This is a genomic window from Mesorhizobium sp. M0478 (genome assembly GCF_040321305.1).
Lineage (GTDB): Bacteria > Pseudomonadota > Alphaproteobacteria > Rhizobiales > Rhizobiaceae > Mesorhizobium.
The window spans coordinates 1-88,236 of sequence record NZ_JAMYRH010000019.1 but is presented as its reverse complement, the minus strand read 5'-3'; the positions used below and the strand labels follow the sequence as shown (position 1 = coordinate 88,236).

Sequence of the window (88,236 nt, the reverse complement as noted above, 5' to 3'; positions counted from 1 at the left end):
GCCCCGAGATGTGGCAAGAATGAGACTCTTAAAGGCAAAAAGATGGCTAAAGGATTAGCTTTCGTGCAGCATAGGTAAAACTTTATAAATGGCCGGATATGTCCGCGTGAGCAAAGCCGGAGAAAGTCTTAACAACAGCCTCCGCAGCCGATTTCCCTTCATAATCAATTAACTGGTTGGAGCCGGCTCAGAACGGCAATTTCATTCCGGGCGGGATCGGCAAGCCTGCCGTCAGCGCCTTGGTCTTCTCCTGCATAATCTGCTCGACCTTATTTTTGGCGTCATTGTGAGCGGCAAGCAGCAGGTCTTCGAGGATCTCGACCTCGTCCTCCTTGAACAGCGACGGATCGATCTTCAGCGACTTCATCTCGAACTTGCCGGTCAGCGTGACATTGACCAGCCCGCCTCCGGCCTGCCCGCTTGCTTCTATCGTGGCGATCTCGTCCTGCATGGCCTGGAACCTGGCCTGCATTTCCTTCGCCTTGCCCATCAGGCCGAGAAGATCTTTCATGGTCGGGTCCTTTGCGGATTCGTGGCTATGGTCAGGTTTCGTCGTCGTCCGGCGGCGGCTCGACCGGCACTTCGGCCTTGTCGGTGTCGACTTCCGGCGCGTCGGGAATGCGCACGTCGATGATCTTGGCGCCGGGAAAGCGCGCCAGGATGGCGGCCACAGCCGGATCGCTTTTCGCGTCGGAGAAAGCAGTCTCGCGCCTGGTCGATTCCATCTCGGCCAGCGTTTGGCCGCCCTCTTCCTTCGACAATGACACCAGCCAGTTGCGGCCGGTCCAGGCGCGCAGCTTCGTCGTCAAGTCGTTGAGCAGCATCTTGGGCGCATCGGCGGTCAGGCCGACGTCGATACGGCCGGGCTCGATGCGCACCAGGCGAATACAGCTCTTGACCAGCACCTTGAAGGCGATGTCACGCTGCGCGTCGGCAAGAGCGACAATATCGGCCAGCGATTTCAGCGGCGGCGATTGCGGCTCGACGACCGGCTGCGGAGGCGCGACAAAGGCGACCGGGGGCGCGTCGACCAATCGCATGGTTTGCGCACCGGCTGGCCCGGACGGCATCCGGGTCTGCGCTACCGCGCTGGCGCCGCCGCCATTGCCGGCATTTACCGGCGCACCATTCGGGCGTGACGCACCACCGGACGCCGGAGCGCCGCTCTCCAGAGATTTCAGCGCCTCGTCCAGCGTCGGCAGGTCGGCGGCATGCGCCAGCCGGATCAGCACCATCTCGCCGGCGCTGACCGGTCGGTTGGACGACTGCACCTCGGGAATGCCTTTCAAGAGCATCTGCCAGGTTCGCGACAGAACCTTGACCGACAGCGTGCTGGCGAAGTCGGCGCCGCGGCGGCGCTCATCCTCGGACAGGGAAGCGTCGTCGGCAGCCGTCGGCACGAAGCGCAGCCGGGTGACGAGGTGGTTGAATTCGGCCAGATCGGTCAGCACGGCAGCCGGATCGGCGCCGGTGTCGTACTGGTTGCGGAATTCGGCAAGGGCGGCCGCCACATCGCCCTTCATGACATGTTCGAACAGGTCGACGATGCGGGCGCGGTCGGCGAGACCCAGCATGGCGCGCACCGCTTCGGCGCTGACGGCGCCGCCGCCATGGGCGATCGCCTGGTCGAGGATGGAGAGCGAATCGCGGGCCGAGCCTTCGGCGGCGCGCGCGATCATCGCCAGCGCGTCGTCGTCGACCGATATGCCTTCCTTGCCGGCAATCGAGGAGAGGTGCGCGACCAGTGCGCCAGCATCGATGCGTCTCAGGTCGAAACGCTGGCAGCGCGACAGCACGGTGATCGGCACTTTGCGGATTTCGGTGGTGGCAAAGATGAATTTGACGTGCGGCGGCGGCTCTTCCAGCGTCTTCAACAGGCCGTTGAAGGCCTGGGTGGAGAGCATGTGCACTTCGTCGATGATGTAGACTTTGTAGCGCGCCGACACCGGGGCATAGCGCACGCGCTCGATAATGTCCCTGATGTCGTCGATGCCGGTATGCGACGCGGCGTCCATCTCGATGACGTCGACATGGCGGCCTTCCATGATCGCCTGGCAGTGCTCGCCCAGGAGGGCGAGGTCGACCGAGGGATGGTCGACCGTCGGCGTCTTGTAGTTGAGCGCCCGCGCCAGGATGCGCGCCGTCGTGGTCTTACCGACGCCGCGCACGCCGGTCAGCATCCAGGCCTGGGCGATGCGGCCTGTGGAGAAAGCGTTGGTCAAAGTGCGGACCATCGGCTCCTGGCCGATCAGTTCGGAGAAATTCGACGGACGATATTTGCGCGCCAGCACGCGATAGGCGACGGCCTTTTGCTTCTCCAGGTTTTCGGGGTCCGAATTTCCGGCTTCGCTCATTCGCCCGTAAAGCTCCAAAAGGCCGCGTCTCAGCGTAGCCGATTCCTGCTAGATCGTTTCACCGTTTTCTGAAACGGCAAACCGCTCTACCCTTTGCTTTAACGCAATTCCGGACGGGAAACCGCTCACACTTTCCCTGGAATTGCTCCAATAGTCTCGCCCGCGCTGCAATGCGTCGTCAATGTCGCGAGAGGGGCCGATGAGGTGGGAGGCTGGAACAATGACCCGTTCCGGGCTCGTTAGGGCTGCTTCCTTCCGGACCTGACCCGGTTGGCGAGTGGATCGTCCACCACCAACCTCCCGCGTTCCATATCGGCAATTCAGCGATCAAATGCAAGGGTGCATTGAGAATCGGATGCCCGTGAACTCCGCCGCTCAATGAATCGCTTGCAGCCCCCGTGCAGCCGCTCTAGCGTGATGAGTTTGGGAATAATGCGAGAAGCGCAAGGGAAACGCCAATGCTACCGGGCCTCAAGGCCGGATTCACGCTCGACTCCAGGCTGGAGGCGGATAGCGAGCAGCTGATGTGGCTCGGCCTGTGCGAGCTCAGGGTGATGAACGATAGCCGCTGGCCATGGCTGGTCCTGGTGCCGCAGCGGCCGGGGGCCGAAGAAATCCACGACATGACGCCGCTCGACCAGGCGATGTTGACCTTCGAAACCAACATGGTGGCGCAGGCGCTGAAAAGAACCACGAGCTGCACCAAGATCAACACCGGCGCGCTCGGCAACATCGTTCGGCAATTGCATGTCCACGTCATCGCCCGCTCGGAAGGCGATCCGGGCTGGCCGGGGCCGGTGTGGGGGCACGGCATGCGCGAGCCCTATGAGCGTTCAGGCATCCGCCAGTTTGCGCAACAGATCAAGGCGGCGCTATAAGCCGCCTGTGTCCATCCCTAGACGTTCGAGCTTCCATGACCCTTCGCCTTTTTGACGCGCCCTTGCGCGAACCGAGCCAGTTCGTCGGCTTCGCCGGAAACACGATTGATCGGCAATCCGAGAACCGCGCCGACGATTCCGTCGAAAGGGCGTTGGCCGATCCCTCGGCACGTCTTCTGCCGATGCATGGCGGACGGCTGTATCTGAAATTGCACGATGGCAGCTTCGACCCTTGGTTCGATCTGGCTGAGAGCCAGAAGCTGCAGCCATCACTCGCACAAGGCGTGCTGCTTGGCTTTGCCGAGAGCGGCCCGGTACTTGCCGTGCCGGTCGGCCTCGATCCCGAACAGCTGCCGGAGACCATGAAGGCGATCGATTATCGCTCGGTCTATATGCAGGGGCTGATCGACGAGGCGGCAGCGGGCGCGCTGGCGCAAGGCGCCGCCCTGCTTGCCTGGCATGCCACCCATCGCTTCTGCAGCAAATGCGGCCATGAATCGCAAATGCGGGCCGGCGGCTACAAGCGCCATTGCCCAAATTGCGGCACCGAGCACTTTCCACGCACCGATCCGGTGGCGATTATGCTGACGGCGACGCGGGAAAAATGCCTGCTCGGCCGCGGCCGGCATTTCGGGCCCGGCATGTACTCGGCGCTTGCCGGCTTCATCGAGCCGGGCGAGACGATCGAGGCGGCGGTGCGCCGCGAAACGCTGGAGGAAGCCGGCATCCGGCTCGGCCGCGTTGTCTACCATGCCAGCCAACCCTGGCCGTTCCCCTATTCGCTGATGATCGGCTGTTTCGGCGAACCGCTCAGTGACGACATCCAGGCCGATCTCAACGAGTTGGAAGATTGCCGCTGGTTTTTTCGCGACGAGGTGCGTTCCATGCTGGAGAGGACGCACAAGGACAATCTGGTCACGCCGCCGAAAGGCGCGATCGCGCATCATCTGATCCGCGCCTGGGTCGACAGCGAATAAGACTTATTATTTTACGCAATTCCGGACGGAAAACCGCTTCACACTTTTCCTGGAATTGCTTAACGGGAGCAAAAAATGATCCGTCACACCGTGGTTTTCACCCTGAAGCACCCGCAGTACTCGCTGGAGGAAAAGCGGTTCCTCTCCGATGCCAAGCGCATTCTCAGCGCAATCAAGGGCGTCACCCATTTCGAGCCGCTGCGGCAAGTCAGCCCGAAGAACGACTATCACTTCGGCTTCTCGATGGAGTTCGTCGATCAGGCCGCCTACACCAGATATAACGAGCATCCCGACCACGTTGCCTTCGTGCGCGACCGCTGGATCCCGGAAGTCGAAACCTTCATGGAAATCGACTATGTGCCGCTGACCCTGCTGGTTTAGGGGAACCTTAGTCCGCGACCTTCCACTGCTCGCGCGACTCGCTGGCGGGATAGACACCCAGAATGCGCACTTCGCGCGAGAAGAAGCGCAGTTCGTCCAGCGCCAGCTTGACCAGTGGATCGTCGGGATGGCCCTCGATATCGGCGTAGAACAGCGTCGCGGTGAAGGCGCCCAACTGATAGCTCTCCAGCTTCGTCATGTTGACGCCGTTGGTGGCGAAACCGCCCATTGCCTTGTAGAGCGCAGCCGGCACGTTGCGGACACGGAACATGAAGGTCGTCATCATCTTGGTGTCGGCCGAGGGCCGTTCGGCCAATCGCTTGTCCTTGGTCAGCACGACAAAGCGGGTGACATTCGAATCCGTGTCCTCGACGTTCTTCTCGATGATGTCGAGGCCGTAGAGTTCTGCGGCTAGCGCCGGGGCGAGCGAGGCCATGGTGCGGTCCTTGAGCTCCGAGACCAGCTTCGCAGAGCCCGCCGTGTCGCCGGCGATCACCGGCTTCCAACCGTTCTTGCGGATGTATTTGCGGCACTGTCCCAGCGCATGGATATGGCTGTGCACGGTCTTGATCTCTTCGCGTTTGACGCCTGGCAGCACCATCAGCTGGAAGTGGATCGGCAGAAAATACTCGCCGACGATGTGGAGTTTCGATTCCGGCAAGAGATGATGAATGTCGGCGACGCGGCCGGCGATGGTGTTTTCGATCGGGATCATGGCGAGGTCGGCCTTGTTGGTCTCGACCGCGTTGAAGGCATCCTCGAAGGTGGGGCACGGCAACGGCTCCATCGAAGGGAACATGTTGCGGCTGGCGGTGTCGGAATTGGCGCCCGGTTCGCCTTGGAAGGCTATTCTGTTGGTCTTGTCAGGCATGCCGATATCTCAGGTTGAAGGTCTCAGGAAAGAATTTGTCGGGCGCGTTCGAGGTCTTCCGGCGTGTCGACGCCCAGCGGCAGCGATTGCACGATCTCGGCATCGATGCGCATACCGGCCTCCACCGCCCGCAACTGCTCCAGCCGCTCGCGCCGTTCGAGCGGCGAAGGTTTTAGCGCGACGAAGCGTTCGAGGGCTGAGCGCCGATAGGCGTAGAGGCCGACATGGTGATAGAGCGGCCCCTCGCCCCAGGGCGCGGTGGCGCGGGTGAAATAGAGCGCCTTCAGCCGCGTCGCCGACAACGGCGAACCGACGATCTTGACGACGTTGGGGTTGGCCTTTTCCTCGTCGCGGACGATCTCGACGCCGAGCGTGGCGATGTCGACCGCAGCGTCCTCGAACGGTTTCAGCGCCGCACCGATGATCTTGGGATCGATGGTCGGCAGGTCGCCCTGCACATTGACGATGGTTTCGACCTTGCGATCGGGGTCGAGGGCGGTCAGCGCCTCGAAGATACGGTCGGAACCGGATTCGTGGTCGGTGCGCGTCATCACCGCCTCGAAACCGTGCGCGCGCACCGCTTCGGCCACGTTGCGCGTGTCGGTTGCCACCACTACCCGGCCAAGCCCAGCCTCAGCGGCGCGGCGGGCGACATGGACGATCATCGGCGCGCCGGCTATGTCGGCCAGCGGCTTGCCCGGCAGGCGCGTCGAGGCCATGCGGGCCGGGATCAGGATGAGCGTGGACATCGAGGTTGCAAGACGTTCGAAAGAGGATGGGGAAAGTGGCAAAAGGTCTCACTGGAAGCGCCCTTATAGGTGTTGCAACGCCCAAGCAAAAGACCTAGTTTCCGCCCGATTTGACCGGCTCGACGGGGTGGGTCACGATACCGACGGACGGAGTGGACGGAGAGGTCCGCCGGAAAAGGGAGCCCTGGGGCGTATGGATTCCAACGAAGTCAACAAACTGCTCGCCGGGTTGCTTGGAACCTGTTTCGTCGTCTTCTCGGTCGGTTTGGTGTCCGACGCCCTGTTTGCCTCGCCGGCGCCGGAAAAACCCGGCTTTGCCATCGAGGCGACGGAGCCTGCCGAAGGCGGCGCCGCCGGACCCGCAACAGAGGCGAAGCCGATCGCCGACCTTTTGGCCACCGCCAATGTCGAGCAAGGTGCGGCCGTCTTTAAGAAATGCCAGGCCTGCCATTCCGGCGAAAAAGGCGGCCCCAACAAGGTCGGCCCGGATCTCTGGGACATCGTCGACCGCCCCGTCGCCGAGCATGAGGGCTTTGCCTATTCGGCCGGCATGAAGGAGTTTTCCAAGGGCGGCGCCGAGAAGTGGACCTATGACAATCTCAACCACTTCATCACCTCGCCGAAGAAATTCGTGAAGGGCACGGCGATGGGCTTTGCCGGCCTGCCGAAGGACGAGGACCGCGCCAACGTCATTGCCTATCTGCGCACGCTGTCGGATAGCCCGAAGCCGCTGCCGACGCCAGGTGCCGCCGCCGATGCAACGGCGCCGGCCAAGCCGGCCGAGGGTGCCGCTCCGGCCAAGCCGGCTGAAGGTGCAGCTCCAGCCCCTGCGACGCCGGCACCGGCGCCCGCCAAATAACCGAATTGTCATCTCCATGACCTCAAAAAAGCCGGGTTCAGCCCGGCTTTTTGTTAGGAAAATCGCGTATGCGGCGACAAAGCCGCCGCATGGCGGTTTTCACCGGCGTCAAATCATTTAGGATTGCCGGGCATCGCGACGAGGAGAACGCATGACGGTTGGCCGAACGCTTCTGAGGTCCTTTCTGGTTGTGGGCGCCCTCGCAGGCGGCCTGCAGGCATCCTTCCCCCAGGAATGGCACACCACCTCTTCGCTGATCGGCCCCTCCAAATATGGCGAGAACTTCCAGCGCTACGATTATGTGAATCCGGATGCACCGAAGGGCGGTACCTACAATTCGGTCGTTTCCGGCACGTTCGACAGCTTCAATCCCTATATCGTTCAGGGATCGCCGGCGGCCGGCCTGCAGCCATTTGGCGGCGGCCTGCTCTACGACACGCTGATGGACCAGGCGACTGACGAAGGTAGCGTCAGCCACCCGCTCGTCGCCGATGCCTACAAGTACTCGACCGACTATTCCTCGGCCACCTACCGGCTCGACCCGCGGGCGAAATGGCATGACGGACAGCCGATCACAGTCGACGACGTGATCTGGTCGTTCCAGGTGCTGAAGGCCAACAGCCCGATGTACAGCCGCTATTTCGAAAACGTCACCGACGCCGTCGCTGTCTCGGACCGTGAGGTCGAGTTCCACTTCGACCAGAAGGGCAATCGCGAACTGCCCAAGATCCTCGGCGACCTTGTCGTGCTGCCCAAGCATTGGTGGGAAGGCACCGACGCCAATGGCAAGAAGCGCGACATCACCAAGGGGACGCTGGAGCCGCCGCTGGGCTCGGCTGCATACAAGATCGCCAGCTTCAAGGCGGGGTCGGAAATCGTCTGGCAGCGCGTCCCCGACTATTGGGGCGCCAAGCTGGCTGTGAAGATCGGTCGGGAGAATTTCGACACGCAGCACTTCACCTACATTCTTGACGACAACGCCTCCTGGGAGGCGTTCAAGAAAGGTGGCCTCGACGATATCAAGCCGGAAAACAGCTCGAAGCGCTGGGCGACATTTTATGATTTCGCGGCGATCAAGGCCGGCGATGTGATCAAGCAGGAGTTCAAGACCACCTCGCCCGAGCCGATGCAGGCTTTCATGCTCAACCAGAGACACAAGCTCTTTGCCGATCGTCTGGTCAGGGCCGCGCTCACCTATCCCTTCGATTTTGAATCGATGAACCGCACGCTGTTCTTCGGTTTCAACACCCGCACCCACAGTTATTTCCAGGGCACGGAACTGGCCTCGAGCGGCCTGCCGCAAGGCAAGGAGCTGGAGATCCTGGAGAAGTACCGCGACAAGCTGCCGCCGGAAGTATTCACGCAGGAATTCAAGCTGCCGGTCTACGATTCGCCGCAGGCGGAGCGCAAATATCTGAAGCAGGCGGTCGACCTGTTCGCCCAGGCCGGCTGGGTGATCAAGGGCGGCAAGATGGTCAACGCCAAGACCGGCGAGCCATTCAAGTTTGAAATCCTGGGCTCGAATGAAACCGACCAGGTCATTTCCAGCCCCTGGATCGCCAATCTGCGCAAGATCGGCGTCGATGCGACACTGCGCATCGTCGACCCGAGCCAGTACACCAACCGCGTCAGAAATTTCGATTACGACGTCATCACAGGACAGCTCCAACAGTCGGAATCGCCCGGCAACGAGCAGCGCGATTTTTGGAGCTCCAAGGCCGCCGACACACCGGCATCGCGCAATTATTCCGGCATCAAGAACCCGGTCGTTGACGCCCTTGTCGACCGCATCATTTTTGCCACGGATCGCGATGACCTCGTCGCCACCACCCATGCGCTCGATCGCGTGCTGCTGTGGAATTACTATGTGGTGCCGCAATACTATCGCGCCGTTGTGTGGCTGGCTTACTGGAACAAGTTCGGCATCCCGGAAAAGCAGCCCGGCTACCGTGGCGCCGATATCGATTCCTGGTGGATCGATGCGGACAAGGAAAAGGCCCTGGCCGCCAAGTACAAGGGCAGCAATTGATGGCGGGGCTCCCTCGCCGCGATTTCCTGGCCCTCAGTGGCGCCGCGGCCGTTGCTGCGCTGCTGCCGGGCAAGGCTTTCGCCGCCAGCCCAACCGGCGTGAAACTGCATGGACTGTCGGCTTTCGGCGACCTCAAATACAAGCCGGACTTCACTCATTTCGACTATGTCAATGTCGATGCGCCGCAAGGTGGCGTCTTCAACTTCCTGCCGCGCAACTGGCTTGCCAACCAGACGCCGCTGACCTTCAACACGCTGAATTCGTTCGTCCCCAAAGGCGATTCGCCCCAGCGCACGGAGATGTGCTTCGATTCACTGATGGTGAGAGCGTACGACGAACCTGACGCCGTTTACGGGCTGATCGCTGACGGCGTGACGATTTCCGACGACCGCAACGACTTCACCTTCTCGCTGCGCCCGCAGGCCCGCTTCCATGACAGCACGCCATTGACCGCAGAGGATGCCGCCTTCACCTTCAAGCTGCTCAAGGACAAGGGGCACCCGTACTATTCCCTGCCGCTAACGCATCTGGATGACGGGATTGCCGTGGATGCCCACACGCTGCAGCTTAGGTTTTCCGGCAAGCAGACAAGCCGCACCATCCTCAACGTCGTCGAGTTCCCGGTCCTGTCGAAGGCGTTCTACACGACCAACCCGTTCGATTCCTCGCAGATGAACCCGCCGTTGGGGTCAGCCGCCTACAAGGTCGGTCGCTGGTCGGCAGGGGCCTGGATCGAATATGAGCGTGTGGCTGATTATTGGGGCAACGACCTGCCGGTCAATCGCGGCCAGAACAATTTTCAGCGGATTCGCGTTGAGTTCTATCAGGACCGTAGCGTTGCCTTCGAAGCGTTCAAGAAGGGAGAAATCCTCTACAGGGAGGAATTCACCTCGCGCGTCTGGGCGACCGGCTACGACTTCCCAGCCTTCACTGCCGGCAAGGTGGTGAAGCACGAATTCCCGGCCGAAACGGTGCCTTCGATGCAGGGCACCGCCGTCAACCAGCGGCGCGAGCAGTTTCGCGACTCGCGCGTGCGGCAGGCGATCGGGCTGTGCTTCGACTTCGAATGGACGCGGCGCAATTTCTTCTACGGTTCCTATGAGCGCTCGCAATCCTGCTTCGAGAAATCCGAATTTCGCGCCGAGGGCAGACCGTCGCCACAAGAATTGGCTCTTCTTGAGCCGCTGCGTGAGCAGATTCCCGCCGAGGCTTTTGGCGAAGCCGTGATCCAGGACGCGTCGAACGGCTCCGGCCGCGACCGGCAGTTGCTTGGCAAGGCGGCCAAGCTTCTGGCCGAGGCCGGCTGGAAACGGTCCGGCAATTTCGTCGTGAACGACAAGGGTGGTCGGTTGTCCGCAGAGTTTCTTGTCGACGACGAAGTCTTCGAACAGGTCTACTCGCCCTGGGTCGAAAACATGAAGGCGGTCGGCATCGATGCCTCGATCCGGCTGGTGGATGCCGCGCAATATCAGCTGCGGCAGAATTCGTTCGACTACGACCTCGTCTCGGTCGCGGCCTCGTTTCCGGCGACGCCAACCCGTGATGACCTCGAAACCATTTTCCATTCGCGAGCAGCTACCGTATCGGGCTCTCGCAATCTGCCGGGAACGTCGAGCCCGGCCATCGACGCCCTGGTTGACGCCGCAGGTGCCGCCGAGGGTCGCGAAAGCCTGACAATTGCCATGCGCGCGCTCGACCGGGTCTTGCGTGCACGGAGGGATTGGATTCCAAGTTGGTTCCTGGCGAATCATCGAAGCGCCTATTGGGACATGTTCGGTTTTCCCGAGCGGAAACCCGATTTCGACTTCCCGGTCGAAGCGCTGTGGTGGGTCGACAAGGGCAAGGCGGCAAAAATTGGCAAAGGGTAGGCTGTTGCGCGGCACTTTACCCTCCCCCTCGTGGGGAGGGTCGGTGAGCACTTCGTGCGCAGCGCGAATGGCGAACCGGGGTGGGGGTGTGACGGCGTACGCCGGATCGAGACTACCCCCACCCCGCTCCGCTTCGCGGATCGACCCTCCCCACAAGGGGGAGGGTGAAAGCTGATGGGCGCCTACATACTGCGCCGTATCCTGCTGATGATACCGACCCTGTTCGGCATCATGGCTGTTGCTTTCGTCGTCACTCAATTCGCACCGGGTGGACCGGTCGAGCAGGTCATCGCCAGCCTGACCAACCAGGGCGGCAGCGACCGCCTCGGCAGCGGCGGCGGCGATGCAGGAGGCGGCGGCAATTTCGATGTGGCCGGCGATGTCGGTTCGAAGTACCGCGGCGCGCAAGGGCTCGATCCTGAATTCATCAAGAAGCTGGAAAAGCAGTTCGGCTTCGACAAACCACCGCTCGAACGCTTCGGCATGATGCTGTGGAACTATGTCCGCTTCGATTTCGGCGACAGCTATTTCCGTGACATCTCGGTGCTCGATCTGATCCTGGAAAAGATGCCGGTGTCGATCTCGCTTGGGCTGTGGATCACGCTGTTGTCCTATCTGATCTCGATTCCCCTTGGCATCCGCAAGGCGGTCAAGGACGGCTCCGCCTTCGACGTCTGGACCAGCGGCGTGATCATCGTCGGCTATGCCATACCGGCCTTCCTGTTCGGCATATTGCTGATGGTGCTGTTCGCGGGCGGCTCCTTCTGGGACTGGTTCCCACTGCGCGGCATCGTCTCCGACAATTGGGACCAATTGTCGTGGCCTGACAAGATCGTCGATTATTTCTGGCACATGACCTTGCCGCTGACGGCGCTGGTGCTGTCGGCCTTCGCGACGACGACGCTGCTGACCAAGAACTCCTTCCTGGAAGAGATACGCAAACAGTATGTGGTGACGGCCCGTGCCAAGGGCCTGTCGGAGCGGCGGGTGCTTTACGGACATGTGTTCCGCAACGCAATGCTGATCGTCATTGCCGGCTTTCCAGCGGCCTTCATCTCGGCCTTTTTCACCGGCTCGCTTTTGATCGAGAACATCTTTTCCCTCGACGGTCTCGGGCTGCTCGGTTTCAGGTCCGTGTTGGCGCGCGACTATCCGGTCGTGTTCGCCAACCTCTATATATTTTCGCTACTTGGCCTGTTCGTGACGCTGTTGTCCGACCTGATCTACACATGGGTCGATCCGCGCATCGATTTCGAGCGGAGAGACGTCTGATGACGCAGGCTGCAGCCGAGATCACACCGACAAGGATCGCCCGCCCCTGGCTGTCGCCGCTCAACAAGCGGCGCTGGCAGAACTTCAAGGCCAACAGGCGCGGCTACTGGTCGTTGTGGATATTCCTCGCTCTGTTCGTGCTGTCGCTGTTTGCCGAACTGATCGCCAACGACAGACCGATCGTCGCCTACTACAAAGGCGAGATCCTGTTCCCGGTGGCGGTCGCCTACCCCGAGGAAAAATTCGGCGGCTTCTACGCCGTCACCGACTATCGCGACCCGGTCATCCGCGACGAGATCAACGCCAATGGCTGGATGATCTGGCCGCCAATCCGCTATTCCTACCGCACCGTCAACAATGCGATCCCCGACGCCGCTCCCGCAAAACCGTCATGGGAATACGACGCGCAGAGGCGATGCAGCCAATATCCGCAAGGCGCTGCCGATCCTGACTGCATTGTCGGCAACTGGAACTGGCTGGGTACCGACGACCAGGCGCGCGACGTGCTGGCGCGCATCATCTACGGGTTCAGGATTTCCGTGCTGTTCGGGTTGATCCTGACCGCGGGTTCGTCGGTTATCGGCGTCGCCGCCGGCGCGCTGCAAGGGTATTTCGGCGGCTGGACCGACCTTCTCTTTCAACGCTTCATAGAAATCTGGTCGGCGATACCGCTGCTGTATCTGCTGCTGATCGTCGCTGCCATCCTGCCGCCGGGCTTCTTCATCCTGCTCGGGCTGATGCTGCTCTTCTCCTGGACGTCGCTTGTCAGCGTGGTGCGCGCCGAATTCCTGCGCGCGCGCAACTTCGAATATGTCAACGCGGCCCGCGCGCTTGGTGTGTCCAACCGCACCATCATGCTGCGCCATCTTCTGCCCAATGCCATGGTGGCGACGCTGACCTTCATGCCTTTTCTGGTCAGCGCCTCGATCTCGACACTGACCTCGCTCGACTATCTCGGCTTCGGCCTGCCGCCCGGCACCGCGTCGCTCGGCGAACTGCTAAAACAGGCGCAGAGTAACCTCAATGCCCCCTGGCTCGGTATATCGGGCTTCATCGTCATCTCGCTGATGCTGTCGCTGTTGGTGTTCATCGGTGAAGCAACGCGCGATGCTTTCGACCCGCGCAAGGCGTTCCGATGAGCAGCGAACTCCTGCTCTCCGTCCGCGATCTCAGCGTTGCCTTCACCCAAGGCGGCAACGAGTCGACCGCCGTCGACCACATCTCCTTCGATCTCGCCAAGGGCGAGACGGTGGCGCTTGTGGGCGAATCCGGTTCCGGCAAATCGGTCTCGGCGCTGTCGGTGCTGAAGCTTCTGCCCTACCCGACGGCCAGCCATCCCTCGGGCAAGATCCTGTTCCAGGGCGCCGACCTTTTGGCGATGAACGAAAAGCAGTTGCGCAGCGTGCGCGGCAACAAGATCACCATGATCTTCCAGGAGCCGATGACCTCGCTCAATCCGCTGCACACGATCGAGCAGCAGATCGTCGAGATCCTGGCGCTGCATCAGGGCATGGGCGACCGCCAGGCCAAGGCGCGCACGCTGGCGCTGCTCAACGAGGTCGGCATTCGCGAACCGGAAAAGCGGCTCGACGCCTATCCGCACCAGCTGTCCGGCGGCCAACGCCAGCGCGTCATGATCGCCATGGCGCTGGCCAACGAGCCTGAACTGCTGATCGCCGACGAGCCGACGACGGCGCTCGACGTCACTGTCCAGGCGCAGATCCTCGAATTGCTGGCGGGGCTGAAGAGCCGCAAGGGCATGTCAATGCTGTTCATCACCCATGATCTCGGCATTGTCAGAAAGATCGCCGACCGCGTCTGCGTGATGACCAAAGGCAAGATCGTCGAGACCGGGCCGACCAGGGACATCTTCGCCAACCCGCAGCACGCTTATACCAAGCACCTCCTGGCCGCCGAGCCGAAGGGCAAGCCGCCGGCCGCCAACGACGCCGCCAAACCGGTTATGACCGGCAAGGACATCAAGGTTTGGTTCCCGATCAAAAAGGGTTTCTTTCGCACCACCGTCGACAATGTGAAGGCTGTTGACGGAATCGACGTCACCGTACGCGCCGGCCAGACGCTAGGCGTCGTCGGCGAATCCGGCTCCGGCAAGACGACGCTCGGGCTGGCGCTGGCGCGGATGATCTCATCGACCGGCACCATCCAGTTCAATGGCAGCGACATCAACCAGCTTTCCTTCAACGCCATGCGGCCGCTGCGCCGCGAGTTGCAGATCGTTTTCCAGGACCCGTTCGGCTCGCTCAGCCCGCGCATGTCGGTCTCGGAGATCATCGAGGAAGGCTTGAAGATCCACGAGCCGAAGCTGTCGCCCGATCAACGCGACGACAAGGTCGTCGCCGTGCTGAAGGAGGTCGGGCTCGATCCGGCGACCAGGAACCGCTATCCGCATGAATTCTCCGGCGGCCAGCGCCAGCGCGTCGCCATTGCGCGCGCCATGGTGCTCAATCCACGCTTCGTCATGCTGGACGAACCGACCTCGGCGCTCGACATGAGCGTGCAGGCGCAAGTGGTCGACCTCTTACGCAATCTGCAGGCCAGGCACGACCTTGCCTATCTGTTCATCAGCCACGATCTGAAAGTCATTCGCGCCCTTGCCAATGACGTCATCGTCATGCGCAATGGCAAGATCGTCGAAGCCGGCCCTTCCGAACAGATTTTCGAGCGGCCGCAGACCGACTATACGAAGGCGCTGATCTCGGCCGCGTTCAAGATCGAGACGGCGCCGGTCGGTATCGTCAGCGAATAACAGGGAATACAATCCGCAAATGGAAAAAGGCAAAATCCTGCTTGCCGTCACCGGCTTTCATCCGCAGCGCTGGCGCGAGCTGCTGTCGGCCGAGCGCGAAGTGGTGCTGGAGCCGGACGGCGCTTCGGATCCGTCGATCACCTATGCGGTGGTGTGGAAGCAGAAGCCGAACCTACTGAAATCGCTGCCCAATCTGCGCGCAATCTTCTCGATCGGCGCCGGCGTCGACCACATCTTCGCCGATCCCGGCCTGCCCGATGTGCCGATCGTCAAAGTGGTCGCCGAGAACCTGACGCAGTACATGACCGAATATGTCGTCTGGCGCGTGCTCGACCATCACCGCCAGGGCATGCTCTATCGTGCGCAGCAGCCGAAGAAGACCTGGCACGAACCGCCGCAGCGGCCGGCCGGTGACATCTCGGTCGGCATTATGGGGCTCGGCAATCTCGGCCGCGCGGCGGCATCGGTGCTGTTGTCGCTCGGCTTTGCCGTCAATGGCTGGTCGCGGAGCGACAAGGCCATGAAAGGCGTTGCGACCTATGCCGGAGAGGCCGGGCTGATCCCCTTCCTCAACGCCACCGACATACTGGTGGTGCTGTTGCCGCTGACGCCGGACACGCACGGCATCATCAATTACGGCGTGCTGAAGGAATTGCGCAAGCGAAACGGCCTCGGCGGCTCGGTGCTGATCAATGCCGGGCGCGGCCGGCTGCAGAAGGACGCCGACATCTTGCGAGCGCTGGACGACGGCACGCTGAAGGAGGCGAGCCTCGACGTGTTCGAGGTCGAGCCGCTGCCGAAGACCAGTCCGCTTTGGAGTCACCCGAAAGTGTTCGTGACGCCGCACGCGGCGGCGACCTCCGACCCTGTCCACCTGGCGCCGAGCATGTTGCGGCAGATGGATGCCTTCGAGCGCGGCGAAAAGCTTGATAACGTGGTCGACCGCAAGGCGGGGTACTGAGGAAGTTCAGGTTCAGCTCGGCAGGGTGAACTTCTTCTGTTTGTTGGGCTTGCCGCAGTCGCGGCGGACGATCGAGCGGTTCATGGCGTCGATCTTGCCACTTGCCAGATCAGTATCGCGCTTGCTTTTGGAGCGCATATCCGGCGTGAACGGGCCGAAGCCCATCGCCGGATTGGAGAAGCTCGGCTTGGCGTCCGTCGACAGATGGTATTGCTGCGCCAGTTCGTTGCGCTGCGCCAGCAACTGGTCGCAAGGCACGTTGTCATATTGCAGCGACGATTGTACGTCCTGGTCCTGCCGCTCCGACATCGAGCTGCTGCAGCCGGCCATCGCCAGGCAGGACGCCAAGACCATCATGTTCCAGCGCATGTGTTCCTCCTCAATGCCTGCCGAGGGCTTTTCTCGGCTTGTATCCTACCTGATGCCGCGCGAGCCGCAAAAATCCTATTCACGTTTTCGAACAAGACGAGACATCAACCCTTGGACGAGGGCACCGCCAGCGCGGCAAGCCCGCCGACCGGCTGGCGGCGATCCCAGCGGATGACGGTCGGCTGCATCGACAGCACCGACAGGCCGTTTGCGGCAAGCACCCGCTCGACATAGGCTTGAGAATGGGCGTAGCGACGAGACGGCTGCAGCGCAAAACCGGCGTCGCCGCCCGCCCCGCCCTTGGCTGGCGTTTCGACGGAAAAGGCAAACAGGCCATTGGTGGCCAGAATGCCGGCGACGGTCTTCACCACGCGATCGAGCGCGCCGACATAGATGAACACGTCGGCCGCCACCACCAGATCGGCTTTCGGCCCGGCATAGGCAAAATGCTGCAGATCGGCCTTGGCGAGCAGGTCGTAGACGCCCTTGGAGCGGGCCTTTTTCAGCATGGCGGCGGAGATATCGTAGCCCTCCAGCCGTTCGGCGACCGGCCGCAGTTTCTCGCCCATCAGACCGGTGCCGCAACCGAGATCGAGCGCCAGCGAAAAGCGGCCCGGTCTTGCCGCGCGAATGGCGCGATCGAGAAACTCCGGCAGCCGGTAGCCGAGCTTGTCGACCAGCGAGTCCTCGAAAGTCTCGGCATAGTGGTCGAACAGCGTCTCGACGAAGGCGCTGGGTGGCGCTGCGGCAGCCGGCGCCTTGCCGATGAGTTGCAGCTTCAGCGCAGCACCCAGGCGATCCGCCGGGTCCAGTTTCAGCGCCGTCGCCCAGGCTTGAGCCGCCACGTCGAGCCGCTCGGCTGTCTCCTGCATCTCGCCAAGACGGAACCAGCCCGCCGCCCATTGCGGCGCCAGTTCCAGCGCGCCGAGCAGCAGCTCCGCCGCTGCCGCGTGCTCGCCCGAGCCGAAAAGCATCTCGGCATAGTCGGCGCGACGGTCGGCGGTCAGGTCGCCGGACGAGATTTTCAGCGGTTGCATGGCGATGGCCCCGCCGGCTGATGCGGCCGGTGGCTGGCTGTAGGCCGAGTCAGCAGTCTCTTGCAACAGGCTTCCCGCGCTGGAATTAGCCACTATCTTGACTGGATGCGCGCCAGCGACCTGCTCCATCCCCGGCCTGAAGGCCTTTATTGCCCATCCGGCGATTTCTTCATCGACCCGGTGCGGCCAGTCGACCGGGCGTTGATCACGCATGGCCATTCCGACCATGCCCGATCCGGCCATCGTTCGGTGCTGGCGACGCAGCAGACGCTCGACATTATGGGGTTGCGTTATGGCGAGGATTTTGCCGGGACAACGCAAGCGGCCGTGCTTGGCGAAGCGATGGCGCTGAACAATGTCAGCGTCACCTTCCATCCGGCCGGCCATGTGCTGGGCTCGGCGCAGATCGCGGTCGAGCACAAGGGCAGGCGCATCGTCGCCTCCGGCGACTACAAGCGCCAGAAGGACGCGACCTGCGCACCGTTCGAACCGGTCCAATGCGACGTCTTCATCACCGAGGCGACCTTCGGCCTGCCGGTGTTTCACCATCCGCCCGACACGGAGGAGATCGCCCGGCTGCTCAAATCGGCGGCGCAGTTTCCCGAGCGATCGCATCTGGTCGGCGCCTATGCGCTGGGCAAGGCACAGCGGGTGATGCGGCTGCTGCGCGATGCCGGTTATGACAGGCCGATCTATATCCACGGCGCGCTGGCCAAGCTCAGCGAATATTACCAGAGCCAGGGCATCGACCTCGGCACGCTGGAGCCGGCAACCGTCGACAGCGGCGGCAAGCAGGATTTCACCGGGGCCATCGTTGTCGGCCCTCCATCGGCCTTCGCCGACCGCTGGGCGCGGCGCTTTCCCGACCCGATCTCATGCTTCGCCTCGGGCTGGATGCGCATCCGCCAGCGCGCCAAGCAAGGCGGCGTCGAACTGCCGCTGATCATTTCCGACCATGCCGACTGGGATGAACTGACCGCTACCGTCAAGGAGACGGGCGCCGGCGAAATCTGGGTGACGCACGGCCGCGAGGAAGCGCTGGTGCGCTGGTGCGAGCTGGAAGGCATCGCCGCCAGGCCACTGCACCTGGTGGGATATGAGGACGAGGGCGATTGATGGTGATTTTTGATCCAGAAATCGCCGGCGCGGCGATCCTTCCCACCCCCCTCTGGCCTGCCGGCCATCTCCCCCGCAAGGGGGGAGATCAGATGTCACCTCCGCTTTCGCCAATCGCCAACCTCGCAAGATGGGCGGCAAGATCAAGGCTGCCAATCTCCCCCCTTGCAGGGGAGATGTCCAGCAGGACAGAGGGGGGTGCGCCAGAACGCAAACCTCTGCCGTCAACGCGGTCCTTGCATCCATGAACCGCTTTGCCGAACTCCTCGACCGCTTGGTGCTGACGCCGTCGCGCAATGGCAAGCTGACGCTGCTCGTCGATTATTTCCGCAGCGTCGAGGACCCCGACCGCGGGCTGGCACTGGCGGCGATCACTGGCGACCTCAACATTGCGGCGGTGAAGCCGGCGATGCTGCGCACGCTGGTCACCGAGCGCATGGATCCGGTGCTGTTCGGCTATTCCTACGACTATGTCGGCGACCTTGCCGAAACCGTCTCGCTGGTTTGGCCGCAGACGCCGGGACATATCCCCAACCGGGAGCCGACGCTTGGCGATGTCGTGGCGAAGCTGCAGGCGGCGAGCCGCTCGGACGGACCCAAGGTGCTGGCCGGGCTGCTCGACAGCGCCGGCATTTCGGCGCGCTTTGCCATCATCAAGCTCGTCACCGGCGGCTTGCGTATCGGCGTTTCGGCGCGGCTGGCCAAACAGGCGCTGGCCGATTTCGGCAAGGTCGATGTCGCCGAGATCGAGGAGCTGTGGCACGGGCTGACACCGCCCTATATCTCGCTGTTCGCGTGGCTGGAAGGCAAGGCCGAGAAGCCGAAGCGGACCGCACTTGCCCTGTTCAGTCCGGTGATGCTGTCGAACCCGGTCGGCGACGGCGACCTCGAAAAGCTCGATCCGGCCGACTATGCCGCGGAATGGAAATGGGACGGCATCCGCGTTCAGGCGGTGTGCGAGGGCGGCGTGCGCCGGCTCTATTCGCGCACCGGCGACGATGTGTCCGGCGCATTCCCCGATCTCGCCCAGGCAATGGATTTTTCCGCCGCGCTCGATGGTGAATTGCTGGTCGGCGAGCCGGTGGCGACCGGCACCTTTTCGGACCTGCAACAGCGGCTCAATCGCAAGAGCGTGGCCCCGAAGATACAGCAGCAATACCCGGCATTCATGCGCTGCTACGATGCGCTGCAGATCAACGGCGAAGATTTGCGCGCGCTACCTTTCCGCGAGCGGCGGGCCCGTCTTGAGGCCTTCATCACAACGCTGGACCCGCACCGTTTCGATCTGTCGCCGTTCGTCGAATTCCCGGATTGGCAAACGCTGGAGGAACTGCGCCGCGCGCCGCCGCACCCGATCATCGAAGGCGTGATGCTGAAGCGCTGGGATTCGCCCTATCTCGCGGGACGGCCGAAAGGCCCGTGGTTCAAGTGGAAGCGCGATCCGCACACGGTCGATGCTGTGCTGATGTATGCGCAGCGCGGCCATGGCAAGCGGTCCAGCTTCTACTCCGATTATACGTTCGGCGTCTGGTCGGGGCCGGAAGGCGCAGAGGAACTGGTGCCGGTCGGCAAGGCCTATTTCGGCTTCACCGACGAGGAGCTGAAGCAGATCGACAAATTTGTCCGCGACAACACGGTCGAGCGTTTCGGCCCGGTGCGCTCGGTGCGCGCCGACCGCAGCCAAGGCCTGGTGCTGGAGGTGGCGTTCGAAGGTCTCAACCGTTCGACCCGCCACAAATCCGGCGTTGCGATGCGATTTCCCCGCATCTCACGGCTGCGCTGGGACAAGCCGACCGCCGAAGCCGACCGCATCGAGACGCTGCAGGCGCTGCTTGATCGCTAGGCGGCGCTTACGGTTCGATCGAAACGCGGATCTCGTAGATGTCGACCGCCTTGCCCTGCTTGTCGAAGTCGGAGTTGATGGCGATGCTGCCGGCCGCGCCCGGGGGCTTGTCGGGGAATTTCACGTCGAACAGATATTCGTTACGCTGCTGGCCGACCGCATAGCGCTTGCGGCCGCAGTCGCCGAGATCGCCGAAATTGCAGTCGACGGAGATCTGCGTGTCCTTGCCGTCCTCGGCGCGGGCGACGATGTCGAACACGGCATGTTTGCCGGCAAGCTTCTCCAGCACGCCCTGCCCGACATCGAAGCTGATGGCCGAGCCGGAAGCACCGGAGCGGATGCGCAGGAAGGAGCCGGTGTCATCCTGCACGACATCGGCCTTGGCGTCGGACGGGGTCGCCACATGCGTTGGATCGGTGGGTGTAAACACGTTGATCCAGTCGCGCGTCTGTTCGGCGACACCAGGCTGCTGCGGCGCGCCAGGCTGCTGCGGCTCAGTTGTATCGGCAGGCGGCGTGAAGTCGTCATCGTCGACGGTCGGCGGCGCTTCGGGCGGCGCCGTGTCGAGCTGCGCCGGCGTCTTGAAGACCCCGGTCTGCACGGCGAAATAGAGGCCGATGCCGGCGGCGGCGAGCAACGTCACGCCAAAGAAGATCGCCGTCAGCGGCAGGCGGCGGCCCCTTATCCGCCTTTCATCACGGTCAGGCGCCACTTCCGCCGCGGCCTCGGCCGGCGCGGAATCGGCCATATCGATCGCCGGGGCGCCGGGCAGCGTGGCGTCAGGCATGATGTCGGGGACGACCGGCAGCACGCGCGAACGCGGCGCGTCGGATGCCTCGGGCTGAACCGGTTCATCAACGACGATCGCCGGCGACGGTCCGGCCGCGACACCTGTCGGGGCATCGACCGCGGGCGCCTCGGCGGCGCCCTGTACGGCGTCTTGCGGCTGCGCAACGCGTTGCGTCAGCGCGGTATCTTGTGTCTGCGCAGCGCTCTGCGTCTGCGCGGCGACATCGGGGACTGCGGGCAGGAATTCGGATTCGATCTCGGCGATCTTTTCCTGCACCGCCTTACGGCGCTTGATGGCGGCTTCCACCGTCACGCCGGGATTGGCCTGGAGCACGCGGTCGAGCGCCGCGAAAGCCGACCGATAGACCCGCTCGCGAAATGCCCGGTCCTCGGCGTTGCCTTTCTCGAAGGCGTTGCGGATCGCTTTTTCGATCGCGTCCAAAAGCGAATTCCCCTGTCCGTTCGCTTACATTGCCATGATCGTTAGCCGCAGGCGACCAATCAATCAACGGGCGAGCGCCCGCATTCTGCCTTACAGGCCTGTTCAAGGCCCATTTCGATGCGTTTTGGCAATAAAATCAGTCCGTTTTGCCGCCTTGCCGGGCAGTTTGTGCGCAGTCCACCGCGACGTCTCCGCGTAGCCGAAAAAGCAAATGAGGCGGTGGCTCATTGCGCGCCAATGGAAAATGCCGGGACGAATTGCCGGATGCCGGCTCGAAATCGCGGTTGCCCATCTTGAATTAGCGGCCGGTTGAGTCTATCACCCAGCCGATCCTGGAACCTCGCGCTTCCCGGGCCGCTTTAGCTCAGTTGGTAGAGCACATCATTCGTAATGATGGGGTCAGGTGTTCGAGTCACCTAAGCGGCACCAGTTCTCCATCCGACGCAAGCGTGACGGCAGGTGCAAGGCTAATGCACGTCACTCCCTACACCAACACCGGCACTTCCTGTCTGCCTCGTCGACATGCGCCATATGGCCGCCGCCACAGGATTGCGTCGTCAGACGCTTGACCATCGACTATGCTGCATCGCGCAAGATCGACAGCCTAGAGAACCCGACAATACAAGCATAATTTATAAGATACAAAACCACTATCTTGGAATAATCTTCGTCAATTTTGACCTATATCAGACACTCCGGATTATAGTTGTGTAATTAAACCGTGCCTTTTCTGACACGGTACTACTGCTCATGCAGCATTGCGGACGTGAAAAACCCTGATCGACGCAACGCACTCGCAAATCATACCCATTTTTAGCACTAACTCACACAAATATTACAGCTCGATAGATATTTTGTGTTGCACTGCACCATTGCCCGGTTGCACCATTTCTTGGGGGATTTGGTACTGGGAAGTGCGCCGTGGAGGATTCCGCCAAGTTGATCAGCTTGAATTTTTCGCTGGCCAGCACCGATTTCGAGGCTGCCCCGCGCACAAGGCGCGGGTTTGATGTTGTCGGCGCACTCTCGACGCTGGCAGGCCTCGACCTGAGGCCCGGAATGCAGGGCCGCTGGCTTCATCGGAGATTTCAGACCGGCGGAAATGGCTGATGGCGGTCGCGCGTGACAATCAGTTGGACGCTCTGCGCGCCATCGCTGTCACGATGGTTCTCTATTCCCATTTCCTTGCACCCAACGGGTCCTCCTTTTGGGGCCACATCGGGGTGCGGCTTTTTTTTGTGCTGAGCGGCTTCCTGATCACACGACTGCTGCTCGAAGCGCGCGCCGCGGCCGAATTCAAAGCCGGCCCTGCATTGAGTTCCTTCTACATCAGGCGCGCGCTGCGCATATTCCCGCCCTATTTCGCCGTGCTTGGGTTCGTCTGGCTGACCGATCTGGAGCAGTCCAGTGGATCGCTCGTCTGGCATGCGCTTTACCTGTCGAATTTTTGGTACGCGCTGCGCAACGAATGGACGCCCTGGCTACTCTGCCATTTCTGGAGCCTGAGCATCGAGGAGCAGTTCTATATCGCCTGGCCGCTGGTCGTGCTTCTCGCACCCCGCCGGCGGGTGGAAGCGATCACTATCGGCGTCATCCTGTTGTCGCTGGCCTATCGCTTCTACTGGCCGATCACCGCCACCCCGGCGCTAGCGCGCGACCTGCTGCCGCCAGCATCGATGGACGCGCTGGCGTTTGGTGCTTTGCTTGCCTGCCGGCGGACCAGAGGCGCCGGCCTGCCGCAATGGATGCGGCTAGGCTGGCCAGCCCTTGCGGCTGTCTTCCTGGCGATTGAGTGGCTTATCCCTGCGCCGGCCGATCCTATGCTGGAATGGGCCCGCTGGGCGTTACTGCAGATCCTGCCCCTAGTGCCGCTGGTGGCCGTTGTCGCCGCCTGTTCAGCCGGCCTTGGCGGCGTCCTCGGCAGGGTTTTCGAACTGCCACCGCTGCTGTCACTGGGCCGCATCAGCTACGGCGTCTATCTTTACCATCCGATCCTTCTTTCGCTCGCCGTCAAGTCACAGCCCTGGATCCCGCTCAATGTCTCGGAGCAGGGGCCAGGGCGTTTCCTGGTCGCGAGCACCGCCACGATCGCCGTCGCTTCGATCTCGTGGACGGCTTTCGAAAAGCCGCTCAACGGCCTCAAGCGCCGCTTCCCCTATGTAGCGCGCCGCCGCTCCCAGGCACGCTCTGGCGATGCCGGCTGGCTCGGCAGGGCGGCGGACGCCTATCCCGGCGGATCCCCCGATGGCCGCGCCGCACTCGAACTCCGGCGAACGGATGCGCAGAGATGACCACCGCGCCGCTCGTCTCCGTCCTGCTGCCGGTCTACAATGCCGGGCCTTATCTCACCGCTGCGCTGGAGAGCATTCTGCGGCAAGACTACGATCGCCTGGAGGTCATCGCTATCGATGACGGATCGACTGACAACTCGCTCGAGATTCTCGAACGATACCGCCGGGCAGACAATCGCGTTTCTGTCATCTCGCGTGAGAACCGCGGCCTCGTCGCCACCCTCAATGAAGGGCTACGACTGGCCCAGGGCGAGCTTGTTGCGCGAATGGATGCGGACGATGTCGCCTATCCCCGGCGCCTCTCGCGCCAGGTCGCACTGTTCGAGCGGCGGCCCGATCTCGGCTTCTGCGGCGCCTGCGTCGATACCTTGCTTCACGGCCGTATCGCCAAAGGCAGGCTAGACCCGGTGTTCCGGCTCGGCCGGCTCGACATATTGTCGATGTTCTTTACGATATTCTTACATCCGACGGTGATCTATAACAGGAAGGTTATTGGGAACAACGATCTCTATTACGATCCAAAATATAGGCATGCCGAGGATTTCGATCTCTTCAGACGGCTTGCCGGCCGTTTCCCGGCGACCATATTGCCCGATAGCCTGCTCGTCTATCGCATCCATGCGGGAAGCGTGACCATGCGGCATGCCAAGGAAATGCGCAGGACGCATTTGCGGATCGTGGCCGAAAATCTCGAGCGTGAGGGGCTTGCTGAAACCACAGCGGATCTGCGCGACATCGGCGAGGCCGTCTCTTTCGACACGGTTTCGCGCGCAGCCGATTTCATCCGTGCGCTCGAAGAGCGGATTTCCGAGCTGCCGACCGACACACGGCCAAGCTTCGAGGCAGGCGCGCTGAACCTGTTCTATTTCCTCTACCAACTCGTCGGCGACGAAGGAGAACCGCCGCTGACCCACGAATTGCTCACGCGGACGGCGAGATGGAATTTCATCCGGCGCCGCGAACAATATGCGCTGCGTCCCGGCGTCTGGGCGCCTTGGCTCAGCCTGCTCTCGATAAGGGCCGGAAAGCGGGCGGACGCGGTGGCGTACTTCTTCAAAACCACGCCGGCCGAAGCGGTGCTTGCGCGTTATCAGCGGGGACTGGTATGACCGACAGGCCCCACCCGCTCCTGCGCGATCACCAGTTTGCGAGTGCACCTGTCCCGACATCTCCCCGATCGGAGCGGCCGTCGCTCGAGGTCAGTTTCATCGTCTGCACGCGCGACCGCGCCGCTGTGCTGGAGGCTTGCATAGCCTCGATCCAGACCGCATGCCGGGTGCACGCCACCTTCGCGGCAGAGTTGGTGGTGGTCGATAATGGTTCACGGGACGGCACGTCAAAGCGGCTGGCCGCTATCGCCGAAACTTCCGACATCCCAGTCACAGCCGTCTCGGAGACTCGCCCCGGACTAGCCGCTGCCCGCAATGCCGGATTGGCGCGAGCGCGAGGCCGCGTGCTGGTCTTCGTCGACGACGACTGCAAGCTCGACCGCGACTATCTCCGCGACCTGGAGCGGCACTACCGGAGTGGCGAGAAGTGGCTGATCCGCGGCGGCCGGGTCGAGCTCGGTGATGCCCGGGACCTGCCCTTCACCATAAAGCTCCGCGAGGCAAGCGAGCGGCTGACCCCGGCGGTCCACCCCGGCGGCTTCGTGCTCGGCTGCAACATGACCATGCACCGCGACGTCGCGGCCCGCATCGGCTCGTTCGACGAACGCTTCGGCGCTGGCGGCCCGCTACGCTCGGCTGAAGATACTGATTATCTCGTGCGGGCGATGCTGCTCGGCATGCCGGTCGAGTATGTGCCCGACATGACGGTCTTGCATCATCACGGCCGGCGAGACCGCAAATCGATCGACAGGCTGCACCGCGACTATAGCCTCGGTAATGGTGCGCTGTGCCTGAAACATGTCCGCCACGCCCCTTGGCTGCTTCGCCATGTCTATTGGTCTGCGCGGGCCGCGTTCAGGGAACTGGCGGGCCGTCCTCGCTTTGACCGCGACCTCGATCTGTCGCACTGGCCTATTGTCGTTATGAATCTGGCAGGTGCCGCCAGATTTGCGCTGCTCGTCATGATGGGATGGCCAAAACGGCTGCCGCTGCGCCACGACCGACAAGCCAGCGAAGCCAATGCGGAGGCCAGAGCGCGATAATGTCACTGATTCCGTCAGCCCTGCCAATGCTGCGCCGCGCGCTTGGTGGCAGGCTGTTGCGGCTCGTTCCCGTCGTGGTGGGGCTCGGGCTTGCGGGCGCCGCGCTGGAAGGCCTCGGCATCGGTCTCATCATTCCGCTGCTTGGCATCATTATGGGACGTGGCGAAACATCAGGCATGGCCGGTTTCTCCGCCCTCCTCCAGCAGGTTGGAGCGGACCTCGGCGAGCGCCAGCGGCTGATCGCCATTTCGGCCGCGATCCTCGGTTCGATCGTACTGAAAAATGTCTTTGCCTTCGCCAACACTCTGCTGACCAGCTACATCTACGGCAAGGCAGGTTATTCGATCCGTAGCGCACTGTCGGAGCAGTTGCTCAGGGTCGGCTACCCCTTTTTCCTGCAGCAAAGCCCCGGGCGGCTGCTCAACATCATCTCCAACGAATCCTGGCGAGCATCCGACGCTATCCAGGCCCTGCTCGGCGCGATCGTCAGTGCCTCGGCCGCCGTCATCCTGCTCGCCTTCCTCCTGCTCCTCTCTTGGCAGATGACGCTGCTGGTGACTCTAGGGCTGGCGCTTGTCCAGCTGGCGCACGGGGTTTTGTCGTCCAATCTGAAGGCGCCGAGCCGCAGCGTCGTCTCGCGCAACAGCGCACTGGCGTCGCAGATGCTGCATCTGGTGCATGCCGGGCGCCTGATTCGCATCTTCGGGCAGGAGAACCGCGAAAAGGCGGTCTTCGCCAAAGCGTCCGACGGGGTGCGGCGGGCGGCTTTCGTGCTTTCAATCCGCCAGGGCGTCTTGCCGCCACTGACCGAGGTATTGCACGCAATGCTGTTCCTGGCGGTGGTGATCGGAGCCTGGCTGGCGAATGTAAGCTTCCCGCTGACCGTCGCCTTCCTCATCCTGCTCTACCGACTGCAGCCGCATATGCGGGCCTTGCAGATGTCCTGGAGTCAGTTGCAAGGCATGAGCGGCTCGCTGGAGGAGGTACAATGGCTGCTCGATCCTTCCGACAAGCCCGAGGCGCCGCAGGGCAGCCTGCCGTTCGACGGCTTGCGCCAAGGGATCAGCTTCGATGATGTGAGCTTCGCCTATTCCGGTCCCCTGTCTGGCCCCGACGCGCGCGAGGCGGTGCTGCATAAGGCGGTGTTCGATATCCGCAGCGGCCGCTCGACGGCGCTGATCGGCCGCTCGGGCGCCGGCAAGACGACGATCGTCAATCTCCTGTGCCGCTTCGTCAAACCCGACAGCGGCAGGATCCTCGTCGATGGGGCACCGCTCGATGAAGTGGACCCAAGCCAGTGGCGGCGGAACATTGCCCTGGCCAGTCAGGAGCTGGAACTGGTCGATGGCACCATTTTTGAAAACATTATCTACGGCTACGACACGGCGTCGGCCAGCGACGCCATGCGCGCCGCAAGGCTGGCCGAGGCACATCAATTCATCGAGCACCTGCCGCAGGGCTACGCGACACTGGTCGGATACCGGGGCATCAACCTGTCAGCCGGACAAAGGCAAAGGATCGCCCTGGCGCGGGCGCTGGTGCGCGATCCCGATATTCTCATCCTCGACGAAGCCACCAGTGCGGTGGATGGGTTGTCAGAAGCCGCTATTGTCGAGACGCTGAAATCGCGGGCCGGCCGCCGCACCACCATTGTCATCAGTCATCATTACAGCACCATATCGTTCTGCGACGACGTGGTGATCTTGAGCCGCGGTCGGGTGAAAAAACAGGCCCCCTTCGCAACCCTGGCAATGCTCAGCATGGACGAGCTTTACCAGCACGGAGCGGGTGAGTGATGGGGCGCACCCCAACCTGCGACGCGGCTTGCGCCCGGCAGCTCGCAGATCGCGATCAATCCTGCCGGCAAACCACCGCCGCGACGCATTTCCGATTGTTCAAAAACAATTCTCGGTGGGAGGTCAGGCGGCCTTCTTCTTCGCCAGCCGCGCCTTGATCGAGGCGACGTCGGCGCGCGGCGTCGCGGCGAACAGCGTCCTGGTGTAGTTGTGCTTGGGGTCGGCGAAGACCTCCTCGCGCGAGCCGTATTCGACGGCTTCGCCGAAATACATCACCATCACATCGTCGGCGATGTAGCGCACGACCGACAGATCGTGGCTGATGAAGACATAGGTCAGCTGGAATTCGTCCTGCAGATCGGCGAGCAGGTTGAGCACCTGCGCCTGCACCGAAAGATCGAGCGCGGAGACCGGTTCGTCAAGCACCAGCAGGCTCGGGTTCAGCATCAGCGCGCGGGCAATGGCGATGCGCTGGCGCTGGCCGCCCGAGAACATGTGAGGATAGCGATTGTAGTGCTCGGTTCCGAGGCCGACTTTCTTCAGCATCCTCATGGCGAGGTCGCGCCGCTCTTCGGCCGGCTTGTCGGTGTTGATGAGCAGCGGCTCGCCCAGCACATCTCCGATCTTTTGGCGCGGATTGAGCGATCCGTAAGGGTTCTGGAAGACGATCTGCACCTTGCGGCGCATCTCCCTGGTCAGGCCGTTCCTTGCGATGTCGACCTTGTTGCCGTCGATGAACAGTTCGCCCGACGTTGCCGGATCGATCAGCGTGATGATGCGCGCCAGCGTTGACTTGCCGCAGCCCGATTCACCGACGATGGCCAGCGTCTTGCCCTTGTCGACGCTGAACGAGACGCCCTTGACCGCATGCACGGTGCGCGCGCCGCGAAACAGGCCGCCGCCGACGTGATAGTCGCGCACGATGTCCTTGCCTTCGACGACCTTGATGCTCATCAGACGCCCCCGGCAGCCGGTTCGAACAGCATGTCCGAGACGGTCGGCAGCCGGTCGCCGACGGCATTTTCCGGCAGCGCCGACAACAGCGCGCGGGTGTAATTGCTCTTCGGCGATTCAAACAGCGACAGCACGTCGGCCTCTTCCATCTTGCGCCCCTTGTACTGGACGATGACGCGGTCGGCCGTCTCGGCCACGACGCCCATATTGTGGGTAATCATGATCAGGCCCATGCCGTATTTGACCTGCAGCGACACGAGCAGGTCGAGGATCTGCTTCTGGATGGTGACGTCGAGCGCGGTGGTCGGCTCGTCGGCGATCAGAAGCTTCGGATTGCAGGCGATGGCGATGGCGATCATCACGCGCTGGCACTGGCCGCCCGACATCTGGTGCGGAAACGAGTTCAGCCGTTCGGCCGGCTCGGCAATGCCGACCTGCGTCAGCAATTCGATGGCGCGCTCGCGACGCTGGGCCTTGTCCATGCCCATATGGAAGCGCAGCACCTCCTCGATCTGAAAGCCGACGGTGAAGCACGGATTGAGACTGGCCATCGGCTCCTGGAAGATCATCGACATGTCCTTGCCGACGATCTTGCGCCGGTCGGCCGGGCTCATCTTCAGGAGATCGCGGCCGTTGAAGCTCATCTCGTCGGCAGTGACCGTCGCCGTCCACGGCAACAGCCCCATCACAGCCAACATCGACACCGACTTGCCGGAGCCGGATTCGCCGACGATGGCCAGCACTTCACGTTCGTTCACATGGAGCGAGACGCCATCGACCGCGCGGAACGGGCCGGATGCGGTCTGGAACTCAACGACGAGATTGCGGATGTCGAGCAGCGCCATTACGACCTCCTCAGCTTCGGATCGAGCGCATCGCGCAGACCGTCGCCGATCAGGTTGATGGCAAGCACGGTGATGAGGATGGCCAGACCGGGGAAGGTCACCACCCACCAGGCGCGCAGGATGAATTCACGCGCCGAGGCGAGCATGGTTCCCCATTCCGGTGTCGGCGGCTGGGCGCCAAGGCCGAGAAAGCCGAGAGCGGCCGCCTCCAGGATGGCGTTGGAGAAGGACAGCGTGCCCTGGACGATCAGCGGCGCCAGGCAATTGGGCAGGATGGTGCGCAGCATAAGCCTTATATGGCCGGCGCCGGCGACCTTGGCGGCGACCACATATTCGCGGCTCTTTTCGGCCATGACGGCAGCGCGCACCAGACGGGCAAAGTGGGGTTGCAGGACAAGCGCGATGGCCAGCATGGCGTTGAACAGGCCGGGGCCGAGGATGGTGACCAGAACCAGCGCCAAGAGCAGCGACGGGAAGGACAGGATCAGATCCATGACCCGCATGATCGCCACGTCGACCCAGCCCCGGAAATAGCCGGCCAAAAGGCCGAGCGTGATGCCGCCGACAAGCGCCAGCGTGACCACGACGGCGCCGATGAGCAGCGAGAAACGCGCGCCATAGAGCAGGCGCGAGAGCATGTCGCGGCCGACCGCGTCGGTGCCAAGCAGATATTCCATGCTGCCGCCTGCCTGCCAGGCCGGCGGACGCAAGAAAGCGGTCTTGTCCTGGATGTCGGGCGCATAGGGCGCGAGCAGCGGTGCAAAGAGCGCGGCCAGCACCAAAAGGATGAAGACGAACAGGCCGATGACGGCGCCGCGGTTTACCGAGAAATAGTGCCAGAAAGTCCTGAAGCCGGTCAGTCGGTCAGGGTTGCCGGCGGCCATCGGGGCGATTTCGGTCGACTGGCTCATCACGCCGCCCTGATGCGCGGGTTGATGACGGCATAAAGCACGTCGACGATCAGGTTCACCGCCATGACGATAAGGGCGATCAGCAGCAAGCCTGACTGCACGACGACATAGTCGCGCTTGGATATGGATTCGACCATCCACTTGCCGATGCCCGGCCAGGCGAAGATGGTTTCTGTGAGAATGGCGCCGGCGAGCAGGGTACTGACCTGCAGGCCGATGGTGGTGACCACCGGGATCAGCGCATTGCGTAGCGCATGCACGCCGATGACGCGGGACGACGACAGGCCCTTGGCGCGGGCGGTCCGCACATAGTCTTCGCCCAGCACTTCGAGCATGGCCGAGCGCGTCTGGCGCGCGATCACCGCCAGCGGGATGGTGCCGAGCACAATTGTCGGCAGCACCAGGTGACTCAATGCCGAGCGGAAAGCATCCCACTTGCCGTAGAGCAGGCTGTCGAGGGTCAAGAAGCCGGTGATCGGCTTGATAAAGAACTGAAGGCCGATGCGTCCTGAAACCGGGGTCCAGCCGAGATAGCCGGAGAAAAAGATGATCAGCAGCAGACCCCACCAGAAAATCGGCATGGAATAGCCGACGAGGGCGGTGCCCATCAGCCCCTGGTCGAACCAGGAGCCGCGTTTGACCGCAGCAATGATGCCGGCCGGGATGGCCAGCACCATGGCGAAGATCATGGCGAAGACTGAGAGCTCGATGGTTGCCGGGAAGAGCGTCATGAAATCTTCGATGACCGGCCGCTTGGACGAAATCGACACGCCGAAATTGCCGGTCGCGGCATCGCGGACATAATGCGCGTATTGCTGCCAGATCGGCAAATTGTAGCCGAACTGTTCCTTCAGTTCCGCGTAACGCTCGGGCGACACGCCATGCTCGCCGGCCATGGCAAGAATGGGATCGCCGGGCAGCAGCCTGACAAAAGCGAAGGCGCAGATGGTGATGCCGATCAGCGTCGGCAGCACCAAGACGATTTTGTTTAGGAGATATCGGAGCATCTTGAAAAGCGGGCGGCGCCTGATTGCGCGCCGCCCGCCTAACAGTTCTATTCGGCCTTGTCGACGCCGTCGAAGCGATGAATGCCGAGCGGGTCCATCATGAAGCCGCTGACATTCTTGCGCACGACTGCGTAGACCTGGCTGTGTGCCATGAGGAAGGCCGGAGCCTGCTTCTGGAAGACAACCTGCGCCTCTTCATAGAGCTTGGTGCGTTCGGCCTGGTCGCTGGTCTTCTTGGCCTTCTGGATCAGATCCTCGAAGTCCTTGTCGCACCAGCTGGAGTAGTTCGACACGCCGATGGCCGAGCAGGCGAACAGCGTGGCGAAGAAATTGTCCGGATCGCCATTGTCACCGGTCCAGCCGATCTGGAAGGCGCCCGGACGCTCCTTCTTCTTGCCTTCTTCGCGGTACTTCGTCCACTCGTAGCTGACGATCTCCGCCTTGACGCCGACCTTGGCCCAGTCAGCCTGGATCAGTTCGGCGGCGCGCTGGAAGTTCGGGTTGTAGGGACGGACGCGGTCGGAGGCCCAAAGCTGGATCTCCTTCAATCCGGCATCGGCCAGCACCTTCTTGGCGGCTTCCGGATCATAGGCGTCGGACTTCACGTCCTTGTTCCACGACCACATGGTCGGCGGGATCAGGTTTACGGCCGGCGTGGCGCCGGCGTCCTGGAACAGCGACTTGATGAGCGATTCCCGATCGATCGCCTGGTTGAGCGCATGGCGCACTTCAGGCTTGTCGAGCGGCGGGATGGTGGTGTTATAGCTCATATAGCCGATGTTGAGGCCAGCCTGATCCATCAGGGTCACGTCGGCGTTGGCCTTGATCGTGCCGATGTCGGCAGGATTCGGATAGGGCGCGATATCGCATTCGCCGGCGAGCACCTTCTGGATGCGGGCGGTGGCGTCAGGCGTGATCGCGAAGACGAGATCGTCGATCTTTTCCTTGCCCTTGAAGTAGTCCGGGTTGGCCGCATAGCGGATGACCGAATCCAGCTGGTAGTCGACGAACTGGAACGGACCTGTACCGACCGGCTTGGTCGAGAAGTCGGCCATCTTGCCGTCTTTTTCCAGCTGGTCGGCATATTCCTTCGACACGATCGAGGCGAAGTCCATGCCGAGATTGGCCAGCATCGGCGCGTTCGGCTCGGTCAGCGTCAGCTTCACGGTCAGGTCATCGACCTTTTCCCACTTGGCGACGTATTTCGGCATGTCCATGCCGGTGTAGTAGTCCCAGGTCAGGTTCGGCAGGTACTTCTCGCCGTTCCAGGGGTTTTCCTTGTTGAACTGGCGATCGAACGAAAAGACGACGTCGTCGGCATTGAAATCACGCGTCGGCTTGAAGAAATCCGTCGTCTGGAACTTCACGCCCGGATGCAGGTGGAAAGTATAGACCAGGCCGTCGTCCGAAATCTCCCATTTGTCGGCGAGACCGGGCACAACTTCGGTGCCGCCATGCTTGAACTCGACCAGGCGCGAATAGACGGTGCGCGACGAGGCGTCGAAGTCGTTGCCGCCCGTCGTGGTACCCGGGTCGAAGTTGGCCGGCGAGGCCTCCGAGCAATAGACCAGCGTCTTGGCATTGGCCACACCGCCGAGGACGCTTGCAGCCAGCAACGCGGCTGCAAAAGTCAGTTTCTTTTTCATTGAGCACTCCCTGATGTTCTTCCAAGCCCCTCTATAGGCTCGCGAAGCGCGCATATAAGCACCGTTTTTCCGGCTTTGGAACACCCTGTTTGCCTACCCCACCGTAAGCAGAAAATATTTCTCGGTCTTTGACGAACTGCAGAAACAAATAGCAAAATCTGCTAATCACGGGATTGTTAACGACCGCATTTTTTCATTGATCGCAGCAATCGTAAGCCAAAAATCCACAAGCCTGGGTTTCGCCACCGAGATGACCGGACGGCATTGCCTGAGCTGGCATCGCGGGAAGGATTTCGACGGCAAATCTTTGCCGTCCTGCCGCTGGGGCAAGACTTGCACGGCCGCCGATAGTCGCAATAGATAGATGACACGCTGGATTTTCCGGGAATCCGCGACATCGCTGCAGCGGAGGACGCCTCACCACATCGAGGCGGCGCAGCAGGAGCAGGCAACAGAACGACCGAGGGAGGCTAGAGGTGGCGAAAGCAACAAAGACAACGGCCCCGGCGAAAGCAAAAGCGGCGAAAGCTTCAAAACCGGCCGCCGCTGCCGCCAAGTCGAAAGCGCCACCGGCCAAAGCCACTCCCGCCGTCAAGCCAACGGCAACCTCGACGCCGGCGAAGGCAAGCGCCAACCCGGCAGCGAAACCTGCGGTCAAGCGCGCGGCGAAGACAACACCCGCTGCAAAGCCCGCCCAGCCGCCAGCCGCGAAGACAGCCGCGGCGAAGCCCGCCTCGAAGCCGTCGCCGGGCGCGGCCAAAAAACTGCCGAATACGCTGACGGCGCTTGCCGCGGGCTTGCCGGAAAAGCCATGGCTAAAAAGCTATTCGAAAGTCGTGCCGGCGGAGATCGGCGCCCTGCCCTACAGTTCGATCGGCGACTTCCTCGTCGGCGCCTGCAAGCAGTTTTCCGGCCAGCCGGCATACGTCTGCATGGGCAAGTCGATCTCCTATGCCGAACTCGAGCGGCAATCGGCCGCCTTCGGCGCTTATCTGCAATCGAAGGGCCTGCAGAAAGGCGCACGCGTGGCGCTGATGATGCCGAATGTGCTGCAATATCCGGTGGCGATGATGGCCGTGCTTCGCGCCGGCTATGTCGTGGTGAACATCAATCCGCTCTACACGCCGCGCGAGCTCGAACATCAGCTCAAGGATTCCGGCGCGCAGGCGATCGTCATTCTGGAGAATTTCGCCAGCACCCTGGACGCGGTGATTGCCAGGACGGCGGTCAAGCATGTGGTGGTCGCGGCGATGGGCGACATGCTCGGCGGCCTCAAGGGCACGATCGTCAACCTGGTCGTGCGCCGGGTGAAAAAGATGGTGCCGGCCTGGTCGCTGCCCGGCCATGTCAAGTTCAATGCGGCGGTGAAGGCCGGCGCCGGCATCGCCTTCAAGCCGGCCAAGATGGAAGCCAGCGACGTCGCCTTCCTGCAATATACAGGCGGCACCACGGGGATTTCCAAAGGTGCTGTGCTGCTGCACTCCAATGTGCTGTCCAATGTCGCGCAGAACACGCTGTGGCTGCAGGACGCCTATGCGATCAAGCCGAAACCGGCGCATCTCAATTTCATTTGCGCACTGCCGCTCTACCATATCTTCGCGCTGACGGTGAACGCGCTGATGGGCATGCAGCAGGGCGCCCAGAACGTGCTCGTTCCCAACCCGCGCGATATTCCCGGCTTCGTCAAGGAGCTGCAGAAATACCCGATGCACATTTTCCCCGGCCTCAACACGCTGTTCAACGCGCTGCTCAACAACGAGGATTTCCGCAAGCTCGACTTCAAGCCGCTGATCATGACGCTGGGTGGTGGCATGGCGGTGCAGAAGGGGGTTGCCGAGCGCTGGAAGGCGCTGACCGGCAATTCGATCACCGAGGGCTACGGGCTGTCGGAGACCTCGCCGGTGGCGACCGCCAACAAGTTCAGCGACAGCAATTTCACCGGCACGATCGGCCTGCCGCTGCCGTCGACCGAGATCGTCATCCGCGACGATGACGGCAACAACCTGCCGCTCGGCGAGGTCGGCGAGATCTGCATTCGCGGGCCGCAGGTCATGGCCGGTTACTGGAACCGGCCGGACGAGACCGCCAAGGTGATGACCAAGGACGGGTTTTTCAAATCCGGCGACATGGGCTTCATGGACGAGCGCGGCTACACCAAGATCGTCGACCGCAAGAAGGACATGATCCTGGTCTCCGGCTTCAACGTCTACCCCAACGAACTCGAGGAAGTCGTCGCCCAGCATCCGGGCGTGCTCGAAGTGGCGGCGGTCGGCGTGCCGGACGAGCATTCGGGCGAAGTGCCGAAGCTGTTCATCGTCAAGAAGGATCCGGCGCTGACCGTTGAGGCAATCACTGCGTATTGTCGCGAGAACCTGACCGGCTACAAGCGGCCGAAATACATCGAGTTCAGGACCGAGCTGCCGAAGACGCCGGTGGGCAAGATTTTGCGCCGGGCGCTGCGGGAATAATTTGAACGGCGAGCCTGGCGACGGCGGGATGGCGGACGATAGTCGGCGTCCCGATGCAGTAGTGTTCATCAAGGCGAACCTGCGGCTTGCGCCCGTTCCCGCCCTTCGTGAAATCCAGCTCTATACGGCTCATTCCGGCAGCGGCCTGAGGCGGCTTGTCGAGTGGCGAGCTCATGGACCGGAAGACGGCAGCCAGACCGAGGAGCACGAAGCTGAGCCGCAGCCGCCCTACTGGGCCTATGCCTGGGCCGGCGGCGCCGTGCTGGCGCGCTATATACTCGACCATCCGCAAATCGTGGCCGGTCACCGCGTGCTCGACCTCGGCGCCGGCTCGGGCCTCGTCGGCATCGCCGCCGCCAAGGCCGGCGCCAGCGCGGTGATCGCGGCGGAGATCGATCGCAACGGCGTCGCCGCGATCGGCCTCAACGCGTTGGCCAACGGCGTCGAGATCACCATTGTCGACCAGGATATCACGACGGGCCCGCCGCCAGCGGTCGACCTCGTGCTTGCCGGCGACGTGTTCTACGGCCGCGAGGTTGCTCTGCGGATGATCCCGTTCCTCGACCGCTGCCTGGCAGCCGGCATCGAGGTGCTGGTCGGCGATCCCCGCCGCGCCGATCTGCCGCTGTCGCGGCTACGATTGGTTGCGGAATATCAAGTGCCGGACTTCGGTGACGCGAAGGGCGCTGCGGGCAGGCTGAGCGGTGTGTTTTGGTTCGAGCCGGAAGATTTGCTAGCGCGACGCGGCAAAGCCCAGTCGCTCTGAATGGCCGGATTCTACTCATTGTGGACAAACCTCAAGGGGCAGAAAATAGATTCGATTAGCCGTTGATAGGAGAAGTCGAATGGCGTGGATTAAAGTTGTTCAACGTATCGGTTTCACAGTTTGCCCAAAGTGCGAAAATCGCGGCTTCGACCTTCAGCCGGGCGAAGACATCGATAACGCAAGCGCCAAGATCAGGTGCGGCAAATGCGGGTACGTTTGCTCTGCTGATGAGTGGCCCACTATGTCCGAAAACAAACCAGAAGCTCCATAGTTTTCATGGGCTGCTTCGCCCAACTCGGCCATTGGCGGGAAATCTCGAGTCGAATTGAGTTTGCCCCAGGCCCCCTTCAGACCGTCTCCTTGACCCGCGCCGAGAGAAAGTCTGGCAAATCGGCGACCGAATCCAAAACGACATCGGCGATCGCCGACAGCGATTCACGCGTGCCGGTGCCGGAGAGCACGCCGACCGCCAGACCGCAGCCGCCGGCACGCGCCATCTCCAGGTCGTGGCGGTTGTCGCCGACCATGGCGATCTCGGACGCCTTCAACCCGGTCAGGTCGCAAAAGGCGACGATCGTGTCCGGCGCCGGTTTCGGATTGGCGACCGCGTCATAGCCATAGGCGGCGGTGATCAGCTGCGCGACGCCAAGCGTGACCATGGTCTTTTCCGCACCGGCAGTCGAATCATTGGTGGCGACGCCGAGCCGGTAGGATCCCTTGTGCAGAGCCGTCAGCGCCGCGACGATGCCGGGCAGGGCCACCGCCATCGATGAGCCTTGCACCGAGGTGATCTCGTTGAAGCGGGCGACGGCCAGCATCTGGTCCTCGTCGGACAGGCGCGGGAACCATAGTTCGACGACATCCATGTTGGTGCCCGAGGCGAAGATGGAATCCGGCTTGAAGCGCTTGGCGACAAAATCGAAGCCCGCCGCTGAAAGCAGCCTGTCGGCTTTCCAGCGATCGCCCTCGGCGGCATCCATGGCCATGAAATCGGCGATGCCGAGCCAGGTCGCGTTGAAATCGACAAGCGTGCCGTCCTTGTCGAACAAGATGCCCTTGATGTCGGCCGGATTTTTCATTGAGCCCCCCGCAGTTGCTGGATGCGCGCCACCAGCCCGGCCGTCGATGCGTCGCGCTTGGCGGCGCTCTCCTTGCCTTCCACGACTGGCAACAGGCCGGTCGCCAGCTCCTTGCCGAGCTCGACGCCCCATTGGTCGAAGGAATTGATGTTGAACAGAGTGCCTTCGACGAAGACGCGGTGCTCGTAAAGCGCGATCAGCCGGCCGAAGGTGCGCGGGTCGAGCTTGCGGTAGAGGATCGTCACCGAGGGGCGGTTGCCGGAGAAGACGCGGTGCGGGGCTATTCTGTCGACATCGGCCGGCTTCATGCCCTTGGCCAGCATCTGCGCGCGAGCCTCGTCCAGCGTGCGGCCCTTCATCAACGCTTCCGATTGGGCCAGGCAATTGGCAAGCAGTAGATCGTGCTGGTGCTTCAGATCCGGCTCATGGCCGACGGCAGCGGCAAGGAACTCGACCGGGATGAAATCGGTGCCCTGGTGCAGCAGCTGGAAGAAGGCGTGCTGGCCATTGGTGCCGGGCTCGCCCCAGACCAGCGGTCCGGTCGGCGTCGTCACCGGCGTGCCGTCGAGGGTGACGCCCTTGCCGTTCGATTCCATGTCGAGCTGCTGCAGATAGGCCGGCAGCCTGGAAAGGCGCTGGTCATAAGGGATGACCGCACGCGCCGGATAACCGCAGATCACGCGATGCCACCAGCCGACCAGCCCCAGCAGCGCCGGCAGGTTCTTCTGCAGGGGTGCGGTGCGGAAGTGCTCGTCCATCTCATGCGCGCCATCGAGGAAGGCGCGGAAGTTGCGCGGGCCGATGGCGATCATCACCGGCAGGCCGATGGCGCCCCACAGCGAATAGCGGCCGCCGACCCAGTCCCAGAAGCCGAACACGCGATCCGCTTCGATGCCGAACTTGGAAACCAGGTCGAGCGCGGTCGAGACGGCGGCGAAATGCTTGCCGACAGCTTCCTTGCCGAGCGCCTTCTGCACCCATTCGCGCGCCGTCTCGGCATTGGTCATCGTCTCGACCGTGGTGAAGGTCTTCGAGGCGATGATGAACAGGGTGGTTTCGGCCGACAGGCCCTTCAGCGTGTCGTGGATATGGGCGCCGTCGATGTTGGAGACGTAGTGCGCGCGCGGGCCGTCGTGATAGGGCGCCAGCGCCAGCGTCGCCATGGCCGGGCCGAGATCGGAGCCGCCAATGCCGATGTTGACAATGTCGGTGATTTTCTTGCCGGTGGCGCCGGCGGCCTTGCCGGAGCGAATGGCGTCGGCGAAAGCGCCCATGGCGTCGAGCACGGACAGCACATCCGCCTTGACGTCCTGGCCATCGACGGTGACGCCCTTGCCCGAGAGGTTGCGCAGCGCCGTGTGCAGCACGGCGCGGTCTTCGGTGATGTTGATTTTCTTGCCGGAAAACATTGCGGCGCGGCGACCTTCGAGATCGGCGGCGGCGGCGAGCTTCTCGAGCAGTTCCATCGTGCCCTGGTCGACCGCGCATTTCGACCAGTCGAGCAAAAGGTCGCCGTCGCTGGCCGAGAACGTCTCGAAGCGCTTGGGGTCGGCGGCAAAAGCCTCGCGCATCGTACCCGATGCCGCCGCGCGCGCAGCACGCAAGGCGACAAGCTGTTTGTCGAAGGAGGAATGATCCACTTTCGGCTCCTGATCGTTTTTCACGACATCTTATCAGACCGGATGTTTCCGGCGCGTGTCGTCGCGCTGATCTTATTGAGCCGAATTCCGCATGTTTCAATGCGTGGGGATGACGCAGTGCAGCATAGTGCGATGTGATGGAGCTATGACGCTGCGCGCCGCGCTGGATGATTTGATGGGAGTAGCGACGACGCTGCGCGTCGCGCTGGGGATAATGAGGCGCGACGACGCTTCGCATCGCGCGGGCGTCCGCGCTGCGGGATGACGCAAGCGTCACCCGGGGATGCGACGACGCTGCGCGTCGCGCATAGATCACTGGCATAAATCCCAGCGATCAGAAAAATTGATTGGCGCAACCCCTTGTGCCACGGTTACCTTCCGCTGGTCCAGCCAAGCAAAAAAGACTGGCCATCGAGGAACACCTTCCATGCCACAGCGTAACGACACGGCCATATGGTCCGGCCTGTTCCGGATTTCGGCGGAATCGGGCCAGACCCTGCAGGCGCAGATCCGTCAGGCGATCGTCGCCGCCATTCTCGACCGGCAGATCGCCGCTTCGATGCCGCTTCCGTCCTGCCGCATCCTGGCTGAAAAACTCGGCGTCGCGCGCGGCACTGTGGTGCTGGCGTTCCAGCAATTGGTCGACCAAGGTTTCCTGGTGGCGCGCGAACGGCGCGGCCATTTCGTCAATCCGGATGTGCTGGCCACCCCCGCCAAGCCGCACCAGAAGGCGCCCGACCAGCAGAACGAGATCGACTGGAAGGCACGCCGGCAGATCGCCGCCAGCGACATGCCGCCACCGGCCAAGCACGACAACTGGATCAAGTCCTCCTACCCCTTCGTCTACGGCCAGTTCGACCCGGCGCTGTTCCCGACAGCCGAATGGCGTGAGTGCAACCGCATGGCGCTGGCCGTGCTCGAAATCCGCAACTGGGCCTCCGACATGGTCGATCGTGACGATCCGCTCTTGATCGAGCAGATCCAGGCGCGGCTGTTGCCGCGGCGCGGCATCTTCGCCAATCCGGACGAGATCATCGTCACGCTGGGCGCCCAGAACGCGCTCTATATGCTGGCGACACTGCTGATGACAAAGGGCTCCAAGGTCGCGATGGAAGACCCGGGATACCCCGACGCGCGCTCGATCTTCCGCTTGGCAGGCGCCGAAATCCAGCCGGTTCCGGTCGATCAGTCCGGCATCGTCACCTCGTCCATTCCCAACGATTCCGGCTTTGTCTTCGTCACCCCCAGCCACCACTGCCCGACCATGGTGCCGCTGTCGGCGGAGCGGCGGCAGGACCTTCTGGCGCGCGCCAACCGCCACAACCAGATCATCATCGAGGACGGCTATGACAGCCAGCTTCTCGACGAGGCGCCGCAGCAGGCGCTGAAGAGCCTCGATCGCTCGGGTCGCGTCGTCTATGTCGGCTCGATGTCGAAGACGCTGGCTCCGGGCCTGCGGCTTGGCTACATCGTCGCTTCGGCTGGACTAATCTCCGAGCTCAGGGCGCTGCGTCGCTTCATGCTCAGGCACCCGCCGGCCAACAACCAGCGCGCGGTCGCGCTGTTCCTGTCGCTCGGCCATCACGAAGCCCTGGTGCGGCGGCTGTCGTCGGCCTTCGACGAGCGGCGCAAGCGTCTGGTCCATGCGATTTCCGCATTCCTGCCGGAATGGCGCTCGACCGATTCGGCCGGCGGCACATCGCTCTGGCTGGAAGGCCCGCGCGGCACCGATTCACGTGGACTGGCCGAGGCCGCGGCCTCGCGCAGCGTCATCATCGAGCCGGGCGATCGCTTCTTCGATCGCACCGAAAAGCCGTCGCGTTTCATGCGCTTGGGCATTTCCTCGATCGCATTGCAGCACATCGAGCCGGGTATTCGCGAGCTCGCGACCGCAGCCGGACGCAGGCCCGCTGCAGCCTGATTTGCCTGTGCCGGGGCTTTGAACAGTCCCGGCCCTTGGCATGATCACCAACATTCTGCATTAGCTCTCTGGCATACTCGGCTGCGTTGACTGGCCCATAGGCTGGGCCAATGGCAACGGCATAGTCGGCTGACAGAGGGACGAAGCAAGCCGACGGTGGACCAATCACCGCGCCGTGTTTCGCGAGCTAAAGGTGGAGTGCCCCCATGTCAGTGGCTGTTGAAAAGCAGGATGCGGCTCCTAAAGATGCATCAGCCGACCAGCGTTCGCGCCGATCCGGCGGGCGCGAAGCGCGCCGCGCCATGCGGGCCGCACCGCTTGCCGACGATATCCGGCCGGTGCGCGCCGGCCTCGAAGGCGGCAGCTACGGGCCGCTCAACCAGAACGACCAGGAGCGCATCCATGAAGCGGTGCTGACGCTGCTGGAGACCGTCGGCTTCGCCAATGCCATTCCCTCCTGCATCGAGGCGCTGACCGGGGTCGGCGCCGTCTATGGCGATGACGGCCGCGTCCGCTTCCCACGCGGGCTTGTGATGGACACGATCAGACGAGCCGCGCGGAATTTTACGCTGCACGGCCAGGACCCCAGGCATGACATGCTGATCCAGGGCAAGCGCGTGCATTACGGCACGGCGGGTGCGGCGGTGCATCTGGTCGATGTCGAAAAGCGCGAATACCGCGAGTCGCTGGTGCAGGACATTTACGACGCCGCCCGCCTCGTCGAAGGGCTCGACAACATCCATTTCTTCCAGCGGCCCATGGTGCCGCGCGACATTCCCGATCCGCTCGAAATGGACTTCAACACGCTCTATGCCTGCGTGATGGGGACGTCGAAGCATGTCGGCACCTCGTTCACGGTGCGCGAGAACGTGCAGCCGGCGCTGGAAATGCTTTATGCGATCGCCGGCGGCGAGGAGAATTTCCGCGCCCGGCCGTTCGTGTCGAACTCCAATTGCTTCGTCGTGCCGCCGATGAAGTTTGCCGAGGACGCCTGCGGCGTGCTCGAAGCCTGTGTCGACGGCGGCATCCCGATCCTGCTTTTATCGGCCGGCCAGGCCGGCGCCACCGCTCCCGCGGCGATTGCCGGCGCTGTGGTGCAAGCGGTGGCCGAAGTGCTTGTCGGCCTCATCTACGTCAACGCCATCAAGCCCGGGCATCCGGCGATCTTCGGCACCTGGCCGTTCGTCTCCGACCTCAGGACCGGCGCCATGTCGGGCGGCTCGGCCGAGCAGGCAGTGTTGACTTCGGCCTGTGCGCAGATGGCGCAGTTCTACGATCTGCCGGGCGGTTCGGCCGCCGGCATGACGGATTCGAAACTGCCCGACATCCAGTCCGGCTATGAAAAGGGCATCACCGACGTGATGGCCGGCCTTGCCGGCCTCAATCTGGTCTATGAATCGGCCGGTATGCATGCCTCGCTGCTCGGCTTTTGCCTGGAGAGCCTGATCATAGACAATGACATGCTGGGCCACTGCCTGCGCTGCGTGCGGGGCATCGAAGTGACCGACGAAGCGCTGTCGATCGACACCATCACCGAAGTCTGCATGAATGGCCCGGGCCACTATCTCGGCAACGAGCAGACGCTGCGCCTGATGCAGACCGAGTATTTTTATCCGGCCGTCGGCGACCGCTTTTCGCCCAAGGAATGGAACGAGAAGGGCCGGCCCGACATCTTGCAGCGGGCGATCATCGAAAAGAAGCGCGTGCTTGCCGAGCGCTTCCCGCGCCATGTGCCGAAGCTGCTCGACGACAAATTGCGCGCCCGCTTCGGCGAGATGATCAAGCTGCCACGCAGCGGCATGGGCGGGTAAGCTTCACCTTACGTAGGTCAGTCCGCACTTAACCCAAAGCGCTCGACCACTTCGGCGCTAATCAGCTTGCCATGCAGCGCCATCAACACGATCTGGGCATCCAGGCTGTCGCCGGTTTCAAGCGCAGCCTCGATGCGGCGCTCAGCGTCCAGCCGCCGCTCCGGCCCATTGGCCTGCTCGAAGGTTTGTGGGCCCGCGATGCAATAGCCAAACAGCTGCGCCACGGACCGATAAGCCTCTGGCGGGGGCTCGTCCGGCCAGTGATCCTTCATCAGATTGACGATGGTGAGCTTTACTCCCTCTGGCACCAGTGCCGGGTGAAGGTCGGCGCCGCGCAGCGCGTTGTCCAGTTCCCGCAAGTCACCCGAGCGGCCGAACATGCCGAGGAAACCGAGGGAAGAGCGCCGTTTAGTCACGTTGATACTTTCCGTCCGATAGCCGACCACTCATATGGGAATGTAGGATCGTTTTTCATCGCCTTTCGGGAGTCTCAGGCAAACCAGGCGTCGAGCCCGAATTCCCGCTGCAACAGGTCTTCCGCACTTTCCAGCGCGCCCTCGATCCAGCCGTGATTGTTGGACCACGCTTCGCCACAGACATGAATGCCCGGAGCGAGCGTATGGCTCGCCAGTTTTATACCGGAGATATCTATGCCACGGTCCCAGACATGCGACGCGCCGCCATAGGCCGGCGCACCCCAATCCTGCGCAAACCCGCCGATGGGTTTCGAGATGGCGCCGTGTTTGCCATGGACTTCGACCATCTGGCCGTGAAAGGCCTCCAGCGCGGAATGTCCCTCGGCCAAAACCGCAAAGCCGTGGCGCCGAGCGAGCTCAGGCAGCAGTGAGCGCCAGAATACCATGTGCTTGCCATCGCAATAGGCCATGGCGACGCTCCGACGAATCGTCGCGTCGCGAGCGTCCGCTTTTGTGAACTGCCATATCTGGCGAGCCGGCAGATCGGTCACGCTGTGGCCGGCCGCGATGCCGTTTCGAGCCCACCACGGGCTGGCATAGCAGGCGGCCAGCGTGAGCATCGGCCAGGGTTCCGGTGCCGGCAGATCGCTGGGCTGCTCGATGCCGGACTTTTCCAGCAGGGTCCGCAGGGGGCGGACCGGTAACGCCAGCACGACCTTGCGCGCCTCGACCGTCCCGCCCTGCCCCTCGACAGACAAGACCATCCCTTGCGCCGAGCGGGCGATGGCGGTCACGGTGTGATCGAGATGGACGGCGCCGCCGCTGACAGCGATCCGCCCGGCCATTCGCTCCGCAACCGGCTGGAACCCGCCATCGGGGGAACAATAGGAGCGGCCGCCGCTCAGCTCGCCGAGCGCAAGCCTGAACGTCTCGGCGGCGTTGGGTCCACGCAGGAGCAACGAATAGCCCACCGCGTCCTCGGCAAAAGCCATTTCCTCCGGGGTCAAGACCGTCGCCAGCACATCCCAAGTCGCCCAATCCGCCAGCTTGCGGCCGCCATAAACGAAGCCTGCGGCGCCGTTCCATTCGGCGCTGCCGAAGGCCTCCGAACCCGGCAGGATCAGTGCTGCCGCCTTTCGCAGCAGGCGGGACGGGCCTTTTTCCTGCAGCCGACGCGTCACGTCATAGGCAAACAGGCGGCGCGGCGCAAAGCGCGATATAGCGGCGTAGGGCAGGCTCCTACCGCGCAGATGGAGCCGGTTGGCGCCGGTGACGACGTCCATACCCGACAGCTTTACATCCAGCGTCGCCATGAGTTTTTTGAGTAGCCGATGTTGCGGCATCAGCATCATCGCGCCGAGATCGATGCCGAAGTTCGGCTCTCCGGGAAATGAGACCGTGGAGGCCCGACCGCCGACGCGACCGGCGGATTCGAAAACAGCGATCCTTGCGGGCTTTTCACTTTGGGACAAGCGCCACGCCAGGAAGAGACCGGCCATGCCCGCGCCGACAATAGCAATGTCGACCGGGGCAATGTCGATCGGGCTAGGCGGCAAGGATACGCCCGTGGCGGAAAACCATCATCATGGACGACTCTCTGGACCCCTCTTGATTTCGTGTCAAAAAACCCGAAACTGACGAGGACTGCAATGTCATACTGACAGGTGGGATCAGTTGGCGTGCGAGCAGTGATCTAAAACGGGCAACGGGTCCTATGAAGAAACAGTATCACACACCAGTCATCCGCAAGGCAGGACGACTCTCCGGCATCACAGCCATCGCCGCTTCGTCCGGCCCGCCTCCACCCTGAGGCCGCCATCCAAACAAGCTTACGCCAAGGCTTTCATGCCGGCCCGATCAGGCCGGCATTTTCATATCAAGCGGGTGCTTAGTGATTGTCCCTCGGCACGCCGCTGGTGTGCGCGACGTCCTGGTATTTCACCGCCGGCTTCAGCACCATGCCCTCCGAGAACTGGTCGACCATGGAGCGCTGGATTTCCTGCCATGGCGTCTGGTGCTTGGGATAGTGGTAGCCGCCATCGTCCTGCAGTTCGGCACGGCGGCGCGTGATTTCCTCGTCGGTGACGAGGATGTTGGCAGTGCCTTTGCGTAAGTCGATGCGCACACGGTCGCCGGTCTTGAGCAGCGCCAGGCCGCCGCCAATGGCGGCTTCCGGGGAAGCGTTGAGGATAGAGGGCGAGCCCGATGTGCCCGACTGGCGGCCATCGCCGATGCAGGCCAGCGCGTGAATGCCCTTCTTGATGAGATAAGCGGGCGGCTGCATGTTGACCACCTCGGCGCCACCGGGATAGCCGATCGGGCCGGCGCCGCGCATGAACAGGATGGTGTGCTCGTCGATGCCTTGCGCCGGATCGTCGATGCGGGCGTGGTAGTCCTCCGGCCCGTCAAAGACCATGGCGTTGCCTTCGAAGGCTTCCGGGTCGTTCGGGTTGGAGAGATAGCGCTCGCGGAATTCCGGCGAGATGCCGCTCATCTTCATGATTGCGGAATCGAACAGATTGCCGCTGAGATTGATAAAGCCGGCATTGGCCTTCAGCGGCTCGGCGACGGTGCGGATGACGTCGGTGTTCTCGTTGGCGACACCCTTGCAATTGTCACCGATAGTCTTGCCATTGACGGTCATCGCTTCGGGATAAGGCAGCAGCTTGGCCTTCATCAACTCGGCCACCACAGCCGGCACGCCGCCGGCATGGTGATAGTCTTCGCCGAGATATTCGCCCGATGGCTGCAGATTGACGATGAGCGGCACATGGAGGCCGACCGTCTGCCAGTCGTCATTGGTGAGCGGCACGCCGAGATGACGGGCAATCGCGTTGAGGTGGATCGGCGCATTGGTCGAGCCACCAATCGCCGAATTGACGACAATGGCGTTCTCGAAGGCCTTGCGCGTCATGATGTCGGACGGCTTCAGATCCTCATGCACCATCTCGACGATGCGCTTGCCGGTCTCATAGGAGATCTGGCCGCGCTCGCGGTAGGGTGCGGGAATGGCGGCCGAACCCGGCAATTGCATGCCGAGCGCCTCGGCCAGCGAGTTCATCGTGGTGGCGGTGCCCATGGTGTTGCAATAGCCGGTCGACGGCGCCGATGAGGCGACGATGTCCATGAACTCGTCATAGTCGATCTCGCCGGCGGAGAGCCGCTGGCGCGATTCCCAGACGATGGTGCCGGATCCCGTGCGCTTGCCTTTGTGCCAGCCATTGAGCATCGGTCCGACCGAAAGTGCTATGGCCGGAATATTGACGGTGGCCGCCGCCATCAGCAGCGCCGGCGTGGTTTTGTCGCAGCCGATGGTCAGTACGACGCCGTCGAGCGGATAGCCGTAAAGCACTTCGACCAGGCCGAGATAGGCAAGGTTGCGGTCCAGTGCCGCGGTCGGGCGCTTGCCGGTCTCCTGGATCGGATGGCACGGGAATTCGAAGGGGATGCCGCCCATCGAGACGATGCCTTCGCGCACGCGCTTGGCGAGTTCGATATGATGGCGGTTGCATGGCGACAGATCCGAGCCGGTCTGGGCGATGCCGATCAGCGGCTTGCCCGACATCAACTCGGCCCGCGTCAGGCCGTAGTTCAGGTAGCGCTCGAGGTAGAGCGCGGTCATGCCTGGATTGTCGGGATTGTCGAACCACTCCTGCGAGCGAAATTTCTTCTTTCCGGTGGGGGCGCCTGCCATCATGGTCTCCGTATTTGTAAGACAAATCGATATGGCAACGCGCGGAAGCAGGCAAGAGGGCGCACCGTCGCAACCGGACTTTGGTGCGATAGACACAGACCAGACCGTGCGTTAGGCCTTCGAAGTCTGTCCGGGAGGTGTCGATGGCTTTGGTGATCGAAGGCGAGGAACGCATTGCCGCCCCCCTGCAGAAAGTGTGGGACGCGCTGAACGATCCGAAGGTTTTGCAGGCGACCATTCCCGGCTGCCAACACCTGGAGATGAAATCGCCGACCGAAATGGCGGCGACGGTGGTGTTGAAGATCGGACCGATCAAGGCGGCATTCAACGGCGAGGTGACGTTGAAGAACCTGAAGCCGCCGCACTCCTACACCATCCAGGGCGAGGGCAAGGGCGGTATTGCCGGCTTCGCGAAGGGTGGCGCCGACGTGACGCTGACGGCGGACGGGCCGGATGCGACGGTCCTCAAATACGCGGCCAAGGCCGAAGTCGGCGGCAAGATCGCCCAACTCGGCAGCCGGCTGATCGAATCGACTTCGAAGAAGCTGGCCGGGCAGTTCTTTTCAAGCTTTGGCGAGAAGGTGGGCTCCCCTCCCCCTTGAGGGGAGGGTGCCTCGTGAAGCGAGGCGGGTGGGGTCGCCTCAGCTGCCTCAACGTGAGTTGAGCTGCCTCGACTTGTAAAGAAATAGCGTCGAGCGTGTCACCGCAGACCCCACCCGGCCCTTCGGGCCACCCTCCCCTCAAGGGGAAGGGATATCCGAGCTACTCGAACACGATGTTCGGCACCGCCGCTTCGGCCGCGCCGCGTTCTTCGTTGACCCGGTCCCAGACCTTCGAAGCAATGCCGCGATAGATCTTCGCCTCGGCGCTGTCTGGCTTCGACGCCACCACCGGAGCACCTTCATCAGAACTTTCGCGAATGCCCATTTCCAGCGGCACTTCGCCGAGGAAGGTCACGCCGAGTCGCTCGGCCTCGCGCCGCGCCCCGCCATGGCCAAAGATGTCGTAGCGCTTGCCGGTATCGGGGGCTATGAAATAGCTCATGTTCTCCACGATGCCGAGCAGCGGCACGTCGACCTTCTTGAACATATTCAATCCTTTGCGGGCGTCGATCAGCGCCAGGTCCTGCGGCGTCGAGACGATGACGGCGCCGGCCAGCGGCACCTGCTGGGCCATGGTCAGCTGGGCGTCGCCGGTGCCGGGCGGCATGTCGACGACGAGCACGTCGAGGCGGCCCCATTCGACCTCGCGCAGCATCTGCGTCAGCGCCGACATCACCATCGGACCGCGCCAGATCATCGGCGTCTCCTCGTCGACGAGGAAGCCCATCGACATCACCTTAAGGCCGTAATTCTCCATCGGTTTCAGGATCTTGCCGTCGACGGTCTGCGGCCGGCCATGGATGTTGAGCAGCCTGGGCATGGACGGGCCATAAATATCGGCATCGAGCACGCCGACACGCAAACCGTTGGCGGCGAGGCCAAGCGCGATGTTGACAGCGGTGGTCGACTTGCCGACGCCGCCCTTGCCGGACGCCACCGCGATGATCGCCTCGATGCCGGGCACGCCGCGCTTGCCCGAGCTTTGCGAGGCCGGGGCGTGCGGGGCTGGAGTGTGTGGAGCTGGGCGCGGCCCGCCTGGCGCAGCCGGCGGTGCGGGCCTGGGCGCGGGACGCGACGCAACCGGAGCCTCCATGCCGCCGCCCTTCTTCTCCGCCGTCAGCGCGACGACGGCGCCGGCGACACCAGGGATCGCCTTGACGACACGCTCGGCTGCAGCGCGCAGCGGCTCCATCTCCTGTGCGCGGGCGGCGGGAACGGTGATCGAGAAAAACACTTTCGAATCGGCGATGAAAATCTCCGAAACCATGCCGAGGTCGACGATGTTGCCGGTGAAGTCCGGCCCGTTGACCGTCTTCAGACGCTCGGTGACGATTTCCTTGGTGACGGACATGCATTATTCCCTAAGGCGTTTGGCTGCGGCTCAGATAGTGCAGATTGGCAGCGACTCCAAGCACCACCGGTGTCCGCCTCACCCTGCCAGGCCAACCGCTAGGTAGGTGAGCGCCGAAATTGCAGCCGTGGCCGGCAAGGTGACGATCCAGGCGATGACGATGTTGCCGGCAATGCCCCAGCGCACGGCCGAGACGCGGCGGGCGGCGCCGACACCGATGATGGCCCCGGTGATGGTATGGGTGGTCGACACGGGGACGCCGAGCCAGGTGGCGGCAAACAGGGTGATGGCGCCGCCGGTCTCGGCGCAGAAGCCCTGCATCGGATTCAGCCGGGTGATCTTCGAGCCCATCGTGTGAACGATGCGCCAGCCGCCGAACAAAGTGCCGAGCGCCAGTGCTGTCTGACAGGTGAGGACGACCCACAGCGGCACGTAGAACGTCCCGCCGAGCATACCTTGCGAATAGAGCAGCACGGCGATGATGCCCATGGTTTTCTGGGCGTCGTTGCCGCCGTGCCCTAGCGAATAAAGCGAGGCCGAAAAGAACTGCATGACGCGGAAGGTGCTGTCGACGGCGAACGGTGTCTGGCGCACGAACAGCCAGGAAACGGCCAGGATCAGGACCAGCGCCAGAACAAACCCTGTCGCCGGCGACACGACGATTGCGGCGACCGTCTTGCCAAGCCCGGTCCAGACGATGGCGCCGGGCCCAGCCTTTGCAACGCCGGCGCCGACGAGCCCGCCGATCAGGGCATGCGAACTGCTGGACGGGATGCCGGCAATCCAGGTGACGATGTTCCAGACGATGGCGCCAACGAGCGCCGAGAAGATCACCGCCGGCGTGACGATGCTGACGTCGACGATACCTTTTCCCACAGTTTCAGCCACGTGAAGGCCGAAGAACATGAAGGCGATGAAATTGAAGAAAGCCGCCCACAGGACCGCATATTGCGGTCTCAGCACGCGGGTGGAGACGATGGTGGCGATGGAGTTCGCTGCATCGTGCAGGCCGTTGAGAAAATCGAAAAACAGCGCGACGGCGACAAGGCCGATCAGCACGGGAAAGGCGATGGTGGCTTCCATTGCCTAAACGTTCTCGATGACGATGCCGCTGATCTCGTTGGCGACGTCCTCAAAGCGGTCGACCACCTTCTCCAGCTGGCCGTAGATCTCCGAGCCGATCAGGTAGGCCATCGGATCGCTGCGGCCATGCCGCTTGAACAGGTCCTTCAATCCCTGCTCATGCAGATCGTCGGCGCGGCTTTCGACGCGCATCACCTCTTCGGCGATGGCGTTGAGGCGTACCGTGTGCGTGCCGACCTTGCTGAGCAGCGGGATTGCTTCGGCAACCAGCCTGGAGGCGGCAACGATGACGCCGCCCATCTCCTGCATCAGCGGGTCGAATTCCTTCTTTTCGAACAGCTTCACCGTCTTGACGGTCTTGTGCATCATGTCGATGGCGTCATCCATCGACTGGATCAGGTCCTTGATGTCGCCGCGATCGAAGGGCGTGATGAAGGAACGCCGCACCGCCAGCAGCACTTCGGCCGTGATATGATCGGCCTCGTCCTCGAGATCGATGATCTTCTGGCACCAACGATCGATGTCCTTGCCCTGCAGGAGCTGCTCCAGCGCCTCGGCGCCGCCGACCACGGTGCGGGAATGCCGTTCAAAGAGGTCGAAGAAGCGATCTTCGCGCGGCAAAAGCTTGCGGAACCAGCCCAGCATGTCCGATCTCCTCGTATTCCATCCAACCACATAGCGCCGTGTTCGGCCGGGGGAAACAGCCAGCCGGCCCAAAGATGTGGATGCATGGCCAATTGCGGGTAGAGCTTGCGGCGAAAGGCAATTTCCCCGACCTTGCGCGCAACGAACGGACGGATGGTATGATCGACAAGCTCGAATTCTTCATCGCGCTGGCCAAGGAGGAGCATTTCGGCCGGGCGGCGGAAGCGTGCGGCGTCACGCAGCCGACCTTGTCGGCCGGGATCAAGCAGCTGGAGGGCCAGCTCGGCGTCATGCTGGTCAATCGCGGTTCGCGCTTTCAGGGGCTGACGCCGGAAGGCAAGCAGGTGCTGGTGTGGGCGCGTCGCATCGTCGGCGATTCCAGGACCATGCGCGAAGAGATGCGGGCGGCGCGACATGGCCTGTCCGGGCGTATCCGTATTGCCGCCATCCCAACCGCCCTCGCCATGGTGGCGCGGCTTACGACGCCATTTCGCGAGAAGCATCCGGGCGTCACCTTCTCTATCCTGTCGCGCACCTCGATCGAGGTGTTGTCGCTGCTCGGCAATTTCGACGTCGATGCCGGCATCACCTATCTCGACAACGAGCCTCTCGGACGGGTGACCAGCGTGCCGCTCTATGACGAGCGCTACCAGCTGATCACGGCGGTCGGAAATCCCTATTCGGATCGCGACAAAGTGACATGGGCCGAAATCAGCCAGCTGCCGCTCTGCTTGTTGACGCCGGACATGCAGAACCGCCGCATCATCGACCAGCATCTGGCCGAGGCCGGCGTGCAGGTGCGGCCGACACTGGAATCCAACTCGATGATCGTGCTGTTCTCCCACATACGGACAGGCAAATGGTCGTCGATCATGCCGCTCAACCTGGCGGAAACATTCGGTTTTTCCGAACCGATCCGGGCCATTCCGATCGTCGAACCGGATGCCAGCCACACTGTCGGGCTGGTCGCCGCGCCGCGCGAACCGCACACGCCGCTGGTGCAGGCGCTGCTGGACGAGGCGATGGCGCTGGCAGACGATTTCCGCGCCAATCGCTGAGCTAGTCATAACTGGTCAATCAGCGCGATAGAAATTTTCTATCGTGCAACGAAACCGCTTTATTGATTTCAGAGGTTTTCTCTGATTTCTTAAGCACTTAGCGATTAAGCGGCGTAGGCATGTCGTTGTTCCAAAACTGCTTCATGCTTTTGGACGATTATATGCATCGGTCGCTACGATAGGGAGGGCGCTGCGTGACGATGCAGCCTGCAAGTACCGAGATACAGTCGCGCACGGCGGCGATCATCCAGGAGTTGAAGGGCCTCGAAGGCCCCCTGCTGCCGATCCTGCACGAGATCCAGGAAGAATTTGGCCACGTGCCGCAGGACGCCGTGCCCGTCATCGCCGATGGGCTGAACCTGTCGAGGGCCGAAGTGCATGGCGTCGTGACCTTCTATCATGATTTCCGTGCCCGGCCGGCTGGCCGGCATGTGCTCAAGCTTTGCCAGGCGGAAGCCTGCCAGTCGATGGGTTCGGATGCGATCGCCGCAAAGGTCAAGCAGTTGCTCGGCATCGATTTCCATGAGACCACCCGCGACGGATCGGTTACGCTTGAGCCTGTCTATTGCCTCGGGCTGTGCGCCTGTTCACCGTCGGCGATGCTGGATGGTGAGGTGATCGGGCGGCTCGATGACGAGAAGATCGAAGAGATCGTCGCGGAGGTACGCTCATGATCCCGCGCATCTACATTCCAGGTGACTCCGGCGCGCTGGCGCTCGGCGCCGAAAAAGTCGCCAAGGCTGTTCGTGCGGAACTGGCCGAACGGGGTGTCGAGGCCAAGATCGTCCGCAACGGCTCGCGCGGCGCCTATTTCCTCGAACCGATGGTCGAGGTCGCGACCGAAAAGGGCCGCGTCGCTTACGGGCCGGTCAAGCCATCGGACGTCAAGAGCCTGTTCGACAGCGGCTTTCTCACCGGCGGGCATCACAAGCGCTGGCTGGGCGCGCCCGACAAAATCCCGTTCCTGGCCAAGCAGACGCGCCTGACCTTTGCGCGTTGCGGCATCAACGACCCGCTATCGCTCGATGCCTACAAGTCACTGGGCGGGCTCAAGGGCCTGCAGAACGCGGTGGCCATGGCGCCGCTCGACATCGTCAAACAGGTCACGGAATCGGGCTTGCGCGGCCGAGGCGGCGCCGGCTTCCCGACCGGCATCAAGTGGAAGACGGTGCTCGATACGACATCTGACCGCAAATACATCGTCTGCAATGCCGACGAGGGCGACAGCGCCACCTTTGCCGACCGCATGATTATGGAGGGCGACCCCTTCGTGCTCATCGAAGGCATGACGATTGCCGGCATCGCCACCGGCGCGACCAAGGGGTTCGTCTATATCCGCTCGGAATATCCGCATGCGGTGGCTGTCATGAACAAGGCTGTCGAGGTCGCCCGCAAGGCAGGCGTGCTCGGCGTCAGCGTGCTGGGTTCGCCCAACGCCTTCGACATGGAAATCCGCGTCGGCGCCGGCGCCTATGTCTGCGGCGAGGAAACTTCGCTGCTGAACAGCCTTGAAGGCAAGCGCGGCGTGGTGCGAGCCAAGCCACCGCTGCCGGCAATCCAGGGTCTGTTCGGCAAGCCGACGGTGATCAACAACGTCATCAGCCTGGCCTCCGTGCCCATCATCATGGACAAGGGTGCCGCCTTCTACAAGGATTTCGGCATGGGCCGCTCGCGCGGCACGATCCCGATACAGATCGCCGGCAACGTCAAGTTCGGCGGCCTGTTCGAGGCGGCGTTCGGCATGACGCTGGGCGAGATCGTCGACGATATCGGCGGCGGTACGGCCACTGGTCGCCCGGTGAAGGCGGTGCAGGTCGGCGGCCCGCTCGGCGCCTATTTCCCGCGCGGCCTGTTCGACACGCCGTTCGACTACGAAGAGTTCGCGAAGCGCGACGGACTGATCGGCCATGCCGGCATCACCGTGTTCGACGACACGGCCGACATGCTGAAGCAGGCGCGCTTTGCCATGGAGTTCTGCGCCATCGAAAGCTGCGGCAAGTGCACGCCCTGCCGCATCGGCTCGATACGCGGGGTGGAGACCATCGACCGGCTTGCCGCCGGCATCGAGCCGGAGAAGAACCTGGCACTGGTCACCGATCTCTGCAACACGATGAAGTTCGGATCGCTCTGCGCGCTGGGCGGCTTCACGCCCTATCCGGTGATGAGCTCGATCACCCATTTCCCCGAAGATTTCAAGCCCGCGCCGGCGCGCGTGGCTGCTGAATAGGAGCTGGCAGATGAATATCAAGGCCGACTTCCCGACACTCATCGAAGAACTCGATTACGGAACCCCGGAATCGAAGGCGCAAAAGCAGGTTGCGCTGATCGTCGACGGCCGCAGCATCAGCGTGCCGGAGGGTACGTCGATCATGCGCGCGGCGATGGAAGGCGGGGTCGAGATCCCAAAACTCTGCGCTACCGACATGCTGGACTCGTTCGGCTCCTGCCGCGTCTGCCTGGTCGAGATCGACGGGCGCGGCGGCACGCCGGCATCCTGCACGACGCCCGTCGGCGAAGGCATGGTGGTGCGCACGCAATCCGAGCGGCTCGACGCCATCCGCCGCGGTGTCATGGAGCTTTACGTCTCCGACCACCCGACCGGCTGGAACGAGAAGGCCGGCACCGGCGCCAGCGAGTTCGACGTTGTGGCGAAATCGGTCGGCCTGACCGAGAACCGCTTCGGCATTGAGGGCCGCAACCACGTCAAGCAGGAAAACGGCGTCGCGCCCGGCCATGGCTCGCTGGCGGTCGACTACATCGCCCGCGACGAGTCCAACCCATATTTCACCTACGATCCGGCGCAATGTATCGTCTGCTCGCGCTGCGTGCGGGCCTGCGAGGAGGTGCAGGGCACCTTCGCGCTGACGATCGAGGGCCGCGGTTTCGAATCGCGCATGGTCGCCGGCATGCACGAGGATTTCATCGCCTCCGAATGCGTGTCCTGCGGCGCCTGCGTGCAGGCCTGTCCGACCGATGCGCTGCGTGAAAAGACCGTGCTTGAGAAAGGCATGCCCGAGCGCTCCGCCGTCACCACCTGCGCCTATTGCGGCGTCGGCTGCTCGTTCAAGGCCGAAGTGAAGGACGACGAAGTCATTCGCATGATGCCCTACAAGGACGGCAAGGCGAACCACGGCCACTCCTGCGTGAAGGGCCGTTTCGCCTATGGATATGCCACCCACAAGGACCGCATCCTGTCGCCTATGATCCGGGAAAAGGTCAGCGATCCCTGGCGCGAGGTGAGCTGGGAAGAGGCCATCGCCCATACGGCCAAGGAATTCCGCCGTATCCAGTATCAATACGGCCGCACCTCGATCGGCGGTATCACGTCCTCGCGCTGCACGAATGAAGAGACCTATCTCGTCCAGAAGCTGGTGCGCCAAGGCTTCCGCAACAACAATGTCGACACTTGCGCGCGCGTCTGCCACTCGCCGACCGGCTACGGCCTCGGCCAGACCTATGGCACCTCGGCCGGCACGCAGGATTTCGATTCCGTCGATTTCACCGACGTCGCCGTCATCATCGGCGCCAATCCGGCTTCCGCGCACCCGGTGTTCGCCTCGCGGCTGAAGAAGCGGCTGCGCCAGGGCGCCAAGCTGATCGTGCTCGATCCGCGCCGAACCGAAATGGTCAAGTCGGCGCATATTGAGGCCGACTATCACCTGCCGCTGAAGCCGGGCACCAACGTGGCGGTGCTGACGGCGCTGGCGCATGTCATCGTTACCGAAGGGCTTTTCGACGAAGCCTTCATCCGCGATCGCTGCGACTGGGCGGAGTTCCAGGATTGGGCTTCTTTCGTCGCCTTGCCGGAAAACAACCCCGAAATCGTGGGCAAGCTGTCCGGCGTCGATCCCGAACTGATCCGAGGTGCTGCGCGGCTCTATGCCAAGGGCGGCAATGGCGCGATTTATTATGGCCTTGGCGTCACCGAACACAGCCAGGGTTCGACCACGGTTATGGCTATCGCCAACCTTGCCATGGCGACGGGCAATATCGGCCGTCCCGGCGTCGGCGTGAACCCGCTGCGCGGCCAGAACAACGTGCAGGGTTCCTGCGACATGGGCTCGTTCCCGCATGAACTGCCGGGCTACCGCCACATCTCCGGCGAGGCGGTGCGCGACATCTATGAGACGTTGTGGGGGGTGAAGCTCGACGACGAACCGGGCCTGCGCATCCCCAACATGCTGGATGCCGCCGTCGACGGCTCCTTCAAGGGCATCTACATCCAGGGCGAGGACATCCTGCAGTCGGACCCTGATACCAAGCATGTCGCGGCCGGCCTGGCGGCGATGGAATGCGTGGTCGTGCACGACCTGTTCCTCAACGAGACCGCCAACTACGCGCATGTCTTCCTGCCGGGCTCGACCTTCCTGGAGAAGGACGGCACTTTCACCAATGCCGAGCGCCGCATCAACATGGTGCGCAAGGTTCTGGAGCCGAAGGCGCGCTACGCCGACTGGGAAGCGACACAGGAGCTTGCCCGTGCGATCGGGCTGGACTGGAACTATCAGCATCCCTCCGAGATCATGGACGAGGTTGCAAAAACGACGCCGAGCTTCGCCGGCGTGTCCTTCGAGCTGCTCGACCGTGTCGGATCCGTGCAATGGCCCTGCAACGAGAAGGCGCCGCTCGGCACACCGATCATGCATATGGATGGCTTCGTGCGTGGCAAGGGCAAGTTCATCCGCACTGAATATGTCGCGACCGACGAGCGGACCGGGCCGCGTTTCCCGTTGCTGCTGACCACCGGCCGCATTCTCAGCCAGTACAATGTCGGTGCACAGACAAGGCGCACCGAAAACGTCATGTGGCACTCGGAAGATCGGTTGGAGATCCATCCGCACGACGCCGAGAACCGCGGCCTGCGCGATGGCGACTGGGTGCGGCTGACCAGCCGTTCGGGCGAGACGACGCTGCGTGCGCTGATCACCGACCGGGTGTCGCCGGGCGTGGTCTACACCACCTTCCACCATCCGGACACGCAGGCCAACGTCATCACCACCGACTTCTCCGACTGGGCGACCAATTGTCCGGAGTACAAGGTGACCGCAGTGCAGGTCGGCGCGTCGAACGGACCTTCGGACTGGCAGCGCGACTATAACGAGCAGGCCGAGCAGAGCCGCCGCATCGCTCCGCTACAGGCGGCGGAGTAGTCTGGGTAGACTCGCCGCCGGAGGAAACAAGAGTGACTCAAAAGGAAGCCTACGAAACGCTTCTGCGCCTATGTGAGAAGCAAGGCGCCGACCTGAACCAGTTTTTGTTCGATATCCAGGGACATGCTTCCGAGGAGGATTTCAACAACCTTCGCCGCATTGTCGCGTACATAATGGGCTACGGGCATCATAAGGCCTATGAATCCATCGCGCGCGATGTTCCGGAACTGACACCGGATTGGATGAAGGGACCCTGATGCGCTCCCGCCAGCCAATCAGCCAGATCTCTCGCCTCGCCCACCGTGCAAGTGGCACCGCGGCGGCCAACCGCATGGTGCCGGAGGAGACGCCGGTGGCGTTCTCGTTTGCCGGCACCACCCATGCGGTGATGATGGCGAGCCCGGCCGACTTCGAGGATTTCGCGCTCGGCTTCTCGCTGACCGAAGGCATCATCGGTTTGCCTGACGAGATCGAGGCGATCGAGGTCGAGGACCATGGCGCCGGCATCGATATCCAGATCCGGCTGAAGGACCAGGCCAATACGCGCTTCGAGGCGCGGCGGCGGCGGCTCGCCGGCCCGGTCGGCTGTGGGCTGTGCGGCATCGAATCCATCGAGGAAGCGATGCGCTCGGTCGATAAGGTTGGTGCGTCCAAGCTTACGCTTGAAGCCGACGACATCACCCGTTCGGTAAAGCTTTTGTCCAAGGTGCAGCCTCTGCATTCAGAAACCGGCGCCGTGCATGCAGCGGGCTTCTACATTCCCGGCAAAGGCATCGTCATGGCGCGCGAGGATGTCGGCCGGCACAATGCGCTGGACAAACTGGCCGGCGCGCTGGCCAAGGCCGGCATTGACGGTGCATCGGGCGCGGTGGTGGTGACATCACGCGTCTCAGTGGAGATGGTGCAGAAAACGGCGGCGATCGGCTCCGCCTTCATCATCGCCGTGTCGGCGCCGACAGCCCTTGCCATCCGCACCGCCGAAGAGGCCGGCATGACGCTGGTGGCGCTGGTGCGCGGCGACGATTTCGATGTTTTCACCCACCCGGAACGGGTGGTCTTGGGAGTTGCCCAGCATGTCGCATGACGAAGAACACATCACGAGCACCGGGGAAAAGCTGGTGCGCATGGCCAACCAGATCGCCGCCTTCTTCCATTCAAGGCCCCGCGAGGAAGGTGTGGCGGGCGTGGCCGAGCACATCAACAAGTTCTGGGAGCCCAGGATGCGCCGGCAGTTCTTCGAGATGCTGGACAGTGGCGGCGAAGGTTTTGACGAACTCGTCGTCGTGGCCTCGGCCAGGATCAAGCGGCCGAAGACCGAGGAGCAGGCCGATGTGAGCATCGGCTACGTCCAACCCACGGGTGCAGAGAGCGCCGCTCCCCAGAAATAGCCTCCCCCAGAAATGGCGGGCGAACACGGTTCGCCGCGGGCTATATTCCTGTCTTCTAAAGTTTGGCTGCCGCATCCGCCAGGCGTCTGCTATGGTCGGCGATCAGAAATCGTCTGGCCGGGCGGGATAGCAACGTGAGGCCGATCGAGACGCGATATGCCCTCAGCGGCGACGTGCGGATCGCCTATCAGGTGGTCGGCCAGGGATCGTTCGACCTGGTTTTCGTGCCCGGCTTCATCTCCAATCTCGACCTGCATTGGGAAGACGAGGGCTACGCCAGGCTCTTGAAACGGCTCTCGGCGTTCTCGCGGCTGATCCTGTTCGACAAGCGCGGCACCGGCCTGTCCGACCGCGTCGACCCACGCCACCTGCCCAGCCTCGAAACCCGCATGGACGATGTGCGCGCGGTGATGGATGCCACCGGCAGCGGCCGCGCGGCCTTGCTCGGCGCTTCGGAAGGCGCGCCGATGGCAATGTTGTTTGCCGCCACCTATCCGGAACGGACACGAGCGCTGGCGCTCTATGGCGGTTATGCGCATTTCCACAAATGGGTGATGTCGCCGGAGCGCCTCGAGGCCTTCATCGCGACGGCCGGCACGGAATGGGGCACGGGCGCCACACTGCCCAACTTCGCTCCCGGCCGGGTAGATGATGCGCATTTCACCCAGTGGTGGGCCCGCTTCGAGCGGCTGTCGGCCAGTCCGACGGCAGCGGCAGCCCTTGCCCGGATGAATGCCGGAATCGATGTGCGCGGCGTGCTGTCGGCGATCGGCGCACCGACACTGCTCATTCATCGCCGCAACGACGCGCGGGTCGACCCGGACGCCAGCCGCTTCCTGGCGAAAGAGATCGCCAATGCGCGATTGGTCGAGGTCCCCGGGCGCGACCACCCGATCTGGACCGGCGATGTCGACCGGGTGGCCGACCTGATCGAGGAATTCCTGACCGGCGAGCGTGCCGTGGCCGAAGCGGAGCGCGTGCTTGCCGCTCTTCTGGCGACACGCATCTACGACACGGCGCGGGTTGGCGACCGCATGTGGAGCGAACGTAGCGAGCGCTTCCAGGAGAGCTGGCAGCAGCTGGTCGGCCGTCATGGCGGACGCGTCGCCGGCATCCATGGCGAATTGATGATCTCGCGCTTCGACGGGCCGGCGCGGGCCATACGCTGCGCGGCGGCACTGCGCGATGCGGCGCAACATATGGGCATTGCAAGCGCCCAGGGCGCCCATGTCGGTGAGGTCGAAATGCGCGGGCCGCCGGTGGGGCTGATGGCACGGGTGACGATGCAGATCGCCGCCCATGCCGGGCGCGGCGATATTCTGGCGTCGCGGCTGGCCGCCGATCTGGCGGCGGGGTCCGGCCTGCATTTCATCGATGCCGGGCGTGTCACGGTGGATGAGCTGGACGAGCCGCTGGCGCTGGTCCAGGCAACGTCGGAACAGCACCTGGAGCCGGCCTGCCGCCCCAAGGCGAAACCCGCCGAGCCGGCTCAACTGACGGCGCGCGAAAGCGAGGTGGTGATCCTGATCGCCGACGGCAAGAGCAATGCCGCGATCGCCGCCGAGCTGAGGCTCAGCGAGCATACGGTCAAGCGTCATGTCGCCAACATATTGCTGAAGCTCGATTTGCCGTCACGGGCGGCGGCAGCGGCATTTTCCGCCAGGCAGGCTGGCCCGGACGGGCCATAGGGACCATGGCGCTTTCGGGCGAAGCGGCCAGGTGGGTCGAGGCGTACCAATCTCTCCATGCAGGCCAGGCGGATGTCGCCGGGAAAGGCACTGCGGATGGAGGATGCAATGCTGAAGTCAAACAGGTCGATCAAATCGCTGGTGATAGCGGCAGGCGTTGGCGCGCTGTTCACGATCGCTCCCGCCAGAGCCGAGGATGCCTCGGCGGCCGCCGCCTACAAGGACATCGAGGCGACGCTCGGCTCAGTGCCGGACATGTTCAAGACGCTGCCCGATGTCGCGGTTGCCGGCGCCTGGGCCGAGATCAAGGGTGTGCAGCTCAACCCCAAGACCGCGCTCGACGGCAAGACCAAAGAACTGCTGGGGCTGGCCGTCGCCTCGCAGATCCCCTGCCAGTACTGCATCTATTTCCACACCGAGGCCGCCAAGCTCAATGGCGCGACCGATGAGGAGATCAAGGAGGCGATCGCGATGGCGGCCATCGTGCGCCACTGGTCGACGATGCTCAACGGCAGCCAGGTCGATTTCGCGACCTTCAAACAACAGACCGACGGGGTGTTCGCAGCCGTCAAAGCCAAGTCGCAGTGAAAGAAAATGCCGGGCGGTGCGCCGGGCATTGCTTGTGATCATTCAACCGCCCGATCAACGGGCCATGGAGGAGAAGATGCTGACCAAGACGCAGAGCGTGGACGGCGCGGCGATCAAGAAAGCGATCGAAGGACGGGACGGCAGGATGCTCGCTAGCTTCTATGCCGACGACGCACTGGTGCGGGTGATCGACCGCAACAATCCGCCGAGCAAGCCGCGCGAGATCCGCGGCCGGGCGGCGATCAGCACCTTCTGGGACGACATCTGCAGCCGGGCGATGACCCACAAGGTCGACACCACCATCGCCGATGGCGACAATCTCGCCTTCACCCAGGCCTGCGCCTATCCGGACGGAACGAAAGTGTTCTGCGCGGCGATGCTGGAGCTGAAGAATGGGCGGATTGCACGACAGACCGTCGTGCAGGCCTGGGACGAGTAGTTCCACCGCGGAAAGATCAACCGCGGTTTGGGCCGCAAAACTGGAGGAGACAAAAATGTTCAGCGCCAGATGGCAGATCGACGCCAAGTTCGGACACAAGCAGACCGTGCTCGAACTGCTCAAGAAATGGGAACGCGAGATCGGCTCTCAGGTCGGCATCGCCGACCTCAAATTCCAGATCATGACCGGTTCGATCGGCGCCCGGGAAGCGACGGTCGAATCGCATCATCAGGTCGAAAGCCTTGCCCAGTTGGAGGGATTCTTCGCCAAGATCGGCAAGATCGACGCGCACGCAAAATGGGGCAAGGAGATGGAGCCCTACGTCGTGTCGGGCACCAGCCTTTGGAACATCTATCGCATCGTGGAGTAGCCGTGGCAGGTGCAGCAGTTTTCGGCCATCAGTTGCGGCGGCCGAAACTCGTCCGCTGCCCGGGAAACCGCCCTTCCCTGGCCAATCCGGCAGCCGCGACACGTGCCGGCTGATTGGGCAATGTGGCCTGCTTGGCCAGGGCCGCCGCTATCAAGGCGTCGGCCTGGCGCGCGCGCTGGTCCGCGCCGGCATCTCCGGCAGGGTTGCCCGCCACGGCGGAGCTCGACATCCGCCGGCGGGGTTTGAAAGCAAGATAGAGAAGCAACGCGCCGAGCAGTCCAGCCCCAATGACGATCGTCAAACGCGTGCCGGTCATGCCGGTGTGTTCGATCTGGGTAGGGTTGGCGGGGTTCTGGACGACGGTGAGCTTGTCGCCGACCTGCGGTTCGCGGGCACCGTTCTTGTTCAGCTCCATCGTGGCCTCGACGGCGTCGGCGCCGGTGCCGACGCGCAAGGTGCCGGTGAATTTCTGGGTCACCTTCCACTCTTTGTCAGCATGGACCGTCTTGAACGCATCCACCAGTTCGCACGGGATCGTGGCGGTGCTGACGGTCTTGTAGACAATCTTGTGGGCGGTCGATTCCATGTCGCATTCGACATTGACCGCGAGGATTTCAGCAGGCGCCTCGGGCCAGCCGCTCTTCTTGATCATGTCCTTGCCGCCGAACACAGCGATCAGCAGACAGAAGCCGCCAATGAGTACCAGCTTGATCTTGGTCGTGTTCATGCGCAAACCCCTCGCCGCGCGGTTTCCCGGCAAGAGGCTGCTCGTTCAGGTTGAATATTCAGTAAATCGTGAACTCCCGCCGTACCGCAAAGGTTACTCACGCTTAATATACAGAAAACGCGGTGGCGAATATTTTAGAGATAGTGGCGGCCTCTACCCATGCGCCACCATCACATGACGAACGGCGGTATAATCCTCCAGCGCATAGAGAGACATGTCCTTGCCGTAGCCGGACTGCTTCAGCCCGCCATGCGGCATCTCGTTGGTCAGCATGAAATGGGTGTTGATCCAGGTGCAGCCATATTGCAGACGGGCGGCCGTCGCCATGGCGCGCGAGACGTTCTTGGTCCACACCGAGGATGCCAGGCCGTAGTCGCTGTCATTGGCCCAGTTCACGGCTTCATCGACTTCGGAGAAGCGGGTGATGGAAACGACCGGGCCGAACACTTCGCGGCGCACGATCTCGTCTTCCTGCAGCGCGCCGGCAACCACCGTCGGCTGGTAGTAGAAGCCGGAGCCTGCGCCCGGCTTGCCGCCGGTGGTGATCTCGATGTGCTTCAGTTCCGAAGCGCGCTCGACGAAGCTCGACACGCGATCGCGCTGGCGGCGCGAGATCAGCGGCCCGATCTCGTTTTCGGTGTCATCGGGCTGGTTGTATTTGATGGTCGAGACGGCAGATGAGAGATCGGCGACGAGCTTGTCGTAGATCTTCTTGCCGGCATAGATGCGGCAGGCGGCTGTACAATCCTGCCCGGCATTGTAGTAGCCGAAAGCGCGCAGGCCGTTGACCACGGCGCCGAGGTCGGCGTCGTCGAAAACGATGACCGGCGCCTTGCCGCCGAGTTCCAGATGCGTGCGCTTGACCGACTTGGCGGCGGCCTGCAGCACCTTCTTGCCCGTGGCGACGTCGCCGGTGATCGAAATCATGTTGACCTTGGCGTGATTGATCAGCGTGTTGCCGACGCTGTCGCCGCGGCCGAGCACGACATTGACGACGCCCTCGGGCAGAACCTCGGCCAGGATCCTGGCCAGCTTCAGCGCCGTCAGCGGCGTCTGCTCCGACGGCTTGAAGACGACGGTGTTGCCGCCGGCAATGGCCGGCGCCAGCTTCCAGGCCATCATCATCAGTGGATAGTTCCACGGCGCGATGGAAGCGACGATGCCGATCGGGTCGCGCCGCACCATCGAGGTGTGGCCGGGCAGATATTCGCCGGCGACCACGCCCGGCATCGAACGTACCGCGCCGGCAAAGAAGCGATAGCAGTCGACGATCGCCGGGATTTCGTCATTGAGCACGGCGTTGATCGGCTTGCCGCAATTCAGCGCCTCGAGCGCCGCGAACTCCCGCGCGTTGGCCTCGATGCGGTCGGCGATCTTGAGGAGATAGCCGGAGCGCTGCGCCGGCGTTGTGCGTGACCACAAGACGAACGCTCGCCCGGCGGCAGTAACAGCCGCCTCGATCTGCGCCTGGCTGGCTTCAGGCAGGTTGAGAATGGTCGCCCCGGTCTTTGGATTCAGAATCGGCTCCTCGGTGTCGGTGCCGTTCTCGAACTTCGAGCCGATCAGCATCTGGGTGTCCATGCGGGTTCTCCTTGGTCAGGAGCGAGTAGCGAATAGCGAGTAGCGAATAGGGCTGGTCGTGCAATCTCCCTATTCGCTATTCGCTACTCCCTATTCGCTGTTCTTCATTTGCCCGAACCGGCGATCTGGTCGCCGTCGCGGGTCAGGTAATAGGCGGCAAGGATGGGCAGCAGCGTCACCAGCACCACGACCATGGCGACGACATTGGTGACCGGACGCTGGCGTGGGCGGATCAGCTCTTCCAGCATCCAGATCGGCACGGTCTGCTGCTGGCCGGCGGTGAAGGTGGTGACGATGACCTCGTCGAAGGAGAGCGCGAAGGCGAGCATCCCCCCGGCAAGCAGAGCGGTGGCGATGTTGGGCAGCACGACGTGCCGGAAGGTCTGGAAGCCGTCGGCGCCGAGATCCATCGAGGCCTCGATCATTGAGCCGGAAGTGCGGCGGAAACGGGCGACCGCATTGTTGTAGACGACGACAACGCAGAAGGTGGCGTGGCCGAGCACGATCGTCCAGAACGAGAACGGGATGTCGGCTAGCGAGAAGGCCGAGCGCAACGCGATGCCGGTGATGATGCCGGGCAGCGCGATCGGCAGGATGACGAGCAGCGAGATCGTCTCGCGGCCGAAGAATTTCGTCCGTGACACGGCGGCGGCGCACAGCGTGCCCAGTATCAAGGCAATCGCGGTCGAGATTGCGGCGACGCGGACCGAAAGCGACAGCGCCTGCCAGACATCCGGCCGGTTCCAGGTGACGGCGAACCATTGTGTGGTCAGCCCCGGCGGCGGCCAGACGAAGCTCTTCTCTTCCGTGGTGAAGGCATAGACGAAGATCAGCAGGATCGGCAGGTGCAGGAAGAGCAGGCCGCAAGCGGCTGCGATCTTGAGGCCGAGCGGGGCGGATTGCGAACCGTCAGAGCGCATCGAAGGCCCCCATGCGCTTGGCGCCCCAGAGATAGAAACCCATGATGACGATGGGCACGACGGTGAAGGCGGCGGCGAGCGGGATGTTGCCGGCGGTGCCCTGCTGCGAATAGACGGCCTGGCCGATAAACAGCCGCGACGTGCCGATGATCTGCGGGATGATGTAGTCGCCCAGCGTCAGCGAGAAGGTGAAGATCGAGCCGGCGACGATGCCGGGCAGCGCCAGCGGGAACAGCACGTTGCGGAAGGTCTGGCCCGGCGATGCGCCGAGATCGGAGGACGCCTCGACCAGATTGCCGGGCACGCGCTCCAATGCCGCCTGCACCGGCAGGATCATGAACGGCAGCCAGACATAGACGAAGGCGATGAAGGTGCCGGTGGCGGAGACCGACAGCGAGTTGCCGCCGACGACCGGCAGCGACAGCCAGCCGTCGAGCGCCCAGAGCAGATGCAATTTGGCCAGCAGCCAGGTCAGAATGCCTTCCTTGGCGAGGATCAACTTCCAGGCGTAGATTTTCACCAGATAACTCGACCACAGCGGCAGCATGATTCCGAGATAAAACAGCGCCTTCCAGCGGCCCCGGGCATAGCGCGCCGCATAATAGGCGATCGGGAAGGCGATGGCGGCGGAGGCCAGCGTGACCAGCACCGCCATCGTCACCGTGCGCAGGATGATGTCGAGATTGGCGGGCTGGAACAGGTCGCCATAGGTCTTCAGCGTGAACTCATGGTTGATGAGGCCGGAAAATTCGTCGATCGAGAAGAAACTCTGTGCCAAGAGCGCGAACAGCGAACCGATATAGACGACGCCGAGCCACAGCACCGGCGGCGCCAACATGAGGAACAGCAGCAGTTGCGGCTTGCGCCAGAACAGGTCGGACAGCGCACCGCGCACGCCGCCGCTGCCGGGCAGGATGGCGGGGGCGGAGGTTGAGTTGAGCGCGGCGATGGTCATGGGGAGACCGCGTGCTGAAGGAACCCTGAGAAGCCGGGTTCTTTCACACCCCCCTCTGTCCTGCCGGACATCTCCCCCTCAAGGGGGGAGATCAGCAGTTTCGCTGCCTCGCCAAATCCCCAACGTTGAAGATTGGCGAAACCGGGAGGAACAGCCAATCTCCCCGCTTGAGGGGGAGATGTCCGGCAGGACAGAGGGGGGTGCTTGGCGCAAACCTCAATCATGCCGGCTCGTCCATCAAATGCAAATGCTCGCGGTTGAACGTCAGCACCACCGCTTCGCCTTCCGCCGGCAGCTTTGTCCCGGCCGGCACGATGGCGTGCAGCCTCAAGCCGTCGGCGTCGAGCGCCAGCCTGGTCGTGGCGCCGAGATAGTTGGTTCCGACCAGGCGCGCGGCAACCCCTTCGCCTTTCGCAATGCTGCCGATGCGGATCGATTCGGGGCGCAGGCTGCCCCAGCGGTCCTGGCCGGAATAACGCTGGACGAAATCCGGCGGCAACACATTGGAGGAGCCGACGAAATCGGCGACGAAGCGTGTCCTGGGCCGCTGGTAGATGTCTTCCGGCGTGCCGATCTGCATGATCTTGCCGTCATTGAAGACGGCAACGCGGTCGGCCATCGACAGCGCTTCGCCCTGATCATGGGTGACGAAGACGAAGGTGATGCCGAGCGCCTTCTGCAGCGACTTCAGCTCTTCCTGCATGTTCTCGCGCAGCTTGAGGTCGAGCGCGCCGAGCGGCTCGTCGAGCAAAAGCACCTTGGGCTGGTTGACCAGCGCACGGGCCAGCGCGACGCGCTGGCGTTGGCCGCCGGAGAGCTGGCCGGGACGGCGGGCGCCATAGCCGGGAAGCCGCACCAGTGACAATGCCTCTTCCGCCGCCTTCTGCCGCTGCGGCTTGGCGATGCCCTTGACCATCAGCCCGTAGGCGACATTGTCCAGCACGTTCAAATGCGGGAACAGCGCGTAGTCCTGGAACACCGTGTTGACGTTGCGGCGATAGGGCGGCACGCCCTCGGCGCGGTCGCCGAAGATCGAGATCGAGCCCGATGTCGGCTGCTCGAAGCCGGCGATGAGGCGCAGGCAGGTAGTCTTGCCGGACCCCGACGGACCAAGCATGGCGAAGAACTCGCCCGGCACGATGTCGAGATCGACCGCATCGACGGCGCGCACGCTGCCGAAATGGCGAGAGACTTTCTGGAAGGAAACGGCCGAGGTCATGGGCTGTCCTGATCTGTTGCCGGTTTGTGGTTCGTCGAAATAGCTCTTGCCGCCACCAATCAGGCCAGCGGGCACGGCACTTCACCTCCCCCTCGATGGGGAGGTCGCGGCGAAGCCGCGGGTGGGGGTGACTAGCACCGGACGTCAGCGCTGCCCCCACCCCGACGCTGCGCGTCGACCCTCCCCACAAGGGGGTGGGTTAAAGGGAGCTCAACGCCCGCCGATGACGCCGATATAGTCGGACACCCAGCGGTAGTAAGGCACGCACTGGTCGTTCTGGGTTGCGCACTTGGAGACCGGGGTCTTCCAGAACTTGATCTTGTCGAAGTTCTCGTAGCCGTTGGTCTTGCAGCCTTCCTCGCCGAGCAGCTCGTTGCCCTTGCAGGCAGCGGGCACCACGGGGAGCGAGCCGAACCAGGCCGAGACATCGCCCTGGACCTTGGGCGACAGCGAATGCTCAAGCCACATATAGGCGCAGTTGGGATGCGCGGCGTCGGCCTCCATCATGGTGGTGTCGGCCCAGCCGGTGACGCCTTCTTCCGGCACGGTCGAGGCGACCGGCTTCTTGGCGGCAACCAGCGTGTTGACCTGGTAAGGCCACGAACCGGAAGCGACGACGCCTTCGTTCTGGAAATCGTCGACCTGGATGGCGGCGTCATGCCAGTAGCGGCCGACCAGCGTCCGCTGAACACGCAGCAGCTCGAGCGCTGCCTTGTACTGGTCTTCGTTCAATTCGTACGGGTCCTTAATGCCGAGTTCCGGCTTGTGGAACATCAAATAGTTGGCGGCGTCGGCGATGTGGATCGGGCCGTCATAGGCCTGGACGCGGCCCTTGTTGGACTTGCCGTCCGGCAGGTTCATTTCCTCGAAGACGACGTTCCAGCTCTTGGGCGCTTCCTTGAAGACATCGGTGTTGTACATCAGGATGTTCGGGCCCCACTGATAGGGAACGCCGTAATGCACCTTGTCGACGGTGAACCAGGGCGCATCCTTCAGACGGTCGTCTACCGCCTTCCAGCTCGGGATGAGATCGGTGTTGATCGGCTGCACGCGCTTGCCGGCAACGAGGCGCAGCGATGCGTCACCCGAAGCGGTGACTAGATCGAACCCACCCTCATTCATCAGCGAGACCATCTCGTCGGAGGTGTTCGCGGTCTTGACGTTGACCTTGCAGCCGCTCTCCTTCTCGAAGGAGGTCACCCAGTCATAGCCCTTGTCGGTTTCGCCGCGCTCGATGTACCCCGGCCAGGCAACGATGCTGACCTCCCCTTCGCCCTTGCCAAGTTCCTTGACCTGGGCGACAGCCTGACCGGAAAAGGTCAGCGCGACCATCAAGGCGGTGCACGTCTTCAGGAATGAATTCATCGTCAATCTCCCATTTGGCGCCTGACTGCGAAGCGAGTCGCCGCCGCGGTCAGCCGCAGGCTGAAAAGCGTCAGTTCATCCGATGGCACGTTGCCGCTCTGATGGCGGCTTTCGTCCCTGACATGAAAAGTGCTCGGAAAATTCCGGTTTCGCAAATTCATTTATCAGAAACGCGATATCGGTTTTTCCGATAGATAACCACGCACCCTATCAACGCTGCTGGCGTACCATACGCTGCGACTGGGCAAGGCCGATGAAGTCGCGCGACGCCTGCGGCAGACCGGAGCCGCGGCGCCAGACCATGCCGACCTGGACGACCGGCAGGGAACCCGAAATGTCGCGCGATTCGATGCGGTCGCCTTCCAGCGACCACGGCCGGTAGACTAGGTCGGGCAGCAACGCCACGCCCGCACCTGTGGCGACGAGGCTGCGAACGGCTTCGACCGAGCGGGTGCGAAAGGCGACATGCGGCCTGGCGCCGATCGCCGCCAGAAGCTTGCCGGTGTTCTCCTCGATCTCGTCGACGGTCAGCATGATCAGCGGCTCGCCGGCAATGTCGCCTATGCCGATAATGTCGGCGCTGGCCAGCTTGTGGCCGAGCGGGACCCACAGCCGGTAGGCCGAGACCTCGAGGATTTCCGACTGCAGCGCGGTGCGGTCGCGCAAATTGGAGGTGACCATGACGGCAATGTCGAGCTTGCCGCCGATCAGCAGATGTTCGAGATAGTCGCCATTGTCCTCGATGGCCGAGACATCGACGCCGGGATAGGCGCGGCGGTAGCGCGCCAGCAGATCGGACAGCACATAGCCCGCGACCAGCGAGGTGACGCCGAGCTGCAGCCGCCCGCCGGCCACCACCTGGTCGTCGGAAAAAGCGCGGCGCGCGTCGGAGACGTCGGCCAGGATCTTGGTCGCATGGCGCAGGAACTGGTGGCCTTTGTGGGTAATGTTGAGGCCACGCGGATGGCGCTCGAACAATTCGACGCCGAGATCGCTCTCCAGCTCCTTGATCGCCTCGGTGACCGAGGATTGCGAGATGGAGAGGTTTTGTGCGGCGCCCGACACCGTGCCTTGCTCGGCGACGGCAATGAAGAACTGCAGCTGGCGGATGGTGAAAGCCATGGCCGGACTAAACACCGGCGCGCCGGGGAAGGAAAGCCGAAGGCGGAGCTTATACCCATACTGCTTGAGGCGCCTCCTGGTCAGCCGAACCCGAGGCGCCGCCGGCAGGCAGGACCGTAGCGAAGCGCGAGCATAAACGCCGTCTCCAGCGCCAAAACGATGATGATGATGCGAAAACCGATGGCATAGGAATCCCTGCCGCTGCCGCGCATAAGGTAGCCGGTGACGAGGAAGCCGGTGTTCCATAGCGTGGCGCCGAGCAGCGTCGCCGCCGCGAAGGGCAAGAGTGGAAGACGGAGCGCGCCGGCCGCGATCGGCAGATAGTTGCGAACCGTCGGGATGAACTGCGCCAGCAAGGAGACCCGGACATGATGGCGGCGATAGGCCTGACCAAGCTTGCTGTAGGTCGCATAGCGCAAGCAGACATATTTGCCGAAACGCTGGACCAGCCTGTCGGCACGATCCAAGCCAATCCGACGACCCAAACTATACCAGACAAGGCAGCCTGTGATGGCGGACAGCGTCGTTACCAGAAGCAGGATCGCCAGCGCCGGGAGATCGGGGGCTGCCGTCATGCCGAGGAACAGCAGCAGCACATGCGAGGGCGGCAGCGGCAGGATCTTTTCTGTGAAGGCGAGGCAGGCGACGCCGAGCAGGCCGAAGCCCAGGATCGCCGACAGTGGATCAGTCATGCGAAGCGCCAGTCATAGGTTTTGAGGTTCTTGATCCTGGACACCTTATACACCGTCATACACCGTCGCCGGCGGAAAGTTGCGGAATGTCCGGCCAAGCCGGGTCGGCTTCCAGGTCGGAGCGCGCAAGCGTCCAGGCCATGAGGAAAGACAAGGCATCGTTTGCAGCATGGTGGCCTCATTGCTGATGCGGGCGATTCGCCCGGCCCGCATTTCGACGAGGCGCTGTTTGCGGCTGCCAAGTTGCATGGACATTGCGAAGAGCGGGATGATTGAAAAACAATTTTTCACCAGAACGACATCTTACGCGGCCGGCGACGCGGCGCGCATGATGCACAACATCGCCTTCGTGGTATCGGGTGGCGGCATGGCCGGGATCGCGGCGCGCCAGTCGCTGGTGTTTGGCTAGGCCGCAGCAATGCTAAGGCGCGCTCCAGCCTCGGCAAGTGCCGAGGCAATGTCGCGCGGCGGCGGCTGGTCGGTGGCGAGTTCGGAAAAACCGTCGAAGCCGCAGACCTGGACCAGACCCTGGCGACCGAACTTGGTGTGGTCGGTGATGACCAGCGAGCGCTGGCCGCGCGACAGCACCATGCGGGCGAACTCCGCCTCTTCCAGATCGTAGTCGGCAAGGCCTGCGGCGGCATCGACGGCGCCGATCGAAATCACCGCATGGCTGACCGAGAAGCGGCTGACGAAATCGATCGCCGAGGCGCCGAAGGCGGCTCCGGAATCGCTGCGCAATTCGCCGCCGGCCATATAGACCTTGTTGCCGTTGACGGTGGCCAGCGTGCGGGCGATGTCGGATGAATTGGTGACCACGGTCAGCCGCCGGTGGCCGAGCAGTTCGCGGGCCAGGAACGAGGTCGTGGTGCCGGTGTCCAGCATGACCGATTCACCGTCGCGAATGGTGGCAGCGACCATGCGGGCGATCAGCCGCTTGGCCTCGGCATTGTCGCGCATGCGCCGCTCGAAGGGCGCTTCGCCGGCCATCGACGGCAGGCCGATGGCGCCATGCATCTTGAGCACCGAGCCATTGCCGGTCAGTGGCTTGACATCCCGGCGCACCGTTTCAAGCGAAACCCCCAGCCGGTCGGCGAGGCTGGCAATGGTGACGGTGCCCTCTTCCTTGAGGAGGCGGAGGATTTCGCCATGCCGTTTCGAATGGATCATCTGGCTTCCTGAATTTGCGGCCTGCCCGGTTTTAGGGCAATGCCGCCGTTTTTAAAGGAATTGCTCGTGGTTTCGGGCAAAACACCCAAAAAAAGTCACAACATTTCATTGACAGTTAGGTAGCACTGGCGTGACATTGACGGCGTGACAGCTTCGGAACTGCCACGGGAAGGTGATGGCAGAGCCGCAATTCACGGACCGGACCGTCTGGCCAGACCGTCTGGGTTTGAACTGGCACAAAAGTTTCTCAAATCCGCGGGGGCGGAGACCGGGTATCAAAACCTGGCCAGAGGGGCTCGTCGGTGCGGCGCGGGATAGGAGTTCCGGCGTCCCGCACCGACGAGATTTTTTGCGTTTCCCAACGCCCGTTGCGCGGCGCATGGCGCCCAGGAAAGCTCCGCAAAAGTCAGGGATGGCCCCGTGACTGCTGAAGACCGCATCCGGGCCTTGCCTTGCTGGAATGGCAGCATCGACATTGCGCCGCTGCCGGGCGGCCTCAGCAACGCCAACTATCTGGTCAAGGACGCGGCCGGGCGGCATGTCGTGCGCTTCGGCCAGGACTATCCATTTCACCACGTCTTTCGCGACCGCGAGGTGATGACGGCCCGCGCGGCGCACGCCGCAGGCTTCGCGCCGGCGGTCCGCCATTCCGAACCCGGCATCATGGTCACGGAATTTCTCGGCGCGAAAACCTATGTTGCCGAGGACGTGCGCGCCAATATCGGCCGCGTCGCAGCCCTTATGCGCGGGTTCCATCGCGAGATGCCCAATCACATCTCCGGCGCCGGCTTCATGTTCTGGGTCTTCCATGTCATCCGCGACTATGCGCGAACGCTGAGCGAAGGCGGCAGCCGCAAGCGCGACGAGCTGCCCAGGCTGCTGGCTCTGGCCGACGAGTTGGAACGGGCGCAGAAGCTGCTGCCGATCGTGTTCGGCCACAATGATCTTTTGCCGGCAAATATTCTCGACGATGGCGACAGGTTGTGGCTCATCGATTTCGAATATGCCGGTTTCAACACCGCGATGTTCGATCTTGCCGGCGTTGCCTCCAACGCCGAGATGAGCGACGCAGAGTCCTTCACTTTCCTCACGGCGTATTTCATGCGCGAGCCGGATGAGGCGATCCGCCGCTCGCACGCCGCCATGCAATGCGCCTCGCTGCTGCGCGAGGCGATGTGGAGCATGGTTTCCGAACTTTACCTCGACGCGCCCGGCATCGACTACGTCGCCTACACCGCGGAGAACCTGACGCGGCTCGACGCGGCGCTGGACAATTACCGCACGAAGTACGGGACACAGTCATGACATTGCCTACACATGCCGGCATCGTCGTCATCGGCGGCGGCATTATCGGCTGTTCGACGGCCTATCACCTGGCGCGCGACCACAAGGCCGATGTCGTGCTGCTGGAACAGGGCAAGCTGACCTCGGGTTCGACCTGGCATGCGGCCGGGCTGGTCGGCCAGTTGCGCTCGTCGGCCTCGATCACCCGCGTGCTCAAATATTCGGTCGAGCTCTACAAGGGACTGGAAGCCGAAACCGGGCTCGCTACCGGCTGGAAGATGACCGGGTGCCTCAGGCTTGCGACCAATGCCGACCGCTGGACCGAATATAAACGGCTGGCGACGACGGCCAGGAGCTTCGGCATGGACATGCAGTTGCTGTCGCCGGGGGAGGTCAAAAAGATGTGGCCGCTGCTGGAGACCGGCGACCTCGTCGGCGCCTCCTGGCTGCCGACCGATGGGCAGGCCAGCCCCTCCGACATCACGCAGTCGCTGGCCAAGGGCGCGCGCATGCATGGCGCCAAGCTGTTCGAGGACGTCCGCGTTACCGGCTTTGACATGACGGACGGGCACATCACCGCGGTGAAGACCAACAAGGGCGACATTGCTTGCGACAAGGTGGTGAACTGCGCCGGGCAATGGTCACGCCAGGTCGGCGCGATGGCCGGCATTTGCGTGCCGCTGCAACCGGTCAAGCACCAGTACATCATCACCGAGAAGATCGACGGGCTGGCGACCGACGCGCCGACAATCCGCGATCCCGACCGCCGCACCTATTTCAAGGAAGAGGTCGGCGGGTTGGTGATGGGCGGCTATGAGCCGAACCCGCAGGCCTGGGCGACCGGCCTGCCCGGCGGCGATGTCCCCGATGACTGGGAGTTCCGCCTGTTCGACGACGACTACGATCATTTCGAACAGCATATGAGCCAGGCGATCGCGCGCGTGCCGGCGCTGGAGACGGTCGGCGTCAAGCAGATGATCAACGGGCCGGAGAGTTTTACGCCGGACGGCAATTTCATCCTCGGTGTCGCGCCCGAATGCGCCAACATGTTCGTCGGCGCCGGCTTCAACGCCTTCGGCATCGCTTCCGGCGGCGGCGCCGGCTGGGTGCTGGCGCAATGGGTTGTCGATGGTGAAGCGCCGCTCGACCTTTGGGTGGTCGACATCAGGCGCTTTTCCAATTTGCACCGCGACCGGCAATGGGTCAGCGATCGCACGCTGGAAGCCTATGGCAAGCATTACACGATCGGCTTTCCGCATGAGGAGTACGTCTCGGGCCGGCCGCGCATCGTCTCGCCGCTCTATGACCGGCTGAAAGCGCACCGCGCGGTGTTCGGCTCCAAGCTCGGCTGGGAACGGCCGAACTGGTTCGCGCCGCAGGGCGCCAGACCCGAAGACATTTATTCCATGGGCCGGCAGAACTGGTTTGGCCCGGTCGGCGAGGAGCATCGCCATGTGCGCGAGAAAGTCGGCATCTTCGACCAGTCGTCCTTCGCCAAATACGAAATGACGGGTTCGGATGCGGCCAAGGCGCTGGACTGGATCTGCGCCAACGATGTCGCCAAGCCGGTGGGACGGCTGACCTACACGCAGCTTCTCAACACGCGCGGCGGCATCGAGGCCGATTTGACGGTGGCCAGGCTCGCCGAAGACAAATTCTACATCGTGACCGGCACCGGCTTCCGCACGCATGATCTCTCCTGGATCGGCGACCATGTCGGCAAGGGTCTCGACGTGACGCTGAAAGATGTCACTGAGGATTTCGGCACGCTGTCACTGATGGGACCGCGGGCCCGCGACGTTCTGGCTGCCGTGACCGATGCCGATGTCTCGAACGCCGCCTTCCCGTTCGGCCATATCCGCGAGATCACGACTGCCGGCCATACGGTTCGGGCGCTGCGCGTCACCTATGTCGGCGAGCTTGGTTGGGAATTGCATGTGCCGATCGCCGCCACCGGCGAGATTTTCGACACGCTGATGGCGGCAGGCAAGCCGCACGGCATCCGGCCGATCGGCTACCGGGCGCTGGAATCACTTCGGCTGGAGAAAGGCTACCGCGCCTGGGGCTCCGACATCACCCCCAACGACACGCCTCAGGAGGCCGGCCTCGGCTGGGCGGTGAAGCTGAGGAAGAACACCGATTTCGTCGGCCGGCGGGCGCTCGAAAAGATCAGCGGCGCCGACCTGAAGAAACGCTTTGCCGGCTTCACGGTCGACGATCCCGATATCGTGCTGGTCGGGCGCGAGACGATTTTGCGCAATGGCGAACCGGTCGGCTATCTCACCAGCGGCGGATATGGCTACACGCTGGCTAAGAACATCGGCTATGGCTATGTCCGCAACGCCGATGGCGTCAGCGACGATTTTCTCAGCTCAGGCGACTATGAGCTGGTGGTGGCGATGGAACGGACGCCGGCGAAGATCCATCTCGAACCGATGTACGATCCTTCGATGAGCAGGATCAAGGCATAGGCTGCGCCAGACTCAGATCACGCGCAGCACAAGGCCGCGGCTGGGCACGGTGTCAGCCTCGCCCGGCATCGAAACATAAGGCGCAGTCTCCTCGGCACGAACGACCCTGCCCTCAGCCTCGAGCGCAGCGATGCGATCGGCAAAGCCGGCGTTCCACAGCGTGTTCTTGATGGTCAGCACGATGACGCCACCGGGACGGCAGACGCGGATCAGTTCGTCCAGCCCCTCGGCGCCGACGTGGCCGGAGGTGAAAACGCCGGCCGAGACGATGCCGGCATAGGCATTGTCGGCAAAGGGGAGCGGGCCGCCGAGCGCCAGGCAATGCAGCGCCGAATAGACGCCCTTTGCCGCCGCCTTGGCCAGCATGCCTTGCGAAATATCGAGCGCTTCGACCTGGGGATAGCCGGTGATGGCCAGCCACTCGCCGATCAGCCCGGTGCCGGCCCCGGCATCGAGAAGCGGGGCCGCGCCGCGCGGCAGATGCCGTGCGAGCAGGGCCAGGCAGATCGTCGGATGGCGGTAGCCGGCGGCCGACATATCGGCATCGTAGGTTTCCGACCAATTGTCATAGATCGCGGCGACGTCCTCGGGCCGTTGCGCCGCATAGGCGGCGCCAAGCCCGCCATGATCCTTGTCGTCCGCCATGGCTGTTTCTCCGCCAGCTCGCTGCTCACCCTGGAACCGATGATAGCCAAACGGCGAAAACTGTGGAACCGTTGTCGCAAGAAATAGCACGCCAGGGGCAACAGGCATGGGGACGGACGAGGCACGCGCAACACTTGCGGCGATTCCGGCGTTGGCGGGCTATGATGGGCCGCTGGAACGGCTGGGCGGAATGACCAATCTCGTCTTCCGGGCCGGTGATATCTGCCTGCGTATCCCCGGCAAAGGCACGGAGGAGTACATCAACCGCGCCAATGAAGCGGTGGCGGCGCGTGAGGCGGCCAAAGCCGGCGTCAGTCCCGAGGTGCTGCATGTCGACCCCGCGACAGGCGTGCTGGCGAGCCGCTTCGTTGCCGGCGCAGTGACGATGTCGCCGCAAAAGTTCAAGCTGCGCGCCGGCAGCCCGGCCCGCGCCGGCGAAGCCTTCCGCAAGCTGCACGCGTCCGGCGCGGTGTTTCCGTTCCGCTTCGAGCTGTTTGCGATGATCGACGACTATCTCAAGGTCTTGTCGACCAAGGACGTTGCCTTGCCGCCGGGCTACCACGACGTGGTGCGCGAATCCGACACCGTGCGTGCGTCCCTTGCCGCGCATAGACTGCCGCTTGCCGCCTGCCATTGCGATCCGCTGTGCGAGAATTTTCTCGATACGGGCGAGCGGATGTGGATCGTCGACTGGGAATATTCGGGGATGAACGACCCGCTCTGGGATCTCGGCGACCTCTCGGTCGAAGGCCGATTCGACATCGCGCAAGAGGAAGAGATGATGCGGGCCTATTTCGGCGGCGAGGCAAAACCGGCCGACCGCGGCCGCGTCGTTATCTACAAGGCGATGTGTTGTGGACGCTGTGGGGGCTGATCCAGCTTGCCAACAACAACCCGGTCGAGGATTTCCGCGCCTATGCCGACGGCCGCTTCGCCCGTTGCAAGGCGCTGATGGAAACGCCTGAGTTTTCACGGCATCTGGCGGCGGTGCGGCAAGGTTAGGTCAATTCACGCCTTTCGGCACGTTCTCCGGCGGCACGACTGTTTCGACCACCTTCTGGCGGTGGAAGATGAACAGGCCGGCGAGCACGACGATGGCCGAGCCGATCAGGATGCGCGGTCCCGGCACGTCGCCGAAGAAGGCCAGGCCGAAGATCACCGCCCATAGAAGTAGGCTGTAGTGCAGCGGCGCCAGCGTCGAGGCAGGGGCCAGTTTCAGCGCCCTGGTAATCATCAGATGCGCGCTGCAGGAGACGATGCCGAGCAGGAGCATGGCGCCGAAATCGAGTGCCGACGGCGCCTTCCAGGCGCCGATGGTCATCACGGCGCCAACCAGCAGCGTGCCGATCGTCTGCCATGTGACCAACGTGGTGTCGCTGGTGCCGCGCAGGCGGCGGCTGAGGATGATGGCGAAGGCGAAGGCGATGCTGCCGACCAGTGCGAACAGCGAGGACTGCGAGAACGCCGCCGAAGAGGGCTTCAAGATGATCAGCACGCCGCAGAAGCCGACCAGGATGGCGGCCCAGCGGCGCCAGCCGACCTTTTCGCCGAGCAGGAAATGCGACAGCGCCGCCACATAGATCGGCCCGGCCATGTAGAAGCTCATCACGTCGGCAAGCGGCAGATAGACGACGGCGGCATAGAACAGCGCCGTGTCCACCGTGGTCGCCAGCACGCGCAGAATCTGGAGGACCGGCCGCTCCATCCGGAACAGTCTGCCGGCGCCCTGGTTGGCGATCATCGGGCCGAGCACGATGAAGGCCCCGATCGATCGGATCAGCACCACCTGGCCGACCGAGAAGCTGGCGACCAGCCATTTGCCCATCGCGTCGTTCAGCGCGAACATGAAGTCGCCGGCCAGCATCAAAAGGATGCCGGCCAAAAGCACGTTCCTGATGGTAAAGGTGCGGACGAGCGACTGGGCCATGCGGCTCCCTAGCTGCAAGCGGCCGCTTTGACGAGGCAAATCGGTAAGACCAGCGGCGGAAATCGGCTGTTTCTACGCAGTTTTGTGCCGCCGGTTCACCTGTCCGGGACGGCCGGCGATCGACAGCCGTGTCTCCTGCTTCGTGCGCTCGGCCACCACCTTGCCCCTGGCGACGACGCACAGCCGTTCGGCACGTAACCTCAAGGCCTCGATCGGGTTGCCGGCATCGAGGATGACGAAGCTGGCGCGCTTGCCCACGGCAAGGCCGAGATGATCGAGGCCCATGATGGCGGCGTTGACATTGGTGACCATGTCGAAGCAGCGTGCCATGTCGGCAGGGCTCGACATCTGAGCGACGTGAAGCCCCATGAAGGCGACGTCGAGCATGTCGGCGGTGCCCAGCGAATACCAGGGGTCGAGAACGCAATCCTGGCCCCAACCGACGCGGATGCCGAGCGCCAGCATCTCCTTCACCCGGGTCATTCCGCGCCGTTTGGGAAACGTGTCGTGGCGGCCCTGCAGCATGATGTTGATCAGCGGATTGGGGATCGCCGACACACCGGCCTCGGCGATCAGCGGCAGCAGCTTGGAGACGTAATAATTGTCCATCGAGTGCATCGAGGTGAGGTGCGAGCCGGCCACCTTGCCCTGCAGGCCAAGGCGCTGCGTCTCATAGGCAAGCTGCTCGATGTGGCGCGACAGCGGATCGTCGGTCTCGTCGCAATGCAGGTCGACCATCAGCCCGCGCTTAGCCGCGATTTCGCACAATTCGGTCACCGAGCGCGTGCCGTCGGCCATGGTGCGTTCGAAATGCGGGATGCCGCCGACGATGTCGACGCCCATGTCGAGCGCGCGCAGCGTGTTCTGGCGCGCCGTCGGCGAACGGTAGAAGCCATCCTGCGGGAAAGCGACCAGTTGCAGATCGATATAGGGCGCGACAATCTTCTTGACGTCGAGCAGCGCCTCGACCGCCAGCAGCCGGTCGTCGCAGACATCGACATGGGTACGGATGGCGAGCAGGCCCATCGAGACCGCCCAGTCGCAATAGGCGAGCGCCCGCTCGCGAACCGCGTCATGCGTCAGGAGCGGCTTCAGCTCGCCCCATAGCGAAATGCCCTCCAGCAGCGTACCCGAAGCGTTGATGCGTGGAATGCCGTAGGACAGCGTCGCATCCATATGGAAATGCGGATCGACGAAGGGCGGCGAGATCAGATTGCCACGGGCGTCGATCGACGTGCCGGCGCTGACATGCAGTTCGGGCTCGATGGCGACGATCGTCTCGCCGATGATGCCGAGATCGGCGACGGTGCCGTCGGGCAGCGTTCCGCCGCGCACAACAAGGTCGAAATCCATCTGTCGTCATCTCCCCGCAGATCAGTCGCCGCAATCGTGGCGCAAAAGACACCGTGCCGCAGCCGATTGTCTCCGCGACAGCGAAAGGTTCCATCCGGCCACAACTCGCTCTATAAGCCGCCTTTCGCCCCGGTGGCGAATCCGAAATTCGTCAGTCAGGCATGGGATCGGCCATTTGTTTCGCTTCTTCCGTTCGACGGAAAACCAGCGCCTTATCGCAAGGCTTTTGCGGGAATCCTTTCACGCACATAGATTTGGCTACGCTGCGGCCATTCTGTCGATGCTGGTGGTGGCGGCAACGACAGCAGCCAGCGCCTATATGCTGCGCGAAATCACCAATGAATTCGTGGTTTACAAGAGGATTGGGCAGGTCAATCTGATCGCGGCGGCGACCGGAGCGATTTTCATTCTCAAGGGCTTCGCAAACTTCATCCAGGCCTACTTCATGAGCAGGGTCGGCAATGCCATCATCGCCGACCGGCAGCGCAAGATCTATGACAGCATTCTTGCGCAAGGCATCGAATTCTATCATTCGACCTCTTCGTCCGAACTGATTTCGCGCATGACGAACAATGCCCAGGCCGCGCGCAGCGTGCTCGACCAAATCGTCACGTCCTATGTTCGCGACCTGGTGACGCTGGCTGCGCTGGTGGGTGTGATGGTCTGGCAGCAGCCGGCGCTGTCCCTGATCTGTCTGGTGATCGGGCCGATCGCCATTTACGGCGTCAATCGTATCCTGAAGCGCGTCCGAAAAATTGCCTCGCAAGAATTCCGTTCGCTCGGCCAGATCGTGCAGGTGATGCAGGAAACGGCGATCGGCGTGCGCGTCGTCAAATCCTTCGGTCTCGAAGGCGCCATGCGCAAGCGCATGTACAAGGCCGTGTCGGACGTGGAGAGCCGCGCCAACAACATCGCCACGCTGGAGGCCGCCACCAGCCCGGTTATGGAAACGCTTGCGGGGCTGGCCATCGCTGGCGCCGTTTTTGTCAGCGGCTTCCTGGTTCTGGGCGGCGGCGGTCAGATGCCGGGCAACATCATGGCCTTCATCGCGGCGCTGCTGTTGGCCTATGAGCCGGCCAAGCGCCTGGCCCGCGTACGCATCTCGCTTGAAACCGGCATTGTCGGCGTGCGCATGATGTTCCAGCTCGCCGACCGGCCGCTGACGCTGGCCGAAAAGCCGGATGCAAAGCCGCTGCGGGCCGGGCCGGGCGAGATCCATTTCGACAATGTCAGCTTCGCCTACCCCGAAAGCGCGCCGGTGTTCGAGGGACTGGACCTGACGCTTGCCGCAGGCAAAATGACGGCGCTCGTCGGACCCTCGGGCAGTGGCAAGTCGACCATCCTCAACCTGATCATGCGCATGTACGACCCGCAGAGCGGCAGGGTGATGTTCGACGGGCAGGACATTTCTTGTGCCACGCTCACCTCGGTCAGGGAAAAGATCGCCTATGTCAGCCAGGACACGTTCCTGTTTGCCGGCACGATCATGCACAACATCAGGCTCGGGCGCGAGGGCGCCACGGACGAGGAAGTAATGGCCGCCGCAAGGGCCGCCAATGCACATGACTTCATCAGCGCCCAGGCGAAAGGCTACGACACGGATGTCGGCGAGAATGGCGCGCTGCTGTCAGGCGGCCAGCGCCAGCGCATCTCGATCGCACGCGCCATGCTGCGCAATGCCGAAATCCTGCTTCTGGACGAGGCGACCAGCGCACTCGACGCCGAATCCGAGGCGCTGTTCCGCGACGCGCTGCAGCAGCTGACGGTCGGGCGCACCACCATCGTCATTGCCCACCGCCTGTCGACCGTGCACCAGGCCGACACGATCGTGGTGCTGGAGGCCGGCAAGGTGGTGGAAAGCGGCGCGCATCGCACGCTGCTCAACCAGGGCGGGCTGTATCAGAAGCTTTACGAATATCAGCTGATGCCGTGAGCTTTACCCTCCCCCTTGTGGGGAGGGTCGCTGCGCAGCAGCGGGGTGGGGGTCGGCGCCGCACCCCCTCACTGCGGCACGTGCCTCACCGCGCCCTTGTCTGCGCTGGTGGCGAAGGCTGCGTAAGCGCGCAGCGCGGTCGTCACCTTGCGCTTGCGCTTTTCCTCGGGCTTCCAGGCCATGGCGCCCTTTGCCTCCATGGCCGCGCGGCGCGCATCTAGCTCGGCGTCACTGACCGCCAGACGTATGGTGCGGTTGGGGATGTCGATCTCGATCGTGTCGCCCTCTTGCACCAGCCCGATCAATCCGCCTTCGGCCGCCTCCGGTGAGGCATGGCCGATCGACAGGCCTGATGTGCCGCCCGAGAAGCGGCCGTCGGTGACCAGCGCGCAGGCTTTGCCGAGGCCTTTCGACTTCAGATAGCTGGTGGGGTAGAGCATTTCCTGCATGCCGGGGCCGCCACGCGGCCCTTCATAGCGGATGACGACGACATCGCCGGCCTTGATCTCGTTGGACAGGATCGCTTTGACGGAAGCGTCCTGGCTTTCGAACACGCGGGCCGGGCCGGTGAACTTCAGGATCGACTCGTCGACCCCGGCGGTCTTCACGATGCAGCCGTCGAGCGCGAGATTGCCTTTCAGAACCGCAAGCCCGCCGTCTCTGGAGAACGGCGTTTCGGCCGAACGGATGACGCCCTTCTCGCGGTCGAGGTCGAGCTCGTCCCAGCGGCGGTCCTGGCTGAAGGCGACCTGTGTCGGCACGCCACCCGGAGCGGCGAGAAAGAAGTCGCGGACGCTCTGGCTCGAGGTGCGGGAGATGTCCCAATGGTCAAGCGCTTCGCCGAGGCTTGCCGTATGCACCGTGGGCAGGTTGCGGTTGAGCAGCCCGGCATTGTCGAGCTGGCCGAGGATCGCCATGATGCCGCCGGCGCGGTGGACGTCTTCCATATGCACGTCGGACTTGGCTGGTGCGACCTTGCACAGCACCGGAACGCGGCGTGACAGCCGGTCGATGTCTTCCATGGTGAAATCGACCTCGCCCTCATGGGCGGCGGCCAGGATATGCAGCACGGTGTTGGTCGAGCCGCCCATGGCGATATCGAGCGTCATGGCGTTCTCGAAGGCGCCTTTGGAGGCGATGCTGCGCGGCAGTGCCGACTCATCATCCTGCTCGTAGTAGCGCTGGGCGAGATCGACGATGAGATGGCCGGCCTCGACGAACAGCCGCTTGCGGTCGGCGTGGGTTGCGAGGGTCGAGCCATTGCCGGGTAGCGACAGGCCGAGCGCCTCGGTCAGGCAATTCATCGAATTGGCGGTGAACATGCCGGAGCACGAGCCGCAGGTCGGGCAGGCCGAGCGTTCGATGACCTTGACGTCCTCGTCGGAGATCTTGTCGTCGGCGGCGGCAACCATGGCGTCGACCAGGTCGAGCGCTTGTGTCTTGCCGGCGAGCACCACCTTGCCGGCTTCCATCGGCCCCCCGGAGACGAAGACGCTTGGGATATTGAGGCGCAAGGAGGCCATCAGCATGCCGGGCGTGATCTTGTCGCAATTGGAGATGCAGACCATGGCATCGGCGCAATGCGCGTTGACCATATATTCGACCGAGTCCGCGATCAGCTCGCGCGATGGTAGCGAATAGAGCATGCCGTCATGGCCCATGGCGATGCCGTCATCGACGGCGATGGTGTTGAATTCCTTGGCGACGCCGCCCGCCTTCTCGATCTCGCGCGCCACCAGCTGGCCAAGGTCCTTCAGATGCACATGGCCGGGCACGAACTGGGTGAAGGAGTTGACCACCGCAATGATCGGCTTGCCGAAATCCGAGTCCTTCATGCCTGTGGCGCGCCACAGGCCGCGGGCGCCGGCCATGTTGCGGCCGTGGGTGGTGGTGCGGGAGCGATAGGCAGGCATGAATTTTCCTTGGCTGGCTGGCTGCGCCCGGTGCGGAGCGTGGCGGCGCGGAACTTGGATCGCAGGGTTTATAGACCGGCAAGTATGGTCTGACCACATTTTTGCAATGCGCCAGAGTCTCGCTGAAAATCAGGGTTCGAAAAAGATTGCCGGCCAGTGTCGGATCGCTAGCCCGGCATTCGTCCTTGGGACGACGGCAAGGGAATGGCACCATTTCTATAAGTCAGCCGCTTCACCTGTAACCGCAACAAAACACCCCGAGGAGCATGACATGCAAAAGATCACCACCTGCCTGTGGTTCGATGGCCAGGCCGAAGAGGCGATGAATTTCTACGTCTCCATCTTCAAGAATTCGAAGGTGCTGAGCGTGCTGCGTTGGCCCGAAGGCCATGCCGATGCCGGCAAGGCGCTGGTGACCACGTTCGAACTCGACGGCGTGCAGTTCCAGGCACTGAACGGCGGACCGCAATTCAAGTTCAACGAGGCGATGTCACAGTCGATCGACTGCAAGACCCAGGAAGAGGTCGATTATTTCTGGGACAAGCTCATCGAAGGCGGCGGCGAACCGTCGCAATGCAGCTGGCTGAAGGACAAGTTCGGCGTCTCCTGGCAAGTCGTGCCGGAGCAACTGCCGCGCCTGCTTCTGGATCCGGACCGGGCCAAGGCCGGGCGGGTGATGTCGGCGATGATGCAGATGAGCAAGATCGATATTGCGAAGATCGAGGAAGCTGCGGAGGGGTGAGAAGGGGTCCGCGTAGCGGACGAAAAGCCAATTGCTTGGCTTTTCGAGCTTCGAACGCCCTGAGCCATGCGAAGGGCCGGCGCGCGTTGGAGCCAATTGACCCTTCAACGTCGGCGCTGCCCCTCATCCGCCCTTCGGGCACCTTCTCCGCGTAAGCGGGCAGAAGGAAAAGGGGCGCCTTAGGCCGCCTTGTCGCGGACCTGGTAGTCCTTGACGGTTGCGAAGCGGATCGCCTTCCAGCGTTCGGCTTCGTAGTTCAGCGAGAAGGCGTGCTGGGCCAGAAACACCGGGTCGTTGTCGAGGTCGCGGGCGATGTCGCCGCGATGCGCCTCAATGAAGCGAAGCGTTTCGGCCTTGTCGTCGGCAGAGATCCAGCGGCAGACCGAGAAGCGCGACATTTCGAATTCGACCGGCAGCGTGTATTCGAAATTCAGCCTTTCCTTCAAGACGTCGAGCTGCAGCGCGCCGACAACGCCGACGATGGCCGGCGAGCCGTCTTCCGGCGAAAACAGCTGCACGACGCCTTCCTCGGCCATCTGGTGCAGCGCTTCCTTGAGTTTTTTCGCCTTCATCGCGTCGCCGAGGCGCACACGGCGCAGGATTTCCGGCGCGAAGTTAGGTACGCCGCGGAACAGTATCTCCTCGCCTTCGGTCAGCGTATCGCCGATACGCAGCGTGCCGTGGTTGGGAATGCCGACGACATCGCCGGCAAACGCTTCGTCGGCGGTGACGCGGGTGCGAGCGAAGAAGAACTGCGGTGCCGACAGGCTCATCGGCTTGCCGGTGCGCACCAGCTTGGCCTTCATGCCGCGCTCGAGCTTGCCCGAACAGACGCGCACGAAGGCGATGCGGTCGCGATGGTTGGGGTCCATATTGGCCTGGATCTTGAACACGAAGGACGTCATCTTCTCCTCCGTCGCCTCGACCTTGCGGGTGTCTGCCTCCTGCGCGCGCGGCGGCGGGCCGAAGGCGCCGAGCGCCTCGATCAGGTCGCGCACGCCGTAATTGCGCAGCGCCGAGCCGAAATAGACCGGCGTCAGATGGCCTTCGCGGAAGGCGTCGATGTCGAGCGGGCGGCAGGCTTCGCGCGCGAGTTCCAGCTCCTCGATGAAGGCTTCGCGCTCGTTTTCCGGCAGCAGGCCGGCGACGCGGTTGGAGTCGGGGCCGTTGACCGGCGTGCGGTCTTTCTCTGCATCGCCCCTGCGCACAGCGTTGAGCGCCAGGTGGTAGGTGCCGGCAAAAGTCTTGCCGCGGCCGATCGGCCAGGTGATGGGGGCAGTGTCCAGCGCCAGCTTCTGCTCGATCTCGTCCAAAATCTCGAAGGGGTCGCGGCTTTCGCGGTCCATCTTGTTGATGAAGGTGATGATGGGGATATCGCGCAGCCGGCAGACCTCGAACAGCTTCAGCGTGCGCGGCTCGATGCCCTTGGCGGCGTCGATGACCATGACGGCCGAGTCCACCGCCGACAGCGTGCGGTAGGTGTCGTCGGCAAAATCCTCGTGGCCGGGCGTATCGAGCAGGTTGAAGACATTGTCCTCGTATTCGAAGGTCATCACCGAGGTGACGACCGAAATGCCGCGCTCGCGCTCGATCTTCATCCAGTCGGACCGCGTCTGGATGCGGTCCTTCTTGGCCTTGACCTCGCCCGCAAGCTGGATGGCGCCGCCGAACAGCAGCAGCTTTTCGGTGAGCGTCGTCTTGCCGGCGTCTGGGTGGGCGATGATCGCGAAAGTGCGGCGGCGCGATACCGCCTGTTCGATGTCTTCAGCCAATTTCTGGAATCCTGTCTGTGGCGCGGGCTTCTAGCAGCGCATTGCTGGCCTGTCGACAGTTTCGGGCCGGCAGGCCGACCACACTTGAGCTTGAATCGTTACGGTGGCATCAGAGGAGCCCATTCTGAGAGGTCCGGTATGAGCAGCGCTAAAGAAGTCATCGTCATTGGCGCCGGCATTATCGGGGCGTCCATCGCCTGGCACCTGACCAAGGCCGGGGCGCGGGTGACTGTGATTTCCGATAGTGGTGCCGGCGGCGTCGCCACGCCAAACTCCTTTGCCTGGATCAACGCCAGCTGGGGCAATCCCGAAATCTATTTCCGGCTGCGCATCCGTGCGATGGCCGAATGGAAGCGGCTGGCAAACGAGCTGCCCGGCCTGCCGCTCGCCTGGTGCGGCGGGCTGTGCTGGGATCTGCCGGCCGACAGGCTCGAAGCCTACGCGGCTGAGCACGCTTGCTGGGGTTACGGCATCGAACGCGTCGACGCCGGGCGGGCAGCGCAAATCGAGCCCAATCTCGTCGAGCCGCCGGAATTCGCTGTCTATGTCGCGGAGGAAGGCGTGGCCGAACCGGTCGCAGCGGCCAAGGCGCTGCTGGCCCACGCAGAACGGCAAGGTGCGCGCGTTCTCTCCAGTTCTGTAACCGCACTTGTCCAGACCGATGGCAGGATTGCCGGTGTCGATACATCGCATGGGCTGATGCCAGCCGAAGAGGTGGTGATCGCAGCCGGTGTCGGGGCGCCCGATATTGCCGCTACCGCCGGCATCAAGCTGCCAATCGAGACGCCGCCCGGTCTGATCGTCCACTCGCAGCCCTACAAGAAGCTCCTCAACGGGCTGGTGCATGCCGAAAAGCTGCATATGCGCCAGACGGCGGAGGGCCGCATCATCGCCGGCTCGGATTTCGCGGGGAGCGATCCCGGTGAGAATCCCGACGCCACGGCGCGCGAGCTGTTTGCAGCAATGAAGGCGGCTTTGCGCGGCGCCGACGAACTGGAATTCGATTTCCACACGGTTGGCTACCGGCCGACGCCGATCGACGGCTTTCCGATCATCGGCCGCGCCGAGGGCACGGAAGGTCTCTATGTCGCCGTCATGCATTCCGGCATAACGCTGGCGCCCGCGGTCGGGCTGTTCGCCACGCGCGAAATTCTCGACGGCGAGCGTGATCCGCTGCTGACGCCTTATGGGTTGGGTCGGTTTGCTCAGTAGCCCGGCGGACGCTTGAAGCCGCCGGTCAGCGCTTCGATCGCCTTGGCGATGCCGAGCAGCCGCGATTCCGACCAGCGCTTGCCGACCAGTTGCAGGCCGATAGGCAGGCCGTCGCGGTCTTGCCCGCAGGGCAGCGAGAGTGCCGGATGGCCGGAATAATTGAAGACCGCGCCATAGGCCGGTAGCATCCAATAGCTTTGCTCCTTGCCGTCGACTTCGATCGGCGTGCCGGGCTCACAATGCGCGAAGGCCGTGGTCATGGCGACCGGGCACAGCAAGGCATCGCAGGTTTCGAAGAACCTGTCCCAGGCCAGGATCGAGCGGTCGCGGCGAGCGAGCGCCTCGAACCAATTGGTGATCGGCGTTGGCTGCTCCGGCGGTTCGGGCTGCGCTGCCTCCAGCATCATGCCGATCAGATCGCCGCCCTGCTCCAGATCGTCATGCAGATCGATCTCAGGCAAGTTCGCTTCTTCCACAATCACCCCTGCTGATTGCAACCGCTTGGCCAGGCTTTCGACCGCGGCAGCGATTTTACCAGCCACCGGAAAGCCGGGGAAGGACGGCGCGACGGCGATGCGCAATGTCTTGAGGTCGAGCCTGGGCATGGCCTCTACGGGCACCGGCGCGAGGTCGGTGTCTGCTCCGTCCGGGCCGGCGATGATTTTGTAGATCAGCGCAAGATCCTCCACGCTGCGCGCCAGCGGGCCGAGGCAGGACATCAGCCGCACGCTACGCGCCGCGCCGTTCGGATCGGGGAAGGCGCCGGCCAGGGACACGCGGTGCTCGGTCGGTTTCAACCCGTAGACGCCGCAAAAAGCCGACGGCAGGCGGATCGAATCCTGCATGTCGGTGCCGACATCGAACGGCGTCATGCCGGTCGCCACCGCTGCCGCTGCGCCACCGCTGGACCCGCCTGACGTGCGCGATCGGTTCCACGGATTGCTGGTGCGACCGAACAGCGGATTGTCCGATTGCCAGTCGCCCAGCATCGTCGCGACATTGGTCTTTCCAATCAGGATGCCGCCTGCGGCTTTCAATCGGGCGACGACCGGGCTGTCTGCCTTTGCCACATAGTCGGCGAATGGTGCGAAACCAACCGTGGTCTTCATGTCGGCCGTTTCGTGCGTATCCTTCAGGGTGAAGGGCACGCCATGCAGCGAGCCGAGCGCATCGCCATGCGCCAATGCCACGTCGGCGTTTTCAGCGCGCTCACGGGCGCCTTCGCGGTCGAGATTGACGATGGCGTTGACGGCCTCGTTGTGTCGGTCGATTTGGACCAGATGGGCGTCCAGAGCTTCGACGGCGGAGATCTTTCGCGCCGCGATTGCGGCGGCGAGATCGATGGTAGAGGAAAAGGCGAGGTCCATGATTGCTCCGGCTGCTGCCAAACGTATCGCGGTTTAAAACCAAGTTCAGCATTCGGAGATCATCGGCGCTTGATCAAAATTGCGCTTGCCGGTCGGTTGAGGTTGGCGCTCTACGGCGCCCCCCTCTGTCCTGCCGGACATCTCCCCCACTTTGGCATAGGCGCTAAGATAGCTTTGGCATGGACTGAAACTTGCGCTTTCGTGGTGGCTCACGCCAGCGATATCGCAAGGCACGGAGATTGTGGCGCAGGGTTGCCAAGGGAGGTTGAGCGAAGATCGCTGCGATCAGAGAGGCGACGATCTGGCGGGTGGCGCGCCACAGCAGCGGGCGCCCGTCGCTCAAGGGGGAGAGACACCCAACTCCTGCGAGAGGGGTTCGGTCACGAGCGCGATGAGGAAGTGTGCAAGGATCCAAGGCTTTGCGATCCTTGGGTCTTTGGCGGGAGGAGAGCGCAGCCCGATCAGGCTCTTCAGGCGCTTGAAGGCGAGCTCGATGCGCCAGCGCATGCGGTAGAGCTTGAGGACCGTATCGGCGGGAAACTCCT

The 88,236-nt window shown here is 63.1% G+C and carries 74 protein-coding genes, 1 tRNA gene, 1 other RNA gene and 1 pseudogene; 40 read left to right on the top strand and 37 right to left on the bottom strand.

Annotation, left to right across the window (positions count from 1 at the left end; all coding sequences use genetic code 11):
- Nucleotides 1–187: 187 nt before the first annotated feature.
- The 3 genes from NKI64_RS29755 to ffs all read right to left on the bottom strand — a co-directional run bounded on the left by NKI64_RS29755 (nucleotide 188) and on the right by ffs (nucleotide 2,655).
- Nucleotides 188–511, bottom strand: coding sequence for a YbaB/EbfC family nucleoid-associated protein (locus NKI64_RS29755; protein ID WP_023826835.1), 324 nt, complete (start codon nucleotides 509–511; stop codon nucleotides 188–190).
- Nucleotides 512–542: 31 nt separating this feature from the next.
- The gene (locus NKI64_RS29750; protein WP_352671725.1) at nucleotides 543–2,354 is read right to left on the bottom strand and encodes a DNA polymerase III subunit gamma/tau; all 1,812 of its coding nucleotides are present in this window, start codon (nucleotides 2,352–2,354) and stop codon (nucleotides 543–545) included.
- A gap of 204 nt (nucleotides 2,355–2,558) precedes the next feature.
- Nucleotides 2,559–2,655: signal recognition particle sRNA small type (gene ffs, locus NKI64_RS29745), an RNA gene on the bottom strand.
- A gap of 157 nt (nucleotides 2,656–2,812) precedes the next feature.
- On the opposite strand from ffs, the gene NKI64_RS29740 reads away from it, so the two are divergent.
- The 3 genes from NKI64_RS29740 (at nucleotide 2,813) to NKI64_RS29730 (ending at nucleotide 4,590) form a co-directional block, all read left to right on the top strand.
- The gene (locus tag NKI64_RS29740) at nucleotides 2,813–3,232 is read left to right on the top strand and encodes an HIT domain-containing protein (RefSeq protein WP_023669517.1); all 420 of its coding nucleotides are present in this window, start codon (nucleotides 2,813–2,815) and stop codon (nucleotides 3,230–3,232) included.
- A 35-nt stretch (nucleotides 3,233–3,267) separates the two neighbouring features.
- A complete protein-coding gene (gene nudC, locus NKI64_RS29735; RefSeq protein ID WP_023751922.1) occupies nucleotides 3,268–4,209 on the top strand; it encodes an NAD(+) diphosphatase in 942 nt (313 codons plus the stop codon).
- A 75-nt stretch (nucleotides 4,210–4,284) separates the two neighbouring features.
- Nucleotides 4,285–4,590, top strand: a complete 306-nt coding sequence (locus tag NKI64_RS29730) for a Dabb family protein (RefSeq protein WP_023669515.1) — start codon at nucleotides 4,285–4,287, stop codon at nucleotides 4,588–4,590.
- A 7-nt stretch (nucleotides 4,591–4,597) separates the two neighbouring features.
- Here NKI64_RS29730 and NKI64_RS29725 read toward each other — a convergent pair whose 3' ends face one another.
- Together NKI64_RS29725 and NKI64_RS29720 are read right to left on the bottom strand one after the other, a co-directional pair.
- Complete coding sequence (locus tag NKI64_RS29725; protein ID WP_023682034.1) at nucleotides 4,598–5,461, bottom strand: prephenate dehydratase; 864 nt, start codon at nucleotides 5,459–5,461, stop codon at nucleotides 4,598–4,600.
- A gap of 23 nt (nucleotides 5,462–5,484) precedes the next feature.
- Entirely contained in the window at nucleotides 5,485–6,210 is a 726-nt protein-coding gene (locus tag NKI64_RS29720) for a 3-deoxy-manno-octulosonate cytidylyltransferase (RefSeq protein ID WP_023669513.1), read from the bottom strand.
- 193 nt (nucleotides 6,211–6,403) lie between these two features.
- On the opposite strand from NKI64_RS29720, the gene NKI64_RS29715 reads away from it, so the two are divergent.
- From NKI64_RS29715 to NKI64_RS29685, 7 genes are all read left to right on the top strand, one after another.
- The gene (locus NKI64_RS29715; RefSeq protein WP_352671721.1) at nucleotides 6,404–7,069 is read left to right on the top strand and encodes a c-type cytochrome; all 666 of its coding nucleotides are present in this window, start codon (nucleotides 6,404–6,406) and stop codon (nucleotides 7,067–7,069) included.
- A gap of 151 nt (nucleotides 7,070–7,220) precedes the next feature.
- Nucleotides 7,221–9,098, top strand: coding sequence for an extracellular solute-binding protein (locus tag NKI64_RS29710; RefSeq protein ID WP_352671719.1), 1,878 nt, complete (start codon nucleotides 7,221–7,223; stop codon nucleotides 9,096–9,098).
- The gene (locus NKI64_RS29705; protein ID WP_023688769.1) at nucleotides 9,098–10,966 is read left to right on the top strand and encodes an extracellular solute-binding protein; all 1,869 of its coding nucleotides are present in this window, start codon (nucleotides 9,098–9,100) and stop codon (nucleotides 10,964–10,966) included. The genes NKI64_RS29710 and NKI64_RS29705 overlap by 1 nt, the downstream gene beginning before the upstream one ends.
- Before the next feature lie 174 nt (nucleotides 10,967–11,140).
- Nucleotides 11,141–12,238, top strand: coding sequence for a microcin C ABC transporter permease YejB (locus NKI64_RS29700; protein WP_023712587.1), 1,098 nt, complete (start codon nucleotides 11,141–11,143; stop codon nucleotides 12,236–12,238).
- Nucleotides 12,238–13,377, top strand: a complete 1,140-nt coding sequence (locus tag NKI64_RS29695; protein ID WP_023682037.1) for an ABC transporter permease — start codon at nucleotides 12,238–12,240, stop codon at nucleotides 13,375–13,377. The genes NKI64_RS29700 and NKI64_RS29695 overlap by 1 nt, the downstream gene beginning before the upstream one ends.
- Nucleotides 13,374–15,005: an ABC transporter ATP-binding protein gene (locus tag NKI64_RS29690; RefSeq protein WP_023688772.1), complete on the top strand. Its 1,632-nt coding sequence runs from the start codon at nucleotides 13,374–13,376 to the stop codon at nucleotides 15,003–15,005. The genes NKI64_RS29695 and NKI64_RS29690 overlap by 4 nt, the downstream gene beginning before the upstream one ends.
- A gap of 19 nt (nucleotides 15,006–15,024) precedes the next feature.
- Nucleotides 15,025–15,966, top strand: a complete 942-nt coding sequence (locus tag NKI64_RS29685) for a 2-hydroxyacid dehydrogenase (RefSeq protein ID WP_023696755.1) — start codon at nucleotides 15,025–15,027, stop codon at nucleotides 15,964–15,966.
- 12 nt (nucleotides 15,967–15,978) lie between these two features.
- On the opposite strand, the gene NKI64_RS29680 is transcribed toward NKI64_RS29685, so the two are convergent.
- Entirely contained in the window at nucleotides 15,979–16,335 is a 357-nt protein-coding gene (locus tag NKI64_RS29680) for a hypothetical protein (protein WP_023725789.1), read from the bottom strand.
- Nucleotides 16,336–16,439: 104 nt separating this feature from the next.
- The gene (locus NKI64_RS29675) at nucleotides 16,440–17,372 is read right to left on the bottom strand and encodes a class I SAM-dependent DNA methyltransferase (RefSeq protein ID WP_023725790.1); all 933 of its coding nucleotides are present in this window, start codon (nucleotides 17,370–17,372) and stop codon (nucleotides 16,440–16,442) included.
- A 105-nt stretch (nucleotides 17,373–17,477) separates the two neighbouring features.
- Here NKI64_RS29675 and NKI64_RS29670 point away from each other — a divergent pair, with 105 nt between their 5' ends.
- The gene (locus NKI64_RS29670; protein WP_023725791.1) at nucleotides 17,478–18,488 is read left to right on the top strand and encodes a ligase-associated DNA damage response exonuclease; all 1,011 of its coding nucleotides are present in this window, start codon (nucleotides 17,478–17,480) and stop codon (nucleotides 18,486–18,488) included.
- Nucleotides 18,489–18,732: 244 nt separating this feature from the next.
- Nucleotides 18,733–20,331 (top strand): cisplatin damage response ATP-dependent DNA ligase, encoded by a 1,599-nt coding sequence (locus NKI64_RS29665; RefSeq protein WP_023692612.1) that lies wholly within the window; start codon nucleotides 18,733–18,735, stop codon nucleotides 20,329–20,331.
- Nucleotides 20,332–20,338: 7 nt separating this feature from the next.
- On the opposite strand, the gene NKI64_RS29660 is transcribed toward NKI64_RS29665, so the two are convergent.
- Complete coding sequence (locus tag NKI64_RS29660; RefSeq protein ID WP_023669501.1) at nucleotides 20,339–21,562, bottom strand: hypothetical protein; 1,224 nt, start codon at nucleotides 21,560–21,562, stop codon at nucleotides 20,339–20,341.
- A gap of 353 nt (nucleotides 21,563–21,915) precedes the next feature.
- Between NKI64_RS29660 and NKI64_RS29655 the strand changes: the two genes are divergently transcribed.
- The 5 genes from NKI64_RS29655 to NKI64_RS29635 all read left to right on the top strand — a co-directional run bounded on the left by NKI64_RS29655 (nucleotide 21,916) and on the right by NKI64_RS29635 (nucleotide 27,801).
- A tRNA-Thr gene (locus NKI64_RS29655) sits at nucleotides 21,916–21,991 on the top strand.
- A 680-nt stretch (nucleotides 21,992–22,671) separates the two neighbouring features.
- Nucleotides 22,672–23,853: an acyltransferase family protein gene (locus tag NKI64_RS29650; RefSeq protein ID WP_023740784.1), complete on the top strand. Its 1,182-nt coding sequence runs from the start codon at nucleotides 22,672–22,674 to the stop codon at nucleotides 23,851–23,853.
- Complete coding sequence (locus NKI64_RS29645; RefSeq protein WP_023682047.1) at nucleotides 23,850–24,962, top strand: glycosyltransferase family 2 protein; 1,113 nt, start codon at nucleotides 23,850–23,852, stop codon at nucleotides 24,960–24,962. Before NKI64_RS29650 ends, NKI64_RS29645 begins: the two co-directional genes overlap by 4 nt.
- Nucleotides 24,959–26,005, top strand: coding sequence for a glycosyltransferase family 2 protein (locus NKI64_RS29640; RefSeq protein ID WP_352671712.1), 1,047 nt, complete (start codon nucleotides 24,959–24,961; stop codon nucleotides 26,003–26,005). Before NKI64_RS29645 ends, NKI64_RS29640 begins: the two co-directional genes overlap by 4 nt.
- The gene (locus tag NKI64_RS29635) at nucleotides 26,005–27,801 is read left to right on the top strand and encodes an ABC transporter ATP-binding protein (RefSeq protein WP_027049321.1); all 1,797 of its coding nucleotides are present in this window, start codon (nucleotides 26,005–26,007) and stop codon (nucleotides 27,799–27,801) included. The genes NKI64_RS29640 and NKI64_RS29635 overlap by 1 nt, the downstream gene beginning before the upstream one ends.
- Before the next feature lie 123 nt (nucleotides 27,802–27,924).
- Here NKI64_RS29635 and NKI64_RS29630 read toward each other — a convergent pair whose 3' ends face one another.
- Genes NKI64_RS29630 through NKI64_RS29610 form a run of 5 tightly spaced genes read right to left on the bottom strand, consistent with a single transcriptional unit; the run spans nucleotide 27,925 to nucleotide 33,164 of the window.
- Nucleotides 27,925–28,755 carry a dipeptide ABC transporter ATP-binding protein gene (locus tag NKI64_RS29630; RefSeq protein ID WP_023682050.1) on the bottom strand — a complete coding sequence of 277 codons (831 nt, stop codon included), beginning with the start codon at nucleotides 28,753–28,755 and terminating at the stop codon, nucleotides 27,925–27,927.
- Nucleotides 28,755–29,600: an ABC transporter ATP-binding protein gene (locus tag NKI64_RS29625; protein WP_023682051.1), complete on the bottom strand. Its 846-nt coding sequence runs from the start codon at nucleotides 29,598–29,600 to the stop codon at nucleotides 28,755–28,757. The genes NKI64_RS29630 and NKI64_RS29625 overlap by 1 nt, the downstream gene beginning before the upstream one ends.
- Nucleotides 29,600–30,484 carry an ABC transporter permease subunit gene (locus NKI64_RS29620; protein ID WP_050485757.1) on the bottom strand — a complete coding sequence of 295 codons (885 nt, stop codon included), beginning with the start codon at nucleotides 30,482–30,484 and terminating at the stop codon, nucleotides 29,600–29,602. The genes NKI64_RS29625 and NKI64_RS29620 overlap by 1 nt, the downstream gene beginning before the upstream one ends.
- A 26-nt stretch (nucleotides 30,485–30,510) precedes the next feature.
- The gene (locus NKI64_RS29615) at nucleotides 30,511–31,518 is read right to left on the bottom strand and encodes an ABC transporter permease subunit (RefSeq protein WP_023669492.1); all 1,008 of its coding nucleotides are present in this window, start codon (nucleotides 31,516–31,518) and stop codon (nucleotides 30,511–30,513) included.
- Nucleotides 31,519–31,565: 47 nt separating this feature from the next.
- Nucleotides 31,566–33,164, bottom strand: a complete 1,599-nt coding sequence (locus NKI64_RS29610) for an ABC transporter substrate-binding protein (protein ID WP_023669491.1) — start codon at nucleotides 33,162–33,164, stop codon at nucleotides 31,566–31,568.
- Between the two features lie 476 nt (nucleotides 33,165–33,640).
- On the opposite strand from NKI64_RS29610, the gene NKI64_RS29605 reads away from it, so the two are divergent.
- Together NKI64_RS29605 and NKI64_RS29600 are read left to right on the top strand one after the other, a co-directional pair.
- Entirely contained in the window at nucleotides 33,641–35,632 is a 1,992-nt protein-coding gene (locus NKI64_RS29605; protein WP_023682052.1) for a long-chain fatty acid--CoA ligase, read from the top strand.
- 28 nt (nucleotides 35,633–35,660) lie between these two features.
- The gene (locus tag NKI64_RS29600; RefSeq protein WP_050591294.1) at nucleotides 35,661–36,398 is read left to right on the top strand and encodes a class I SAM-dependent methyltransferase; all 738 of its coding nucleotides are present in this window, start codon (nucleotides 35,661–35,663) and stop codon (nucleotides 36,396–36,398) included.
- A gap of 347 nt (nucleotides 36,399–36,745) precedes the next feature.
- Here the strand turns inward: NKI64_RS29600 and NKI64_RS29595 are convergent, their stop codons facing one another.
- Both NKI64_RS29595 and pgi read right to left on the bottom strand, forming a co-directional pair.
- Complete coding sequence (locus tag NKI64_RS29595) at nucleotides 36,746–37,477, bottom strand: HAD family hydrolase (protein WP_023745246.1); 732 nt, start codon at nucleotides 37,475–37,477, stop codon at nucleotides 36,746–36,748.
- On the bottom strand, nucleotides 37,474–39,117 hold the full coding sequence (gene pgi / locus NKI64_RS29590) for a glucose-6-phosphate isomerase (protein WP_023745245.1): 1,644 nt from the start codon (nucleotides 39,115–39,117) through the stop codon (nucleotides 37,474–37,476). Before pgi ends, NKI64_RS29595 begins: the two co-directional genes overlap by 4 nt.
- A gap of 427 nt (nucleotides 39,118–39,544) precedes the next feature.
- Between pgi and pdxR the strand changes: the two genes are divergently transcribed.
- Both pdxR and NKI64_RS29580 read left to right on the top strand, forming a co-directional pair.
- A complete protein-coding gene (gene pdxR / locus NKI64_RS29585; RefSeq protein ID WP_023669484.1) occupies nucleotides 39,545–41,038 on the top strand; it encodes a MocR-like pyridoxine biosynthesis transcription factor PdxR in 1,494 nt (497 codons plus the stop codon).
- 206 nt (nucleotides 41,039–41,244) lie between these two features.
- A complete protein-coding gene (locus NKI64_RS29580; RefSeq protein WP_023669483.1) occupies nucleotides 41,245–42,849 on the top strand; it encodes a trimethylamine methyltransferase family protein in 1,605 nt (534 codons plus the stop codon).
- Nucleotides 42,850–42,866: 17 nt separating this feature from the next.
- On the opposite strand, the gene NKI64_RS29575 is transcribed toward NKI64_RS29580, so the two are convergent.
- The 3 genes from NKI64_RS29575 to NKI64_RS29565 form a co-directional block, all read right to left on the bottom strand.
- The gene (locus tag NKI64_RS29575) at nucleotides 42,867–43,265 is read right to left on the bottom strand and encodes a hypothetical protein (RefSeq protein WP_023692622.1); all 399 of its coding nucleotides are present in this window, start codon (nucleotides 43,263–43,265) and stop codon (nucleotides 42,867–42,869) included.
- A gap of 74 nt (nucleotides 43,266–43,339) precedes the next feature.
- Nucleotides 43,340–44,821, bottom strand: coding sequence for a flavin monoamine oxidase family protein (locus NKI64_RS29570; RefSeq protein ID WP_023823786.1), 1,482 nt, complete (start codon nucleotides 44,819–44,821; stop codon nucleotides 43,340–43,342).
- Nucleotides 44,822–45,153: 332 nt separating this feature from the next.
- Nucleotides 45,154–46,959 carry an IlvD/Edd family dehydratase gene (locus tag NKI64_RS29565; protein WP_023712598.1) on the bottom strand — a complete coding sequence of 602 codons (1,806 nt, stop codon included), beginning with the start codon at nucleotides 46,957–46,959 and terminating at the stop codon, nucleotides 45,154–45,156.
- Between the two features lie 143 nt (nucleotides 46,960–47,102).
- On the opposite strand from NKI64_RS29565, the gene NKI64_RS29560 reads away from it, so the two are divergent.
- Nucleotides 47,103–47,561: an SRPBCC family protein gene (locus NKI64_RS29560; protein ID WP_352671707.1), complete on the top strand. Its 459-nt coding sequence runs from the start codon at nucleotides 47,103–47,105 to the stop codon at nucleotides 47,559–47,561.
- 160 nt (nucleotides 47,562–47,721) lie between these two features.
- Here the strand turns inward: NKI64_RS29560 and NKI64_RS29555 are convergent, their stop codons facing one another.
- The 3 genes from NKI64_RS29555 to NKI64_RS29545 all read right to left on the bottom strand — a co-directional run bounded on the left by NKI64_RS29555 (nucleotide 47,722) and on the right by NKI64_RS29545 (nucleotide 50,640).
- Entirely contained in the window at nucleotides 47,722–48,912 is a 1,191-nt protein-coding gene (locus NKI64_RS29555) for an Mrp/NBP35 family ATP-binding protein (protein ID WP_352671704.1), read from the bottom strand.
- A gap of 78 nt (nucleotides 48,913–48,990) precedes the next feature.
- Complete coding sequence (locus NKI64_RS29550; protein WP_023703518.1) at nucleotides 48,991–49,995, bottom strand: inorganic phosphate transporter; 1,005 nt, start codon at nucleotides 49,993–49,995, stop codon at nucleotides 48,991–48,993.
- A 3-nt stretch (nucleotides 49,996–49,998) separates the two neighbouring features.
- A complete protein-coding gene (locus NKI64_RS29545) occupies nucleotides 49,999–50,640 on the bottom strand; it encodes a DUF47 domain-containing protein (RefSeq protein WP_023673429.1) in 642 nt (213 codons plus the stop codon).
- Nucleotides 50,641–50,798: 158 nt separating this feature from the next.
- Between NKI64_RS29545 and NKI64_RS29540 the strand changes: the two genes are divergently transcribed.
- The 11 genes from NKI64_RS29540 (at nucleotide 50,799) to NKI64_RS29490 (ending at nucleotide 61,321) form a co-directional block, all read left to right on the top strand.
- The gene (locus NKI64_RS29540; protein WP_023688790.1) at nucleotides 50,799–51,698 is read left to right on the top strand and encodes a LysR family transcriptional regulator; all 900 of its coding nucleotides are present in this window, start codon (nucleotides 50,799–50,801) and stop codon (nucleotides 51,696–51,698) included.
- Between the two features lie 194 nt (nucleotides 51,699–51,892).
- The gene (locus tag NKI64_RS29535; protein WP_023738147.1) at nucleotides 51,893–52,372 is read left to right on the top strand and encodes a formate dehydrogenase subunit gamma; all 480 of its coding nucleotides are present in this window, start codon (nucleotides 51,893–51,895) and stop codon (nucleotides 52,370–52,372) included.
- Complete coding sequence (locus tag NKI64_RS29530; protein ID WP_023673426.1) at nucleotides 52,369–53,925, top strand: formate dehydrogenase beta subunit; 1,557 nt, start codon at nucleotides 52,369–52,371, stop codon at nucleotides 53,923–53,925. Before NKI64_RS29535 ends, NKI64_RS29530 begins: the two co-directional genes overlap by 4 nt.
- Before the next feature lie 10 nt (nucleotides 53,926–53,935).
- Nucleotides 53,936–56,848, top strand: coding sequence for a formate dehydrogenase subunit alpha (fdhF, locus tag NKI64_RS29525; protein ID WP_352671701.1), 2,913 nt, complete (start codon nucleotides 53,936–53,938; stop codon nucleotides 56,846–56,848).
- 32 nt (nucleotides 56,849–56,880) lie between these two features.
- Entirely contained in the window at nucleotides 56,881–57,105 is a 225-nt protein-coding gene (locus NKI64_RS29520; protein WP_023688794.1) for a hypothetical protein, read from the top strand.
- Nucleotides 57,105–57,932: a formate dehydrogenase accessory sulfurtransferase FdhD gene (fdhD, locus tag NKI64_RS29515; RefSeq protein ID WP_023698930.1), complete on the top strand. Its 828-nt coding sequence runs from the start codon at nucleotides 57,105–57,107 to the stop codon at nucleotides 57,930–57,932. The genes NKI64_RS29520 and fdhD overlap by 1 nt, the downstream gene beginning before the upstream one ends.
- Nucleotides 57,922–58,236: a formate dehydrogenase subunit delta gene (locus tag NKI64_RS29510; RefSeq protein WP_023688796.1), complete on the top strand. Its 315-nt coding sequence runs from the start codon at nucleotides 57,922–57,924 to the stop codon at nucleotides 58,234–58,236. The genes fdhD and NKI64_RS29510 overlap by 11 nt, the downstream gene beginning before the upstream one ends.
- Nucleotides 58,237–58,370: 134 nt before the next feature.
- Nucleotides 58,371–59,924, top strand: coding sequence for an alpha/beta fold hydrolase (locus NKI64_RS29505; RefSeq protein ID WP_023673422.1), 1,554 nt, complete (start codon nucleotides 58,371–58,373; stop codon nucleotides 59,922–59,924).
- A 108-nt stretch (nucleotides 59,925–60,032) separates the two neighbouring features.
- Nucleotides 60,033–60,512 (top strand): carboxymuconolactone decarboxylase family protein, encoded by a 480-nt coding sequence (locus NKI64_RS29500; RefSeq protein WP_023688798.1) that lies wholly within the window; start codon nucleotides 60,033–60,035, stop codon nucleotides 60,510–60,512.
- A 76-nt stretch (nucleotides 60,513–60,588) separates the two neighbouring features.
- Complete coding sequence (locus NKI64_RS29495) at nucleotides 60,589–60,951, top strand: nuclear transport factor 2 family protein (protein ID WP_023688799.1); 363 nt, start codon at nucleotides 60,589–60,591, stop codon at nucleotides 60,949–60,951.
- A 55-nt stretch (nucleotides 60,952–61,006) separates the two neighbouring features.
- Entirely contained in the window at nucleotides 61,007–61,321 is a 315-nt protein-coding gene (locus tag NKI64_RS29490; protein WP_023732486.1) for a hypothetical protein, read from the top strand.
- A 28-nt stretch (nucleotides 61,322–61,349) separates the two neighbouring features.
- Here NKI64_RS29490 and NKI64_RS29485 read toward each other — a convergent pair whose 3' ends face one another.
- From NKI64_RS29485 to NKI64_RS29450, 8 genes are all read right to left on the bottom strand, one after another.
- On the bottom strand, nucleotides 61,350–62,048 hold the full coding sequence (locus NKI64_RS29485; RefSeq protein ID WP_023732487.1) for a DUF3592 domain-containing protein: 699 nt from the start codon (nucleotides 62,046–62,048) through the stop codon (nucleotides 61,350–61,352).
- A 153-nt stretch (nucleotides 62,049–62,201) separates the two neighbouring features.
- A complete protein-coding gene (locus tag NKI64_RS29480; RefSeq protein WP_023821499.1) occupies nucleotides 62,202–63,629 on the bottom strand; it encodes a gamma-aminobutyraldehyde dehydrogenase in 1,428 nt (475 codons plus the stop codon).
- A gap of 104 nt (nucleotides 63,630–63,733) precedes the next feature.
- Complete coding sequence (locus NKI64_RS29475) at nucleotides 63,734–64,549, bottom strand: ABC transporter permease (protein WP_023673416.1); 816 nt, start codon at nucleotides 64,547–64,549, stop codon at nucleotides 63,734–63,736.
- Entirely contained in the window at nucleotides 64,539–65,504 is a 966-nt protein-coding gene (locus NKI64_RS29470) for an ABC transporter permease (RefSeq protein WP_023698925.1), read from the bottom strand. Before NKI64_RS29470 ends, NKI64_RS29475 begins: the two co-directional genes overlap by 11 nt.
- Before the next feature lie 220 nt (nucleotides 65,505–65,724).
- Nucleotides 65,725–66,723 (bottom strand): ABC transporter ATP-binding protein, encoded by a 999-nt coding sequence (locus NKI64_RS29465; RefSeq protein ID WP_023692631.1) that lies wholly within the window; start codon nucleotides 66,721–66,723, stop codon nucleotides 65,725–65,727.
- 210 nt (nucleotides 66,724–66,933) lie between these two features.
- A complete protein-coding gene (locus tag NKI64_RS29460) occupies nucleotides 66,934–68,088 on the bottom strand; it encodes an ABC transporter substrate-binding protein (protein WP_023698923.1) in 1,155 nt (384 codons plus the stop codon).
- 210 nt (nucleotides 68,089–68,298) lie between these two features.
- A complete protein-coding gene (locus NKI64_RS29455; protein ID WP_023673412.1) occupies nucleotides 68,299–69,210 on the bottom strand; it encodes a LysR family transcriptional regulator in 912 nt (303 codons plus the stop codon).
- 80 nt (nucleotides 69,211–69,290) lie between these two features.
- Complete coding sequence (locus NKI64_RS29450) at nucleotides 69,291–69,902, bottom strand: DedA family protein (protein WP_023698922.1); 612 nt, start codon at nucleotides 69,900–69,902, stop codon at nucleotides 69,291–69,293.
- 247 nt (nucleotides 69,903–70,149) lie between these two features.
- Here NKI64_RS29450 and NKI64_RS29445 point away from each other — a divergent pair, with 247 nt between their 5' ends.
- Nucleotides 70,150–70,311, top strand: coding sequence for a hypothetical protein (locus tag NKI64_RS29445; RefSeq protein WP_023698920.1), 162 nt, complete (start codon nucleotides 70,150–70,152; stop codon nucleotides 70,309–70,311).
- On the opposite strand, the gene NKI64_RS29440 is transcribed toward NKI64_RS29445, so the two are convergent.
- Nucleotides 70,308–71,072 carry a DeoR/GlpR family DNA-binding transcription regulator gene (locus NKI64_RS29440; protein ID WP_023685103.1) on the bottom strand — a complete coding sequence of 255 codons (765 nt, stop codon included), beginning with the start codon at nucleotides 71,070–71,072 and terminating at the stop codon, nucleotides 70,308–70,310. The genes NKI64_RS29445 and NKI64_RS29440 overlap by 4 nt on opposite strands.
- A gap of 420 nt (nucleotides 71,073–71,492) precedes the next feature.
- Between NKI64_RS29440 and NKI64_RS29435 the strand changes: the two genes are divergently transcribed.
- Nucleotides 71,493–72,377 (top strand): phosphotransferase family protein, encoded by an 885-nt coding sequence (locus NKI64_RS29435; protein ID WP_023703531.1) that lies wholly within the window; start codon nucleotides 71,493–71,495, stop codon nucleotides 72,375–72,377.
- Nucleotides 72,374–74,827: a GcvT family protein gene (locus NKI64_RS29430; protein WP_352671694.1), complete on the top strand. Its 2,454-nt coding sequence runs from the start codon at nucleotides 72,374–72,376 to the stop codon at nucleotides 74,825–74,827. The genes NKI64_RS29435 and NKI64_RS29430 overlap by 4 nt, the downstream gene beginning before the upstream one ends.
- Nucleotides 74,828–74,839: 12 nt before the next feature.
- Here NKI64_RS29430 and NKI64_RS29425 read toward each other — a convergent pair whose 3' ends face one another.
- The gene (locus tag NKI64_RS29425) at nucleotides 74,840–75,472 is read right to left on the bottom strand and encodes a class I SAM-dependent DNA methyltransferase (protein ID WP_352671691.1); all 633 of its coding nucleotides are present in this window, start codon (nucleotides 75,470–75,472) and stop codon (nucleotides 74,840–74,842) included.
- A gap of 106 nt (nucleotides 75,473–75,578) precedes the next feature.
- Between NKI64_RS29425 and NKI64_RS29420 the strand changes: the two are divergent.
- Nucleotides 75,579–76,474, top strand: a pseudogene (locus NKI64_RS29420) (phosphotransferase).
- A 1-nt stretch (nucleotide 76,475) separates the two neighbouring features.
- On the opposite strand, the gene NKI64_RS29415 reads toward NKI64_RS29420, so the two are convergent.
- Nucleotides 76,476–77,399, bottom strand: coding sequence for a DMT family transporter (locus tag NKI64_RS29415; RefSeq protein WP_352459242.1), 924 nt, complete (start codon nucleotides 77,397–77,399; stop codon nucleotides 76,476–76,478).
- Between the two features lie 72 nt (nucleotides 77,400–77,471).
- The gene (locus tag NKI64_RS29410) at nucleotides 77,472–78,752 is read right to left on the bottom strand and encodes an amidohydrolase family protein (RefSeq protein ID WP_023702648.1); all 1,281 of its coding nucleotides are present in this window, start codon (nucleotides 78,750–78,752) and stop codon (nucleotides 77,472–77,474) included.
- A gap of 175 nt (nucleotides 78,753–78,927) precedes the next feature.
- Here NKI64_RS29410 and NKI64_RS29405 point away from each other — a divergent pair, with 175 nt between their 5' ends.
- Nucleotides 78,928–80,685 carry an ABC transporter ATP-binding protein gene (locus NKI64_RS29405; RefSeq protein WP_023685110.1) on the top strand — a complete coding sequence of 586 codons (1,758 nt, stop codon included), beginning with the start codon at nucleotides 78,928–78,930 and terminating at the stop codon, nucleotides 80,683–80,685.
- 68 nt (nucleotides 80,686–80,753) lie between these two features.
- On the opposite strand, the gene ilvD is transcribed toward NKI64_RS29405, so the two are convergent.
- Nucleotides 80,754–82,598, bottom strand: a complete 1,845-nt coding sequence (ilvD, locus tag NKI64_RS29400) for a dihydroxy-acid dehydratase (RefSeq protein ID WP_023715582.1) — start codon at nucleotides 82,596–82,598, stop codon at nucleotides 80,754–80,756.
- Between the two features lie 271 nt (nucleotides 82,599–82,869).
- Between ilvD and NKI64_RS29395 the strand changes: the two genes are divergently transcribed.
- Nucleotides 82,870–83,340, top strand: a complete 471-nt coding sequence (locus NKI64_RS29395; RefSeq protein WP_023672886.1) for a VOC family protein — start codon at nucleotides 82,870–82,872, stop codon at nucleotides 83,338–83,340.
- Between the two features lie 179 nt (nucleotides 83,341–83,519).
- Here NKI64_RS29395 and NKI64_RS29390 read toward each other — a convergent pair whose 3' ends face one another.
- The gene (locus NKI64_RS29390) at nucleotides 83,520–85,112 is read right to left on the bottom strand and encodes a peptide chain release factor 3 (protein WP_023755673.1); all 1,593 of its coding nucleotides are present in this window, start codon (nucleotides 85,110–85,112) and stop codon (nucleotides 83,520–83,522) included.
- Nucleotides 85,113–85,250: 138 nt separating this feature from the next.
- Here NKI64_RS29390 and NKI64_RS29385 point away from each other — a divergent pair, with 138 nt between their 5' ends.
- Complete coding sequence (locus NKI64_RS29385) at nucleotides 85,251–86,324, top strand: NAD(P)/FAD-dependent oxidoreductase (RefSeq protein WP_023672884.1); 1,074 nt, start codon at nucleotides 85,251–85,253, stop codon at nucleotides 86,322–86,324.
- Here the strand turns inward: NKI64_RS29385 and NKI64_RS29380 are convergent.
- A complete protein-coding gene (locus NKI64_RS29380) occupies nucleotides 86,318–87,691 on the bottom strand; it encodes an amidase (protein ID WP_023806964.1) in 1,374 nt (457 codons plus the stop codon). The genes NKI64_RS29385 and NKI64_RS29380 overlap by 7 nt on opposite strands.
- A gap of 339 nt (nucleotides 87,692–88,030) precedes the next feature.
- Nucleotides 88,031–88,236, bottom strand: a 206-nt coding sequence (locus NKI64_RS29375; protein ID WP_352671685.1) for a transposase, incomplete at its 5' end; no start/stop codon positions are given.

What these genes read in the sequence shown, in the direction of transcription:
- NKI64_RS29755 (WP_023826835.1), bottom strand. Translation starts at nt 511, where the DNA reads ATGAAAGATCTTCTCGGCCTGATGGGCAAGGCGAAGGAAATGCAGGCC.
- NKI64_RS29750 (WP_352671725.1), bottom strand. Translation starts at nt 2,354, where the DNA reads ATGAGCGAAGCCGGAAATTCGGACCCCGAAAACCTGGAGAAGCAAAAG.
- NKI64_RS29740 (WP_023669517.1), top strand. Translation starts at nt 2,813, where the DNA reads ATGCTACCGGGCCTCAAGGCCGGATTCACGCTCGACTCCAGGCTGGAG.
- nudC (WP_023751922.1), top strand. Translation starts at nt 3,268, where the DNA reads ATGACCCTTCGCCTTTTTGACGCGCCCTTGCGCGAACCGAGCCAGTTC.
- NKI64_RS29730 (WP_023669515.1), top strand. Translation starts at nt 4,285, where the DNA reads ATGATCCGTCACACCGTGGTTTTCACCCTGAAGCACCCGCAGTACTCG.
- NKI64_RS29725 (WP_023682034.1), bottom strand. Translation starts at nt 5,461, where the DNA reads ATGCCTGACAAGACCAACAGAATAGCCTTCCAAGGCGAACCGGGCGCC.
- NKI64_RS29720 (WP_023669513.1), bottom strand. Translation starts at nt 6,210, where the DNA reads ATGTCCACGCTCATCCTGATCCCGGCCCGCATGGCCTCGACGCGCCTG.
- NKI64_RS29715 (WP_352671721.1), top strand. Translation starts at nt 6,404, where the DNA reads ATGGATTCCAACGAAGTCAACAAACTGCTCGCCGGGTTGCTTGGAACC.
- NKI64_RS29710 (WP_352671719.1), top strand. Translation starts at nt 7,221, where the DNA reads ATGACGGTTGGCCGAACGCTTCTGAGGTCCTTTCTGGTTGTGGGCGCC.
- NKI64_RS29705 (WP_023688769.1), top strand. Translation starts at nt 9,098, where the DNA reads ATGGCGGGGCTCCCTCGCCGCGATTTCCTGGCCCTCAGTGGCGCCGCG.
- NKI64_RS29700 (WP_023712587.1), top strand. Translation starts at nt 11,141, where the DNA reads ATGGGCGCCTACATACTGCGCCGTATCCTGCTGATGATACCGACCCTG.
- NKI64_RS29695 (WP_023682037.1), top strand. Translation starts at nt 12,238, where the DNA reads ATGACGCAGGCTGCAGCCGAGATCACACCGACAAGGATCGCCCGCCCC.
- NKI64_RS29690 (WP_023688772.1), top strand. Translation starts at nt 13,374, where the DNA reads ATGAGCAGCGAACTCCTGCTCTCCGTCCGCGATCTCAGCGTTGCCTTC.
- NKI64_RS29685 (WP_023696755.1), top strand. Translation starts at nt 15,025, where the DNA reads ATGGAAAAAGGCAAAATCCTGCTTGCCGTCACCGGCTTTCATCCGCAG.
- NKI64_RS29680 (WP_023725789.1), bottom strand. Translation starts at nt 16,335, where the DNA reads ATGCGCTGGAACATGATGGTCTTGGCGTCCTGCCTGGCGATGGCCGGC.
- NKI64_RS29675 (WP_023725790.1), bottom strand. Translation starts at nt 17,372, where the DNA reads ATGCAACCGCTGAAAATCTCGTCCGGCGACCTGACCGCCGACCGTCGC.
- NKI64_RS29670 (WP_023725791.1), top strand. Translation starts at nt 17,478, where the DNA reads ATGCGCGCCAGCGACCTGCTCCATCCCCGGCCTGAAGGCCTTTATTGC.
- NKI64_RS29665 (WP_023692612.1), top strand. Translation starts at nt 18,733, where the DNA reads ATGAACCGCTTTGCCGAACTCCTCGACCGCTTGGTGCTGACGCCGTCG.
- NKI64_RS29650 (WP_023740784.1), top strand. Translation starts at nt 22,672, where the DNA reads ATGGCGGTCGCGCGTGACAATCAGTTGGACGCTCTGCGCGCCATCGCT.
- NKI64_RS29645 (WP_023682047.1), top strand. Translation starts at nt 23,850, where the DNA reads ATGACCACCGCGCCGCTCGTCTCCGTCCTGCTGCCGGTCTACAATGCC.
- NKI64_RS29640 (WP_352671712.1), top strand. Translation starts at nt 24,959, where the DNA reads ATGACCGACAGGCCCCACCCGCTCCTGCGCGATCACCAGTTTGCGAGT.
- NKI64_RS29635 (WP_027049321.1), top strand. Translation starts at nt 26,005, where the DNA reads ATGTCACTGATTCCGTCAGCCCTGCCAATGCTGCGCCGCGCGCTTGGT.
- NKI64_RS29630 (WP_023682050.1), bottom strand. Translation starts at nt 28,755, where the DNA reads ATGAGCATCAAGGTCGTCGAAGGCAAGGACATCGTGCGCGACTATCAC.
- NKI64_RS29625 (WP_023682051.1), bottom strand. Translation starts at nt 29,600, where the DNA reads ATGGCGCTGCTCGACATCCGCAATCTCGTCGTTGAGTTCCAGACCGCA.
- NKI64_RS29620 (WP_050485757.1), bottom strand. Translation starts at nt 30,484, where the DNA reads ATGGCCGCCGGCAACCCTGACCGACTGACCGGCTTCAGGACTTTCTGG.
- NKI64_RS29615 (WP_023669492.1), bottom strand. Translation starts at nt 31,518, where the DNA reads ATGCTCCGATATCTCCTAAACAAAATCGTCTTGGTGCTGCCGACGCTG.
- NKI64_RS29610 (WP_023669491.1), bottom strand. Translation starts at nt 33,164, where the DNA reads ATGAAAAAGAAACTGACTTTTGCAGCCGCGTTGCTGGCTGCAAGCGTC.
- NKI64_RS29600 (WP_050591294.1), top strand. Translation starts at nt 35,661, where the DNA reads ATGGCGGACGATAGTCGGCGTCCCGATGCAGTAGTGTTCATCAAGGCG.
- NKI64_RS29595 (WP_023745246.1), bottom strand. Translation starts at nt 37,477, where the DNA reads ATGAAAAATCCGGCCGACATCAAGGGCATCTTGTTCGACAAGGACGGC.
- pdxR (WP_023669484.1), top strand. Translation starts at nt 39,545, where the DNA reads ATGCCACAGCGTAACGACACGGCCATATGGTCCGGCCTGTTCCGGATT.
- NKI64_RS29580 (WP_023669483.1), top strand. Translation starts at nt 41,245, where the DNA reads ATGTCAGTGGCTGTTGAAAAGCAGGATGCGGCTCCTAAAGATGCATCA.
- NKI64_RS29565 (WP_023712598.1), bottom strand. Translation starts at nt 46,959, where the DNA reads ATGGCAGGCGCCCCCACCGGAAAGAAGAAATTTCGCTCGCAGGAGTGG.
- NKI64_RS29560 (WP_352671707.1), top strand. Translation starts at nt 47,103, where the DNA reads ATGGCTTTGGTGATCGAAGGCGAGGAACGCATTGCCGCCCCCCTGCAG.
- NKI64_RS29555 (WP_352671704.1), bottom strand. Translation starts at nt 48,912, where the DNA reads ATGTCCGTCACCAAGGAAATCGTCACCGAGCGTCTGAAGACGGTCAAC.
- NKI64_RS29550 (WP_023703518.1), bottom strand. Translation starts at nt 49,995, where the DNA reads ATGGAAGCCACCATCGCCTTTCCCGTGCTGATCGGCCTTGTCGCCGTC.
- NKI64_RS29545 (WP_023673429.1), bottom strand. Translation starts at nt 50,640, where the DNA reads ATGCTGGGCTGGTTCCGCAAGCTTTTGCCGCGCGAAGATCGCTTCTTC.
- NKI64_RS29540 (WP_023688790.1), top strand. Translation starts at nt 50,799, where the DNA reads ATGATCGACAAGCTCGAATTCTTCATCGCGCTGGCCAAGGAGGAGCAT.
- NKI64_RS29530 (WP_023673426.1), top strand. Translation starts at nt 52,369, where the DNA reads ATGATCCCGCGCATCTACATTCCAGGTGACTCCGGCGCGCTGGCGCTC.
- fdhF (WP_352671701.1), top strand. Translation starts at nt 53,936, where the DNA reads ATGAATATCAAGGCCGACTTCCCGACACTCATCGAAGAACTCGATTAC.
- fdhD (WP_023698930.1), top strand. Translation starts at nt 57,105, where the DNA reads ATGCGCTCCCGCCAGCCAATCAGCCAGATCTCTCGCCTCGCCCACCGT.
- NKI64_RS29510 (WP_023688796.1), top strand. Translation starts at nt 57,922, where the DNA reads ATGTCGCATGACGAAGAACACATCACGAGCACCGGGGAAAAGCTGGTG.
- NKI64_RS29500 (WP_023688798.1), top strand. Translation starts at nt 60,033, where the DNA reads ATGCTGAAGTCAAACAGGTCGATCAAATCGCTGGTGATAGCGGCAGGC.
- NKI64_RS29495 (WP_023688799.1), top strand. Translation starts at nt 60,589, where the DNA reads ATGCTGACCAAGACGCAGAGCGTGGACGGCGCGGCGATCAAGAAAGCG.
- NKI64_RS29490 (WP_023732486.1), top strand. Translation starts at nt 61,007, where the DNA reads ATGTTCAGCGCCAGATGGCAGATCGACGCCAAGTTCGGACACAAGCAG.
- NKI64_RS29485 (WP_023732487.1), bottom strand. Translation starts at nt 62,048, where the DNA reads ATGAACACGACCAAGATCAAGCTGGTACTCATTGGCGGCTTCTGTCTG.
- NKI64_RS29480 (WP_023821499.1), bottom strand. Translation starts at nt 63,629, where the DNA reads ATGGACACCCAGATGCTGATCGGCTCGAAGTTCGAGAACGGCACCGAC.
- NKI64_RS29475 (WP_023673416.1), bottom strand. Translation starts at nt 64,549, where the DNA reads ATGCGCTCTGACGGTTCGCAATCCGCCCCGCTCGGCCTCAAGATCGCA.
- NKI64_RS29470 (WP_023698925.1), bottom strand. Translation starts at nt 65,504, where the DNA reads ATGACCATCGCCGCGCTCAACTCAACCTCCGCCCCCGCCATCCTGCCC.
- NKI64_RS29465 (WP_023692631.1), bottom strand. Translation starts at nt 66,723, where the DNA reads ATGACCTCGGCCGTTTCCTTCCAGAAAGTCTCTCGCCATTTCGGCAGC.
- NKI64_RS29460 (WP_023698923.1), bottom strand. Translation starts at nt 68,088, where the DNA reads ATGAATTCATTCCTGAAGACGTGCACCGCCTTGATGGTCGCGCTGACC.
- NKI64_RS29455 (WP_023673412.1), bottom strand. Translation starts at nt 69,210, where the DNA reads ATGGCTTTCACCATCCGCCAGCTGCAGTTCTTCATTGCCGTCGCCGAG.
- NKI64_RS29450 (WP_023698922.1), bottom strand. Translation starts at nt 69,902, where the DNA reads ATGACTGATCCACTGTCGGCGATCCTGGGCTTCGGCCTGCTCGGCGTC.
- NKI64_RS29445 (WP_023698920.1), top strand. Translation starts at nt 70,150, where the DNA reads ATGGACATTGCGAAGAGCGGGATGATTGAAAAACAATTTTTCACCAGA.
- NKI64_RS29440 (WP_023685103.1), bottom strand. Translation starts at nt 71,072, where the DNA reads ATGATCCATTCGAAACGGCATGGCGAAATCCTCCGCCTCCTCAAGGAA.
- NKI64_RS29430 (WP_352671694.1), top strand. Translation starts at nt 72,374, where the DNA reads ATGACATTGCCTACACATGCCGGCATCGTCGTCATCGGCGGCGGCATT.
- NKI64_RS29425 (WP_352671691.1), bottom strand. Translation starts at nt 75,472, where the DNA reads ATGGCGGACGACAAGGATCATGGCGGGCTTGGCGCCGCCTATGCGGCG.
- NKI64_RS29415 (WP_352459242.1), bottom strand. Translation starts at nt 77,399, where the DNA reads ATGGCCCAGTCGCTCGTCCGCACCTTTACCATCAGGAACGTGCTTTTG.
- NKI64_RS29410 (WP_023702648.1), bottom strand. Translation starts at nt 78,752, where the DNA reads ATGGATTTCGACCTTGTTGTGCGCGGCGGAACGCTGCCCGACGGCACC.
- ilvD (WP_023715582.1), bottom strand. Translation starts at nt 82,598, where the DNA reads ATGCCTGCCTATCGCTCCCGCACCACCACCCACGGCCGCAACATGGCC.
- NKI64_RS29395 (WP_023672886.1), top strand. Translation starts at nt 82,870, where the DNA reads ATGCAAAAGATCACCACCTGCCTGTGGTTCGATGGCCAGGCCGAAGAG.
- NKI64_RS29385 (WP_023672884.1), top strand. Translation starts at nt 85,251, where the DNA reads ATGAGCAGCGCTAAAGAAGTCATCGTCATTGGCGCCGGCATTATCGGG.
- NKI64_RS29380 (WP_023806964.1), bottom strand. Translation starts at nt 87,691, where the DNA reads ATGGACCTCGCCTTTTCCTCTACCATCGATCTCGCCGCCGCAATCGCG.